Origin of the sequence: Mycolicibacterium sp. TUM20985 (assembly GCF_030295745.1) — a bacterium.
Taxonomy (GTDB): domain Bacteria; phylum Actinomycetota; class Actinomycetes; order Mycobacteriales; family Mycobacteriaceae; genus Mycobacterium.
In genome coordinates, this window is sequence record NZ_AP027291.1 from 4,316,666 (window position 1) to 4,432,008 (window position 115,343).

Below are 115,343 nucleotides of genomic sequence, written 5' to 3' on the forward strand. Positions count from 1 at the left end.
CGGTCGAACGCTGGTACCGCGACCTTCGCGCTCTCGGCGTCGCCGAGGGTGTCGTCGTCCTGTAAAGCCGAACCACCGAACTAGGAACGGACTCCCCGTCATGGCAATCAACCTGGAAATGCCGCGCAAGTTGCAGGCCGTCATCGACATGGCCCACGACGGCGCCGCCGAGATGCTGCGGCCGATCTCCCGCAAGTACGACCTCGCAGAGCATGCATACCCCGTCGAGCTGGACACGCTCGCAGACCTCTTCGAGGGCTTGACGGACGCCAACACCATCTCCTTCGCGGGCACCGACGCGTTCCGGGGCGTTGAGGGCCCCAAGGAGAACGTCAACGGCGCCAACATGTCCGCACTGGTCAACGCCCTCGAGATCAGCTGGGGTGACGTCGCCCTGCTGCTGTCGGTGCCCTTCCAGGGCCTCGGCAACGCCGCGCTGTCGGGTGTCGCCACGGACGAACAGCTCGAACGCCTCGGCAAGGTCTGGGCCGCGATGGCGATCACCGAGCCGGGCTTCGGATCGGACTCGGCGGCCGTGACGACGACGGCCAAGCTCGATGGCGACGAGTACGTGATCAACGGCGAGAAGATCTACGTCACTGCGGGCGCGCGCGCCAGTCACATCGTGGTGTGGGCGACGCTGGACAAGAGCAAGGGGCGGGCGGCGATCAAGTCGTTCATCGTGCCGCGCGAGCACCCGGGCGTGACCGTCGAGCGCCTGGAACACAAGCTCGGCATCAAGGCGTCCGACACCGCCGCCCTTCGCTTCGACAACGCCCGCATCCCGAAGGAGAATCTGCTCGGCAACCCGGACATCCAGGTGGACAAGGGTTTTGCCGGTGTCATGGAGACGTTCGACAACACCCGCCCCATCGTGGCCGCGATGGCGGTCGGCGTGGCGCGCGCGTCGCTGGAGCAGTTGCGCGCCATCCTCGACGACGCGGGCGTGGACATCTCCTACGACAAGCCGGCGCACGCGCAGAGTGCGGCCGCGGCCGAGTTCCTGCGGATGGAGGCCGAGTGGGAGTCGGGCTACCTGCTGACCGTGCGGTCGGCGTGGCAGGCCGACAACAAGATCCCCAACTCGAAGGAAGCGTCGATGGGCAAGGCGAAGGCCGCCAGGGTGGCCAGTGACATCACCCTCAAGGCCGTCGAATTGGCAGGCACCACAGGCTATTCCGAGGACACCCTGCTCGAGAAGTGGGCGCGCGACTCGAAGATCCTCGACATCTTCGAGGGAACTCAGCAGATTCAGCAGCTGGTGGTCGCACGTCGCCTACTCGGGCTGTCCTCGGCTGAGCTGAAGTAGCCGACCTCTCGCAGCGGCGGGCACGATAACGTCGGACCCATGGATGACTTTCAGGCATTGGTCGCGCGGCAGCACGAGGATCGCATCGAGGCGGCGGTCGAGACGCTGGCGGAATCGGATCTCCCCCCCGGCGAGGTGACCATCCGGGTGGCGTACTCCAGCGTCAACTTCAAAGATGCGCTGGCGCTCACCCCGAAGGGTGGCGTGGTGCGTGACTACCCGATCGTGCCCGGTATCGACCTCACCGGCGAGGTGGTCGAGTCGTCGTCCGCCGAGTTCGCGGTGGGTGACGCGGTCCTCGCGCACGGCTACGACATCGGCACCGCGCGGCACGGCGGCTACGCCGAGTATGCGCGGGTACCCGCCGACCAGATCGTCACCCTCGGCTCGCTCAGCCCCTACGAGGGTGCGGCGATCGGCACGGCCGGGTTCACCGCCGCGATGAGCGTGCAGGCGCTGATCGCGCGGGGGATCGATCCGCAGGACGGACCCGTCGTGGTGACGGGTGCGACCGGGGGCGTCGGCTCCGTGGCCGTGGATCTCCTGTCCGCGGCAGGCTACGAGGTGTTCGCGTCGAGCGGGAAGCCCGACGCCGAAGACCGCCTGAAGGCACTCGGCGCCGCAGAGGTAATCCCCAGGCTGCCCGCCGACCCGGACGCGAAGCCGAGGGCGCTCGGCAAGACGCGCTGGGCGGGGGCGGTGGACTGTGTGGGCGGCGCCACGCTCGCCGACGTGCTCAGCACCCTGTCCTACGGCGGCGCGGTGGCCGCCAGCGGACTGACCGGCGGGACCGCGCTGAACACGACGGTGATGCCGTTCATCCTGCGGGGCGTGGCTCTGCTGGGAATGGATTCGGTGATGATGCCGATCGGGCTGCGCCGTGAACTATGGGCGCTTCTCGGCGGCTCGCTCAAGCCGCAACGGCTAACACAGATCACCCACGACGTCGACGTGAAGGACGTGGTCGAGGTGATTGACCGGGTGCGGGCCGGCACGTTCTCCGGCCGCGCCGTCGTGAAGGTGGCGGGCGGGTTCTAGACCCACCCGCCATCAATCATCGTCAGAGCAGGTTGGCGATCAGGTCGGGCTTCATCTGCTGGAGCTGCGAACCCCAGTACGGCCAGTCGTGGGTGCCGGTGTTCGGGAAGTTGAACACGCCATTGCTGCCGCCGGCGGCGATGTAGTTGTCCTGGAACGTGCGGTTGGTGCGGATGGTCAGACCCTCGAGGAACTTCGCGGGCAGGTTGTTGCCGCCCAGTTCACTGGGGGTGCCGTTGCCGCAGTAGACCCAGATGCGCGTGCCGTTGGCGACGATCGTGGGGATCTGGACCATCGGATCGTTGTACTGCCAGGCCGGATCGCTCTCGGCGGGGCCCCACATGTCGTTGGCCTTGTAGCCGCCCGCATCACCCATGGACAGGTTGATCAGGCCGGGCCACTGGCCCTCGGACGGGTTGAGGAAGCCCGACATCGAGCCGGCGTAGATGAACTGACCGGGGTGGTGTGCCGACAGCACCAGCGCGGCACCGCCCGCCATCGACAGGCCGACCGCGGCGCTGCCGGTGGACTTGACGTTGTTGTTGGCCGCCAAGTAGTTCGGCAGCTCGGAGGTCAGGAACGTCTCCCAGTTGTAGGTCAGGCAGCCACTCTTGCCGCATGCGGGCTTGTACCAGTTGGAGTAGAAGCTGGACTGGCCGCCGACGGGCATGACGATCGACAGACCCGAGTCCAGATACCACTCGAACGCCTGGGTGTTGATGTCCCAGCCATTGAAGTCGTCCTGCGCGCGCAGGCCATCGAGGAGGTAGACGGCGGGCGAGTTGGGGCCGCCGCTCTGAAACTGCACCTTGATGTCGCGGCCCATCGAGGGCGACGGAACCATGAGGTACTCGACTGGGAGACCGGGGCGCGAGAACGCTCCCGCGGTCGCGCTGCCCCCCACCGCACCGATCATGCCCGGCAGCAAGAGAACCGCCATGGTCGCCATCAGCAGTCGGCGCGCCCAGCGCCCGAGAATTCCGTCAAACAACATCTACGAATCCATCCAGTTCCTGTTACGGATAAGCCGTCGTCACCTGCGATGCGAGATCGCCCAAGCGGCAGCGGGATCGCCGCAACCGCGTCCGCTTGATGTTTGCAGGCGGACCTGAGTATTGAGTTGTCGACACGCAGTAAAACATGTAGCCGGCGTTGCCAGCCACCCCGACTCCCGTCTGGGCTGGTCAGGGCACTGACGCGGAACAGGGCTTTTCGGGGCGGATGGTGGGTATTGCACGCGGCGGTGAACGAAAGTAACGTCAGTTTCAGTTTTGCGGGGGGGTGCCCCTCTACCGCCGAGCAAGTCATCGGAGACAGCCATGGAATCGTTCGTCCACTTGCGCAAGGGCAGCACGCCGCGGCGGCTGCACGCCGACCTGAACGGCCTCAAGGACGACGAACTCGGCCGCGGCGGGTTCACCGGACGGACCGCCAGCCTCTACCGGCGCCACGATCCCACCGAGTATCGGTCGGCTGGACCCCTGCGGCCCGTCGACGTGCTGTCCAGTGAGCTGAAGCCGACCGACGCCACCGATGCCAACGGTGGCCCGCTGTTGATGTTCTCCAACGCGGACTGCCAGGTGCTGCTCTCCCGTCGCACCGAGCCGATGCCCTACTTCGCCCGGTACGTCGACGGCGACCTCCTGTCCTTCGTTCACGCCGGTGCCGGGCTGCTCGAGACGGAGTTCGGCCCACTGCGCTACCGCGAGGGCGACTGGATCTACCTCCCCAAGGCCTGCACGTTCCGCCAGGTGCCAGACGCCGAGACGACCTTGCTGATGATCCAGGCCACCGAGGAGTTCCGGGTACCGCCGCCCGGGCAACTGGGCAGGCACTTTCCGTTCGACCCGTCGCTGGCCGTGATCCCCGAACCGCAGCCGATCGACGATGACGGACGCGACTCCTACGAGGTCCGGCTCGTGCACGCCGGTGGTCCGACGACGCTGTACTACCCCCACCATCCACTCGACGTCGAAGGTTGGCAGGGCGACAACTTCCCCTTCACCTTCAACATCGCCGACTACAACGTCGTGACCTCCGACAGCGTGCATCTGCCGCCGACCGTGCACGTGTTCATGCAGGCCACCGGCGTCTACGTGATGAACTTCCTGCCCAAGCCCGCCGAAGGCGTGCCGGGCACGGAGCGCACGCCCTGGTACCACCGCAACGTCGACTACGACGAGATCGCGTTCTTCCATGGCGGCTCCCTGTACGGCATACCGATGCCACCCGGGCTGGTGTCGCATGCGCCCCAGGGCCTACACCACGGCGCACCGGAGAAGGCGCGCGAACGGGCCAGGCGCAAGTTCGACGACTACGACCGGGTCGACTGGTCGGTGATCGCGGTCGACACCCGCAGCCGACTGGTGCCGTCCGCCGAGGTCCTGGCCAACGATCTCGGACAGCACTGAATGAAGCACGCCTACGACCGGATTCCGTATCTCGTTGCCTACCAGAACACTTCGAGTGTCCGCGACGTGTACGGCGGCGTCGCCGACTTGGTCGTCCTGGAGAGCTACCTGCTGCGCCCCGAGACACCCTCCGACACCGTGCTGGTCTTCATGCACCCGATCGGCGGCGGCGCCTACCTGCCGATGATCAACGGCCTGGCCCGCGCCGGGCACCATGTCATCTACTGCAACAGCAGGTTTCGCGGTACCGACTCGGCCCTGTTGATGGAGAAGGTCGTCGAGGACCTCGGCGAGTGCATCAAGGACGCCAAGAACCGGTTGGGCTATTCCAAGGTGGTGCTGGCCGGCTGGAGCGGCGGCGGCTCGCTGTCGGTGTTCTACCAGCAGCAGGCCCAGCATCCGACGGTGACGGCCAGCCCGTCCGGCGACGGTCCGGACCTGACGAAGCTCGGACTCATCCCGGCCGACGGGATCATGCTGCTGGCCGCCCACGTCAGCCGCCACGGCACGATGACGGAATGGATGGACGCCTCGATCCTCGACGAGTCCGATCCGTCGAAACGCGATCCCGAACTCGATCTGTATGACCCGAACAATCCCAACCAGCCGCCGTACACCCCAGAGTTCCTGGAGCGCTACCGAGCCGCGCAGATTGCCCGCAATCGCCGAATCACCAGCTGGGTCAAGGACAAATTGGTCGAGCTGAAGGCAGCGGGACGCCCGCAGGACGAGTTTGCGTTCGTGGTCCACGGCACCATGGCGGACCCGCGCTGGCTGGATCCGACCGTCGATCCCAACGATCGCACCCCGGGCACCTGCTACCTGGGCGATCCTCAGGTGGTGAACTCGAGCCCCGTCGGCCTGGCCCGCTTCTGCACACTCCGCAGCTGGCTCTCGCAGTGGAGTTACGACGACGCCAACGGCGACGCCGTGGACTGCGGACCCGACATCGCCGTACCGGCCCTGGTGATCGGGAACCTGGCCGACGACGCCTGCACCCCGAGCCACACCCGGAGGCTCTTCGAGGCGATCGGGCATCCCGACAAGGAAATGTACGAGATCGCCGGCGCAAACCACTACTACGCCGGCCCCGATCAACGCGACACCCTGCGTGAAGCGGTCGGCATCGTCACGGATTGGCTGCAGCGGCACGGATTCTCACCGGAGGGCAGGAGTGTAGCGACCGGGGAATTGGCGCTGTGATCACCGGCCCGCTCGACGGCATCCGCGTGCTCGAGGTCGGCACGCTGATCTCGGGTCCGTTCGCCGGGCGCCTGCTTGGTGACATGGGCGCCGAGGTCATCAAGATCGAACCGCCGGGCGCGCCAGACCCGCTGCGCACCTGGGGTCAGGCCGAACTCGACGGGCACCACTTCTTCTGGACGGTGCATGCGCGCAACAAGAAGGCCATCACGCTCAATCTGCGGGAGGACGAGGGCCGCGAGGTGTTCCTCGACCTGGTCGAACGCTCCGACGTCATCGTGGAGAACTTCCGGCCCGGCACGCTGGAGAAGTGGAATCTGGGCTACGACGTTCTGCGCGAACGCAATCGGGGCATCATCCTGGTCCGGGTCTCCGGGTACGGGCAGACCGGGCCCGATGCCCACAAGGCGGGCTATGCCTCGGTGGCCGAGGCCGCCAGCGGACTGCGGCACATGAACGGCTTCCCCGGCGGCCCTCCCCCGCGACTGGCACTCTCGCTGGGTGACAGCCTGGCGGGCATGTTCGCCGCACAGGGCGCGCTCGCGGCGCTCTACCGCCGAACCGTCACGGGCGAGGGTCAGATCGTCGACGCCGCGCTCACCGAATCATGTTTGGCGGTCCAGGAATCCACCATTCCCGACTATGACGTCGGCGGCGTGGTCCGTGGACCGTCTGGCACCCGGCTGGACGGGATCGCGCCGTCCAACATCTACCCGACCGCCGATGGCAGCTGGGTGGTGATCGCCGCCAACCAGGACACCGTCTTCCGCCGGCTTTGCAGTGCGATGGGAAGGCCGGAGCTCGCCACCGACGACCGCTTCGTCGACCACGTCGCCCGCGGGAGGAACCAGGACCTGATCGACGAGATCATCGCCGCGTGGGCCGCCGAGCGGCAGCCGGCCGACATCATCGAAACGCTCAGCGCGGCAGGTGTCATCAGCGGGCCGATCAACACCGTCGCCGAGGTGGTCACTGATCCACAGCTGGTGGCCAGGGGCATGATCGCCGACCACTGGGACGAGCGCATTGGTCGCAACGTCAAGGGGCCGGGGGTGGTACCGGTGCTGTCCGAGACTCCCGGCAGCATCCGCTGCGCCGGCTCGACCGCGCCGGGGCAGGACAACGCCGAGGTGTACGGCGGACTGTTGGGCAGGTCGACTGACGAACTCGAGGCACTTCGGGCCAAGGGGGTGCTGTGAGCTCTCAACCGGACCACGTCACCATCCGCGAGGTCTGCCTCCGCGACGGTTTGCAGATCGAAGATCCAATCCCCTTGTCCGCCAAGCTGGAAATCCTGGAGGCGGTCATCGCGACGGGTGTCCGCGAAATCGAGGCGACCGCATTCGTCTCACCTTCGAAGGTGCCCGCGCTCGCCGACGCCGCAGCGCTGGCCGCGGAGTTGCCTCGCCTGCGCGAATCCCACGGGGTGGAGTTCTCGGCGCTGGTCGCCGGGTCCGGCGGCGCGAACCGCGCCATCGCCGCGGGGATGAGCTCGATCGAATACGTCGTGTCGGCGGCCGACGGCCACAGCCGGGCGAATGTGGGGCGCTCGACCGCCGAGTCCACCGACCTGATCGCCGACATCGCCCGCACCGCCCACGAGCACGACGCCACCGTCGAGGTCATCATCGCGACCGCATGGGACTGCCCATTCGACGGGCCGACGGATCCCAGGCGGGTACTCGACATCGCCACCGCCGCCGTCGAGATCGGCGCCGATCGCATCGCCATCGCCGACACCATCGGAACCGCCACACCGCGACGGGTGAGGGCACTGATCGAGCTCCTTCGCCCGGTCATCGGCGACCTCCCGCTCGGCGCCCACTTCCACAACACCCGCGGCGCCGGTCTGGCCAGTGCCTACGCCGCCGTCGTCGCCGGGGTCCGCAGGCTGGATTCGTCGGTCGGAGGGCTCGGCGGGTGCCCCTTCGCGCCGGGCGCCAGTGGCAACATCGCCACCGAGGATCTGGTCTACCTGTTGCGCGACAGCGACATCGGCACCGACGTCGACCTGCAGGCGGCGATCCGCGCGGCGGAGGTCGCCCGTCGAGCCGTCGGCCACGACCTGCCCGGTGCGCTCCTGCGCGCCGGCGATCGCCTCCTCGGCTGACGATGCAGAGGGACCCGCTCACCGCCAAGGGCCGTCACACGCGTGAAGCCCTCGAGCTTGCTGCCCGGAAGCTGTTCGCCGAGCGCGGCTTCCATGGCACCACGTTGGCCGACATCACCTCGGCGGCGGGTAGGTCCACCGCCGTGTTCTACCGCTACTACGACGACAAGGAAGACCTGCTCGCCGCGTTGGCGGAGTCCTTCCTGCACGACGTGGTGATGCCCTCGGGTGTGAAGGTGCACCCACCGGGTTCGCCCGACGACACGACGTTCTTCTCGGCTGTCGTGACCGGGTACTGGAACATGTTCAAGCAGAACATCGGCATCATGATCGCGGTCAGCCAACTCGCCGACACCAAGCCGAGATTCGCCGACGTGCAGAACGAGTTCCGCCGATTCGGCATGGACATCGTCGCCGCCTCGGTGCGCCGCGCGCAGGAGCAGGGCTACGCCGCCGATCTCGACGCCGAGCACACCGGTGCGGCCATCGCGCTGCTGTTCGAGAACTTCACCGCGGTGAGCCTGCGCCCGTCGGGCCTCAACTTGCAGATCAGCGATGCCGACGCCATCGCCACCCTCTCGACCATCTGGAAGAAGACCCTGTACGGCTACTAGGAGGAAATCACCGTGGATTTCGCACTGCCCGAACACCTTCCAGGTCTGCTGGCCGAGATGGATGCCTTCATCGAGGCCGAGATCAAGCCGCTGGAAGCCGAACACATGCAGTACTTCGACCGCCGCCGGGAGTACGCCAGAACGGATTGGGAGAACGGCGGCATCCCGCAGCGAGCCTGGGAGGATCTGCTCGACGAGATGCGACGCCGAGCCGACGCGGCGGGTTGGCTGCGGTACGGTCTGCCGTCCAGGTTCGGCGGCCGCGACGGCACCAACCTCGACATGGCCGTGATCCGGGAACATTTGGCGCACAGAGGTCTTGGCCTGCACAACGATCTGCAGGACGAGTCGTCGATCGTCGGCAACTTCCCCCAGGTCATCATGATGGACCGGTTCGGCACCGATCAGCAGAAGAGGGACTGGGGTGAGGCCCTTCTCACCGGCGAGCGGTCCATGGCCTTCGGGCTCTCGGAGCCCGACCACGGGTCCGACGCCACCTGGCTCGAGACCACCGCGGTGGCCGATGGTGACGGGTGGGTGATCAACGGCACCAAGCGGTGGAACACCGGCGTGCACCGCGCCACCCACGACCTGGTCTTCGCCAGGACCTCCGGCGAACCGGGCCAGGCCCGTGGCATCACCGCGTTCCTGGTGCCGTGTGACTCACCCGGGTTCAGCGTGCCGTTCTACTGGTGGACGTTCAACATGCCCACCGACCACGGTGAGGTGGAGCTGAGGGACGTCCGCGTTCCCCTCGACGCGGTGCTCGGCGAGGTGGACCACGGCCTCGAGGTCGGCCAGACCTTTCTGCACGAGAACCGGATTCGACAGGCCGCCAGCAGTTTGGGCGCCGCGCAATACTGCATCGACCGCGCGGCAGCCTACGCCTCCCAGCGCGTCGTCTTCGGCAAGCCGCTGTCGGTGAATCAGGCGGTCCAGTGGCCTCTGGTCGAGCTGCAGACCGAAGCCCAGATGGTGCGACTGCTCGTCTACTACGCCGCCTGGCATCTGGACCGCAACCATCACATGGAGGTGTCCGACAAGGTGTCGATGGCGAACTATCGCGCCAACCGACTGGTGTGCGAGGCCGCCGACCGGGCGATGCAGGTGCACGGCGGCCTCGGGTACAGCCGCCACGAGCCCTTCGAACACATCTACCGACATCACCGCCGATATCGGATCACCGAGGGCGCCGAGGAGATTCAGATTCGGCGGGTTGCCCAGCGAATGTTCAAGTTCGGCCGGTCCAGCACGTGACCCCCGAGGCGCTGGCGACCGCGCTGACCGACGTCCTGCAGCCCGTGCTCGGCCGAGTCGGCGTGACGGAGCTGCGCGTGCTGACCGGCGGTGCGAGCCGGGCCACGTGGGCGTTCTCGGCGGACACCGACAGCGGCTCCCGGGAACTGATCCTGCGCATCGGTCCGCCCGACGAGATCCACGCTGGCATGGAGCTCGAGGCGGCAGCCCTGGGCCGGGCAGCGGCGGCGGGCGCACCGGTGCCGCACGTCCTGATGGCCACCAATTCCGCAGAAGCACTGGGTCATCCATTCTTGGTCTGCGACTTCATCGCAGGCGAGACCATCGTCCGTCGCATCCAGCGGGCCCTCGACGACGACTCACGGGCCGACCTGCTGCGACAGTGCGCCCAGGCGCTGGCGGCCATCCACCGCGCGGACCCGTCGGGTATCGGCCTCGCCGCGTCCGACCAGATCGACGAATGGCACGCCCAGCTCGACGAGATGGGTGACACCACGGCGACGTTCGAGTGGGCCTTCCGGTGGCTGGCCGCGCACCGACCACCGGCATCGCCGAAGGTGTTGGTGCACGGCGACTTCCGGATGGGTAACCTCATCGTCGACACCGGTCGTCAGCCGGCTCTGTTGGCGGCGGTGCTGGATTGGGAACTCACCCATACCGGTCAGGTGTACGAGGACCTGGCGTGGTTCTGCATCCGGGCCTGGCGCTTCGGTGCGCCGGAATCGCTCGACGCGGGTGGCCTCGGCAGCATCGAGGACTTCCTACTTGCCTACGAAGACGCCTCGGGCCGCACGCTGGACCGTGCGTCGATGCGATGGTGGCTGGTGCTGTCGACGCTGCGGTGGGGCGTGATCTGCCGGTATCAGGCCGAACGGCATCTGTCGGGTCAGACGCGGTCCGTCGAGCTCGCCGCCATCGGACGTCGCGTCTGCGAGACCGAGTTCGACCTGCTCACCCTGTTGGAGGCATCGTGACCGCTATGCACGGCAGGCCGACCGCCGCCGAACTGGTGGCCGCGGTCGCCGAGTTCCTCGAATCCGACGTGAAGGACGCCACCACCGGCGCCGTCAAGTTCCACGCCCGCGTCGCCGCCAACGCGCTGCGCACCGTCGAGCGCGAACTGCGCGACGAGTCGGCCGCGCCGGATCTGCTCGGCTTCCCCGATGAGCAGGCGTTGGCGGCGGCCATTCGCACGGGCGAGCTGGACGACCGCGCCGTCGACGTCACGACGGCGTTGCGGAACCTGGTGCTGCACCGAATCTCCGTCGCCCATCCGGGCTATGAGAACGGCTAGCTGGTCAGCGTCGGCGAATCCGCGCCAGCCACGCGGGCTCGTCGACGACGGTCCCCATCGCCAGCCCGAGGCTCTCCGCGTGCGCCGGGCCGACGATCCCGCGATACGTCGCGGTGTCGAGAGCCTCGACGACCCAGCCGTCGGCGAACGCCGCGCGGATCACCTCGGCGCTCACCGATGGCCCGAAACCGCGACCGGCATCGGAGAGGGCGAGGAGATGCAGCACGCCGTCGGGTCGCATGGCGCGGTGCAGGCTCGCGGCGTAGCTCGCTCGTTCCGCGTCGCGGCCGAAGACGTGGAACAGCGCGCTGTCGACCACCGTCGCGTAACCCGGTTCGACGGGAAGGTCCATCGCGTCGGCGACCTCGAAGCGCGCATCGACGCCCTTCGCCACGGCGTTCGCCCGCGCCCGCTCGACCGCCTTGGGGGCGTAGTCGACGCCGAGCACGTCGTAGCCCAGCGCCGTGAGCAGGATGGTGTGCTCGCCAAGGCCGCAGCCGACGTCGAGCACGGGCCCGCGAATGCCCCCGGTCTTCTCGAGCTCGACGATCACGGGCTGAGGTTCGCCGATCACCCAGGGCGGCGTGCCCGAGTGATAGGCGTCATCGAACAGTTCGCGCGACGGTGTGGTCATGCGAACCAGGGTCACACCCGAACGGTAGTTGAGGTCAACCCCGAGGGAGAAGAACCGTGACTGCAGATGTGAGCCGCGACGTCGCGGACCGCCTCTTCGGGGCCATCGAACGCGGTGACTACGACGCCGTCGAGCAGCTGTGGTCGGCCGAGGTGACGGTGTGGCACGCCGGCGACGAGGCGGACGACGACCGCGTCAGCGCACTCAAGGTGATCAGGTGGTTCCTGCGCACCACGACAGTGCGCACCTACGACGTCCTCGACCGCCAGTTCTTCGAGGGTGGATTCGTCCAACAGCACGTGCTGCGCGCCGACGGCGAGAACGGAGCGTCCATCGCCATGCGGGTGTGCATCGTCGTCAAGATCGACGCCGACGGACGGATCGTGCGGATCGACGAGTACTTCGACCCCGCCGACATGGCCGCTCTGCTGGCGCGATGACGCTAGCATCGCCCGTGTGCCCTCGACCCTCAAGATCCTGGTCTACAGCGATAACGCACGCACACGGGATCAAGTCCGCGGTGCGCTGGGCAAACGGGTCCACCCCGACCTCCCCGAGCTGGAGTATCTGGACGTAGCCACCGCGCCGGTCGTCGTGGGCACGTTGGACGAAGGCGGTATCGACCTCGCCATCCTCGACGGTGAGGCCACCCCCGTCGGTGGGCTGGGCCTGGCCAAGCAACTCAAGGACGAGGTGGCGCACTGCCCGCCCATCCTGGTGCTGACGGGGCGCCCGGACGACGCGTGGCTGGCCAACTGGTCACGAGCCGAGGCGGCCGTGCCACACCCGATCGACCCGATCCGCCTGGGCGAGGCCGTCGCCGGCTTGCTGCGCTCCATCGCGCCGTAACCAGCCCGAAACACGCTGGCAGCACGCGTTTCTCGCGATGATCTTGACGACGGAGGTCGCGGCACGGTTGCGTGATTGATCCTAGCCAAAACGCGGCAGCCCGAACGTTAACGAGGCTAAGCTGTGTCTTAGCTCACATCGCCGGCCCAACGAGGGAGCCACACAGCTGTATGAATGCCTACCTGCCCATCCTGGTTCTTGGCGGGATCGCGGCCGCATTCGCGGTCGGATCGGTCGGAATCGCCGTTCTGATCGGGCCGCGACGCTACAACCGGGCGAAGCTCGAGGCCTACGAATGCGGTATCGAACCCGTCGCACCAGGGTCGCCCGGCGACCTGCTGACCGGACAACGGTTTCCGGTGAAGTACTACCTCGTCGCGATGTTGTTCATCGTGTTCGACATCGAGATCGTGTTCCTCTACCCCTGGGCCGTCGCCTTCGACTCGCTCGGGATGTTCGCCGTCGTCGAGATGCTGTTGTTCATGGCTACGGTGTTCGTCGCCTACGCGTACGTGTGGCGGCGCGGCGGATTGAGTTGGGATTGAGCTGACCCATGGGACTAGAAGAACAGCTACCAGGCGGCATCCTGCTCTCGACGTTGGAGAAGGTGGCGGGATACGTCCGCAAGGGGTCGTTGTGGCCAGCGACGTTCGGGCTGGCCTGCTGCGCCATCGAGATGATGGCCACGGCGGGACCGCGTTTCGACATCGCCCGGTTCGGCATGGAGAGGTTCTCCGCCACGCCCCGGCAGGCCGACTTGATGATCGTCGCAGGCCGGGTGAGCCAGAAGATGGCGCCGGTGTTGCGTCAGGTGTACGACCAGATGGCCGAGCCCAAGTGGGTGCTCGCCATGGGGGTGTGTGCCTCCTCGGGCGGGATGTTCAACAACTACGCCATCGTGCAGGGTGTCGACCACATCGTGCCGGTCGACATCTACCTACCGGGTTGCCCACCGCGGCCCGAGATGCTCCTCAACGCAATCCTCATGCTGCACGCCAAGATTCAAGACATGCCGCTGGGCGTCAACCGTGCCGAGGCCATCGCCGCGGCAGAGCAGGCCGCGCTGGCGTCCCGGCCGACCATCGAGCTCAAGGGGTTGTTGCGCTCATGACGGGGGCGAACGGCGACGAACAAGAGCGGCGGGCAGGAGCGCAGCGACCCGGGACCGAACACGAGCGGCGGGCAGGAGCGCAGCGACCCGGGGCCGAACACGAGGTGATCGGCCAGCGGCGCGGCATGTTCGGCGTCGAGGGCACCGGCGACACGTCGGGTTACGGGCGGCTGGTGCGCGAGGTTGCGCTGCCCGGTAGCTCGCCGCGACCCTACGGCGGTTACTTCGACGACGTCGTCGACGCCCTGGCCGTAGCGCTTGGCGAGGATGCCTTCGGCGACGCCGTCGAAGGTGTGGTGGTGTTCCGCAAGGAACTGACCCTCGAGGTGCGGCGCGAACACCTGGTGGCCGTCGCCCAGGCGCTGCGTGATGACGCCACGCTGAGATTCGAGCTGTGCCTCGGCGTCTCCGGGGTGCACTACCCCGGTGACGTCGGACGCGAACTTCACGCCGTGTACCCGTTGATGTCGATCACCCACAACCGCAGAATCCGCGTCGAGGTCACCGCCCCCGACGCGGATCCCCATGTGCCGTCGTTGTTCCCGGTGTATCCGACCACTGACTGGCACGAGCGCGAGACGTACGACTTCTTCGGCATCGTCTTCGACGGGCACCCGTCGCTGACCCGCATCGAGATGCCCGACGATTGGGTGGGACACCCGCAACGCAAGGACTACCCGCTGGGTGGAATCCCCGTGGAATACCACGGCGCCGAGATACAACCGCCGGACGCGCGGAGGTCCTACAACTGATGACCAAACCCGACAACCCGCCCGAAGAGATCCTTGTCACGGTGGGCGGTGAAGACTGGGACGAGGTCGTCAACGCCGCCCGCGCCAACGCCGTCGCCGGCGAACGAATCGTCGTCAACATGGGCCCTCAGCACCCGTCGACCCACGGCGTGCTCCGGCTCATCCTCGAGATCGAGGGCGAGACCATCACCGAAATCCGCTGTGGCATCGGCTATCTGCACACCGGCATCGAGAAGAACCTAGAATTCCGCAACTGGACGCAGGGCGTCACGTTCGTCACCCGGATGGACTATCTCTCCCCGTTCTTCAACGAGACGGCCTACTGCCTCGGCGTCGAGAAGCTGCTCGACGTCACCGACGACATCCCCGAACGCGCCAGCGTCATCCGGGTGATGCTCATGGAGCTCAACCGCATCTCCAGCCATCTGGTGGCGTTGGCCACCGGCGGCATGGAACTCGGCTCCATGTCGGCGATGTTCTTCGGGTTCCGCGAACGTGAGCTAGTGCTGTCGGTATTCGAGACGATCACGGGCTTGCGCATGAACCACGCCTTCATCCGGCCCGGTGGCCTGGCCGCCGACCTGCCCGACGAGGCGATCCCGCAGCTCAGGGAATTGCTCGAGCTGCTGCCGAAGCGGTTGCGGGACATGGAGAATCTGCTCAACGAGAACTACATCTGGAAAGCCCGCACCCAGGGCATCGGCTACCTCGACCTCACCGGCTGCATGGCGTTGGGCGTCACGGGTCCCTGCTTGCGCTCCACCGGTCTGCCCCACGACCTGCGCCGCGCCCAACCCTACTGCGGTTACGAGACCTACGACTTCGACGTGATCACCACCGACGAATGCGATGCTTACGGCCGCTACATGATTCGGGTCCGGGAGATGCGCGAGTCACTGAAGATCGTCGAACAGTGTCTCGACAGGCTCAAGCCGGGCCCGGTGATGATCACCGACAAGAAGCTGGCCTGGCCCGCCGACCTGAAGGTCGGGCCCGACGGGCTCGGCAACTCGTCCGAACACATCGCCAAGATCATGGGGGGTTCGATGGAAGCCCTGATCCACCACTTCAAGTTGGTGACCGAGGGTATCCGCGTGCCCGCCGGGCAGGTGTACGTCGCCGTCGAGTCCCCGCGGGGCGAACTCGGCGTGCACATGGTGTCCGACGGCGGCACCAGGCCCTACCGCGTGCACTATCGCGATCCGTCGTTCACCAATCTGCAGGCCGTGGCCGCGATGTGCGAAGGGGGCATGGTCGCCGACGCCATTGCCGCGGTGGCGTCGATAGATCCGGTGATGGGCGGGGTGGACCGATGAGCGCTCGCACGAAGAGGAGACGGCACAGGTGAGCGTCGTAGACCTCCAGCTGGGCCCCCGGCCGGACGAGCCGGGTCCGCCGATATCGGCAGGGCCGCAGACCTATTCGGCCGAGGTAACCGAGCGACTGACCGCCGACGCGGCAGTGATCATCGCGCGCTACCCGGTCGCCCGCTCGGCGCTGCTCCCCCTGCTGCACCTGGTGCAGGCCGAGGACGGTTACCTCACGCCGGCGGGAATCGACTTCTGCGCAACCCAATTGGCCCTTAGCCCCGCAGAGGTGACGGCGGTGGCCACGTTCTACTCGATGTACCGCCGCACTCCCACCGGTGACTACCTGGTCGGCGTCTGCACCAACACGCTGTGTGCGGTGATGGGTGGTGACGCCATCCTCGAGTTACTCGAAGAGCACCTGGACGTTCATGCCGGACAGACCACCACCGACGGGAAGGTCACCCTCGAGCACATCGAGTGCAACGCCGCCTGCGATTACGCACCCGTGATCATGGTCAACTGGGAGTTCTTCGACAACCAAACCCCCTCGTCGGCAAGGGCTCTCGTCGACGACCTGCGCGGCGGGGTACCGGTCACGGCCACCCGCGGCGCCACCCCGTGCTCCTTCCGCGACACGGCGCGGATACTCGCCGGTTTCCCGGATCCCCGGCCCGGTGCCAACGACGGCGCCACCGCGGGTGACGCCACGCTAGCCGGCCTGCGGATCGCCCGCGACCGGGACATGACGGCACCCGAGGTGAACGAAGCCGGGCCCACCGCAAAGGGTCCCGACGACGAGGCGATCACCGCGGAGGTGGCGCGCGACCAGCCGGCACCCGCTCCGTCGGCGGACCTGCCGCCGAAGAACGGGACGCAGCCATGACCCTGACGCCGGTGCTCAGCAGCTACTGGGATGAGCCGTCCTCGTGGACCCTCGACTGTTACGAGGGTCACGACGGTTACCGCGCGCTCCGTACGGCCCTGGCCATGGAGGCCGACGCGGTGATCGGTCTGGTGAAGGACTCCGGGTTGCGAGGGCGCGGCGGGGCCGGCTTCCCCACCGGTCAGAAGTGGTCGTTCATCCCCCAGGGCACCGAGGGCGCCGGGGCGAAGCCGCACTACCTCGTGATCAACGCCGACGAGTCCGAACCCGGTACCTGCAAGGACATTCCGCTGATGATGGCCACGCCGCACGTGTTGGTGGAGGGTGCCATCATCGCGGCCTACGCCATCCGCGCGCGGCACGCGTTCATCTACGTCCGTGGCGAAGTGCTGCCGGTCCTGCGGCGGCTGCAGACCGCCGTGGCCGAGGCCTACGCCGCCGGATTCCTCGGTACCGACATCCTGGGATCCGGCTTCGACCTCGACCTGGTGGTGCATGCGGGCGCGGGCGCCTACATCTGCGGCGAGGAGACGGCGCTGCTGGACTCGCTGGAGGGCCGACGTGGGCAGCCTCGCCTGCGGCCGCCGTTCCCCGCCGTCGCCGGTCTGTACGCCTGCCCGACGGTGGTCAACAACGTCGAATCCATCGCGAGCGTGCCCGCCGTCGTCCGCGGCGGCGTGGACTGGTTCAAGTCGATGGGCTCTGACAAGTCACCCGGCTTCACGCTGTACTCGCTGTCGGGGCACGTCACCACCCCCGGACAGTACGAGGCGCCGCTGGGGATCACGCTGCGCGAACTGCTCGGCTACGCGGGCGGGGTGCGGGCCGGCCACGAGCTGAAGTTCTGGACGCCCGGCGGATCGTCGACTCCCCTCCTGACCGGCGAACACCTCGACGTGCCGCTGGATTACGAGGGCATGGCGGGTGTCGGTTCGATGTTGGGCACCAAGGCGTTGCAGATCTTCGACGAGACCACGTGCGTGGTGCGGGCGGTCCGCCGGTGGACGCAGTTCTACGCCCACGAGTCCTGCGGCAAGTGCACGCCGTGCCGCGAGGGCACCTACTGGCTGGCGCAGATCTACGAACGACTGGAGAACGGCACCGGTCGCCGGGAGGACGTGGACAAGTTGCTCGACATCGCCGACGCGATCCTCGGCAAGTCGTTCTGTGCGCTCGGCGACGGTGCGGCCAGCCCGATCATCTCGTCGATCAAGTTCTTCCGCGCCGAGTACGAAGCCCACCTCGACGGCGGGTGTCCGTTCGATCCGCTGGCCTCGATGCTGGCCGCACCGGAGGGGGTGGGCGTATGACCACTGCCATCCCCACCCGAGCGTGCGAATTCATACGCTCATCGCGGCGATTCGCGGATGAATCGGCACGCTCGGCGTCGAAGGGGGCAAGGTTGTGACGACCACGGAAGAGCCGGTGACCGGCGTCGAGATGGTGACGCTCACCATCGACGACCATCAGATCAGTGTCCCCAAGGGCACGTTGGTGATTCGGGCGGCCGAGCTGATGGGCGTCCAGATTCCGCGGTTCTGCGATCACCCCCTGCTGGAACCCGTCGGGGCGTGTCGGCAGTGCCTCGTCGAGGTCGAGGGGCAGCGCAAGCCGATGGCGTCGTGCACCATCACCGTCACCCCCGACATGGTGGTGCGCACGCAGGTGACCTCCGAGGCAGCCGACAAGGCGCAGCACGGCGTCATGGAGCTGCTGCTGATCAACCACCCGCTGGACTGCCCGGTCTGCGACAAGGGCGGCGAATGCCCGCTGCAGAACCAGGCGATGTCCAACGGTCAGGCCGACACTCGCTTCACCGACGTCAAGCGCACCTTCCCCAAGCCCATCAACCTGTCCTCACAGGTGTTGCTCGACCGCGAGCGGTGCGTGCTCTGCGCGCGATGCACCAGGTTCTCCGACCAGATCGCCGGTGACCCGTCCATCGAGCTGCTCGAACGCGGCGCGTTGCAGCAGGTCGGAATCGCCGACGACAAGCCCTTCGACTCGTACTTCTCGGGCAACACCGTCCAGATCTGCCCGGTCGGCGCGTTGACGGGCACCGCCTACCGGTTCCGGGCCCGGCCGTTCGACCTGGTGTCCACCCCGAGCATCTGTGAGCACTGCGCGTCGGGATGTGCGCAGCGGACGGATCACCGGCGCGGAAAGGTGTTGCGCCGCTTGGCCGGTGATGATCCCGAGGTCAACGAGGAATGGAACTGCGACAAGGGCCGCTGGGCCTTCACCTACGCCAACCAGGGCGACCGCATCGCCACCCCGTTGGTGCGCGACGCCGACGGCAGCCAACGTCCGGCATCGTGGTCGGAGGCCGTTGCGGTCGCGATCCGGGGCCTGACCGCGGCGGGCGCAGCCACCGGGGTGCTGGTCGGCGGGCGCGCGACCCTGGAGGACGCCTACGCCTACGCCAAGTTCGCCCGAATCGTACTGGGCACCAACGACATCGACTTCCGAAGCCGGGCCCACTCCGACGAGGAGGCCCAGTTCCTGGCCTCGGCCGTCGCGGGGCGGACGATGGCCGTCACGTACTCCGACGTCGAGGCCGCGGGCGCGGTGCTCCTCGTCGGGCTGGAACCCGAAGAGGAATCCCCCATCGTCTACTTGCGCCTGCGCAAGGCGTTCCGCAAGCGTGGCCTGGAGGTCAGCTCCATCGCACCGTTCGCCACGCGCGGCTTGCAGAAGATGGGCGGCACCCTGATCGCCACGACGCCCGGTGACGAGGCCGCCGCCCTCGACGCACTCGGTGGCGGCATGGATGCGGGGACGATCATCCTGGTCGGCGAGCGGCTCGCGACGTCGGCGGGCGCGTACTCGGCGGTGCTCCGACTCGCGGCACGGACCGGTGCGAGAGTCGGGTGGATCCCCCGTCGCGCCGGTGAGCGTGGTGCGCTGGAAGCCGGTGCGGCGCCACATCTCCTGCCGGGTGGGCGACCACTGTCGGACGCCGACGCCAGGGCCGAGGTCGCCGCGGCGTGGCACGTCGACGATCTCCCCGGCGATGCGGGCCGGGATACATCGGGCATCCTCGCCGCCGCGGCCGACGGCACCCTTCGAGCCCTGCTCGTCGGCGGGGTCGAGGTCGACGACCTACCCGACCCGGGGGCCGCACGCGCGGCCCTCGACGCGACCCCGTTCCTCGTCAGCCTCGAAGTGCTCCACAGCGCCGTCACCGAACGCGCCGACGTCGTGTTTCCCGTCGCCCCCGTCACCGAGAAGTCGGGCACGTTCCTCTCCTGGGAGGGCCGGGGTCGCTCGTTCGGACCGGCGTTGCCGCCCAACGCCACCCCCGATTCCCGGGTGCTCACCGCCCTGGCCGAGGAGGTCGGCGTGGACATCGGGCTGTACGACGCACCCGCCGCGTGGTCGGAACTCGAGCGGCTTGGCGCCTGGCAGGGCGCCCCCGTCGCCGCCCCGAGCGTTCCCGTCCCGCAGCGCGACGCGCCGGCCGCGGGCCTGGCAGTGCTGGCGAGTTGGCGAATGTTGTTGGATGCCGGGCGTCTTCAGGACGGTGAGCCGCACCTGGCCGGCACGGCGCGATCACCCGTCGCGCGGTTGTCACCGGCGACCGCCGCCGAGCTCGGCGCCGAGGAGGGCCGGCTGATCACCGTCGCCACCGACCGGGGTGCCATCAGCCTTCCGTTGGAGCTCACCGAGATGCCGGACCAGGTGGTGTGGTTGCCGCTCAATTCCGCAGGCTCGCACGTCAGCACCGCGCTCGGCGTCACGTCGGGTGCCGTCGTCGCCCTATCCGTCGGAGGTGAGTCAGCGTGACGTACCCCGACCTCGGCTCGTTCGGCCACGACCCGTGGTGGCTCATGTTGGCCAAGGCGCTTGGGGTGTTCGTCTTCCTTCTGCTCACGGTGCTCGTCGCCATCCTGCTCGAACGCAAGGTGCTGGGCCGGATGCAGATGCGCTACGGCCCCAACCGGGTTGGACCCTTCGGTCTGCTACAGAGCCTGGTGGACGGGGTCAAGCTGGCCCTGAAGGAAGGGCTCATCCCGGCCGGCGTCGACAAGCCGATCTACCTGGCCGCCCCGGTCATCGCCGTCATCCCCGCGTTCATGGCCTTCGCCGTGATCCCGCTGGGGGGCATGGTCAGCGTCTTCGGCCACCAGACCCCGCTGCAATTGACCGACCTCTCCGTCGCCGTGCTGTACGTGCTGGCGGTGACGTCGATCGGCGTCTACGGAATCGTGTTGGCGGGCTGGGCATCCGGATCCACCTACCCGCTGCTCGGCGGGCTGCGGTCGAGTGCGCAGGTGATCTCCTACGAGATCGCCATGGCGTTGTGCTTCGCCGCGGTCTTCCTCTATTCGGGCACAATGTCGACCTCGGAGATCGTGGCCAAGCAGCAGGGCCTCTGGTACGTGTTCCTGCTGCTGCCGTCGTTCGTCATCTACGTGACCTCGATGGTCGGCGAGACCAACCGTGCGCCCTTCGACCTGCCCGAGGCCGAGGGCGAACTAGTTGGCGGATTCCACACCGAGTACTCCTCGCTGAAGTTCGCGATGTTCATGCTCGCCGAGTACGTCAACATGACCACGGTCGCCGCGCTCGCGACGACGCTGTTCCTCGGCGGCTGGCAGGCGCCATGGCCGTTCAGCATGATCGACGGCGCCAACTCCGGGTGGTGGCCGCTGCTGTGGTTCGTCGCCAAGGTGTGGACGTTCATGTTCGGGTTCATGTGGCTGCGCGCCACGCTGCCGCGGCTGCGCTACGACCAGTTCATGAACCTCGGCTGGAAGATCCTCATCCCCATCTCACTGGGCTGGATCGTGACCGTCGCCGTCGTGCGGACCCTGCGCAACGAGGGTTACGACGGCCTCGCCGTGGTCCTCATCGCGACAAGTGCGTTCGTCGGCCTGCTCCTCGCGGTCTACCTCTATCGCACGTTGCGGCACAAGCAGGCTCGTCCCCAACGCCTCGCCGACCCGCCGTCCACCGTGACGGGCGCGTTCCCGGTACCCCCAATCCCCGCCAAGGAGTCCGCCGATGCCTAAGAGGCCGCACCTGATCGACGCCATCGCCGGGTTCGGGGTGACGTTCAAGACGATGTTCAAGAAGCCGATCACCGAGGAGTACCCGGAGAAGCCCGGCGCGACGGCCGAGCGGTATCACGGCCGCCACCAACTCAACCGGTACGACGACGGCCTGGAGAAGTGCATCGGCTGCGAACTCTGCGCGTGGGCGTGCCCGGCCGACGCGATCTTCGTCGAGGGCGCGGACAACACCGAGGCGGAACGCTTCTCGCCCGGTGAGCGTTACGGACGGGTCTATCAAATCAACTATCTGCGGTGCATCGGCTGCGGCCTGTGCATCGAGGCCTGCCCGACGCGGGCGCTGACCATGACCAACGACTACGAGATGGCCGACGACAACCGCGCCGACCTGATCTACGGCAAGGACAAGCTGCTGGCGCCACTGCAGCCCGACATGACTGCCCCACCGCACGCCATGGTGATCGGTAGTACCGACGAGGACTACTACCGGGGCAACGTCCGCGCGGACGGCCTCGGGTGACCGGCGAGATGGGGCTCCTCGCGGCCGAGACCATCTCCCGCACGTCGACGATGGAGGCGGTGACGTTCTGGGTGCTCGGCACCCTCGCGGTGCTCGGCGCGGTCGCCGTCGTCGCGGCGCCCAAGGCCGTCTACTCGGCGATCTTCCTGGCGATCACCATGATCATCCTCGCCGTGCTCTACATCGCCCAGGACGCGCTGTTCCTCGGCGTCGTGCAGATCGTGGTCTACACCGGTGCGGTAATGATGCTCTTCCTGTTCGTCCTGATGTTGATCGGCGTCGACTCCGCCGATTCCCTGGTGGAAACCATTCGGGGACAACGGGTTGCCGCCATCGTCGCGGGTGCGGCCTTCGGCATCCTGCTCATCGCCGGTATCGGCAACGTCTCCGTCGCCGGCTTCACCGGGCTCGCGCAGGCCAACGCGGGCGGTAACGTCGAGGGCCTGGCGGCCCTGATCTTCGTCCGCTACCTGTGGGCCTTCGAGCTCACGAGTGCGCTGCTCATCACGGCCACCCTCGGCGCGATGGTGCTCACCCACCGCGAGCGCATCGACCGTCGCAAGACCCAACGTGAGCTCGCCACCGAACGGTTCGCCCCCGGCGGGCACGCCACACCGATGCCCAATCCCGGTGTCTACGCCCGGCACAACGCGGTCGACGTGGCCGCTCGCCTGCCCGACGGCTCGGACGCCCTGACCTCGGTCAGCGGCATCCTGCCCCCGCGCACCGTGGCGGCCGCGAAGAACGGGGCGCCGCGGTGAATCCGGGGAACTACCTGTATCTGTCCGCGCTGTTGTTCACCATCGGCGCCGCGGGAGTGCTGTTGCGGCGCAACGCGATCGTGATGTTCATGTGCGTCGAGCTGATGCTCAACGCCGGCAACCTGGCCTTCGTCACGTTCTCCCGAATGCACGGTCACCTCGACGGTCAGGTGGTGGCGTTCTTCACCATGGTGGTCGCCGCCTGCGAGGTCGTGGTCGGCCTGGCGATCATCATGACCATCTTCCGGGCCAGGCAGTCCGCCTCGGTCGACGGCGCGAACCTGTTGAGGCATTAGCCGATGACCCTTCCCATCTGGCTGCTGATCGCGCTGCCGCTCCTCGGTGCGGCGGTGCTGCTGTTGGGCGGCAAGGCCACCAATGCCTGGGGTCATCTGGTGGGTTGCGCCGCGGTGCTGGCCTCCTTCGTCGTCGGTGTCCTGCTGTTCGTCGGGCTGCTCGGCCAACCGGCGGAGGACCGCGGTCTCCACGAACACCTCTTCAGCTGGGTGCCCGTCGGTGAGCTGCGGGTCGACTTCGGCCTCCAACTCGACCAGCTGTCAGTGTGTTTCGTCCTGCTCATCACCGGCGTGGGATCGCTGATTCACGTCTACTCCGTCGGCTACATGGCCCACGACCCCGAACGCAGACGTTTCTTCGGCTACCTCAACCTCTTCGTGGCGGCCATGCTGCTGCTGGTGCTGGCCGACAACTTCCTGGGCCTCTACATGGGTTGGGAGGGCGTCGGTCTGGCGTCGTACCTGCTGATCGGCTTCTGGTCGTACAAGCCGTCGGCCGCAGCGGCGGCGAAGAAGGCGTTCGTGGTCAACCGGGTCGGTGACATCGGGTTGGCGCTCGCGCTGATGGTGATGTTCACAGAAGTCGGGACCGTCTCCTACGAGGGCGTGTTCGGGGCCGCCGATCAGATGACGCAGGGGACGTTGACGGCAATCGGGCTGCTCCTGCTGTTGGCTGCGTGCGGCAAGTCCGCGCAGGTGCCGCTGCAGTCCTGGCTGGGCGACGCGATGGAGGGCCCGACGCCGGTGTCGGCGCTAATCCACGCGGCGACCATGGTCACCGCGGGCGTCTACCTCATCGTCCGCTCGGGACCCGTCTACGACCTAGCGCCCGACGCCCGCCTCGGCGTCGTGATCGTGGGCGCGGTGACCCTGCTGTTCGGCGCCGTCATCGGCTGCGCGAAAGACGACATCAAGAAGGCCCTCGCCGCGTCGACGATGAGCCAGATCGGCTACATGGTGCTTGCCGCGGGCCTCGGTCCGGCCGGTTACGCCATCGCAATCATGCATCTGCTGACGCACGGCTTCTTCAAGGCGGGACTGTTCCTCGGCGCCGGTTCGGTGATGCACGGCATGGACGACGAGACCGACATGCGCCGGTTCGGCGGCCTGCGCACGTTCATGCCGATCACGTTCGTCACCTTTGGGCTCGGCTACCTGGCGATCATCGGCGTGCCGCCGTTCGCCGGGTTCTTCTCCAAGGACGCGATCATCGAAACCGCCTTCGCCGCAGGCGGACCCAAGGGTCTGCTGCTCGGTGGCGCGGCGCTGCTCGGTGCGGGCATCACGGCGTTCTACATGACGCGGGTGATGCTGATGACGTTCTTCGGGGAGAAGCGCTGGGCCGACGGCGTGCACCCCCATGAGTCGCCGGGCAGCATGACGTGGCCGATGATCGTGCTCGCCGTCGGATCCGTCGGCGCGGGCGGGCTGCTCGCGATCGGCGGCACCCTGGAGCACTGGCTCGAGCCCGTCGTCGGTGCACCCGAGGAAACCGCGCACGCCATACCGGTCTGGTTGATGACGACCATCACGCTGGCCGTCGTGGCCGTGGGCGTCGCCGTCGCCTACCGCAAGTACGCCACCCGCCCGATTCCCGAGGTGGCCCCGGACGACGTGTCCGCGCTGACCGTCGCCGCCCGCCGCGACCTCTACGGTGACGCCTTCAACGAAGACGTCCTGATGCGGCCGGGACAGACGCTCACCAGGGGTCTGGTCGAGATCGACGACGACGGCATCGACGACGTGTCGCGCGTCCTCGGCTCCCTAGTCGGCGGCTCCTCGGAACGGTTGCGACAGTTCCAGACCGGGTTCGCCCGCTCGTACGCGCTGTCCATGCTCGGCGGCGCTGCGTTGATCATCGCCGCGATGCTGGCGGTGAGGGTCTGGTGACCGGCGTGCCGTGGCTGACGGTGCTGTGGGCCGTCCCGATGGTCGGCGCCGTCATCGTGATCCTGTTGCCCTCGGCGGCAAGGCATCTAGCGAAGTACGCGGCGCTTGCGGTGTCCCTGGTGGTGTTGGCGATCGCGGCACTGCTGGCCGTGACGTTCGACCCGACCGGCCCGCAGTACCAGTTCGTCGAGGATCATGCCTGGATCCCGTCCTTCGGCACGGGCTACATCCTGGGCCTCGACGGCATCGCGTTGGCCCTGGTGGCCCTCACCGCCGTGCTGGTGCCCCTGCTGATCGTCGCCGGCTGGAACGACGCCAGCGATCAGGCCAGGTCCGTGCACACGTACCTGGCGTTGACGTTGGCCGTCGAGGGCATGGTGCTCATCTCCCTGACCGCGCTCGACGTGCTGCTGTTCTACGTGTTCTTCGAGGCGATGCTCATCCCGATGTACTTCCTCATCGGCGGCTTCGGCGGCGGCGCGAACCGCTCGAAGGCAGCGGTGAAGTTCCTGCTGTACAACCTGTTCGGCGGGTTGATCATGCTGGCCGCCGTCATCGGACTGTACGTGGCGACGGCCAGGAGCGACGCCTTCGCCGACGGCACCTTCGACTTCCGCGCGATCGTGGCCGCCGTCGCCGACGGCTCACTGGGCATCGACCCCGCGGTGCTGAACGCGCTGTTCCTCGGCTTCATGTTCGCCTTCGCCGTCAAGGCGCCGCTATGGCCGTTCCACCGCTGGCTGCCCGATGCGGCGGTCGAGGCCACCCCCGCCACCGCGGTGCTGATGATGGCCGTCGTCGACAAGGTCGGGACGTTCGGGATGCTGCGGTACTGCCTGCAGCTGTTCCCCGATGCGTCGATGACCTTCCGGCCGTTGATCATCACGCTGGCAGTGGTCGGCATCGTCTATGGCGCGGTCGTCGCGATCGGCCAGACCGACGTGATGCGGCTGATCTCCTACACGTCGATATCCCACTTCGGCTTCATCATCCTCGGCATCTTCGTGATGACCAGCCAGGGCCAGACCGGATCGACGCTCTACATGGTCAACCACGGCATCTCGACGGCGGCGCTGTTCCTCGTCGCGGGATTCCTGGTGTCGCGCAGGGGAAGCCGTGCCATCGCAGCCTTCGGCGGGGTGCAGAAGGTCGCGCCCGTCCTCGCGGGTACCTTCCTCATCGCCGGGCTGGCGACGTTGTCCCTACCGGGCCTGGCACCATTCATCAGTGAATTCCTGGTGCTACTGGGTACGTTCACCACATATCCCGCCCTGGCCGTGTTCGCGACCTCCGCCCTGGTGCTGTCGGCGATCTACATCCTCTGGATGTATCAGCGGATGATGACCGGACCGGTGTCCCCCGACGTCGAGCCGCTGCGCGACCTCGTCCCGAGGGAACTCGTCGTGGTGGTGCCGCTGATCGCCATCCTGCTGGTCCTGGGCGTCTATCCGAAGCCCGTCCTCGACGTCATCGATCCGGCCGTCGGCCACACGCTGACCACCATCGGCCAGCAGGACCCCGCACCCCGCGTCGCGCAAGGACCAGTGAAATGACCCTCACCCCGCCCTCGGTCGAATACGGCCTGCTCTCACCGATGTTGATCGTGCTAGGCGTCGCGGTGCTCGGCGTACTCGTCGAGGCGTTCCTGCCCCATGGGGTGCGCTACCGGGTGCAGTTGACGTTGGCCGTCGGGGGTCAGATCGCCGCGCTGGTGGCGGTCGTCATCCAGTGGCTCGGGCTCGGGTCGTCGCTCGGGCAGACCGCCGTCATGGGCGCCGTCGCCGTCGACAAGCCCGCGCTCTTCCTGCAGGGCACCCTGCTGCTGATCGGCGTCCTCGGCACACTGCTGATCGCCGAGCGCCGCGTCGCCTCCGAAGTCGACGCCGCACAAGGGGAAGCCGGGGCCAGCGGCCTGGACGCGTTCACACCGATGGCGTCGGCCGTCCCGGGCAGTGTCGCCGAGAAGCTGGCCACCAAGGCCGGTATCGCGCAGACCGAGATCTTCCCGCTAACCATGTTCGCGCTCGGCGGCATGATGCTGTTCGGCGCGTCCGACGACCTGCTGACGATGTTCATCGCGCTCGAGGTGTTCTCCCTGCCGCTGTATCTGATGTGCGGCCTGGCGCGGCGCCGGCGGCTGCTCTCCCAGGAGGCGGCTCTCAAGTACTTCCTCCTGGGCGCGTTCGCATCGGCCTTCTTCCTCTATGGCATCGCGTTGCTGTACGGCTACTCCGGTGGCCTCAGCCTCAGCGGTATCCGCGAGGCGGCGAACCCGGACGGTACGACGCTGGCCCTCGTCGGCATCGCGTTGCTCTCGGTCGGCGTGTTGTTCAAAGTCGGTGCGGTGCCTTTCCATTCGTGGATTCCCGACGTCTATCAGGGCGCTCCCACCCCGGTGACGGCCTTCATGGCGGCGGCCACCAAGATCGCCGCGTTCGGCGCCATGCTGCGCATCTTCTACGTCGCACTCCCCGGGTTCAAGGACGACTGGCGACCGCTGATGTGGGGCGTCGCCATCCTGACGATGGTGGTCGGAACGGTGACCGCGGTATCGCAGCGCGACGTCAAGCGGATGTTGGCCTACTCGTCGGTGGCGCATGCCGGCTTCATCCTCACCGGCGTGATCGCACTCAACGACAGCGGTGTGTCCGCCACGTTGTTCTACCTGTTCGCCTACGGGTTCAGCACCCTCGGCGCCTTCGCCGTCGTCAGCGTCGTGCGCAATGCGGCGGGCGAGGAGGAGACGGACATGTCGAAATGGGCGGGGCTCGGGCGGAGTCATCCCCTGGTCGGTGTGGTGTTCTCGTTGTTCCTCCTCGCGTTCGCAGGCATCCCGTTGACCAGTGGCTTCGTCAGCAAATTCGCGGTCTTCAAGGCCGCGAGCGAGGGTGGCGCCGCACCCCTGGTGATCGTCGGCGTCTGCGCCAGCGCCGTGGCGGCGTACTTCTACGTGCGGGTGATCGTGCTGTTGTTCTTCACCGAACCGTCCGCTGATGCGCCGACGGTGATCGTCCCGAGCGCGCTGAGCATGGCCACCGTCACCGTGAGCGCGGCCATCACCCTGATCCTGGGCGCCGTCCCGCAGCCAATCCTCGACCTCGCGAACAGCGCGAACCAATTCGTGCGCTAGCGTTCGCGAATGACTGACGACGAGTTGGTGATGCGCACCGATCACGGTGCCGTCCGGGTGCTGACCATGAACCGCCCGGAAGCCCGTAACGCACTGAACCGCATGCTGATCCGTTCGCTGTATGCGGCCCTCAAGTCCGCCGACGGCGACCCCTCGGTGCGGGCCGTCGTCCTGACCGGGACCGATCCCGCCTTCTGCGCAGGCATCGACCTGAAGGAGGCGGCGCGCGACGGGCTGACGTACTTCGAGGAGTTCAGGTCGCAGAGTTGCATCTCCGCGGTCGCCGACATGCGCACCCCGATCGTCGGCGCGATCAACGGGCCGACCTTCACCGGGGGTCTCGAACTGGCGCTGGGGTGCGACTTCCTGGTCGCCTCAGAGCGGGCCGTGTTCGCCGATACCCATGCTCGGGTGGGCATCCTGCCCGGCGGCGGGATGACGGCGCGGCTGCCGCAGGTGGTCGGCGGCGCGATGGCCCGGCGCATGTCGATGACGGGTGAGGTGGTCGACGCGGTTCGCGCCGAACGCATCGGGCTGGTCACCGAAGTGGTCCCCCACGATCGGCTGCTGGCGCGGGCCCTGGAGCTGGCCGCGCAGGTCGCCGGGGTGCCCAAGCCAACGATGCTGGGGCTCAAGGAGATCTACGTCCGCGGCGCGTCAGCCGTCGTCGACCCGGCACTGGCGGCCGAGGACGCGATCGCAGGCTCCCGGGATCAGGACCTCACCGGCTTGGAGCAGCGGCGCCTCGACGTCGTACGCGAGAACAAGGCTCAGATGGGTACCATCGCTAAGTGATCGAAGAGGACTTCGTCGTCATCGGTTTCGGCAAGGGCGGCAAGACACTTGCGGCAACGCTCGCCAAGCAGGGCAAGCTGCAGCTACGACTCACACGAGGTCATCGATTTGGTCGCCCTCGCCATGCGGCACGGCATCACGGCCACGGCGTTGCGCGACGGCATCTACACCCATCCGTCGAGGAGCGAGGCGTTCAATCAGCTTCTGGGCGCCTTGCTCTTCTGAACGCAGTTTGAACCATTCGCACCGCGGGGCCGTGTGAAGATCGATTCATCCGACGAACAAGGACGTTCACATGCCTACTTTTCCTGCCCTGACCCACGTCGCACTGACCGTGCGGGACCTCTCGGTCAGCGCGCCCTGGTACCGCGAGCTCATCGGCGTTAATCCAGTGATCGACGAGGACACCGACGCCGGCTACCGGCACGTCGTCTACGCGCTTCCCAATGACACGCTGTTCGGCCTCCACCAACACACGCAATCAGCACCCGACGGGCAGTTCAGCGAGTTTCGCGTCGGTCTCGACCACGTCGCGTTCGCCTGCGGGTCACGCGCGGAGCTGGAGGAATGGGTGGAACGCCTGAACGAGCTGGGCATCACTCACGGCGGGATCGTCGACGCACCGTACGGCTCGGGCCTCAGCTTCCGCGACCCCGACGGATCGGCGCTGGAGTTCTTCGCGCCGCCCGCCGCCGGTTAGGAATCCGTCGCAGAGTCGTCGTCGGACCCGGCCATCAAGACGTTCCACGCCTCGCGACGCTTGCGGTCCTGGACCTCCTTGCGCCACTGCGTGCCGCGTTGGCTGAACTGGCCCTCCGCGGCCCGTTCCGCGATCTCGGTGATGCGCCTGCCGAGGACCAGCGCCTCGCCGATCGTCATGGTCAGCAGCACACCGGCCCGGTCACCGTCGGGTCTTCCCACGGGGTCGACGACGACCCTGGCGGTTTCGGCCCGTCCGTCCGCGTCGTCGGTCCAGGGCGGCGTGGAGTACACCTCGGGCACCCCGTCCTCGTCGTTCAGGGTCAGCTGCACGTACATGCGCTCAACGGTAGCCGGTCAGGCCTTCACACCGTGACTGACGATGGCGGCGGTGTGCTCGACCCAGGCGTCGTCCTGTCGTCCGTCGGGATCGAGGAGCAGCCGAAGAAGCGTTGCACCACCAATGATTTCGATCAGCCGGTCGGGGTCGACGTCGGCGCGAACCTCACCCCTGGCGACGGCGTGCACCAGGCGTTCCCGCACCACGTCGAAGAGCCCCACGAAGCGGCTCGTGACCCGGGCGCCGAGGTCGGCGTCGGCGGCCATGTCGGCGATCAATCCAGGTAGGGCGGCCCGCACCACCGGGGTGGCGAACACGTCACTAGCGGCGGCGACCATCGCCCGCACGTCACCGACGATGTCGCCCTCGGGTGTCGTCAGCGCGGTGGGTGCCACGGGGAACGCGGCCTCGTGGACCAGCTCGGCCTTGCTCGACCAGCGCCGGTACAGCGCCGTCTTCGTGGTGCCAGCGCGTTCTGCGACCGCGGCCATCGTGAGATTCGCGTAGCCGATTTCAACGAGCAGATTTGCCGTCGCCGCCAATATGGCAGCGTCGATGCGGGGATCGCGTGGGCGTCCGACGCCTGGGGTCTCGACAACGTCACCCGCGTCTGCTTTCATAACGCTACTCACCGTATCGTAATTGCTCGAAGGGGTAAAACCGTGGCGAACGAACCGGCTGTCGAAGACGTCAGCCGTCTCCAGCACACCTCCCGTGACAACAGCACCCTGCCGTCGGTGATGTCGCAGTGGCTCTCGACCGTCATGCCGGGAGGCACCGCTCCCGAGGTGACCGTCGAAAGCGGCGTCGACGCGAACGGGATGTCCTCGGAGACCATCATCCTGACGGGCAAGTGGGAGCAGGACGGCCAGCCGACGGAGCAGAAGTGGGTAGCCCGCGTAGCGCCGAGCTCAGAGGACGTCCCGGTGTTCCCGACGTACCGACTGGACCATCAGTTCGACGTCATCCGGCTGGTGGGTGAGCTGACCGACGTGCCGGTCCCGCAGGTTCGTTGGATGGAGGCCACGGGGTCGGTGCTCGGCACGCCGTTCTTCCTGATGGACCACGTGGACGGCATCGTGCCACCGGACGTGATGCCGTACACCTTCGGGGGGAACTGGTTCGCCGACGCGCCCGCCGAGTCGAGGCGCGAGCTGCAGGACGCCACGGTCGACGTGCTCGCCAAGCTGCACTCGATCCCCGACGCCGTCGAGACCTTCGGGTTCCTGGCCGAGGTCGACCCGCCCGGGGACACCCCGCTGCGTCGACACTTCGGTTGGCTCAAGGACTGGTACGAGTTCGCGGTCCCCGACATCGGCCGGTCCGCACTGGTCGAGACCGCGCTGGCGTGGCTGGAGGAGAACTTTCCGACCGACGTCGCCGCGACGACGCCGGTACTCGCCTGGGGTGACTCGCGCATCGGCAACGTGCTCTACCGCGACTTCCGGCCCGTCGCAGTGCTCGACTGGGAGATGGCGACCGTCGGTCCCCGCGAGCTCGACGTCGCATGGATCGTGTTCGCCCACATGGTCTTCCAGGAACTCGCCGGGCTGGCCGGCCTGCCCGGATTGCCTGACGTGATGCGCGAGGAGGACGTGCGTGCGACCTACGAGCAGTCGACCGGCGTCACGCTGGGCGATCTCAGCTGGTTTTTCGTGTACTCGGGTGTCATCTGGTGCTGCGTGTTCATGCGGACCAGTGCCCGGCGGGTTCGCTTCGGGGAGATCGAGCAACCCGGTGACGTCGAAACGCTGTTCTACCACGCATCGCTACTGAAGAGACTCATTGGAGAGGTCAACTGATGCTCAGCCCCATGGATGAGTTTCCGCTACACCAGGTTCCGCAGCCGATCGCCCAACCGGAGTCCTCGGACCGCAACTTCTACGACCGGTCCTACTTCAACGCTCACGACCGCACCGGCGACATCTTCCTCATCACCGGCATCGGGTACTACCCGAACCTGGGGGTGAAGGACGCGTTCATGTTGGTTAGGCGCGGCGACGCCCAGACCGCGGTACACCTATCGGATGCCATCGATCAGGATCGGCTCAACCAGCACGTGCTGGGCTACCGCGTCGAGGTGCAGGAACCCTTGCACCGGTTGCGCATCGTGCTCGACGAGACCGAGGGCATCGCCGCCGACCTGACGTGGAACGGCTTGTTCGACGTCGTGCAGGAGCAGCGACACCTGCTTCGGGCCGGCAACCGGGTGACGCTGGACGCGCAGCGGTTCGCCCAGTTGGGTTCGTGGAGCGGGCATCTCGCGATCGACGGCGAGGAGATCACCGTCGACCCGTCGACGTGGATCGGCAGCCGCGACCGATCGTGGGGCATTCGACCCATCGGTGAGGCGGAACCCGCTGGGCGCCCGGCAGATCCGCCGTTCGAGGGCATGTGGTGGCTCTACGTGCCGATGGCGTTCGACGACTTCTCGATCGTGCTCATCATTCAGGAGGAACCCAGCGGCTTCCGGTCGCTGAACGACTGCACGCGAATCTGGAAGGACGGGCGCGTCGAACAACTGGGTTGGCCGCGCATCAATATTCACTACACCTCGGGTACCCGCATCCCGACCGGTGCCAGCATCGACGCCACCTCACTCGATGGTTCGCCGGTGCACTTCGAGGTGGAATCCAAACTGCCGGTACCGATTCACGTCGGCGGTGGCTACGGCGGTGACTCCGACTGGATCCACGGCGTGTGGAAGGGCGAGAAGTTCACGGAGCGACTGACCTACGACATGACCGACCCGGCGATCGTCGGGCGGGCCGGCTTCGGCGTGATCGATCACGTCGGTCGTGCGGTGTGCACCGAAGGCACCAGCGCACCCGTCGAGGGTTGGGGCCTCTTCGAGCACGGCGCGCTGGGGCGTCACGATCCTTCGGGCTTCAAGGATTGGTTGACGGTCGCGGACTGAAACCGAGCGCACAACGAGAAGGGGCACCCGTTTCCGGGTGCCCCTTCTTGGTGCTCGTGTCAGCGGCCGTTGCCGACGGTGGAGGTGACCGTACCCACGGTGGCCTCCTGCTGGATGTCGTTGATCCACTGGTGGTGGTCGATGCCCGCGCTGGCGGGAGCGGCAAGGCCGAACAGTGCGGCGGCGAAACCGGTGGCGACGATGCTGGCGAATCCGAACTTCTTCATGGTGTTCCCTCTTTCTCTGGCCGATTCTCCGGCCGGTCTGAGGGTTGTAACCGTGCAGGTCAGAGGTTAATTCCGGTGGCAGCAATTGAGCGATCGGTGGCAGTAATTCATCGCCCAGGGGGTGGCGCCGCCCACTTTGCAGGGCGGGCGCGCCGCAGCCCACACTGCAACCCCTAGCCCGCACGAGCGTGCGTGAACTACGACTTTCGTGCGGCGTGTCGGCCGCAGACACGCACGGTCGCGCAGGGGGAGGCGGGGGCGGGGCGGGCCGGGGGCGGGGCGGGCGGGGGCTAGACGGTCTGCGCCTGCTCGCCCGGCGTGGTCGCCTTGGCGGCCTGCGCCGGAGCGCGGCCGAAGACCATCGACTCCTCGATGCGGTCGAAACGGTGGTCGATCAGGTCCAGCACGTAGTTGTGCCGGACGTTCCACGGTCGGTGGATGCCGGACTTCGGCAGGGCATGGGGCGTGCGCTGGATGTAACCGGCCTTCAGGTCGAACGTCGGCTTCTCCGTCATCGGCATCCCGCCCAGGTGCGGATAGGCGTGGGTGTACCCACGAGACTCCATGTACGCCAACAGCTTCGCCACCGCCCGCGCCGTCATGTCGGCGCGAAGTGTCCACGACGCATTGGTGTAGCCGATGCACCACGCCATGTTGGGGACGTCTTCGAGGAGGTACTCCTTGTAGACGAAGCGATCGGTCGGCTTGATCTCGGCGCCGTCGACGACGAGGGTGATGCCGCCCAGCGCCTGTAGCTGCAGGCCGGTGGCCGTGACGATGATGTCTGCGTCCAACCGGTTGCCGGACTTCAGCACGATGCCGGTGGCGTCGACGTGGTCGACGATGTCGGTCACCACCTCGGCGCGGCCGTCGCCGATGTCGTCGAACAGATCCCCGTCCAGCACCAGGCACATCCGTTGGTCCCACGGGTCGTAGCGCGGCTTGAAGTGCACGTCGACGTCGTAGCCTTCGGGCAGGGCCGCGATGGTCCGGTTCCTGATCAGCCGGCGACCGAGCTTCGGGGCCTTGCGCATGAAGAAGTACGACAGCACCGCGAAGGCGGCGTTGCGGACCCGCACGATGTTGTGGGAGATCTTCCGCGGCAACAGCTTTCGAATCACGGTCACCATGGGGTCGATCCGCGCCATCGACATCATGTACGTCGGCGAACGCTGAAGCATGGTGACGTGCGACGCGGTCTTGGCCAACGCGGGAATCAGGCTGATGGCCGTGGCCCCGCTGCCGATCACCACGACGCGCTTGCCGGAATGGTCCAGTGACTCCGGCCAGAACTGCGGGTGCACCACCTCGCCGGTGAAGTCCTCCATGCCGGGGAACTCGGGCGAGTAGGGATGGTCGTAGTCGTAGTAACCGGTACCGAAGAACAGGAAACGACCCCGGTAGGACGTCGTCGAGCCGTCGGGTGCCGTGGTGTGCACCGTCCAGGTGTCGGTGGTGGAGTCCCATTCGGCCGAGGTGACGCGGGTGTCGAACCGGATGTGCCGATCGATGCCGTGGTGGCGCGCCGCATCGGTGAGGTACTCGCGGATGTCACCGCCGTCGGCGACGTTCTCCGGCCGCGTCCACGGCTCGAAGGGCAAGCTGAGGGTGAAGATGTCGCTGTCGGAGCGGATACCCGGATAACGGAACAGGTCCCAGGTGCCGCCGATGCGCTCGCGTCGTTCGAGGATGGTGTAACTGAGGTGGGGGTTCTTCTCGTGGATGCGGTACGCCGCCCCGATGCCCGAGATACCCGCGCCGATGATCAGCACGTCCGAGTATTCCGCCTGCGCGTTCATCCTGACCTCCCTTGGTCCCGGTTCGTGCCACCACGATAGGGGGTCACCCTCGGAGGGCGTCCACGATCCGGCCAATGACTCCACCCGGATGGCGCTCGCCCGTACCCGAACGGCTCGGGCACACTGAGGACATGTTGGACGTCGTCATCGTGGGCGCCGGGTTCGCTGGGCTGGCGGCCGCCCGCAAGCTGACCGCCCTGGGACGCGACGTCGTCGTCCTCGAGGGTCGCGACCGCGTCGGCGGCCGGTCCCACACCACCACGATCGCCGGTGTCCCGGTCGACCTCGGCGGCACGTTCGTCGGCCCGACGCAGACCGAAGTCCTCGCCCTTGCGGCCGAACTCGGCTGCCCGACCGTGCCGACCTACGACCACGGCGAGAATCTGATCCGCTGGCGCGGCCGGGTCCGGTCCTACCGAAGCACCATCCCAAGGCTGTCCATCCTCGAACTGCTCGACGTCTCGCGGATCCAGTGGCGGTTCGAACGCCTCGGCAAGCAGATTCCGACGGATGCGCCGTGGACCGCTCCAACCGCCCACCGGCTGGACCAACTGACGCTCGAGGGTTGGCTGCAATCGGTGCACGCGGGCAAGAGCACCAGGGACCTGATGGCCATCATGGCGAGGGTGACGTGGGGCTGCGAGCCCGACGAGGTGTCGATGCTGCACGCCGTGCGCTACGTCAAGGCCGCGGGCGGCATCGGCCCCATGCTCGACGTGAAGGGCGGTGCGCAGCAGGACCGCTTCCCCGGGGGCACCCAGCAGATCGCGCTGCGCATGGCCGAGGACCTCGGGGACCTGGTGCGTCTCGACCACGTCGTCACACGCATCGAGCACGGCCCGCAGGGCGTGACCGTGCACACCGCGGCCGAGGCGCTGACGGCGCGTGCCGTGATCGTCGCCGTCCCGCCCGAGCATCGCGGGGCCATCCGCTTCGAGCCGGAACTGCCCGTCGGGCATGCCGATCTGGCCAGGCACTGGCCGCAGGGCAACTTGAGCAAGGCCTACGCCGCCTATTCGACGCCGTTCTGGCGTGCGGACGGGCGATCAGGCGAATCGTTGTCCGACGACGGTCCGGTGTTCATCACATTCGACGTCAGCCCCGGGGACTCGAAGACCGGGGACGGCCCGGGGGTCCTGCTCGGCTTCACCGACGCGCGCACCTTCGACTCACTCGAACCGGACGCGCGCCGCGCCACAGCCCTGAAGTGCTTCGCCGACCTCTTCGGCGACCAGGCCCTGCACCCGACCGACTACGTCGACCATCGCTGGAGCGCAGAAGCATTTGCCCCCGGTGGTCCGACCGCCGCGGTGCCGCCAGGTTCGTGGACGACGTACGGACGCTGGCTGCGGGCGCCAATCGGCGGCATCTTCTGGGCGGGTACCGAGACCGCGGACGAATGGACGGGGTTCCTCGACGGCGCCGTCCGCTCGGGTCACCGCGCGGCCGCCGAGGTGGTCGGCCATCTGGACGCTACGAGCTGATCCGCCGGTTCGCCTCGGCCGACTCGGCCAGACCGCGCAGCAGCCGATTGACCTCGTCGGGTTGCTCGAGGATGGCGCAGTGCCCGCCGGACATCTCGACGAACGACACCAGGTTCGGTACGTCCCCCGCGATCCGGCGTGACGACCCGATCGGCAACAGACGGTCATGGCGACTACCGATGACCAGTGTCGGCACCGTCAGGTTGCGTACCGAGATGTGCTTCGGGCCAAGGGAATCGACGAGAACCCTGGCCCAGCCGCCGCGGCCCGCTGCCGGGGTCTTCGCGAACAGGTCGAAGACGAACTCAACGATCGCGGGGTCGGCGTCCCGGCCGACCGCCAGCGCGGCGACGATCCGTCGGCTCTGCTGCACCGAGCCCGGCACCAGCGGCGCCGACCCGAACCGCTTCAGCAGGAGCCCGGCCGTGCGCACCCGGCCTCCCACCAACGGGCCGGGGACCGGCAGGAAGTTGACGTTGCGCAGGAGATCACCGGTCGTCGTGTTGATCAGCGCCACGGCGTCGGCGCACTGCCGCACCCGGTGCGCGTAACGCTGCGACCAGGACGAGATCGCGATGCCGCCCATCGAATGACCGGCGATCACGGCGCGCTCACCGTGGGCCAGCGTGGCGTGGAGCACCGAATCGAGGTCCGCGGCGAGGAAGTCCAGGCTGTAGTTCCCGCGACGCTGCGGCACGCCGCTGCGGCCGTGGCCGCGGTGGTCGTAGGCGATGACGCGGTACTCGCCCGCCAGATCGTTGATCTGATGGGCCCACACCGGGATGGCGCAGGTGATCCCGTGCGCCAGGACGATGGGATATCCGTTCTCGGGACCGAACACCTCGGTGTGGATCTTCGTCCCGTCCACCGAGCGGACGTCGACCGGGCGGCCGGGTGGCATCGCATCCAGGGCCGCCAACCGCCTCGAACGCGTCGCCATGTGTGCTCCGATCCGCCGCGGCACCCTTGCCAGCGGCTGACGGATCATAACTATCGCCGCAGCGGACCGTCCTACCGGCGGTGCCGCCACGGGCTGTTAAATGGTCACGATGCGCGCCATTCAGATACCCAGGCTCGACGGTCCAGAGGCTGCCGAACTCGTCGACATCGACGAGCCGGTACCCGGGTCCGACGACGTCCTCATCGACGTCCACGCGGCCGGTGTCGCCTTCCCCGATGCCCTTCAGACGCGCGGGCTCTATCAGCACAAGCCGGAGCTCCCCTACGTGCCCGGCGCCGAGATCGCCGGCGTCGTGCGCCAGGCTCCCCCCGGCGCCCACGTGACGGCAGGCGATCGGGTGGCCGCGCTGACCATGCTTTCCGGTGCGATGGCGGAAGTCGTTGCGCTGCCTGCAGATCGGGTGTTCCTGCTGCCCGATGCGGTGTCGTTCGAAGCGGGCGCCGGGCTGTTGTTCAACGATCTGACGGTGCACTGCGCGCTGCGCACCCGCGGCCGACTGGTAGCGGGTGAGTCCGTGCTCGTGCATGGCGCGGCGGGCGGTATCGGCACCTCGACACTGCGGCTGGCGTCCGCGTGGGGAGCTTCCCGCACCATCGCCGTCGTCAGCACCGAGGACAAGGCCGACGTCGCCCGCGCCGCCGGTGCCACCGACGTGGTCCTGGCCGACGGGTTCAAGGATGCCGTGAAGGAGCTCACCGGAGGCCGTGGCGTCGACATCGTGGTGGACCCGGTCGGCGGTGACCGGTTCACCGATTCCCTGCGATCCCTCGCGCCAGGTGGCCGGCTGCTGGTCATCGGCTTCACCGGAGGCGACATTCCCACCGTCAAGGTGAACCGGCTGCTGCTCAACAACGTCGACGCGGTCGGCGTCGGCTGGGGCGCCTGGGCCGCCACCCACCCGGGGTACCTGGCCGAGCAGTGGGCCGAACTGGAGCCGCTGCTCGCATCCGGCGCCGTGTCGGCGCCCGAACCCGTGGTCTATCCCCTCGAGCGGGCCGCCGACGCCATCGCCTCCCTGGAGGATCGCACCGCCAAGGGCAAGGTCGTCGTCAAGATCCGATAGGTCGGGCTTCGCTGGGGAGTACCAAGGTCGAACGCGCGCAGTCGATTTCGTGTGTCGATCGAACGAAGTCGACACCGGTCGCCAGCGGCTCACCCGTGCCGAGGTTCCTGGCAAACCGCGGGAACGACCCGCCCGCCACCGTCAGCCGGATCCGGTGGCCGGCGCGAAACCGGTGCGCGATCGCGTCGAACTCGATCCGCAGCGGCCCAGAGGAGCCCCGGCCGGCGTGCGCATAACCGTCGGAGACGTTCTGGGAGCGGCCCGCCGCGTCGACGTCGCTGAGTCTGACGGCCACGTCGGCGGACGCCGCGTCTACGGAGTGCGCGAGCTCTACGTACGGAACACCGATGACCAGCTGGTCGACCGCCAGTTCGCCGCCGGTGAACGTCAGCACGTCGGAACGCTGGGCGAGCGCACCGTCGTCGCGGTAGCCAGCCGCCGACGCCAGCAACAACCGACCTCCGATGGTCGGCGTCGGGTCGGCGGGGTCGTAGACGAACCGCAACCGGGTGCCCTCGGCTGCGGGCTCGTCGGCCAGCCGCGCCTCGTGGTGCAGATACGAGACGGACGGAGTCGAGGGCGGCGGCCAGTCGGGCAGATCCCGCCAGCTCCCGTCACCGGTGACGAAGATGCGGACGGGGTCCGCCCGCCGACGGCCGGCCAGCCAGTCCAGCGACTCCCGGATCGCCACGCCGCCACCCTCGCCGTGCGTCCACGGTCCGACCACCAGCGCGACGTCGCCGCCGCCGTCGCGCAGCATCCGGTACTGCGCCATGGTCTGGTCGAAGAACAGGTCCTGCCAACCGCCGATCAGCAGCACCGGCCGCTCCGCCTGGAACGCGACCGCACGTTGGCGCCAGTACTCGTCGGACGGATCGGTGTTCCCGAGCCAGGACTGGAAGTACGGGGCGCCACCACCCATCACCGAATCGGCGGCCGCACTCAGCGGGAGTGCCCCGACGGCGGGCGCCAATCGGCGCGGGGTCGACAGCGACCGGATCAGCTGCCGCACCAGTCCGCCACGCTCGTGCCAGGCCATCTGGTAGCCCCACGTCAGGAAGTCGAAGAGGGCGAACGCGCCCCTCCCCCACGCGGCGTGGCCCAGGTCGTGTGGCGCCATCGTCACGACGGACGTCGTGAGTTCGGGCTGGGGGTCGGCCAGGAGCGCCAGCTGGGTGAAGCCGAGGTAGGAGCCACCGACCGTGGCGAAGGTGCCCGTGAACCAGGGCTGCCCGCGCAGCCACGCGACGGTGTCCGCACCGTCCTCCACCTCGCCGTAGCCGGGCTCGAAGGTGCCACCGGAGCCGAAAGTCCCACGCGTGCTTTGCAGTACGACGTGGTAGCCGCGTTCCGCGTACAGCGCGAGGATCACCCGGGTCGGCAGGGCATCCCGCGTGTAGGGGCCGCGCAGCAGAAGTGTGCCCGCCGGCGTGTTCGTCAGCGGCGCATAGTGATCGGCCAGCAGCACCGCCCCGTCGCGCATGCGGACCGGCACTCGCCGCCGGATCCGGTAGCGGGTCGTCGCCGGTCCGAGTCCGGCCCTGCGCGCGGCGACTCTCGCCGCGAGTCGGGTCACCACGTCGCGCAGGTGGCCGTGGGCGCGGTCGTCGGACACAGCAACACGATAGGGCCGGTCGCCGGTTTGCGCGCAGCTGCCCCCGGCGGGTGGGCCGGGGGCAGCTGGCGTCGTGGGTCAGGGTTGCCTGGCGCGAACCAGGAAGGCGACCGCCGTCACCGCGGCGACGACACCGATCACCCCCCAGAGGATGAACGAGAACACCAGGGAGCCGACGAATCCGCCGAACGTCAGCGCGAGGTACACCAGCCAGATCAGGCGGTAGGCGCACCAGGCCGCGAGGACGGCACTGCCGATGCCGATGACCCGGCTGCGCTGGCGGTCGACGCGGGTGATCTGTTCCTCGATTGCGGCGGGGACGATGTTCATGCTGCCTGGCCTTCCGTGGGGCGTCGCCTCGGTGGCGTCGTCGTGGCGCTCAGTAGACGGCGCCCCCGCCGCTACCGATCCCAACAACGGTCATGATGATCGCAAACGATGGCGCGCGGTCATCAGTTGCGCGATGATGCCGCCCATGCGCACTCTCTCCGCTCTGGTCTCCATGCTGGCTCTGCTCGGTTCGGCGGTGGCCTGCGCGCCCGCCGACGACACGGCGACCGGCACGTCATCGTCCGCCGCGGCGGGCCAGTGCACCAAGGACTCCCTGTCCACCTTGGCGAAGGGGTCCCTCACCTTCGGCACCGATCAACCGGCCTACCCGCCGTGGTTCGTGGACGACGACCCGGCCAACGGCAAGGGATTCGAATCGGCGGTCGCCTACGCCGTCGCCGGCAAGCTCGGCTACACACCCGAGGACGTGAAGTGGGTGCGGGTGCCGTTCAACGCGGCCATAGCACCGGGCCCGAAGACGTTCGACGCCAACCTGAATGAGTTCTCGATCACCGACGAGCGCAAGCAGGCGGTGGACTTCTCCTCGCCGTACTTCAACGTGACGCAGGCCGTCGTCGCGGTGAAGTCCTCACCGGCCGCACAGGTGAAGACCCTCGACGGGCTCAAGGGACTCAAGCTGGGCGCGCAGGTCGGCACCACCAGTTACACGGCCGCGCAGGCGATCGACCCGGGTGTGGCCGTGTTCAACAACAACGACGACGCCAAGGCCGCGTTGTCGAACGGTCAAATCGATGCGCTGGTGCTGGATCTACCCACCGCCTTCCAAGTTCAGAGCGAGCTCACCGACGGCGTCATCGTCGGCCAGTTGCCCGCGGGCGGCGAGCAGGCCGAGCAGTTCGGCATCGTGCTGGACAAGGGCAGTCCGCTGACGGCCTGCGTATCCAAGGCGGTCGACGATCTTGGCAACGACGGCGAGCTGTTCAAGCTGCAGAAGGTATGGCTCACCGGCGCGGGCAACGCACCGGTCCTGTCGTGACGACGGCCGCCCTGGACCGGGTGGCCTACCGGCAGTCGCGAGCCCGACGGTCCATCCTGGTCGCCCTCGTCTCGACCGTGGTGTTCGCCACGGTGTTGCTACTCGCGGTGACGTCGTCACCGGGCTGGCCGCGGGTCCGCGATTCGTTCTTCAATCTGCGGATCGGCTGGGACAGCCTTCCTGCGCTGCTGGAGGGCCTGTGGCTCAACGTTCGGGTCCTGGTGGTCTGCCAGGTGCTGATCCTCGTCTTCGGTCTCGGGCTGGCGACGGTCCGGACGCTCCGCGGCCCGGTGTGGTTTCCCTTGCGCGCGTTGGCAACCGGATACGTCGACCTGTTCCGCGGCCTGCCGCTGCTGATCTGCCTCTACCTCGTCGGGTTCGGCCTGCCCGGGTTGCGGTTGGCGGGCTTGCCGACGAACCCGGTGCTGCTCGGCGGCCTTGCCCTGGTGCTGATCTATTCGGCGTACGTGGCCGAGGTGTTCCGGGCGGGCATCGAATCGGTCCACCCGTCGCAGTTGGCGGCCGCCAAGTCCCTCGGACTCGACTACCGACGGACGATGCGGTTGGTGGTGCTGCCGCAGGCGACCCGCCGCGTGACACCCGCGCTGCTGAACGACTTCGTGGCGCTGCAGAAGGACTGCGGTCTGATCTCGGTGCTCGGCGCGGTCGACGCGGTGCGCGCCGCGCAGATCCAGGCCGCCACCACCTACAACTTCACGCCGTACGTCGTGGCGGGTCTGCTGTTCGTCGCACTGGCGGTGCCCTCGGCACGGCTCGCCGACTGGGCGGCCAAACGGGTGGCGACGCGGCAGGGCGCGCTGTGACCACTCACCCCCCGGTGTTGTCGGTGCGGGGCCTGACGAAGGCCTATGACGACCGGCCCGTGCTCGGCGGTGTCGACCTCGACGTGGCCGAGCACGAGGTGGTCGTGCTGATCGGGGCGTCCGGATCGGGGAAGTCGACGCTACTGCGGTGCATCGACCTACTCGATGACATCGACGACGGCCAGATCCTGCTCGACGGCCGCGACATCAGCGACCCACGCATCGACGCCGACGAAGCCCGCCGCGCGATGGGCATGGTGTTCCAGTCGTTCAACCTCTTCCCCCACATGACCGCGCTGGCGAACGTGGCCCTGGCACCCCGGGTGGTGCACGGGTCGTCGCGCCGGGACGCCCAGGAGCGCGGCCGCGAACTGCTGGCCCGCGTCGGGTTGGCCGCGCACGCCGAGGCCTACCCCGACAAACTGTCGGGAGGTCAGCAACAGCGGGTGGCGATCGCCCGGGCGCTGGCCTACGAACCCCGCCTGCTGCTGCTGGACGAGATCACCAGCGCGTTGGATCCCGAACTCGTCGGCGAGGTGCTGACGCTCGTGGGCGAATTGGCGGGCGCCGGGCGCACCATCGTGATGGCCACCCACGAGATGGCGTTTGCGCGGGAGGTCGCCGATCGGGTGTGCTTCCTCGACGGCGGCCTGATCGTCGAGTCGGGTCCCGCCGAACGGGTACTGACCGATCCCCAGCAGGACCGCACCCGCCAGTTCTTGCAGCGGTTCACCAGCGGGCGTTGACAGTTTCGAACACAATCGCGCACTCTTGGTCGAAACTTCCGCTAGATTCTGTGCGGACCTGTTCGAATCGCGGTAGAGGGTGATGACGATGCTGGCCGATGAACGGCGGGGTGCAATCCTGCGCGCGCTGCAATCGGGTGGCGCGGTGCGCGTCGCCGACCTCGCGGCCCAACTGGCGGTATCGGAGATGACGGTGCGCCGTGACCTCGACACCCTCGACGCGCGGGACCTCCTCCGCAAGGTGCACGGCGGCGCGGTAGCGCGGCACCACCGCGGCGAGGAGCCGCGCACCGCCGAGAAGGCCGGACAGCAGCGGGTGGAGAAGGCGGCCATCGCCGCCACCGCCGCGGCAACGGTCGAGGACGGCATGACCATCGCAATCGGCGCGGGCACGACGACGACCGCGCTCGCCCGGCACCTACGAGCGCGATCGTCGATCACCGTCGTCACCAACTCCATCAACGTCTTTCAGGAGCTGACGGCCCCCGCTGCCGACGGTGCGGAGGCGCCGCTGGTGTATCTCAGCGGCGGGGTGCGCACCCCCTCGGACGCACTGGTCGGCCCCGTCGCCGACACCGCGATCGCGTCCTTCCGGGTGGATGCCACGTATCTCGGCGTGCATGGTCTCGACGACGACGCCGGCCTGACGTCGCCGAATGTCGCCGAGGCCCAAACGAATCGCACCCTGATCGGCATCGGCCGCCGCCTGGCCGTGCTGGCCGATCACACCAAGTACGGCGAGGTCGGCGCCTGCGTGTTCGCCCAACTCGGTCAGGTGCAGACGCTGATCGTCGACGACGGGCTCACCGACTCGGGCCGGGCGATCCTCGACGCGCATGTCGGCGAACTGCTCATCGCGCCCACGGCGGGGCGGTGAGCGCCATGGCGGCGGAGCCCCTGCGGTGGCACCTCGCCGACGGCCGAGACGTGTTGTTCTTCTCCCTGCCCGGCCGCCACCCCGCGCCGGTGCCCGACCGGCGGCCGCTGCCGACCCGGGGAGAACACCTGTCGCAGTTGCGGTTCGACCGACAGACCGGGCAGTGGGTGGCTGTCGCCGCACTACGCCAGGACCGCACCTACCTGCCGAGCGCCGACCGCTGTCCGCTGTGCCCGAGCGCGTCGGGCGAGGACAGCGAGGTACCCGCACCCGACTACGACGTCGTCGTCTTCGAGAACCGCTTCCCCAGTCTGTCCGGGGCCGACGGCAGGGCGTTCGCCCTCCCCGGCGTCGAGGGAAGCGACTTCGTCAGTGCGGCGGGACATGGCCGCTGCGAGGTGATCTCGTTCTCCAGCAGCCACACCGCGTCCTTTGCCGAGCTCGACGCCGCCCACACCCGACTGGTCGTCGACGCGTGGCGTCACCGCACCGCCGACCTCGCGAGCCGCCCCGGGATCGAGCAGGTGTTCTGCTTCGAGAACCGGGGTGAGGAGATCGGCGTGACGCTGACCCATCCACACGGACAGATCTACGGCTATCCGTATCTGACCCCGCGCACCGAGCACATGCTCGCCGAGGCGCGTGCGTACGCCGAGCGCCACGGCGGCAACCTCTTCGCCGACGTCCTCGCGCGCGAGGTGGCCGAGGGGACCCGCGTGATCGCGCGCACCGACCTCTTCACCGCGTTCGTCCCCTTCGCGGCCCGCTGGCCCGTGGAGGTGCACATCTATCCGAACCGGTTCGTGCGCAGTCTCGCCGACCTCGACGATGCCGAGCTGGACGGGTTCACGTCGATCTACCACGATGTGCTCGCCAGGTTCGATCGCATGTATCCCACTGTGTTGCCGTATATCTCGGCGCTGCATCAGTATCGCGACACCGACGCCCAACGGGAGGGGTACTTCCACGTCGAGCTGATGTCGGTGCGTCGCAGCGCGACCAAGCTGAAGTACCTTGCGGGATCGGAGTCCGCCATGGACGCGTTCATCAGCGATGTCGCCCCCGAGGCAGTCGCCGACCGATTGCGAGGGCTGGCATGACCGAGGTGATTCGATACGCCGCGCCGGGGCGGATCAACCTGATCGGCGAGCACACCGACTACAACCAGGGGTTCGCGCTGCCGATCGCGCTGCCGGACCGCACCGAAGTGACCCTGCGCCCCGATGACGGTGACGTCGTCGTGGTGAGCAGCGACCGCGAAGTCGGCGAGGTCGCGATCCCCCTGGACACCGCACCCGGCGACGTCGACGGATGGGCGGCCTACGTGGCAGGCGTGGTGTGGGCCATGCGTGGTGCGGGCCACGTGGTCGGCGGTGGCACGCTCTCGATCTCCAGCGGCGTCGAGATGGGTTCGGGGCTGGCCTCCTCGGCAGCGCTCGAGTGCGCGGCTCTGGGGGCTCTGGCATCGGCCGCCGGCCTGCGCATCGATCGCACCCAGCAGGCCCGCATCGCCCAGCGCGCCGAGAACGACTACGTGGGTGCACCAACGGGTTTGATGGATCAGCTGGCATCGCTGTACGGCGAGCCGCATCGGGCGCTGATGATCGACTTCCTGACGACGGACGTCCGGGCGGTGCCGTTCGACCCCGACGCCTCCGGGGTCGCCCTGATGCTGATCAACTCCCATGCGGCACATCGCCATGCGGGTGGCGAGTATGCGGCTCGGCGCGCGTCGTGCGAACGGGCGGCCGCCGATCTGGGCGTCGGATCGCTGCGCGAGGTGCAGGACCGCGGTGCGGCCGCCCTGCGCGACATCGTGGATCCCGTCGATGCCCGCCGGGCGCGGCACATCCTCACCGAGAACACCCGCGTCGCCGATGTCGTTGCGGCGCTGAGTGATTCTGACTTCGCCGAGGTCGGCCGGATCTTCACCGCATCGCACGCGTCGATGCGCGACGACTTCGAGATCACCACCGACCACATCGACCTGATCGCCGACACCGCGGTGGCCGCCGGGGCCCTCGGCGCACGGATGACCGGCGGCGGGTTCGGCGGATGCGTCATCGCCCTGGCGGATCTCGAGCGATGGCACGCCGTCGCGGACGCGGTGCGGGACGCCGTCGGCCGGGCCCGCTACGCCGCGCCGACGATCGCGTTGACCGAAGCCGGTGCCGGGGCGTCGATCACGCGGTGAACGCTCAGGACGAGATCGAGTTGCCGCCGTCGATCACCAGCGTCGTACCGGTCACGTAGGACGCGCCGGGCGCGGCCAGGAACGCGATGCCCGTGGCGACTTCGGCCGCACTGGCGGACCGGCCCACGGGAGTGGCGTCGCCCAGGGGGACCTCGGACGGGAGCTGGGCTGCAGTGGCGATCCAGCCGGGAAGCACGATGTTGGCCGTCACCCCGTTACCAGCGACATCGACGGCCACCGACCGCGTCATGCCGAGCATCGCGGCCTTGGCGGTGTGATAGCCGACGTCGCCCGTGTACGCCGTCAGGACCCCCGCCGACGAGCCGACGTTCACGATCCGGCCGTAACCGCGGTGCACCATGCCCGGCAACGCGGCTCTGGTGACGAAGAAGGCGCTGTCCACGTTGCGCCGAAGGGCGAGTGACCACTCCTCTTCAGTCATCGACATCAGCGGGTTCGGTCGTTCGGGGATGTTGACCGACGCCAGTCCGGCGTTGTTGACCACGATGTCGACCTTGCCGAACTCGGCTTCGGTGGCCGCGACGAGTCCCTGGGCGGCCCCCGGATCCATCAGGTCGGCGACGTGAGAGCCGGCGGCGATCCCCTCACGCTGCAGCTCGCTGGCCCTCTCGCCGACGCGATCGGTGGTCCCCGTCACCATCACCGACGCACCGAGCTGACCCAGCAGGCGCGCCGCGGCGAACCCGATGCCGAGGTCACTGCTCGAGCCGGTCACTAGCGCCACGTGACCGGTCAGGTCGAAGGCAGCTGGCACCGTTGTCGTCATTATGTTAATTCCCTTCGCATTTCAGCGCAGTTCGCGGCCTTCTGTGACGCCGTCGCCGCAACACTAGAACGCGCGACGCGGCATTTCTAGGTCGATCGTCCAAAACCTGGACGTTCGTACAAACTAGTAACCGCCATGTCACGAGGACGAAATGCAACGTGCCGAGACTCGGTGGCATGAAGCGCGCATGCGGTGTTACGGCCCTGGCGATGACCGCCCTCCTGTTGACGGCGACGGGCTGCTCGAACGACGGCAACGGGGCGGCCAGTAGCGAGGCCTCGACCTCGGCGGTACGGACTCCCCTGATGAGCGACCCACCGCCGCTGGACCCGGACTCGTTCTACCAACCCGAAGGTCTGCTGATCATGACCTCCGCGTATCAGGGACTACTCCGCTATGCGCCGGAGTCCACGACGATCGAGGGGCTGCTCGCGACGAAGTGGACCGTCTCCCCCGACGGCCTCACCTATACCTTCACCCTGCGTGACGGGGTCAAGTTCGCCGACGGCACCCCGTTCGACTCCGCCGCGGCCAAGGCAAGCTTCCAGCGCCGCATCGACGTCGCCGCCGGCCCGGCCTACATGCTCGCCGAACTGAAGGACATGCAGACACCGGATCCGAAGACCTTCGTCGTCACCCTGAACAAACCGGTCGCACCGTTCCTGGACTACCTCGCCTCGCCGTACGGCCCGCTGATGACCAGCCCGGCCGTCGTGGCGGAACACTCGGCCGACGGTGACCACGCGGCGGCCTGGCTTGCGTCGCACACCGCGGGCACGGGCCCCTACGAACTGACCGATGCGGTGCCGGCCAGTCACTACACGCTCACCGCCAACGCGAACTACTGGGGACCGCCACCACAGATCACCACCGTGGAGATGCCGGTGGTCGCCGCCACCGCGGTGCAGCGGCTGCAACTCGACAAGGGTGAGCTCGACATGATCCTGCACGGCCTGTCGAAGGGTGACTACGAGGCAGCGGCCAGTAGCCCCAACAGCGAAGTGCTGCAAACGAACGCGTTGGTCAAGGCTCATGTCATGGTCAACCCCGACTCACCGGTATTCGGCCCGAGGCCGGCGCGTGAGGCGCTCAGCGCTGCGCTCGACCGCGAGGCGCTGACCACCACGGTGTTCGGCGCCCAAGGCACGCCGTCGACGCAGTTCTACCCCACCGGCATGATGCCCGAGGGCGCCGTGCCCGACGCACCCGCCCTCGACCCCGCCAAGTTGGCCGCACTCGGCGCCAAGGGCGGCAACGTGGAGATCGGCTACCCCAGCGGGGACAGCAGCCTGCAGGACCTCTCCAATCAGATCCAGGTCATCCTCCAGCAGGCGGGCCTGAGCTCCACCGTTCGGGACTTCCCCCTGGCGCAGTTCTTCGCGCTCGGCGAAAACCCCGACCAGCGGCCCGACCTGATGGTCGCATCCTTCAATCCCGATGCCGCGCATCCCGATACGTGGTCGCGGATCTACGACTACACAGGTGCACCGGTCAATCTCCTCGGATGCTCGGTACCCCCGGCCGACAAGCTGCTCGACGAGGCCAGTGCCGAGCCGGACCCGGCCGCGTCGCAGGCGCTCTACGTCGAGGCGGCCAAGGCCTACCGCGATTCACTGTGCTGGGTGAACATCGCGGATCTGCACAACACGGTCGCCGCCCGCAAGGGGTACTCGGGCTGGAGCAGTCAGCCCGCCTGGATGTGGGATACCGACTTCTCCACCCTGAAGTTCGAGGGATGAGGGATACCGGCGCCGGAGCTGCCACCAAACAGGTTGATCACCAACGAAATACAGGCAACACGGTACGCGGCGCGCAGCGTCGCATCGAGATCATCGATGCGGCCATCGAGGTGATGGCCCGCGTCGGACTAGCCGGCCTGTCGATGCGCGTGGTGGCCAACCAGGCCGGAATCCCCCTCGGTGCCCTGAGCTACTACTTCGACGACAAGTCCGACCTCATCGCCCAAGCCTTCCAACAGTTGTCCGACCGGGAGATCGAACGCGTCGTCCGAGCCGCCGACCGGCTGCAACCGACGATGACCCCCGAGCAACTCGCGGATCTACTGGCGGACATGACCATCGACGGATTCACCTCGCCCCCCGGCGCAATCGTCACCCGCTACGAACTCGTCACCGAAGCCAGCCGAGACGAACGACTCCGCCCGATGTTCGAAGGCTGGCACGCCGCGATGGTGCCCGCACTGAGTCGGCTGTTCCGCGACCTTGGGTCGCGCCAGCCAGAACTGGACTCCCGCACCATCATGGCCGTGATGGCGGGTTTGGAGATCGACAACGTCTACCGGCCCCTCGGTCCGGTCGACAAGCGACGCATCCGCGCCACCCTCCGGCACACGTTCCGCGCGCTCATCACCATGCACGACACCGACTAGCCATCACGAAGGGAAAACACATGGCAGGCACAGGCTTCGGACCAGACATCACCTTCCTTGGGGTACCGCGCTGCGACCTGGAGGACCCGTCGACGTACGCGGACGCCGACATCGTCATCCTCGGCGCTCCGCTGGACGGCGGGACGACGTACCGATCCGGTGCGCGGTTCGGCCCGTCGGCGCTGCGCCAGGCCTGCTACCTGCCGCAGAACGGGTCACGGCCCAGCCTGGCGCTGCGGGTCGACGGCCTCAAGGACCTAAGGGTGTACGACGCCGGCGACGTAGCCCTCTACAGCGGCAACGTCGAGCAGGCGGTGCAGATGATCGAGGAGGACGTGTACAAGATCTCCGCCTCGGGGGCGATTCCGATCGTCCTCGGCGGTGACCACACGATCGCCTGGCCGGACCATACGGGGGTGGCCCGTCAGCACGGGTTCGGCAAGGTCTCGATGATCCACTTCGACGCCCACGCCGACACCGGTGACATCCACCTGGGTTCGCTGGTCGGCCACGGCACCCCGATGCGCCGGCTGATCGAATCCGGGGCACTGCGCGGAGACCGGTTCCTACAACTGGGCTTACGCGGCTACTGGCCCGAGGAGCCGACCCTGCAGTGGATGGCCGCGCAGGGCCTGCGCTCCTACGAGATGACCGAGATCGTCGCCCGCGGGCTGGAGCCCTGCCTGACCGAGGCGTTCGAGATCGCGACCACCGACTGCGAGGGCGTCTTCCTGTCCGTCGACATCGACGTTTGCGACCCCGGCGCCGCACCGGGCACGGGAACCCCTGAGCCGGGCGGATTCTCGGCTCGCGAACTCCTCGACGCGGTGCGGCGGATCTGCTACGAGCTGCCCGTCCTCGGTGTCGACGTCGTCGAGGTGGCACCCCCCTACGATCACGCCGACATCACCGCGCTGCTGGGCAACCGCGTGATCTTGGAGGTCATCTCCGCGATCGCCCGCCGCCGCAAGGATGCCGCCGAGGGTACCCGTTGGGATCCTCGCCAGCCGCTGCTGGAGGGCCGCGAGGTCGACGAGCAGCTGCGTCTCATCGCCGAGGGCGAAGAGGCCCGCCGTCGCGGTGAGGGCACGGCACGTCCGCACCCACACAGTCACTGAGGGCGCGGCACCGCGGGCTGGATGCTCTGCTCGAAGGTGAACACGTCATCGGGGTCGTACTTGGCCTTGATGGTCCGCAGGCGGTCGACGCCCGCTCCCCAGTAGGCGCTCTCCCAGCCGGGCATGCCGGCGTTGGGCACGTTGACGTAGGCGCCGTCGACATGGGGCGCCAACGCCGCCGCGAATTCCTCGATCCACTCCTGCAACGGGACGGTCAGCGGGTCTTCGCTGGCCGGTATCCCTGCACCGCGGATGCCCCAGCCCGCGCCCGGCTCGGCGTAGAACAGCGCGTCACGATGAGCGAAGACCGACCCGCCCGACGGTTCGCTGCCCGCGACGGCGCCACCGAAGGCGTTGGTGAAGTAGTTGCACTCCGGCGTCGGGGCCTTCGCCATGAAGGTGCGCACCACCTCGATGGCCTCGACGGGGTATGGCTGATAGATGAACTGCGACTTGAACATCCAGTTCTGAGGCTCGTCGGGGGTCGGGATCTGGAAACCCGCATAGATGTCCGCCCACGTGCCGTCGACGATCGTCACCGTCGGTGCGCCGACCGACAGGATCGATGCCAGCATCTCCTTGGCCTCGGCCTCCGATCCGGGTGCGAGCGCTCCGATCAGCTGAACTTCGTCGCGGCGGATCTCCAGCTGGCTGGTGAGACGGTCATCGGTGTGGGGCGCTGAGCGCTGCCACGCCTCGAAGACGTCGGCCAGGGTGTCGAGACCCGGCCATGTCGCGGTCACGTAGATGGCCTGCGTCAACGGCCGAACCCGGTAGGTCAGCGAGGTGACGATGCCGAAGTTGCCGTTGCCCGCACCGCGCAGCGCCCACAGCAGGTCCGCGTGGTTGGTCTCGTCGACGGTGAGCACCTGCACCGCACCATCTTTGGCGGCGATGACGATCTCCGCCGCGAGCAGGTTGTCGCTGGCCATGCCGAAGTTGCGGGTCAGCAGCCCGAACCCGCCACCGAGCGTCGCGCCGACCAGCCCGACCGTTCCCTCGGTGCCCGTCGGCGCCGCGAACCCGGCCTCGCCCAGTGCGGTGACCGCCTCGAGCTGCTTGAGCCCGGCCCCCACGGTCGCGGTGTGGGCGTTCGCGTCGATGGTGGCCGACTTCATCTCGCTGACGTCGATCACGATGCCGTCGTCGACGGTGGACCACCCCTCCAGGCAGTGACCGCCGCTACGCACCCGCACGGGCATGGCGTGCTCTCGCGCCCACGCCAGCGCGTTGACCACGTCGTGCGTCTCCCGGGCGAACACGATCACAGCCGGTTCGTGGCTGAACCGGAGGTTCCAGGAGAGCCGGGCCGTTGGGTACTCGGCGTCGCCGGGATGGACGACCCGGCCGGTCAACTCAGCCGGACGCGCCGAGGTAGCGGTCACTTGCCCGCGTCCGCGATGGCCGTGAAGTCCGCACCGGGTTCGGTGTCGAGGACTTCGCGGTGGAAGATCATCATGTACCCGAAGTAGATTCCGCCGGCCACGATCAATCCGAGCACGATGAGCACCGGAATGGACGCATCGCCGGGGGTGACGAGCGCCACCAGGGCGATCACCACCCACACCAGCGCGGCCACGGCCACGGGCAGCTCGAACCGCCCGAGGCTGAACCCACCCTCCTTGTGATCGAGGGTCTTGCGCACCGCGAGGTACAGGATCACCACCGCGCCGTAGATCAGTGCGGGCAGGATCGTCGAACCAATGATCAACTGCAGCAGGGCTTGACCGGGCAACGCCAGCATCAACACGACTCCGACGCCGAGGATGAGGATCGTCGCCGGCACGGGCGTCTGGGTCTTGGGGTTGACCCGACGCATCAGACCGTGTGCGGGGAAACGCTCGTCGCGGGCCATCGCGAAAACCTGACGCGAACACGCGGCCATCACCACCATGCCCGCCCCGAACATCGCGAAGGCCAAACCTGCCAACAGGATTCGCTCGGCGATCGGTCCCAGCTGACTGCGGATGATCGCCGCGACGGGCGAACCGCTCTGGGTCACCGCGGGAATGTCCTTGATCGCCAGCGTGAGCGCGATCAGGAACACCAGTCCCAGGACCGCCGCCGCCACCACCGACGCCACGATCGCCCGCGGCACGCTGCGGAAGGGATCCTTGGCCTCCTCGGCCAGGTTCGCCGCGGAATCGAAGCCGACCAACGTGGTCAAACCCATGATCATGCCGGCGGTCAACCCGCCCCCGATCGCGAAGTAGTTGGGATCGCCCACGGTGATCCCGCGTGAGGTCAGGTTCCCCAGGTCTCCGCTGCCGCTGAACACCATCACCGCGCCCAGCGCGACCACCAACACCACCACGATGCCCAACTCGATACCGACCGCCCCGGAGGTGATCAGACCCAGCAGCCGCGTCGAGGCGATCACCAACACGGCCTGAACGATCAGGATCGCGACGGTCACGAGGCGCGCTACGCCCTCGTCCTCCGACATGCCCAGCAACGGCATCAGCGCCTGGCTGGCCAAGGCGTTGTCCAACGCGACCACCGCAATCGCCAGATACCAGAACGTCAGCCAGCCGAACAGCCAGCCGATCTTAGGGCTCGCCAGCCGTGATGCCCACTGGTACGACGAACCGCTCAACGCGATCCGCGCCGCGAACTGCGCCACCACCAACGCCACCAGCGTCTGGCCCACCGACGCGATGACCCATAGCCAGATGCCGACCGGCCCCGCCGTGCCCAGCACCGCGTCGTAGGTCGCGAAGATGCCGACCGCCACCGAGATGAACGCAAAGGAGATCGCGAAGACCTGGAAACCCCCAAGAGTTCGTTTCAGTTCCGGCTCGTAACCACAATCCCGACACTCGTCGTCGGCTACGCCGGGCTCTGCCACATTCTCTGCAGTCATGGTGTGCGTCCTCATCGCTCTGCGTACCGGTGCGCCGAGTATGAGCGCATTGGAGGGGTCTTGATGCGGTATCGACTACTGCATTCTTGGAAGCGGCCGAAGTCTAACCACTGCATTCCCACCCGTGCAGGCAACACTGGGCGAGAAGAATGGATCTTCTACGCGCTGCAAAACTATCAGCGCGCCCGTGACGGCGGCACCATGGAGGCGATCGCCGTCACCGAGTTGCACAACGTGTCCGACGTGCTCGAAGGACATGACGGCTCTCGGCTGCACGGCGACCTCATCTGCTATTCACGTTCGGTGCTCACAGACGAGTGGCCCGCCATGGAGCGCGGGGAATCGTCTGCCTCGGTACGACACTGGGTCGACACGATGGTGACGGACTTCGCCGCGACCGATCCGAGGACACCGAAGCAGGAAGCGGCCTACGGCCAATGGTTCGACCAGCAAGCCGAGCGACGGGACGGCCGCCGCGCCCGCATTGCCGAGGCCGAACCGTCGGTGCCGCTGCCGCTGTGGATCGTGCTGGGGATCGGGGCAACCGCCGTTCTGGCCTACACGTGCGTACAGGCCGATCGCCGTGAGAGCGCCCTGATTCAGGCCGTGCCCATCGCATTCGTGTCAGCGCTGGTGGTGTCGGCGTTGCTCGTCGTGGGGTTCCTCGATCATCCCTACGACGACTGGACGGGCAGCCTTCGACCGAACGAGATGCGGGTGACGTTGGCCCTCGTCGACGACGGCCACGTCGTTCCCTGCGATTCGCGCGGCGATCCCACGTAGGGCCAACCTACGGCTATCCGTGTTCATCGGGTCGGCAGCTGGACCGAAGGCGGGCAACCGATTCCCGCTTACGACTCCTCGAAGGACGCCTCGTGCCTCCGCACGGAACTGGCGCCGGTTAGCGCCAACCGCGCAGCGAGGTGTGCAGATGACCGACGACGAGCGGTCGCCGACAGTCGGCCGGCGCCAACTTCGCCAAGGCATGTTCGTAAATGGCCGGATCGTCGTGGCAATGATTGCCCAGGATGAGTGCGGGTTCGGCCGACTCGTCTCGCAGGACGGCTTCGCGCACCGCGACGGAAAGACGGTTGCGCCAATCGATTACACCGGGGGCTTCGGATGCGGGAAGAAGTGGACCTCGGTAAGCGGCGACGGCCGTTGCAATGTCGCCACGTCGAAGCGCGTTGAGGACGTCTAGCGCATCGCACGATATCTCAGTGGTCAACGCGTATCGATGCCGCGATATCGTGCCACCGAACAGGCGCCGAAGGTGGGAGACCTCCGCCTTGAGAGTCGCAATCGACACGTGGCGGTCACCATAGAGCTCGAGGCTGAGCTCGCCAGCCGTGTAGCCCTGCGGCCGTAGGGCCAACAGCACCAGGATTTCTGCCTGCCGCGGACTCAACCGCAGCGTCTTCGGGCCAATTGCGGCCTCGGTCGAGCCCAGGCAACGGATGGATACCTGAGGGCTGTCGCCAAGGTTGAACGGGCCAGGGCACTGCTCCGCCAACTTCGCCTCGATCAAGGAGGCCAACGCGCTGACCGTCGACATCGCGAGAGGGTTGGCTCGGTCCCATGTCGTGGACAGGTCGAGCGTGCCGACGATCCGATGATGGCGATCACGAATCGGCGCGCAGTAACAGACCCAACGGTGCAGACATTCGACGAGATGTTCGGCTGCGAACACCGTACTGACCTCTCCGGTTCGGAGGGCAAGGGCGATTGCGTTCGTGCCAAAGCCAGATTCGTCCCAACGCCCTCCGACCGCAAAATTGACTTTTTCCGCCTGATTGCGCTCGGTGCGGCCACCGCACGTCCACAACAACGTTCCAGTCTCATCGGTCACGCCGACGACGAACGCGGCGGAATCCACGATCCGTCGCAATTCGGCTGTCATGTCCGTGACGGGGCCGTGTAGCGGTGAGTCATTCCAGCGGCTGACGATCGACTCGTCGGTAGCCGGCGCGCCGTCGCTCGCCGGATCTACGGAGTCCAGGGACCGCGTCCATGACCGGGCGATCTCCGACCGAAGGACGAAGCTCGTCGGTTCACTGGCGCGCACGTCAGCCCCAGGTAGGAGAAACCTCTCCCAGACGCCCCTCAGTTCGTTGCGTTGCCCCTGCAATGCTTGGGTCTGCATCATTCACATCCATGTCATTCGTGCGCAGTGATCTCGGTCGGGTCGTGCACCGCTCCTAGGCCTGGAACAGCAGATAAAGGCCTCCGCACGTGTAGAAGACCATGGTCAGCAGCAAGGCCAGTTGTCCAGATAATTGCTGTCGTTGGGGCAGCAGGCGCAGCGAGCGGTCGTGCGCGGCCATCACTCCGAGGATGTGACCGGTCAGCACACACGTGACTTTGATCGTCGCGAGTAGCGCGGGATGCGCGGACAAGATGTAGGCCACGCCATGGTCTTTGAGCCCGAAGACGTTCCACCCACGATCAAAGGGGTCGAACAACAGCTGGATCGTTGATTGGCCCTTCTCGACCAGATAGGACAGATAGTGCGCGAAGACGTATCCCACGATGATCGGGGTCAATGACGGCGAGAGCAGCCCGGGCAACTTGCGGCGTTCCGCTCGGCTCAAGGCTGGAACAGCCTGTGCCGCCAGCCAGAACGTTCCGCCGACCAACACGATCATCATGATCAGGCCCACCGACCGCACGGCGGTGGACGCAACGGTGGCATCGATCGGAGCCAGCCGTGCGGACGCAGAATCCACGAATCGGTGCCATGCCGCCTGCGCGGAGAAGCTGTCGAAGGCTGTCGAGCCCAGCAGCGTGGCGGCCAATGCGACCGAACCCGCGCGAATCTTCGTTGCCTGCAGATTGTTCAAAGGCAACCGCAGGACATAGATTCCCGGCCGGTTGCCGGGACCGACGAATGAGATCCGCGAGACCAGTGTGCTGTACACCTCGAAGGGGTCCGCCCGTTCGCACCACGTAGCGCCGTAGCGAATGGCACCACCGACGGTCACCACCAGATAGACGACACACCAGGCGATAATCGCCGTCACCGAGCCAGGATCGGGCGAAACCAGTTCAACCCAGGCGAATCCGAACAACCCAATTACGGCCAGCCAGTAGCCGAATCGCTCCGGGTACGTCGCGGATGATCGGCGAACCTCGAACCGCTTGCCGCGGTCGAGTAGACGACGAACCGCACGCGCCGGCGAGATCAACTTCCATACCGGTCCGAAGAGCACCGAGAGGGCGACCACCCCGACCCACAGGAGCACGTAGAACGTGCCGGGTAACGCATTGTGCGACGCGCTGCGCGGACCCAGGAATCCCGCCAGTGCCACCCAGCCGGTGAACGCCAACCCCAGCGCAGCCATGGCGTTGCGGAACGCCGCAGACGTGACAACGGTGTTGATCCACTGCGGCACCCGACGACCGACCGAATCGGCCCGCAACCGCGGTGTGCGCCAAGCGAAGACCAGTATGACGAACGAGATGCTCAGCGCCCATGCCGCAGCGACGACGGTGTAGGAGAACGGAATCGGGAGATCGGTACTACCGCCGAGTCCGTGAGCAAGAAGCTGGCGAGCTGGGCCGTTCAAGAGTCAGCGCACTGTCACGGTCGCCACAGTCTTGTCGCTGTGGTGCAGCTCGATCGCCACCTGGCCCGGAATGGCCACGATGAAGCTGAAGATCTGGCCGGCCGCCGGCTTGACCTCGAATTCGTGCTCTGGCACCGAATGCACGTGAAGTTCTTCGTCGACATCGCTGTCGATGCGCACCGTTATGGGTTCGCCGACCCGGGCCTCCAACTCAGCATTGGTGGGCGTGACGGTCCCCTGGCTGATCTGAACTGGTATCACCAGCCCGGCGTTACTCTGCCCTGTCGATGGGGCCGCAGCGCGCGACGTCGCCACCGTCGCAGGAGGAGTAACCGACGGCGATGACTGCGTGTTCGGCTTCGACGAGCAACTCACACAGATCAGCGCAGGAACGGCCACAGCCATAATCAGTTTGGCCGACAACACTCTGTCAGGCCCCCGGACTGTTGAAGGTGGTGCGCGGCGCCACCACAGCTTTGTCGCGAGCACCCTCACCGCGCAGCGATTTCATCGTGATGCCGCCGGATTCGACCGCGGCGATGAACTCGTCGAGCTCTTCGTGAAGGCTCACCGTGCCCAGACCGGCCACGCTGTTGCGCGCCTCCGCCGACGTCGATTTCTTGACGATGACGGCGATCGCCACCACCGGCATCACCAATGCCATGAACAGAACCAGCGCAGTCGTGTACAAGAACTGTGCACTGACGTTGGACGAAAAATCGCCCATTGCAACGAGATTGGTCATGAGGTTGATCCGTCCTCTTTGGTCACGTGCGTTCAGCGGGATCGGGAGTCGCTAGGACAGAAGGGGTGGGTTCGGGGGCGGCCGCGACGGCGGTTGCAGAAGCATCGCCGCCGTCACCGTCGTTGGAACCCTCTTTCTTCTTCATCCGCCGCGACACGACGATCAGCACGGCGATCGGGAACAGAAGAGCGAACGACAATCCACCGCCCATGATGGCTATCTCATCGCCGGTCATCTGACCCCCATGGGCAAGGATGCTCAGGCTCATGGCCGAAACTCCCTTCCTGTGGTGTGTTCGACGCCGCGTTTCGGCTGAGCGGCGCGGTGACTATCTACTAGTCGAATTTCGGCAGAATGCCCGAGGAGAGCTCGTTGATCTCCGACGCCGCCTTCGTTCCGCTGGCGTCCTTGAAGAACATCAGCCCCGTGATACGGACCTGGGCGTCGTTGAGCGGCAGCAGATTCTGCGCCTTCAACTCCCCAGCATCGACGGTGATGGTCATCTCACGTGTCTCCCCGGCCTGGATCGGACCGGGCGGCGTCACGGTGGCGAGGGTGTTCGCCGGGAGTCCGGGCGGTGCCCCCTCCTTGTTGGCCAACTCCAGATCGGCGAATTGCAGATGGTCGAAGTACACCGGAGTGTCATTGGCGTTGGTGACCTGAACGGTCAGCGCGAGCGTGCCCGCATCCGCGTCGAAGACCGCATTCTCGACCTTGGTCTGCACTTTCGACGAGAGCGGACTCGGGGCTTCGGGTATTGGAGCCAGCCGCGCGACTTGAAGCGGTACGTGCGGTCCGTCGGAGACCGTCGCGTAGATGAAGCCGCCGAGTCCCAGGACCAGAGCTCCGATACCGAAGGCGATGCTGACTTTGCGCTCGGTTTTCGTGACCAAGCCGGCACCGCCGCCGGAATTGACCACGGCCGCGCGCTGCAGCAGTGACTTGCGCAGCCAGTACACGGCGTACGCGGCACCGAAGAGAAAGCCGATGAGCTGCCAGGTGATAACGCGCGGCAGCCCGTAGTTCGTCAGGTCCGCGGTCGTGCCGTTGGCCAGCAGCTGTGGCTCGGTGAACACTCCGGAATCGTTGATGGTGACATACGCGCCCGGGCCCATGAGAGTTCCGGTGCCCTTCACGGCCATTGCTGGGTGGATGTGCCACGTGCCCGGTATGCGCGCCTTCAGCACCAGGCGGAAGGGGTAGACCCCGCCCTTGGTGAGTTTGACCGATTGGGGGGTGAACATGCCCGACATCTCGCGGTCTTCGATGTAGAACACCGGGCCCGGTTGGTTCACGGTGAGGAATCCCAAGTCCGGCGGGTCGATCGTGTGGTCCGGCCACGCGTTCATCACGCGCAGCGTCCCCGTGATGGTCAACTCGTCACCGATGTTGAGGTTCTCAGTCGAGAAGTTCACGTCGTAGAACAGGACCGTCGAGGTGCGTTCGAATGCCTGCTGGCCTTGCTCCCCATGCGCGGAGGCCACCGGCGGCGGTGCGATGAGCAGCAGGATTCCGATCACGGCGAGCACCGGTCCCCAGCGATGGCTCGTGCGCTTGCCGCGCAACGAATGGACGAGGCCCCGAAGGCCTTGCAGCTCAGATAGTTTCATCATCTTCTCGTCGTCGATTTCAGTCGGTCTGCAGCTTGAAGAACTTGCCGATGGGCCATACTGCGATGTACTTGCCGATGAGAATGCCTATCCAGTAACAGGCGGCCGACAACATCCCGCCGAAGAAGGCGACCACGATCGTAATGTCACTGACCAGCGCCTTGAGGTGTCCCTCTTCGATCATGCGCAGGTATTCCGGCGTCTGGGTTCTGCCGACGTGGAACGAGAGCGTGTCAGCCACTGTCAGCAGGGTGCCGTGGAAGTCCACCGGTACCAGATACGGCGACAGGGCCGGGAAGTTGAAGAACCAGAACAGCGCGCCCCACAGCAGCCCACCGACGATCGACGTCACGATGTAACTGCGCGACACCGCCAGCGTCACATCGAGAAGCACTGCGGCCATGATGAATGTCTCCGGCCAGGTGAAGTTCAGCGGGATGTGGGTCCACTGGTCGAAGCTGCCCCACCGCGAAATCCACTGCGCGATGATCAGCAGCAGCGCGCACAGAGTCGCACCCAGCGGGAGGCGCAGCAGGTGCCAGGCGATGTACTGCACGGCCGCCGGCACGATGATGCCTACGGCAGGAGTGACCAGCGGCCAGAACTCCCGGTCTTTCCAGTCGGCCCAGAACGACCAGTCGCCGCTGAACAGCATCTGGTTGACGTGAAAGGCGGCCATGATGAGCAGCGCGGCGCTGACCAGGATCAGCAGATCCCAGCGGCGACTGAGCAGGGGTTTCTTGGTCTCCACGTCCAGTGCGGAACTGGCTTCTTCTCTAGCGGTAGTCATGGAGCAATCACCCTCTGTTGAGCCGGAATGCCGGAATGCGTACAGCGACGCGATGTCACGATTCGTTGGTGGGTCCCTCAGCGAGCGGATACGACATCGCTCGCTGAGGGACCTTGCTCGGTGCTATTGCGTGGCCACGTGGCCCGTGCTCGTGACGTCGGCCGTCACGGGACCGACCGTGGTCGTGGACTCCGCCGTTGCGGACTCCGGTGTCGCGGCTACCTCGGCACGCTCCTGGCGAGCCAGCTCCATGATTCGCGGAAGTGTGCCGAACCAGACGGCGAACGTTCCGGCGAGCAGGTAGGCGAAGATGACGAACGGCCAGTGCAGCGGCGCGGCGAAGACTTCCTCCGCCTGGAAGAAGGAGTGTCCGAACTCGTTCATCGCCACCTGGAACAGCAGCAACAGGCTGCCGCTGACGATCAAGGCGAAGGACACCGGCAGCAGCTTGCCGCCGTAGAGGTGCGGCAAACGGGTGCGCGCATAGATGTAGGACCCGGCAGCCAAGTAGATCATCAGCGGGAAGGCCCCGTAGAACAGCACGTCGTGGCTCGGTGTGAAGGCCGAGTCGCGGGTGACGATCTGGTGCCAGGACGCATCCTGCTCGGCCGCATAGCTACCGCCGATGTACGCCGCGGTGCAGAAGGACAGGATGATGAGCCACAGGTTCCACAACCTGCGTCCCTCGTCCTCCCGGGTCATCTCGGTGGGCAGGCGCTTGCCGGTAACCCACATCCAGACGTACCACGCGCCGGCGGCGGCAGGCAGCAGCGTCATGTTGGCCAGGGCGAGCGACACCCAGTACTTGGTGAATTCCGGATTGTGGGAGTCGAGCCCCTTCGACACTGCGAAGGCTTGCTGATACGCCCGCCAGCTGAGGCCGATGACCGCAATGACCGCGAACGCGATGAAGATTGATTTGTAGGAGCCGCCCCGGCGCACCGGCGTTTGCGACTTCTCCTTGCCGACGGAAGAGGAAACCCTCTTCGTTTCTGTTGACGTCATTCTTGAGCGCCTTTCCTTTCGATCGCGCCACCGTTGCGTCGAGGTCGCTGCCAGTGCCTGGCACCACGGTGGAACCGCGGCGGGAAGCCGACCTCATGCGGATGCGAACTCACTCGTCACACAGCTCGTGCTGTCTGATGCCATCAGTGTGGGAGAGCGCGGTGATCCGTAACTGTCCGGAAACTGGACAGCTAGGTGCCGATATCCAGCGCCTTCATGCGAGCGTAAAGAGTGCTGCGGCTGATGCCTAGTTCCGTTGAGGCATGGACCTTGTTACCACCGGCCCTAGACAGCGCGCCGATGATGGCCTCCCGTTCGGCCCGCTCTCGGCCGGCCAGATGGGCGACCCGGGTGACGCTCTGATACCCGGGCGGAAGGTCGGAGACATCGATGATGTCGGGCGTCTGCGCCGTCTCGGCGGCGCTGCGCAGGACCAGCCTGAGTTCGCTGAAATTGCCGGGCCAATCCGCCGCCGACAATGCCGTGAAAGCGCGCGGCGTCAGTCGCCAATGCCCCCCGAGTTCAGCGAGTAGGGCGCGGCTGATCTCGGGCATGTCCAGCCGCCGCTGCCGAAGCGGTGGCAGCTCGACACGGCCGGAGCACCGCGTGATCAGGGCCGCCACCTGCGGGGGCAATTGCGCCATCGGTCCCCCGGTGAGCACGATCCGAGGTTGAGTCTCGGAGTCGATGAGACCTCCGAGCACCGTCAGTATCGCGTCGGGGAGCAACTGGACGTTTTCCACCACGACCGCGGAGGCGTCGCCGTTGGCGGCTGCGATCAGCTCCCGCAGCCACCGGGGCTGTCCGTCGACGACCGCGCGAACACCGTCGAGCCAGTGGGCGTCGTCCGGTTCGACGAGCAATCGCGCCGCCGTCGTGCGGCCACTACCCGGTTCGCCGCAGACCGCGAGAGCTCCCGGGATGGTGCGCATCCTTGCCAGATCCATCTTGAGCCGGTGGGCCGAACCCGGCGCGGCGTTCACGCCGCGGCGGATCCGGGTGGAGGAGGCGCGCGCTGAACGCATCAGGAAGACCGCGCCGCCGTCGGTCCCAGGGACGGCATTGACCTGTACGGCGACGGTGTCGCCGCTGTTCAATTCCAGCTGCACTTCCCGAATTTCACCAGGGCGCAATTCGGCTGCGATCTCGTGAAGCAGGACGTGGTCCGTGGCGTCCAACGTGTTCATCGCGACCTCGTTGGTCAGAAGCATGTCCACACCGATCGCCGCCACGGCAAGGTGAGGCTGCGGGCGCACACTTTGAAACGCCTGGACGAGCTGTTGCTGGGAAACCCTCGAACCGTCGAGCAGACGACGCTCGATATCCCGAGCGGCGCGGGTGACGAAGGGTACGAACAACGGGTTGACCTCAGAGGCCTCGATCGTCATGTCGAGGATTCCCTCGATCCGCCGGGTGGCCGGATGGATGATCGGATGCCCATAGCAGCTCAAGCCACGCAGTTGCTCGAGATAGTGTTCGCTGCCGTTGACGACGACGCCCTGACGCAGTTCGAACGGTGTGCCGATCGCGTTGGTCCCCGCCATCTCCTCGGCGCATAGCGCGCCACTGAGAATGCCGAGGGTTTCCAACCCACGTTCGACGCGAGTGCCGTCGAAGACCCGCCTCACGATGCGACAGTCACGGTCGGCGAGAAGGACGCAAAGTCCTGTCCCGGCGATCTGATCTGCCAGCTCCTCGAGGACGGGCATCGCCGAACGCAGCAGGCGCGTGTCGTGCTCACTGCCCGAATCCAACGGGATCTGCACGTCAGGCTGAACGCCGCACATGGTGGACCTGCGCCAGGACATCGCAATCTCCGGGCGCATGCCTTCTCCGTCGCTCACATGTGGTGGCACCGGTCCTCCTATTTGGTGCGCGAGCGTACGTCCACGTTGCGCGGCCTCGTCACGATTCGGCCAATGCGTTACCCGATTAGGGCACAAGTGCCCTAGCCAAAGAACGGCCGCCAACCTGCCGCCAACCTCGGGCGGGGATGGTGGGCCAGACATGTTTGGCGGCGTTGTCGATCGACGCAAACGCCACCGACCCGAAGCACTGCTGAGGAGATCCCATGACCTATGTACGGCCTGGAACAGAAGGCAGCATCGTCGAATTCGCCCCCAGATACGACAACTTCATCGGTGGCGAATGGGTGGCACCGGTCGAGGGCCGGTACTTCGACAACTCCTCTCCGATCGACGGGAAGGTCTTCACAGAGGTGGCGCGCTCGTCGGGCGCCGACATCGAACTGGCTCTCGACGCCGCCGATGCCGCCATGGACAAGTGGAGCGCGACGTCGCCAGCGGAACGCGCCGCGATCCTGAACAAGATCGCCGACCGCATGGAGGCCAATCTGGAGCAACTCGCGGTTGCAGAGACCTGGGACAAGGGCAAACCGGTGCGCGAGAGTCTCGCCGCCGACATTCCCTTGGCTACGGACCATTTCCGGTACTTCGCCGCAGCCATCAGGGCCCAGGAAGGGCGACTGTCCCAGATCAACAGCGACACCGTCGCGTATCACTTCGCCGAGCCACTCGGCATCGTCGGGCAAATCGTCCCGTGGAACTTCCCGATCCTGATGGCGTGCTGGAAGATTGCTCCCGCTCTGGCGGCGGGCAACTGCGTGGTCCTCAAACCCGCTGAGCAGACACCGGTTTCGGTGCTGAAGTTGATCGAACTGATCGCCGACCTGCTTCCACCCGGGGTTCTCAATGTGGTCAACGGATTCGGCCTCGAGGCTGGCAAGCCGCTGGCGAGCAGCCCCCGGGTTTCCAAGGTCGCGTTCACGGGCGAGACGAGCACCGGTCGGCTCATCATGCAGTACGCCAGCCAGAACATCGTCCCGGTGACTCTGGAATTGGGCGGCAAGAGCCCGAACATCTTCCTTGCCGATGTCGCCGCCGCCGATGACGCGTTCCTGGACAAAGCCGTCGAAGGCTTCGTGATGTTCGCGCTCAATCAGGGCGAAGTGTGCACCTGCCCGTCGCGGGCCTTGATCCATGCATCGATCTACGACGAGTTCATCGAACGGTGCATCACCCGTACCAAGGCCATCAAGAGCGGTGACCCCCTCGATCCCGCCACCATGATTGGCGCGCAGGCCAGTCGTGAACAGTACGAAAAGATTTTGTCCTACATAGACATTGGCCGCCAGGAAGGCGCCGAAGTGCTCACGGGCGGGGCAGTGCGAACCGTGGCCGAGTACCCGGACGGGTACTACATCGAGCCCACGATCTTCAAGGGCACCAACGACATGCGCATCTTCCAGGAGGAGATCTTCGGCCCGGTGGTGTGTGCGACGACGTTCGACTCGACGGACGAAGCACTGAAGTTGGCCAACGACACCATCTATGGGCTTGGCGCCGGAGTGTGGAGCCGCGACGGCAACACCGCTTACCGACTGGGCCGAGGCATCAAGGCCGGCCGAGTCTGGACCAACTGCTATCACGAGTATCCGGCGCACGCGGCCTTCGGAGGGTACAAGCAGTCCGGAATCGGCCGCGAGAGCCACCAGATGATGCTCGACCATTACCAGAACACCAAGAGCATGCTGGTCAGCTACTCAACCAACGCCCAGGGGTTCTTCTGATCCCGAGTCGGGGCGTAGGACCGTTGCGCTGGGGTGACGGTGACGAAAAGGGCTGGCGCCCTTTCCTTCCCGCCTCACTAAAGCTCAGCTGGCGTGGGTGATGACACCCCGGATGTTCTTGCCGTCTCGCAGATCCTGGTAGCCCTCGTTGACCTGCTCGAGGGTGTACCTCGTCGTGACGAGCTCGTCCAGCTTCAGCTGGCCGGCGTCATAGAGCCGCAGTAGTCTGACGATGTCGTATTGCGGATTGGCAGAACCGAACAAGGTGCCCTTGATCGTCTTCTCGAACAGCGTCAGCAGGCCACCCGAGACATGCACGGTCAGCTTCGCCGGGTCCGCCAGCGCGGTGATGACCACGGTGCCACCCTTGCCGATGATGTTCACGGCCTCGGTCACCACGTCTTCTTCAACGGTTCCGACCGTGATGATCGCCTGGTCCGCCATTTGGCCCCAGGTCAGCTCGGAGACCGTATCGGCAGCTTCCGCCGCGGTGGCGAAGGCGTGGGTCGCCCCGAACTTGAGCGCGGCTTCGCGTTTGAACTCGATCGGGTCCACGGCGACGACGTACTTCGCCCCCGCATGCTTCGCGCCCTGGACGGCATTGATGCCGATCCCGCCGATGCCGTACACCACGGTGGTATCACCGGCCCGGACCGCACCCGCGTAGTTGGCACTTCCCCACCCCGTCGGTACACCGCAGCCGACCAGAACAGCGGTCTCCAGAGGCAGCCAGTCGTCGACCTTGACTACCGAGTGCTGTGAGATCGTCGCGCGCTCCGCGAACGTGCCCAGCATGCACATCGCGCCGAAATCGTCATCGCCCATGTGAAAGCGGAAGGTCCCGTCGGGCATGTTTCCCTCGAGGATCGAGGCTCCCAGATCACACAGGTTGGAGCGCCCCGTCGCGCAGTAGCGACAGGTCCCGCAGTTCGGGATGAAGCTGCACACCACATGGTCACCAGGCTTGACCTTGGTGACACCGGGACCGACTTCTTCGATGATGCCGGCCCCTTCGTGGCCGCCGACGATCGGAAAGCGGGGTGTCAGATCCCCGTCGGTCAAATGCAAGTCGGAATGACACAAACCGGCGGCGACGTACTTGATCAGCACTTCACCCGCCTTCGGACCGTCGAGGTCGAGTTCGACGATTTCGAACGGCTTACCGGCCTCGAACAACACTGCCGCTCTTGTCTTCATGCCTTCTCCTTTGCCTTGCCTTCGTGTGGCCAGCCGCATGCGGCTACCAGGACCTACCCTGGACGCTAGGGACATCGTCCGCCAGACCCACGGTCCTAACTGTCCAATTTCCGCACATCGGCGATCAGGCGGGGGCGCCGTTCTTCAGCGACTGCACCGCGTCCGCACTCAAGCGAGCAAGTTCGGCGGGCTCGCTCTCCTCGAGGGCAGCACCGAGTATCTCCGCCATCCGCAGGTTGGTCTGCTCCTCGACCTCGGCGTAGCGGACAGCCTTGTCGTCCCCGTCGGCGAACGGCTCGGGCCAGCCGAACATCGACGCGTACTCCTGCCCCTTGTTGAGCATGTGCGCCTCGATGAAGGAGATGCCGGAATTGGTGAGCAGGTTGAAGTGCATGCCCGCCCGCAACTCCCGCAGGATGAACATCACCTGCATCGCCCGCGCCGGAGCGTCATCGGCCAGCGGCATCGTCCGCCAGCCGGCGTACAACGGCAGCCCTGCGCCCGGTGTCGCCGCGATGACCTTCTCCCCCAGCTCGGCGAGGCGGTCCAGCCCCGCCGCGCCGACCAGATGCCTGCGGCCGAAGCCCGCCGTCTGCTCCCAGTAGAGGTCGGCCGCCCCGGCGGCCCCGCGTACTGCGATGCCTTCCTCCCACAAGCTCTGCAGGAAGGTGGGTTCGAACACCACGAACACCGAGCTCACCGCGACTCCGGTGGCCTCGCCGAGCACACCACCGCGGCCGGCGACATACCCCGCGAACGGGTTCTCGTAACCGGCCGCAATGCTCTCCGCGAACGTCTCGGGATGCAACATGAACATCGCGACGGCTTGCTCGATAGGACCGCCCGCAGCCTGGGTGGCTTGCAGTAGATCGTTGTGAGTCATGACAATTCCTTCTCTCGCGGTTGGTTGGCTAGTTGCCATGGACCGGCTCCGGAATGGGAGCCGGTGTAGGCGGCGTTTCCTCATCGCGCTGTCGTCGCGCCTGACGTCTGGTGAGCACGCCCAGCCACATGCCGTAGACGATGACCAGAACGCCGACGGCGGTGAGCAACGGGGCGAACACGGTGAGCGGGGGCCAGTTGGTATCGGTGATCACGTAGTTGCTCTGCTGGCGCTCGAGGGCCGGGATCACGTCATCGCGGAAGTTGTCCCGGATCACGGGAGCGGACCGGCTGGGTGTGCCGTCGAAGCGAGTGAACCCCTCGGTGCCCGGCACCTGCGCCCAGCCGTCGGTCACCAGCCTGAGATTCGTGAACAACTGATACATCTGCGGAAAGTCGACCCGCAGCGTATTCCACATCTGCACGGTGGACACATTGGACCGGCCGGCCAGGAACTCCACCAGTTTCGTCGCATCCGCGGTCGACGCCGAGAACGGCACCCCGTCCAGCAGGCCCGCACTGTGCGGGAAGTATAGGTGGACAAGGTCTTTCACGTCCTGTAAAGGCACGCCCACCTTCGCGGCAACACGGTCGAGCAGTTTGGGGTACTCCTCGGCGGCACCGCCGTCGGGCAGGATGGCCGGCCCGAGGGCCTGGACGAAGACGTCGATGAACTCGATCCCAGCCCTATCGCCCTGGATTCGGTCCAGCGCAAAGGCCGGTCGGGTGTCGTCGAGCAGTGTCTGGCCACCGATCAGGCGTGGGAACAGGTTCAGCCCGAGCACCAGCGCCACCACGCCGACACCGACGACGGGCACCACCGCCCAGGCGAACCGAAGCGGATTGCGCGGCGCTCCCCGCCAGGTCGCTACGACCATGGCCGTGCCGAAGAGGACCACCACGATTCCCAACACCAGAAGCAGTGGGGCGAGGAAGCCGACGCCGCCGCGTACGCCCAACGGCCGGAAGTTCTCCTGCTGCCGCTCGACGGGTGAGATCAATTCCTCGCCCAGATACGTTCTCAGTTCGGGCATCGTCCGGACGGGGGTGCCGTCGAAACGGGTCAACCGCTCGGTGCCGGGAATGGCGGCCCACCCGTCGGTGAGCTTGGGTAGATTGATGATGACCTGGTCGAGCTTCGGATAGTCGGTCCTCAGCATCTGTTCCACCTGCTCCGGCGTCATCATCAACACCGTTCCCAGGTAGTGGACGAGCTTCGGCATTTCGGCGCTGACCTCGGGCAGGGTGAGCGAGGCCAGGAACCCGTTGATCGCCGGAAAGTCGTTGCGCATCAATGCCTGTGCATCCTCGCGCGATCGCCCGGTCGTGGCGGCGACGAGATCGATCATCTTGGGCAACTCGGCCTTGGCTCCATCGGCAGACATCATCGCGTCGACGGCATTCGTTGCGGCGGAGACGATTTCGATGCCACCGCGGTCTCCCTTGACCCGGTCGACCGTGAACGCCGGGCTCAGGTCGTCGACCATCGACTGTGCGGCGCCGAGTCGCGGGAACAGCTGCCAGGACACCACGAGGACGATCACGATAATCCCCACCAGCGTGACGCCCGCCCAGGCGAGCGGAACCGACTTGCGGGCCATGTACTCCTCCGTCTTCGAGCAGTTAGAGCTGCGGTGTCAGGTCCATGAAGCTGACCGTGGACATCTTGGTGACCAGCCAGCGCGCGCCCTCGCGTGTCATCGTGAGGCGGTATCCAACGTATTTGAGCGAGGGAATGTTCTTGGTCAGTGGGCTGGTGGCGGTGGTGTTGGTGAAGACGATCGCCACGGCGTCCGTGCCATCGAGCGATTCCACTCCCACGCCAACGACCTCGGTGCTGTCGGTCACCTGAGCTTGTTCGTTGGGAGCGGCGGCCGCGTCGAGGAACTTGCGGTACTGGGCACTGAAGTCACCGCTGAGGTACTGACTCGCGCGATCGGCCAACGTGTCGATCGTGGCGGGGGTGTATGTCCACAAGGTGGTGACTGCATCCACCGCGGTGCGCGCGACGTCGGTTCGGGCTGATGCGGCAGCGCGATCGGCCAGATAGGTGTGCACGGCCGCACCTGCGTATGTCATCGAGCCGACGAACACCAGAGCGGCAATGCCGACCACGACGGTGCGCCAGCGGCTGAATTGCCCGCTGCCAGCAGCCGCGTCGCCGTCGTCGTCTTTGCCGCCTACTTCCGTGACGGGACCGTCCGCGGCCACCGGCGGTGTCGTGGCATCCACGTCGAGCGCCGGAAGTCGCCGTCCGCGTTTGCCGCGGGGCGTTTGGCCGTGCGGTCGCCGACGGTTGCGAGCATCTGTCAGATCATCGGTGTCAAGCTGCTGATCATCCATCGGTCCTCCTCCTGCTTGGTCGTGACCACCCATCGGTTCGTCCTTTCGGCCCGCAACATTCCGTCCGGCGACGTAGACGTGAACTTCGTGATGACCAGCACGTCGACGCTGCCGTCGTCGTTGCGTCTGGAGACACCCGCTTCGAGCACGGTGCCCGTCGTGGGTTCCGATCTCGCTATGCCGACGACGATCTCGTCTTCGTTCTGGCGGTACTGCTCGGCGAAGGCGCCCGTGGCTCGTGCGAGTATCCGATCGGCGTAGTCGTTCGCGTGGAATGGGTCAGGCGACGTGAAGTCCGTCATGAACGTACGGACATAGCCGAGCGCAGCGGCATCGTATAGCCCTGCGCGTCTTCGCGTTTCATGTGAAGACAGCACCAGCCCGCACAGCACGATGGCAATCACTGCCACCGCCGCGGCGAACGTCACCGCAGTCGGCAATCGCCAGCGTCGCGCCGGGCGAGCCGGCGTGGCGCAGAGAAGCAGCCCCGCATCCCCCTCGATCCTGCGTCGCGGACTCACGGGTTGGCCTTCACCGTTGGCGGACTGGTCACGACGGTCAGCTCGTCGACGCGCCATGGCGTCGAATCGGATTCGACGAAGTTCACTCGCACCGAAGCGGTGAGGTACCGCCGGTCCGGCGCCGCCCCGCGCCGGCCCTGCAAGAACAGCAACATGGTGGCACGACCTCGTGTCGCGCTGAGCACCGAGCTGTCCGTCACCCAATAGTCGTTGCGTACCAGACCTGCCTTCACGACCGCCTGCTGCTGGGCGATCAACTGTCCGCGGTAGGCGTCGGAGGCCAACGTTCGCGCGCGGTCGAAGTCGCCCTGCACGGTTTCGGGGTGATAGCTCAGGATTTGTTCGACCATGTGCGGCCCCTGCGCTGCGATCTCGGCGGTGGCATCGGAGCTCGATGAATCTCGTTGACGCACAACGGCAACGCTGACCGTGGCATCCACCGCGCACAGCGCGGCGGCGACCAGCAGGACGCAAGCAGTGTTTCGGCGCGACCCGTCGGCCATTGGTGCTTCCACCACGTGCGCCTCGGTGCCCCACAATGCGTCTGCGAACGTACGTCGGCGGGAATCCTTCAACGGCCAGAGCCATCCCGCCAATGCCGGAACGGTGTCCAGCAGGTGCGTCATGTCTCGTAGCAGCAGCGTCCATGGTCCAACGGGCGATCCAGCCCGATACACGAGTTCGATGCCAAATGCCCGCCTTCCCAAGCTTTGTCCGCTCACGCCGGGCAGGAGCACCCTGTTGACTACCGTCCAGGAGACGGCGGCGACAGCGATGAAGACTGACATCCACCACCACCCGCCGTGCAGCGGTACCGACAACGCGACCATCGCCGCCGTTGCCAGCACCGCGGCGCCGGGCAGGACGTCGAGGCTTAGCGCTCCCGCCCTGGCGGGCCAGGACGCCGGCTCTGACGGGGGTGGGCGATCATTCGCAGTCTTGACGCGCGGGGCCACTTCGGTCAACGTCATGTGGCCACCTGATCGAGCTCGGCGACCTTGAACTGGCCGTTGACGGGCACCATCCTCACCCGCACCCGGTAGCTGTTCACCCGGTCTGCCATCCCGGTCTGCGAGACCGTGGCGCGGAAGACGACCAACGCGTCGATCGACCCGTCCTCGTTGTCGCGTTCGACCGCCGCGTACAGCTCCGGAACCCGTACTCGGACGTCGACGGCCTCGTAAGCCTGCGCCAGAACCTCGCCGTACCAAGTCGATTGGTCGCCGAACGTTCCGGTCGAGCAGTCGCCGAGCTTTCGTTGCGCGCCGGGAATCGCTGCGACACTGGCCGGCTGCGTAGCGGCCACGCAGTCCTTGGCCGCTGCGAGCGCCGCATCGTTCGCGGCGGCAGTGGCCTGGCTCTGCCGGTGGGCCTGCGTGGCGAGACGGCCGCCTGCCACGGCACCGCCGGCCAACACGAGGAGCACCGCCGCAATCGCGATCGGCCACCGTCGGGTCATGCGTGGCCCGGCAGTGCCGGCAACCGTTTCAGCCGTGGCCGCACCTGGCTTCACAGGGTCTCTATCCCACCGGTGCCAGCATCCGTTTCCATCCGTCGTCTCCTGACTCGATCGAGTTGTCGACGGAATACCTCACCCCGTCGGGGCCGGTGATCTCGCCGGACTGGGTCTGCAGCACGGCTCCCGGCGGTACGTCCGGGCTGTAGCTGCACGAGTTGGGCTGCTGTCCGTTGCACTGGACGCTGCCCGCCCCCGGCGCGGACACCGGGTCGCTGACCGGGGGTGGCGTTCCTGGCAAGCTGCCCGCGGGCAAGGGGTTCAGTCCCGTGTCGATCGACGGGGCGGGGACTACGTAACCCGGTTTCACCGGCTGATCGCAGCGCGCCCCCGGGGCCGGGCAGGTCAGGGTCTGATTCGGGTCGCCGTACCACGGGTTGGTTCCCTGCGGCTCGTACGGTTGACCGCTCCGGCAGTCCTGCGGCGTCGCTGCGCGCCTGCCCGGGACGTCGACGCAGGGGATGTTGCGTGCGCCGCGTACGGAGTTCGCCGTCTGGTCTTGTGGAATCTTGCAGTAGGTGTTGGACGGTAACGGCGCGGCGCTGGTGTCGGCCGGAGAACGCCACTGCGATGCGGGGACGAAGCCCGTCAGGCAAGGCGGGGGCTGGTTGATCGCCAGCCCAAGGTCGATGCGGGCTTCACCGGGGAACGCCAGTGTCGTCGTCTGAGCGACGGAACTGACCTGCGGCAACAACACCAACACCTGCTCGATGCCCTGGCGGTAGCGCAGCAGCAGGCCGGTGACGACTTCCAGGTTCGCCAACGTCTGAGGCAGCGACTCGCGAACTCCACCCAGTACGCCGTTGGCGGTGTCCAAGGTCGGGGCGGCATTGGTCAGCACGTCGTTCAGCTGCGAATCTTGAGCGGCGGTCTGGGTGGCGACGACGTTGAGGTTGTGGATCCACTGCTTGATCTCCCCGGCGGACGCGGCTTGAGAATTGAGCAGCGGCGCCGACTTCGCGATGAGGTCGTTGATGTCGCCGGTATGGGCATCGAATTCGCCCGCGAGCGACTGCGTGGAGTCGACCAGTCGGTTCAGTGCCGGGCCCAGTCCGCCCACCGCTTGCGACGTCTGATCGAGCACCGAGGCGATCTTGTCCTTCGGTAGCGCGCCCAAGCCGCGATCGATGGCCGCTAGCGCCGTGCCGATATCTTCGGGCACCGTGCCCGTGGTGATGGCTTGTCCAGGGGTCAGATACTTACCTCGATCACCGTTGGACACCAGATCCAAGTACTGCTCGCCAACCGCGGAGACGGAGTGCACGTTGGCGGTCGCGTCCACCGGTATCCGGTAGCCGTCGTCGATGCTCATCGTCACCTGCACCCCGGTCTTCGTCGGCTCCACGGCGGTGACCTTGCCGATCGTGGCACCGCGGTAAGTCACGTTGGCCGTGCGGTAGAGGCCACCGGAGACCGGCAAATCTGCAGTGAGGGTGTATTGCCCGATGCCTACCGCCGCCGGCAGCCGCAGGTAGTAACCGCCCAGCACGAGGAGCGTGAGCAACGTCAGGATGGAGAAGACGATGAGCTGAGTTCGGACGAATCGGGTGACCACTCACGGGCCCCGTTCGACCAGTGGACCGCCCGGGACGTCGTTCGGGTTCGGCGTGAATCGGACGTCGGGGATCATGGTGGCGGGATCACGGCCCCAAGACTGCTCCAGCGCGCGCAGCGCTCCGGTGAAACGGGTCCCCGTCAGTAGTCCGTTGTCGAGGGCGCTGAGCGTGAGGTCGACGTTGAGCGAGGTGTTGATGTAATCGCCCCGGAACGTCTTGGGGATGGCGTCGATGTCGAACGGAGCGGTGAGAGCCACCTTCAGGGCCGGGACGATGAACGGCGCCGCGCGGACGAGTTGGGCCAGCGGCCGTTGCAGGGACACCAGGTTCCGGTTCAGAGTGGCGTTCGACGAGTCGGCCGTCTTCCTCGCGGCGTCACTGAACTGACCCAGCGACTCGACCGCCTCGATGACCCGGCCCTGGGAGTCGTTGAGGTACTTGACGAGCGGCGGCAACTCGGTCAGTGCACCGTTGAGGGTGCTGTCGTGTTCGGCCGCGATCTTCAAGAACCGGTCGGCGGAGTCGATGGCATGCGTGACGTCCCCGATCTGTGCTTCGAGCTTGGCGGTGAAGGTGTCGAGCTTGTCGAGAAGCGCACGGATCTGGTCGCCCCGCCCATTCACGATGCTGTAGACCTCGTTCGATATGACGTCGAGGTTGGACACGCCGCCGCCGTGCAGCAGGGTCGCTACGCTGGCAAGGGTCCGCTCGGTGCTGGGGAAGGCCGACGAGTTCTTCAGTGCCACGGTGTCACCGTTGGCCAGCAGCTGCGGCGACGGATCCTGTTCCGGCGCAGCCAGTTCGAGGTGCTGGGTGCCCAGCAAGCTGGTCTGGCCGATCTTCGCCGTGGCGTTCTTCGGTAGCTGCACGCCGTTCTGCAATTCGACGGTCAGGGTCGCGATCCAGCTCTTCATCTTGATCGCCTGCACCTGGCCGACATAGACGTCGGCGATGAAGACCTTGCTATTGGGGGTGAGCCCCAGCGTGTCGGGCATCTGCACGTAGACGGTGTAGGAGCCGCGCCCACTGCCAGGGCCCCTGGGGATCGGCACATTTGCGATGCCGCGCCACTCCCCGCAACCGCTTAGCGCGAGCACGACGCCCAGCATCGCGATGCTCCGCCAGCCCGCGCGCCGAACCCGGCGCGCGGCGCGCCATGCGCTCGACGCGATCACCGGCCCGGTCCCATCGGTGCTTCGGCGGGCAGCGCTGGTCCATCGCTCGATGTGGGTGCCGGCGTCGGCGCAACCAGACCCGGGATGACCCCTGGCGCGGGTGGCGGCGGCGGACCGGGTTGTGGATACCACGGCGGCGGAAGGGGATTCACCTCGTCGAAACTGTTCGGCTTGCCGGGCAGGTTGGGCCCCCACGGAGGCGGCGCGTCGTCCGGGCCACCCATCAGTTCGGCTAGTGACCCCGGTGTCAACAGGTCGCCGGTGGCCGGGCGCACGTCGAGGCCTTGCATGCCCGGCGCCGCTACCCAGCCCGGTGCGTGGTTGCCGTTTCCGTTGACGTACACGTCGGGAGCGAAGAGGCCGGGCACGGTGGTGTCCTTGAATCCGGGCGGGGGTGCTAGCCGTGGCTCGGAGTAGGCGGTCTGTTTGGGTAGCGCCTCTGCGGTGCTGAACGGCATTAGCCCAAACGGCAGATAGTTGAACTTGATCGCATCCAGGACCGGCGTCAGGTATTGCGCGCACAGTTCGGCGGAATCCTGATAGCCCAACCTGCTTCCGGCCTGGATCGAGCTGCAGATGAGCTCCAGCGGATTCGCGAAGTTGGTGACGGCGGGGATGATCGTCAGAGCGCCGTGGCTGGGGTGGTACACGTTGTTGGCGTTGGCCGCAAAAGTCGGGAACACGTGCAGGAAGGTCTCCAGGTCCTTCTGCTGGTCGGGTTGCACCAGCGGAGTCGTCGCCGTCGACAGGTTGTTGACGTCGGTGGTGAGCACGTTGCCGTTCTGGTCGAGGAACTTGCGCAGCACGGGGAGCAGCCCGTTGACTTGGTTGACGGCATCTGCGACTTCGTGATCGTTCGGCGTGAGGTTGTTCGTGAGCTGAGACAGGTTGTCGTTCAACGAGATCAGCTGTTGTTCGTTGACCTGCAGGGCGTTGAGGAACGTGGCCAGCCCGCCCACGACCGCGAACGTCTCGCCTCGGCTTTCGTTGAGCGCGCTCAGCGACGTCGACAGGGTGTTCAGCGTCTTCTTGATGGCATCGCCCTTGCCGGCCAGCCCGTTGGCGAGGGACTCAAGCGCGTCGCCGATCGGGCCCTTGGGGTTGTCGGGTGTCGGCCCGAGCGCCGTCACGGTCTTGCCAACGCTGTCCCGCAGGTCATCCCACTCCACCGGCACCTGGGTGCGCTCGATCGGGATCACCGTGTGGTTGGTCAGAACCGGCCCACCGTTGTACGGCGGCTCCAACTGGATGTTGCGCGAGGCGACCAGGCTGGGGTCCATGATGACCGCCGATGCGTTGGCGGGGACTTTGTACTTGGTTGGAAAGTGGAACGTCACCTTCATCTTGTCGCCGGCCGGCTCGACCGCGTCGACCGAACCCACCGGCACGCCCATGATCGAGACGTCGTCCCCTGGATAGAGCGAGTTGGCCTGCGCGAAGTACGCGACGATCACGTTGTTGGTCAGCTTCTGGAACAGAAGCCAACCGCCGATCGTCAGGGCCAGCGCCGCGACCAACGCAAGCGCCGTGACGACGACCGACTTCCTGGAGAAGCCACGTATATCGCCAACGCCGAAGTGGGTGCTCATCAGCTAGTTGCCTCCGGTTTCATCCGGGAGGACGGACGGACCCATGACCGGTGCCACCGGCACGGTGCGGGCACCCGGCGGGCCAGGGGCCAACGGAGGTGCTGGGACGCCTTCGACGGGCGGTGGAAGTTCCCCGGGCAACGCGGCACTCGGCACGCCGGGTGCAGCTGGCGGCGCAATCGGATTCGCCGGTGCGCCAACGACACCCGGCAGGTTGACAGCACTGCTGAATGGATTGTCCCCAAACGGACCGGCGTCGGTGTTCGCGCACGGAAGCGGGTTGCCCGGTGCCGGATAGTCGCCCGGCGCCGGCGCATAGGAGCAAGGCGAACCCGCGACGACTGCGGGTCCGGGATGCTCCGGGGTGCCCTCCAGCGGGATCGGGGCCGGTGGCGGCGCGCCGTTCGGCAACCGCTGGCCGTTCGGGTCGGGGTAGCGGAACGACGGCAAACCGGCGTCACCCCAGAACTTCTCCGGGTTGATGCCGCGCTTCTTGAATGCCGCGTCTACCCACGGCTGCAGGATCTGGTAAGGCAGCAGATTGAATATCGCCGCCTTGACGTAGGGACCCGACGCGACGATCTCGGAGAGGGAGGCCACGAACTTGCCGAGCTCGGCGACCGTATCGACTAGGTCGTCCTTGCGTTTGACGAGCACGTCGCTGACGGTGTTCACCTGCTTGAGCACTGCGTTCAGGTTCGGGTTGTCGGTGATGAGGCCCTGGACCTGACCGGCCACCGATCGGACGTTGCCGAGCAGGGCTTGGACGGCCTGCCCCCTGGCGTTGATCGCCGACAACAGTGCCTGGGCGTTCACTAGCAGCCGGTTGATCTGTTCGCCGTGAATGCCGAGCACTCCGGCCACCTTGCTGGTCTCGCCCAGCAGATGCTGAATTTGGTCGTCGCGCCGGCTCACGGTGTCGGCAAAGCGCTGCACGCCGTCGAGGGCAGCGCTCAAGTGCGGGGCGGTCTGGTCGACTGTGTCGGTGAGTACTTGCAGCGATTGCTTGATGGTGTCGACATCCCAGCCGGCTGCGTCCTTGGTGGCGTCGCGGAACGCGTCGTAGATTTGGTACGGGGTGGTCGTCTGGCTCAGCGGTATCGTCGCGCCCGGCCGGAGCGTGTCGTCGCCGCGCGGTTCGACCTCGAGCACCTTCTTGCCCAGGATCGTGTCGGTGCGGATGGACAGTCGGCTTTGGCTGCCAATGGCGTTGCCTTCCAACGTGAAACGGACCACTACGTGGCCGGTAGCGAGCGACAGTTCCTGCACTGAGCCCACCTCCATGCCCGCTATGCGCACCTTGTCCCCGGCGCGCAACGCACCAGCGTCACCGAATTCGCCGTAGTAGCGGGGCTGCGCGAAGAGCATCGGCACGGAAGTGAAGCTTTGACCTACGCCGGTGACGAGCAGGACCAAGACCAGGGCCATGATCCCGACGCGGACCCGGTTCTCCGGTTCCAGCGCCCTCATTGCGGTGTGCACCTTCCGGTCGGCTGCTGCGTAAGTCGCACCGTGCGGACCGGCCCGCCAGGTTGCAACCCGTTCAACGTGAGCGTGACGTCGCAGAGGTAGAGGTTGATGAAGTCGCCGTACGTGCCGGCGCTGCGGCCCAACAGAGTGAGCGCGGTCGGCAGCTGGTGCAGCAGGTCGTCTAACTGCGGGCTTTGGTCGACGAGGGGCTGCAGGACGCCTTCGGCCGAACTGACGGTCGATTGCAGCAGGGGCCGGTTCTCACTCAGTAGAGAGCCGAGGGCACCGGCGGCGTTGCTCAAGCTCGCCACGCTGTCGGCCAGCGGACCGGCCTGCTTGGTCAGCCCGCTGATCAAGGTCTCCAAGTTGACCACGGTGGCGTCCACTTGCCCGGCCTTGGCGACGATGCTGTCGAGCACGGTGCCGAGGTTCTTGACCACCGAGCCGATCGCTTCGTCCCGGTCGGCGAGTTCAGAAGTGAGCCGCCCGGTTTGGTCGAGGATGTCGTTGATGGTGCCGCCCTGCCCCTGAAACACCGTGACGATCGCCGACGCGATCGTGTTGACCTTCTGGGGGTCCAGCGCTTGGAACACCGGTCGGAAACCGCCGATGAGTGCGTCGAGGTCGAGGGCCGGTTGAGTGCGGTCCAGCGGAATGAGCCCTCCTGGCGGCAGGACGCTATCGCTGCCATCGCCCGACCCACGCTTGATTTCGAGGTAGCGCTCGCCGATGAGGTTGGCATAGCGGATCTGGGCTGTGCTCGATTGGAACAGCGGTAGCGATTCATCGACGGCGAAGTCGACGTGGACGCGCTTACCCCCGTCCACCAGCCGCATGTCGGTGACCTTGCCGACCTCCACACCAGAGGCTCGGACGAACTGGCCGTCACGTAATCCGCTGACGAAGGCGAACTCTGCCGAGTATCCGACGGTCTTGTCGAAGCGGAGCTGGCCGAACACCACGATGGTGATCGCGGCGAACAACACCAGCACCAGCGATACGGCAGCGAGCTTGATGGCGCTTGAGGTCAGTTTCATGGATTGACCGTGTTTTCACCGATTTGGCGTCCCCATACGTACTCGTTCGCCCATGGGGAGCCGATTCGAAAGTGGTTGTAGCCAGCGATGCTGGCGCCGGTGTCGGTCACCAGTGCCGGCGCCGGCCACAGGTCCCTCGTGATCTTCTGCCAGCAGCCGGGCGCGCCGCCGGGACCGCCTCTGGCATTGATCCTCGGCAGGTTGTCGGGATAGACGTACGGATTGGCGCCGCCGACGAGCTGGGTGCGCGTCCGCAGGGAGTACCCGTTGCCGGTACCTTCGGCCGCCGCGACCGTAGGCTCCACCTCGGCTGCGTTTCGGATGGCGCAGAACAGTTCTGGGCTGTAGGTGTCGAGCAGTCCGCTCGTGGGAGCCAGTTGCAGAAGCGTCTGAGCCAGATGCGGCTGGCTCCGGTTCAGCACGTCGGTGCCCGTGTTGGAGAACCCGATCGCCGCCAAAAGCGTTGCGTCCAAGTCTTCTTGCCGACCGTTGAGTGTGCGCGCTGTCGTCGTCACGTGCTCGAGGAAGCTCCAGAGCTCGGGCGAGGCATCGCCGAGGGTGTCGGTCAACACCCCCAGCTGCCGCACGTCGGTGCGCACCTGGTCCATCTGCGGGTTGAGGTTGTCGAGCACCTTGTTGCCGTTGACCAGCGCGGTGCCGAATTTGTCGCCGAGCCCCGACAGTGCGTCGGCGGCTCCGCTGAGCGTGAGATTAAGCTTGACGGGATCCACCGTTTGCGCGATCGAGGTGATGGTCTGGAAGACCGTGTTGAGCTCGGTGGACACGGACGACACGGTGATCACGTCGGTGCTGGTGATCGGAGCTCCCGGCTTCTCCGGCGACGTCAGCGCGACGTACTTTCCGCCGAACACCGTGGTCGCCTTGATCGCGGCGTCCACGTTGACCGGAATCAGCGGGAAGTACTTCGGGGAGATGTTCAAGGCGAACTCCGCCGCGGGCTGACCTCCGCGTGCCACCTCGGTAATGGCGCCCACCTTGCCGATCTCGACCCCGTTGAAGGTGACCTTCGATCCGGGTCCGATCAGGAGACCGGCACGCTCGGCGACGAGTGTCAGCGGCTCCTTCGGCGTGAAACCGCCCCGAAACTGCACGAAGACGACCACGGCGACGAGTGCGAGCACCAGCGCTCCAGCGGCGGCCAACATCTTGAACGGTGGTGTGCGCTGGACGTTCTCCGGAGCGATTGTCGTCATGGCGTTCATACGGACAGGTTGAAGTTGGGGTCGACGCCGTAGAGCGCCAACGAAGCAAGCATGGCCACGACGACCACGGCAATCAGCGAGAAGCGCATGGACCGGCCGACGGCGTCACCGACTCCGACGGGACCGCCCGCGGCGGTGTACCCGTAGTAACAGTGGGTGACCATCACGATGATCGCGATGATGACCGCGACGAGGAACGACCAGGCCACGTCCTCGGGTCGCAGGAACGTACGGAAGTAGTGGTTGTAGGTGCCACTCGACTGCCCGTAGAGCAGCGTGGTGACCAGTTGTGGTGACAGGAACGCCATGATCATGGCCAGCCCGTAAAGCGGCAGGATCACCACGACTGCGGCGATGATTCGGGTCGACGCGAGATAAGCCAACGATTTGACTCCCATCACGTCGAGGGCGTCGATCTCCTCGCTAATGCGCATGGCGCCCAGCTCGGCGGTGGCACCTGCGCCGACGGTGGCCGCCAGCGCGATGCCGGTAACGACTGGGGCCGCGATGCGCACGTTGACCAGCGCAGCGAAGAACCCGGTGAATACGTCGACCCCGATGTTGCCCAGCGAAGAGAACCCCTGGATGGCGACGAGCGAGGCGCCGGACAACGTCACGAACGCCACGATCGCGACCGTCCCGCCGATGACCGCGAGTGCTCCGGTGCCCATGCCGATCTGGGCAATCAGCCGCGTGGTCTCCGCGCGGTAGCGGCGCAGCGCAAGCGGGATCTGGCCGACGCTCATCAGCGTGAACCAGACCAATTGGCCGAAGGATTCCGTTGCTCGGTTCGGTGCGCCAACGTAGTTGTTCAGGTTGGCGGCTGTCCGCGGATAGCGCGCCCGGACAGCTGCGGCATTGGCCATCAGTGCCCCGTTCCGAAGCGCACGCCGATGGTCGTCAGCACGACGTTCACGGCGAACAACGCAATCACGCACAACACGACGGTCTCGTTGACTGCGGTGCCCACGCCCTTGGCTCCGCCGGACACGGTCAGTCCCCGGTAGCAGCCGACGAGTCCGGCGATCACCCCGAACGACATGGCCTTGGCGGTGGCGATGAGTACCTCGGGGAGGCCGGTGACCAGGGTGAGCGTGGACAGGTAGGCCCCGCCGGAAACGCCTTGGAGATAGACGCTGAAGATGAACCCGCCGACGAGTCCGACGACGATGACCAAGCTGTTGAGCAACGTCGCGACCACAGTCGCCGCGAGCACTCTGGGCACCACCAGCCTGTGGATTGGGTCGATCCCCATGACCTCCATGGCCGCAATTTCTTCTCTGATGGTGCGTGCGCCCAGGTCGGCGCAGATGGCGGTCGAGCCAGCGCCTGCGACCACCAGCACGGTAGTGAGCGGGCCCAGCTGGGTGACAGCGCCAAGGGCCGCGCCCGCACCTGAGATGTCTGCGGCGCCGAACTCGGCCAACAGGACGTTCAAGGTGAAGGTCAACAACACCGTCAGCGGTATGGCGGCCATGATCGTCGGCAGGATCGTGACGCTCAGCAGGAACCACGCCTGCAAGATCGACTCACGCCACTCCAAGGGCCATCGGAAGGCGGCCTTGGCGGTCAGCGAACACATACGAGCAAAGCCACCGACGTGTCCTAGCGGCCCACTCAGCTGACCGCCGAGGTAACCGCCCAAACCCGTTGACGCCGTCATCGCTGCCACTCGCGACGCCAGAGTCCGTCGCTGCGCGACGCCCCGTCATGTCGCACCCGTCCTCCTCGCCCGCCTCAAGATCGACCCAACGACTCCCCTGTGATGTACGACGCCGCCCACGATTCGAGCGGCACGTGTTGGTCATCCAGTTGTATGTATCCGTCGGTTCACGACCTTCCGGTCAGCAAGCCCACGCACGGGCCAATCTGGCACCACAAGGTTGGTAAATGGTTGGTGGGGGCCCGGGCCGGCTAAGGCACCGTTGCCTGCCCCCGACCCCACGACGCGTCGTGTCGCGGGGCCGCGGCGAGAGGATGTCGCCGCCCGGGTAGCGATCAGCTACGACTACTACACCCGGGTAGAACAAAGGCGGCTAGGGCGATCGGAACCCGTGCTCGAGGCGATCGCCCAGATGTTGTGTGTTACCGGAACAACCTAGCCGCAGCCCTCGTGCCGGCGCGGCGCGAGTGCGTCCGCAGGACCGCAGTTCACCGATCCTCGGATGAAGGATTTCTACGACGACGACCGGGAAGCCATGGCGCGCAGCGCCGTTGCCGTTCTATGGATGCATGCCGTCGACAACCCGACAGAGCCGCGGCTCTCTGCCTTGTTTGGTGAGCTGTCACTGGTGAGCGAGCAGTTTCGTCAATGCGTCTCACCCTCGTTGCCGGGCTTTTTGTCCGGCAGGTTTTTCGGTCACCCGGCGCCAGGTCGATGATCGTCTGAGGGTCGACGTCGCCGCTCAGCTTGGACATCAGCGCGAGCATCGGGATTGCCCATCTTGACCCCGGTCTCCTGGATGTCGTTCTCCTTGACGTAGTCCGCGATCGTCGCCCAATCAGCTGCCACTAGAGCATCCAGATATCTGCCGACCTGTCGCAAACGACCGACGAAAGTCCTTGGCCTCGCATCCGGGCACGGTACACAAACCGTCTGCACACCCCATGAAAACGGCCCCCGGAGAGATCTCCGAGGGCCGTTTTACCTAGTAGCGGGGACAGGATTCGAACCTGCGACCTCTGGGTTATGAGCCCAGCGAGCTACCGAGCTGCTCCACCCCGCGACGGGTAAACAAAAGGTTACCGGTGGCGTTGGTAGAACCCAAATCGGGTGCTCAGAGCGCCGCTACGACCGAATCGTGGCGTCTACGACCGCACTTCGGCCCGGCTGCGCGAGGCCGGCGTGCGGCACGCGGGCCGCACCGATCGACGCGTGGTGGGCGTACGACGACGAGGGCCGGCGCACATTGCGCCGGCCCTCATCACATCGCCTTGTCTACTTAGCGTCGCGATACTTGGCCATGGCGTCGTCCAGGTTCTGCAGCGCCTGACCGTACTCGGCGAAGTTGCCACTCTCCTGCGCCTGCTGCATGGCGTCCAAAGCCGTCTGAACTCCCTGCAGGGCAGCCGACTTCGCTGCCGTCAGCTGCGTCGTGCCACCGGGTACCGCGCCCACGGGAACGGGCACCTCCGGGGCGCGGCCCTGGCTCGGCGGCGGTGTGCCCTGAGGCTGGCCCGGCGTCGGATTCGCCGCGGGCGCCGGCTGCCCATTGGGCAGGTCCGTCGGCGCTGGACCCGTCGCCGTCGCGCCGGCACCGGCACCGAACAACTCGTCCAACGCATCGCTGACCGTGGGACCGTAACCGACCTTGTCGTTGTACAACATCGCCACGCGAATCAAGCGCGGGTAAGACGAGGCCGCATCACTGGCACCTGGTGAGGCATACACCGGGGCGACGTAGAGCAAGCCGCCCTGGGCCACCGGCAAGGTCAACAAATTGCCCCAGCGGATCCGGTTCTGGTTGTCGCGCCCGATCACGCCGAGGTCCTGGCTGACCGCGGTGTCGGTACTGATCGCGTTGAACGCGAGTTTGGGTCCGTTGACTTGACCGGGAATGGTCAGCACCGTGATCTTGCCGTACGTCGACGGATCGGAGCTCGCGCTGATGTACGCAGCCAGGAAGTCACGACGGAAGCGGTTCATCGCACTGGTCAACTGGAACGACGCCGAATTGTCGTTGGACGCAATGTCCTTCGCCACGATGTAGTACGGCGGCTGGAAGCTGCTGGCCGTAGGGTTCGGGTCGAGCGGCACGTCCCAGAAGTCCGACGTGGAGAAGAACGTCACCGGGTCGTCAACGTGGTACTTGGCCAGCAGCGCCCGCTGCACCTTGAACAGGTCCTCGGGATAGCGCAGATGTTCCTGCAATTCCGGGCTGATCTCGCTCTTGGGCTTGACGGTTCCAGGGAAGACCGCCTGCCACGCCTTGAGCACTGGGTCGGCCTCGTCCTGCGCGTATAGCGTCACGGTGCCGTCGTAGGCGTCGACGGTGGCCTTCACCGAGTTGCGAATGTAGGACACCTGCTTGTCGAGCGCCAGCCGGTTCAACGCCACCTCATTCGAGTCGGCGGTGGCCGAGGACAGTGACGTCAGCTCTGAATACGGATAGTTGTCGAGCGTGGTGTATCCATCGACGATCCAGACCATCCGCTTGTTGACGATCGCGGGGTAGACGCTGGTGTCCGTCGTGAGCCAGGGCGCGACGGCCTCGACGCGCTGGGCCGGGTCACGGTTGAACAGGATGCGACTGTTCTCACCGATCACGTTGGAGAACAAGAAGTTCCGCTCGGCGTACTTGGCGGCGAACACGCTGCGCGCCATCCAGTCTCCGACCGGCACACCGCCGGTACCACCGTAGGTGTAGTTCTTGGTCTCGGTGTTGGTCTCGTAGTCGTACTCGCGATCTACGCCGTTCTTGCCGACGATCGCGTAGTCCTCGGCCGTGTTGGCGATGATGGGGCCGTAGTAGATGCGCGGCTGGTCCAGCGGTGCCGGTCCGGGTTGCACAACACTGCCGTTGGCGCCCACCACACTGGCCAGGAACTCGGGATAGCCGCCGTTCTGGTTCGGGTCGTTGGCGACACCGCGCACGGTGTTGGCCGGTGAGGCGATGAAGCCGTTGCCGTGGGTGTAGACGCTGTGCCGGTTGATCCAATCCCGCTGGTTCTCGATCAGCCGGTCCGGGTTGAGTTCCCTGGCTGCGACGACGTAGTCGCGCAGGTTGCCGTCGGCGCCGTTGTAGCGGTCGATCGACAGTTGGTCGGGGAACGAGTAGAAGTTCTTGCCCTGCTGAAACTGGGTGAACGCGGGGCCGACGATGGTGGGGTCGAGCAGTCGGATGTTCGACGTGGTCGCCCGGTCCGAGGCCACCTGCTGCGCGGTGGTCGCCGCATCCCCGCTGTAGTCGCGGTAGGTGACCGACTGGTCGGTGAGCCCGTAGGCCTGTCTGGTCGCGGCGATGCTGCGGGAGATGTACTCGCTCTCCTTTTGCGCAGCGTTGGGCTTGACGCTGAACTGCTCGACGATCAGCGGCCACCCCGCACCGACGATCATCGAGCTCAGCAGCAGCAGCACCACACCGATCGCAGGGATGCGCAGATCGCGGAGGAAGACGGCGGAGAACACTGCGACCGCACAGATCAGGGCGATCGCCAGCAGGATCAGCTTGGCGGGCAGCACCGCGTTGATGTCGGTGTAGCCGGCGCCGGTGAACGGCTTGCCGCCGCGGGTGTGGCTGAGCAGCTCGTAACGGTCCAGCCAGTAGGCGAACGCCTTGAGCAACACCAGCGTGCCGACCAGCGTGACCAGCTGGATGCGGGCCGAGCGGCTCACCGCACCCGTCCGGCCGGACAGCCGGATGCCACCGAACAGGTAGTGGCCCAACAGGTTTGCCACCAGCGCCAGGAACGTCGCGACGAAGAGGAAGCTCAGAATCAGGCGGTAGAACGGCAGCTCGAATGCGTAGAACCCCAGATCCATGCCGAACTGCGGGTCGGTGACGCCGAATTCACCGCCGTGCAGGAACAGCTGCACCTGGGTCCAGTAGGTCTGCCCGACGATGCCGGCGAGCAGGCCGATGAACACCGGGATGCCGATGCCGAACAGTCGCAGCCGGGCCATCACCGACGTGCGGTAGCGCGCGACGGGGTCGTTGGGACCCACGGTCGGGACGAACACCGGGCGGTTCCGGTAGGCCAACGCCAGCGCGGCGAACACCACGCCGCCGATCAGGATGGCCGACACCAGGAACACGACCAGACGGGTGAGAACCGTGGTGGTGAACACCGACCGGTAGCCCAGCTCGCCGAACCAGAGCCAGTCGACATAGGTGTCGATCAGCCGAGGTCCGATCAGCAGAAGTAACACGACCGCCAGGGCAAGCGCGATCAGAATCCGGCTACGTCGAGTCAGCTTCGGCATTCGTGCCGCGGGCCGCATCCCCACTCGTCAACTCCAGTCTCGGTTTCACGCCGCCATTCGACGTGCCATAACTCTACGCATCCGACGCCAGTACATCCCCCGGTCGCTCCGCTCCTGCCCTCCGGTACATTCCCCGGTCGCTCCGCTCCTGCCCGCCGGTACATTCCCCGGTCGCTCCGCTCCTGCCCTCCAAGGGACTTCTCAGCAATGGGGCGGTTCGCCACCGGCGGAATAGGTCTTCAATGCTTCGACGGCGCCGGTGAGGTTCTCGACCCGAATCAACTGCAGACCGTCGTCGTGGGCCGACACCGCCTCGTCGCAGTTCTCCGAGGGGACCATGAACACCGTCGCGCCGGCCTCCTTGGCGGCGTACATCTTGTGCGTGATGCCGCCGATCGGGCCGACCTTGCCGTCGCCGGTGATCGTCCCGGTGCCTGCCACGAACTTGCCGCCGTTGATGTCACCCGTCGTGAGCTTGTCCACGACCGCGAGGCTGAACATCAGGCCCGCGGACGGTCCGCCGATGTTGGCGAGGTTGAAGTCGATGGTGAACGGCGCCCATGGCGCGTCGAGCACCCCGACCCCGAGGAAGCCGTAGTCGCGGTCGGGGTTGTCGCCCAGCGTGATCGTGGTCGTGCCGAGCGAGCCATCCTTGCGGCGATAGTCGATCACCAGCTGGTCACCGGGTTTAGTGGCCTTCAGAATGCCGGTGAACTCGTCGAGGTTGGCCACCTGCCGGTCGTTGACCAGGTCGATCGCGTCGCCCTCCTGCAGCTTCCCCGCCGACGGCCCCGGATCCGTGACGTTCTGCACGGTGACGGCCTCGGGATACTTCAGGAAACCCAGCGCCGCGTACTCCGCACTGTCCTCGGACTGCTTGAAGTCGCCCGCGTTCTCCTTGTCGATGTCGTCCCTCGACTTGTCTGGCGGATAGACCAGGTCGCGGGGCACCAGCTGCTCGTTTCCCGACATCCACAGCCGCAGAGCCTGGCCGAGCGTCAAGCCGTCGCTCTGGCTGACCGTCGTCATGTTGAGGTTCCCCGACGTGGGTTGCACCTCGGTGCCCTTGATGTCGACGACCTGCTTCCCCTCGACGTCGCCCAGGGTGTTGAACGTCGGACCGGGGCCGAGACCCACGAAGGGAACCGTTACTGCCGACAGCAGTAGACCGAACGCGACGATCGGCACCAGCGCCACCACCAGCGTCAAGACCCGCCTGTTCGCACCACCCATCACGGAGCCCACATTAGGGGTGTCGTCTGCGTTCACTGTCGGCGTGACCCGGGAACCGACACCGACGACGTCGGGTGAGTACCGTGGATGCCATGTCTGACCTGCCCTTCGGCTTCTCCTCGGGAGACGACCCGGAACGAGACGACCGCAAGAACCCGAACGAGAAGTCGCCGGGAGATCCGTTCGGCTTCGGCGGCGGTGACTTCGACATGAACAACCTGGGTCAGATCTTCTCCAAGCTCGGCGAGATGTTCAGTGGCGCCGGCACCTCGATGGCGGGCGGATCGCAGGCCGGGCCGGTGAACTACGACCTGGCGCGCCAACTCGCGTCCAGCTCGATCGGGTTCGTCAAACCGGTGCCCGAGCAGACCACTGCGGCCGTCGCCGACGCCGTGCGATTGGCCGACACCTGGCTCGACGGTGTCACCCCCCTTCCGGCAGGCACGACGAAGTCGGTGGCATGGACGCCCAGCGAATGGGTCGACAACACCCTCGCCACGTGGAAGCGGTTGTGCGACCCGGTCGCCGAGCAGATGTCGACGGTGTGGGCGTCGGCCCTGCCCGACGAGGCCAAGGCGATGGCGGGCCCGCTGATGGCGATGATGACGCAGATGGGCGGGATGGCGTTCGGCTCCCAGCTGGGTCAGGCCCTCGGCACGTTGTCACGGGAAGTGTTGACCTCCACCGACATTGGGCTACCACTAGGCCCCAAGGGCGTGGCGGTGCTGATGCCCGATGCCATCGAGTCGCTGGCCGACGGGCTCGAGCAGCCGCGGAGCGAGATCATGATGTTCCTGGCGGCTCGGGAAGCCGCCCATCACCGCCTGTTCAGCCACGTGCCATGGCTGTCGACGCAGCTGCTCAGCGCCGTCGAGGCGTTCGCCCGCGGCATGAAGGTCGACATGTCCGGCATCGAGGGCTTCGCCGCGGGCTTCGATCCCGCCTCGCTCGCCGACCCGTCGGCCATGGAACAGCTCCTCAACCAGGGCATCTTCGAGCCCAAGTCCACACCCGAGCAGGTCGCCGCCCTAGAGCGGCTCGAGACGCTGCTGGCGCTGATCGAAGGCTGGGTGCAGACCGTCGTGAGCAACGCCCTCGGCGACCGCATCCCCGGGACGTCGGCACTCAGTGAGACCCTTCGCCGCCGACGCGCCACCGGTGGACCCGCGGAGCAGACCTTCGCCACCCTCGTCGGCCTGGAACTGCGGCCGCGCAAGCTGCGGGAGGCCGCGGTGTTGTGGGAGCGGCTGACCGACGCGGTCGGGGCGGACGCGCGCGACGGTGTCTGGCAGCACCCCGATCTGCTGCCCGACGGGAACGACCTCGACGAACCCGCCGCCTTCATCGACCGCATGGTGGGCGGCGACACCAGCGGCATCGACCAGGCGATCGCCGACCTCGAGAAGGACTTCGGGCGCGATCCCGAGTAGTTCATCCCCAGGCCTGCGGGCCCTGTGGATAACTTCGCGGCGGGCTCCGCGACCCGTGGCAGAGTCGTCGCATGTCGAGCCACACGCTGAATCCGGCGATGCCGGTGCTGGTCAGACCGGACGGTGCCGTGCAGGTGGGCTGGGACCCCCGGCGCGCCATGCTCGTCGAACCGCCCGAGGGGTTGTCGGCCGCAGCGCTGGCCGATCTACTGCGCGCCATGCAGTCCGGCGTCGCGGCCTCGGACCTGCGGGCCCTGGCGGTCAACCGCGGCATCGTCGACCCCGCCTCGATGGACGACCTGGTCACCTCGCTCGTCGAGGGCGGATTGGCGACGGCCACCCCCGCCCACACCCGGTCGGCCTCCATCCGCATCCACGGCCGGGGGCCGCTATCGGATCTGCTGGCCAGCGCCCTGCGGTGTTCCGGCACGCGGGTCAGGCAAAGCCGACTCAACCATGCGGGCGTCACCCCGGGCACCGCCGACCTGGTCGTGCTGGCGGACTTCCTCGTCGCCGACCCGCATCTGCTGCGCGACCTGCACCGGGCGCGGATACCGCACCTGCCGGTGCGGGTGCGCGACGGCACGGGACTGGTCGGCCCGCTGGTGATTCCGGGCGTGACCAGCTGCCTGGGCTGTGCCGACCTGTATCGCAGTGAGCGTGATGCCGCGTGGCCCGCGGTCGCCGCCCAATTGCGCGACGCCGTCGGCAGCGCCGACCGCGCCACCATGCTCGGCACCGCCGCCCTGGCGCTGAACCAGGTCGACCGTGTCATCCAAGCCGTCCACGAGTCCGACGACCCGCGCCGGGCCGACCATCCGCCACCCACTCTCGACACCACACTCGAGTTCGACGTCCGCACCGGTTCGACCACGAGCCGGCGATGGTCACGGCACCCGCGGTGCCAGTGCTGAACGTCGCGCCCAGTCCCGCGTGTGCACGCTCACAACGATTGCTGGCCCTAGGGGGTCGACCGTTCAGACTGGTCATGGATGATGGTGGAGTGGCAGACATCAAGCGCGGACGAACGGCCCGTAACGCGAAGCTCGCCAGCTTGCCGGTCGGCATCGCAGGACGCGCGGCGCTGGGCTTCGGCAAGCGGTTGACCGGTTCGTCCAAGGACGAAGTGAACGCCGAGTTGATGGAGAAGGCGGCCAATCAGCTCTTCACCGTCCTCGGGGAACTCAAGGGCGGCGCGATGAAGGTCGGGCAAGCGCTGTCGGTGATGGAGGCCGCCGTACCCGAACAGTTCGGCGAGCCCTACCGCGAGGCGCTGACCAAGCTGCAGAAGGACGCCCCGCCACTGCCCGCCGCGAAGGTGCACCGCGTGCTCGACGCGCAGCTGGGCACCAAGTGGCGCGACCGGTTCACCTCCTTCGACGACGACCCGATCGCCTCCGCGAGCATCGGCCAGGTGCACAAGGCGGTGTGGAGTGACGGCCGCGAGGTGGCCGTCAAGATCCAGTACCCCGGCGCCGACGAAGCGCTGCGGGCCGACCTGAAGACGATGCGGCGGATGGTGTCGGTGTTCCGACAGCTCTCCCCCGGCGCCGACGTTCAGGGCGTCGTCGACGAGCTGATCGAACGCACCGAGATGGAACTCGACTACCGGTTGGAGGCGGCCAATCAGCGCACCTTCGCCAAGGCCTACCGCGACCACCCGCACTTCGAGGTGCCGGCGATCGTGGCCAGTGCGCCCAAGGTGGTCGTCGCCGAGTGGATGGACGGCATCCCGATGGCGCAGATCATCCGCAGCGGCACCCCCGAACAGCGCGACATCGTGGGGACGCGACTGTTCGAACTGACCTACGACGCTCCCCGGCGCGTCGAGATCATGCACGGCGATGCTCACCCCGGAAACTTCATGCTGCTGCCCGGGGACAAGCTGGGCGTGCTCGACTTCGGCGCCGTGGCCCCGCTCCCCGGCGGCATCCCGGTCGAGCTCGGGCTGATGGTGCGCTATGCGCTGACCAAGGACTACGACAACCTGCTGCCCACCATGGAGCGGGCCGGCTTCATCCAGAAGGGCCAGAAGGGTGATCAGGTCTCGCCGCGCGAAGTCGACGAGATGCTGCGACAGTACGTCGAACCGGTCGAGGTCGAGGTGTTCCACTACACCCGCCGCTGGCTGCAGCAGATGGCCGCGAACAACATGGACAACTTGTCGGCCGAGGCCATCAAGACGGCGCGCGCGATGGACCTGCCCGCCAAGCTCGCCATCCCGATGCGGGTCATCGCCTCGGTCGTCGCGATCTCGTGTCAGCTCGACGCACACATCCCCACCAAGGCGCTTGCGCTCGAACTGATTCCGGGCTTCGCCGACGACGCTGCCTAGGCGGCTGCCGGGTCGGCCACGGAATCCTTGCGGGGCCGGCCCCGCGGACGCTTGCGGGCGACCACGGTCCCACGGTCGATGATCTCGCCGCCCCAAACTCCCCAGGGCTCTTGACGTTCCAGCGCATCGGCGAGGCATTGGCGCCTGATCGGGCAGTCCGCACAGAGCGCCTTGGCCTGTTCCAGCTCGTGTGGGTTCTCGGCGAACCACAGGTCTGGGTCACCGACGTGACACGGCACCGCCGGAAACGTCCTCTCGCGGCATGTCTGCGTAGACACGTCCGGTTCACCTTCTTCCTGGTCCAATTGTCGATCAGCCATCTGTCTTGATGGATCTGCGACCAGGAATTCGGTTGTCCCGAAAAGACTCTGGCCACGGATCCGTTCGTGTCGGGTCCGTGGCCATGTGGCTTCGTGGGCTTCTAGACGGGGCCCCACTTCACGGACGCGACGGGCGCGGCGGCGGCGCGGCGCTTGGTCGCCGTAATGGCGTCGCGCGTGGCGGCCGTCGGATGGGCCGCCGGGGCGGCGGATCCCGCGACGTGGAGGGTCCACGACATGACGGCAGCGGCGCGCGCGACGGCTACGCCGGAAACGTGATGCGAAATCATGTTGGATCCCTCCCTTCGGCTCGATCGGATTGGACGGTTACGAGGTTAGCGGCTGATACCCGAATCGGACAAGCAATTTTCTGACCTGCACTTTCCTCAGCGCCGAGCCTTGACCAACGCCAGGACGTCTGGCCCGAACTGCTCGAGCTTGCGCGCACCGATCCCGGGGATGGCGACCAGGGCCGCTTCGTCGGTCGGCAGCGTTTCGGCGATCGCCATCAAGGTGTTGTCGGTGAACACCACATAGGCGGGCACCTTCATCTCCTTGGAGGTCTCCAGCCGCCACTCCTTCAGCTGGGCCAACAGCTCGTCGTCCAAGTCCGAGGGGCAGGTTTCGCAGCGGCGCAACATGATCGAGGCCGGACTGGACAGTGCGCCGTTGCAGATGCGGCAGCGCGGTGCGGCGCCACGCTGGCGGCGGGGCTTGCTGGGGCCGTCGTCGACCTTGGCCTGGGGAGCCACCCCGTTGAGGAACCGCGACGGGCGACGGCCCTGCCGACCGCCCGGTGTCCGCGCCAAGGCCCAGCTCAACGCCAAATGCACACGCGCCCTGGTGACTCCGACGTACAGCAGTCGGCGCTCCTCCTCCACCTGCTCGCTGTCTGCCCCGCGGGCCAACGCGTGCGAGATGGGCAGTGTGCCGTCGGCGAGCCCGACCAGGAACACCGCGTCCCACTCCAGGCCCTTGGCCGCGTGCAGCGAGGCCAGGGTGACGCCCTGCACGACCGGTGGGTGCCGCGCGTCCGCGCGCTGCTTGAGCTCGGTGAGGAGTGCGCGCATGTCGAGAGCGGGTCGCACGGCCACCTCCTCCTCGACGAGTTCGACGAGGGCGACCAGCGCCTCCCACCGCTCGCGGGCCCGCACACCCTGGGGCTCCTCGGCAGTGAGTCCCAGCGGTTCCAGCAGCTCGCGGATCACCGGCGGCAGATCGGCGCCCACCGCGTCGATGTGCCCCGCCGCCCGCTGCAGTGCCGCCAGTGCCTGACGAATCTCCTGGCGGCTGAAGAAGCCCTCACCCCCGCGGACCTGGAACGCCACTCCCGCGCCCGTCAGCGCCTCCTCGTACACCTCCGACTGCGCGTTGATGCGGTATAGCACCGCGATCTCCGATGGCGCGGTGCCCGCCTGGATCAACTTCTTGATGGCCTTCGAGACGGCGGCGGCCTCGGCGACCTCGTCCGGATGTTCGTCGAAACTCGGTGCGGGCCCGGCGTCGCGTTGACCGATCAGGTGCAATTTGCTCCCCGCCATGCGGCCGCGCGCCATCGCGATTACGCGATTGGCCAGGGACACCACCTGCGGCGTGGACCGGTAGTCGCGCTCCAGCCGCACGACCGACGCCTCGGGGAATCGGCGCGAGAAGTCGAGCAGGTAGGTGGGGGTGGCGCCCGTGAACGAGTAGATGGTCTGGTTCGCGTCGCCGACCACCGTCAGGTCGTCACGGTCACCGAGCCAGGCGTCGAGCACCCGCTGCTGCAGCGGGGTGACGTCTTGATACTCGTCGACGACGAAACATCGGTACCTGTCCCGGAACTCGCTCGCCACCGCGGCGTCGCTCTCGATGGCCGCAGCGGTGTGCAACAACAGGTCATCGAAGTCCAGCAGGGTGGTGCCGTCGCGCCGGGCCTTCATGGCCTCGTAGCCGGCGTAGACCGTCGCGATCTTGGCGGCGTCGAGCGGGATGTCGCGACCGGCCTCCGCGACAGCCGCCGCATAGCCCTCCGGGCTGATCAGCGACGACTTGGCCCACTCGATCTCCCCGGCGAGGTCGCGCACGTCGTCGGTGCTGGCCTGGATCGACGCCCGGTTGGCCGCCTGCGCGACGACGCCGAACTTGCTGTCCAGCAGCTCCCACCCGGTATCGCCGACGACCCGCGGCCAGAAGTACTGCAGCTGCCGTCGGGCCGCCGCGTGGAACGTCATGGCCTGCACGGCCCCGGTGCCGACGCCCTCGGCGCCCTGCTCGTCGAGTGACCGCAGGCGGCCGCGCATCTCCCCCGCGGCTCGCGACGTGAACGTCACGGCGAGCACCTGACTGGGCGCGACGTGACCCGACGCCACGAGGTAGGCGATGCGGCGGGTGATGGTGCGCGTCTTGCCGGTTCCCGCACCAGCCAGCACGCATACCGGACCGCGCGGCGCCTGAACCGCCTCACGCTGCTCCTCGTCGAGATCGGCGAGTAGTCGGGTGAGCAGTGAGGAGGCGGCCGCTGGAGCCTGGGACGGCATGGCGTCCATCTTGGCAGGGCCCGGGGACAAAGGGGGATCGACGCCCCGGCCTCGGCGTCGGTGCCTGGTTGGCGCAATATCGGGCGGCGTTGATACGTTGACACCGCTATGACAGGTAACAACGCCCAGCTGACCATGTACTCCACGTCGTGGTGTGGCTACTGCGCACGGCTCAAGACCGCGCTGAAGTCCGCAGGCATCGGTTACACGGAGGTCGACATCGAGGCCGATCCGAGCGCCGCCGAGTTCGTCGGCTCCGTCAACGGCGGCAACCACGTCGTCCCGACCGTGAAGTTCGCCGACGGCTCGACGTTGACCAACCCGAGCCTGAAGGCCGTGCAGGCGAAGCTCGCCGCCTGACTCAGTCGGCGTGCGGCCGAATCACGGGCTGAACGCCCGAATCACGGGCTGAACGGCCGAATCACGGGCTGAACGGCCGAATCACGGGCTGAACGCCCACGACTCGATGATCTCCCTCGCAATCGAGATCGACCCCGGCAGCAGCAGACGCGACGGCGAGTCACTGCTCCAGTCGCCGTCGGCCAGTGCGTCGCGCACCTCCGCGCGGGTGAACCACGCCGCCTCCGCGATCTCACCGTCGCTGAAGACGAACTCCTGCTCCGGATCACCGAGCGCGTGGAAGCCGACCATCAGCGAACGCGGGAACGGCCACGGCTGACTGCCGAGGTACGTCACGTCGCGGACGCTGAGCCCAATCTCCTCGGCCACCTCGCGCACGACGCAGCCCTCGAAGGACTCGCCCGCCTCGACGAATCCCGCGATCAGCGAGAACAGCCGTTCGGGCCAGACCGTCTGACGCGCCAGCACCGCCCGGTCGTGACCGTCGTGGATGAGGCAGATCACCGCTGGGTCCATGCGCGGGAATTCCTCGTGCCCGTTGTCAGGATTGATCCGCGACCAGCCGGCCTTGTGCGGCTTGGTCGGCGAGCCGTCGACCGCGCTGAAGCGTGCGCTGTCATGCCAATTCAGCAGCGCGGTGGCGGTCGCGACGAGTTGGGCGCTGATGTCGTCGAAGATGGCACCGGCCCGCCGCAGGTCGAGCACCTCGGATTCGGCGTGCGGATCCTCGGGGCCGTCGAGGGCGCCGCGCGTCGCCCACACGTGGCGGCCGTCCGGCATCCGACCGAGGAACACCGAGTGGTCGTCGGGTTTGGGCGAGTGCTTCAGCGCCTTGCCGAGCACCACCGCGCCGCCGGAGATCAGCACCTGGTTTCGCCGGTCGACCTTCAGCAGCAGCGCATCGCTCCACCCGGCCAGGGCGGCGTCGACGTCGGTCCGGAGTTCGTCGGCGCGGTCGGCGCCGATGCGCGACAGCAGGGGGACGTTTCGCAGGGTGAACCCGCCGAGCCCCTCGGTGCCGGTGGGGCGCGTCAACGGTCGGCGTCCGCGTTGCGGATGTAGAGCAATCGGTCGCCGACCTCCATCGCGTCGGCCTCCGGCGCGTCGATCCTGAGCAGATTCCCCTCGCGCACCACCCCAAGCACGATCTCGGGTAGGTGACGGGCGGAACCGCCCACCTCCTTGGAGGTCACGTCGCGCTCCGCGATCGCGAATCCCGCGTCCGGCGTGAGGAGATCCTCGATCAGCTCGACCACCGTTGGGGTGTTCGCCGCCATCCCCAACAGCCGGCCCGCGGTCTCGGAGGACACCACGACCGAATCCGCGCCCGACTGCAGGAGCAGATGCTGGTTCTCCGACTCGCGGATCGAGGCGATGATCTTTGCGTTGGGCGCGAGCTCGCGGGCGGTCAGTGTGACGAGCACCGCGGTCGGGTCGCTGTTGGTGGCGACGACGATTGCCTTGGCGTGCTGAGCTCCGGCGAGCCTCAGCACGTCGGCCCGGTTGGCGTCGCCGCTGACGGTGACGAGACCGGCCTTGTCGGCCCGATCGAGGGCAGACCTGTCGGTATCCACCACGACGATCTCACCGCTCTTGGCGCCGTCGCCGATCATGGCCGAGACGGCCGTCTTGCCCTTGGTGCCGTAACCGATGACGACGATGTGGTCGCGCACTCTTCTCCTCCACTGCTGAATCTTGAGGGTCTGACGCGAAGCCTCCGTCAGGGTTTCCACGGTGGTGCCGATCAACACGATCAGGAAGGCCACGCGCAACGGCGTGATCACCAGCACGTTGATCAACCGCGCGGACGGCGTGAACGGGGTGATGTCGCCGTACCCGGTGGTGGACAGGGACACCGTGGCGTAGTAGAAGCAGTCCAGGAAGGACAGCTCGTTGTCCTGGACGTCCCGGTATCCGTCGCGATCCAAGTAGACGATGAGGACTGCGGCGAACAGCGCGAGCAACGCGTAGAGGAAGCGCATCGCGATCTTGCGGGCGGGGCTGACCGGCGTCTCGGGGATCCGCAGTGTTCCCACCAGCGCGTGGTCCGGCAGCGTGGTCAGCGTCTGATCGAGCGCCTCCATGCGGCGACGCAATCTACCCTTGGCCACGAGGGCCCATCGTCCGCCCAACTCGCCGCACAGCACAATGTAACCATGACGTCCCTGACAGCAGCATCCGACAAGGCATCCAACGCGGCCACGGCGCAGCGAATGGGGGCGATGCTGGTGGGCATGGGCGTGCTCCACTTCGTGGCTCCCAAGCCGTTCGACACGATCGTGCCCGCCGAACTGCCAGGCAGCGCCCGGTTCTACACCCTGGCCTCCGGCGTCGCCGAGGCGGCGACCGGTGCGCTGCTGCTCACCCCGCGCACCCGCCGCATCGGGGCGCTCGCGGCGATCGCGCTCTACCTCGCCGTGTTCCCGGCGAACATCAACTCCGTCCGGGTGCTGTGGAACAAGGGGTGGGCCGCGCGCATCGGCACGATCGCCCGGCTGCCGCTGCAGATCCCGATGATCACCAGGGCGCTCAGGGTGTACCGCAACACTCCTCACTAGGCGACCTTCAGTAGCTCGGCCAGTTCGGCGGCACCGGGCAGGGCGTCGGGTTCCACCGTTTGGCCGCTGCGCACGTAGTGGAACACTGCGCGCACCGAGTCGGGCGACACGCCTGCCGTCGCGGCCCAGGCCAGGCGGTAGACGGCGAGCTGAATGGCGTTGTGTTGCAACGCCTCCGGCGTGGCAGGCGGATCACCGGTCTTCCAGTCGACGACGGTGACGCTGCCGTCGCCCTCGGCGAACACCGCGTCGATCCGGCCGCGGACGACCGTGCCGCCGACCATGATGTCGAACGGCACCTCGACGTCGATGGGACTCCTCGCGGCCCACGACGACACCGCGAACGCCTCCTGTAGTTCGGCGAGGCGCTCGGCCTCGACGCGTCCGAGTTCACCGTCCACCGCTCCCGGCAGGTCATCGAGATCGAACAACCGCTCGGCGTGGAAGAACCGCTGCACCCAGTCGTGGAAGGCCGTGCCGAGCAGCGCCTGCGGGTCGGGGCGGACGGGCAGACGACGCTGCAGCCGCTCCAGCGCACCGGTGCGGTTGCGACCGAGGTCGACCAGCGCGCTCACCGACAGGTGCGGCGGCAGAACGGGTGTCGGCCGTGCGAGGGCGCGCGCCCGTTCGGCGAGGAGGGCATCGACGTCGGTCGTCCAACCTTCGACGTCCCCGTCCCCCGTCGCCTCGGGCGACGGTCCGGCTGCCATCGCCGCGGCCACCAGATGGGCCCCGCGGTCGACGTGTGCGCGACCGCCACCGGACGGGTCGACCGGCCACGACCGCTCGATCACGACGTCGCGCAGCGGGTTCACGTCGCCGTCGGCGGGAGCAGGGGCCCAGTGCTCGACGACTCCGCACGGATCCCTCGCGGCAGCAGCCCGGTCGATCACGTCCTTGATCTCGACGAGGAAGTCCGACGGTCCGCGAGGTTTCGACTCCGTGGCGCCCCAGTGATGCCCGGACAGCAGCAAGGTGTCCTCGGCGCGGGTGAGAGCGACGTACAGCAGTCGGCGCTCCTCGTCGGTGCGGCGCTGATCCAGAGTCTTGCGGTGGGCGGCGATCTTGTCGCCCAGCGCCTTTCGATCGTTGACGTCGGAGGTGTCGAGCACGGGTACGCCGTGTTCGGACACCGAGACGCGGTCACCCCGCAGCAGCGGCGGCAGGTCCCCGGCGTCGGTGAGCCACGTCCTCGCCGAGCCCGTTGACGGGAACACCCGACCGCTCAGATGCGGTACGGCGACGACCTGCCATTCCAGACCCTTGGCAGCGTGGACCGTCAAGATCTGCACGCGCTCCTTCGACACGGTGAGCTCTGCCGGCGCCAGGCCGTTCTCCACCTCCATCGCGGCGTCCAGGAACGCGAGCAGTCCGGCGACCGACGCCGAGGGTCTGGCCGCGAACTCGGCGACGACGTCGGAGAACGCGTCGAGATGTTCGGTGCCACACCACCCGGCCGAAACCGTCTGCGCGGCCCGGACTTCGGCGTCGATACCGAGCATCCACCTGATCTCGCCCACCAGGTCGGGCAAGGGGTGGTGCAGCTGGGCGCGCAGCGCCGTCAACTCACGGCAGAGCGCGACGATCCGCTGGTAGCCGGCGGGTGAGTACCGGTCGGGACGGCCCGGGTCGCAGATGGCGTCGGCCAGGCATGCCCTGTCGGCGTCGGGCCCGGCGGTCGCGACGATGTGTGCAGTCGACGATCTGTCCACGCTGGACTTCGCGGCGGCGTCGAGTTCCACCGCGCGGCGCCACAGCGCGGTCACGTCGGCGGCACCCAGCCGCCAGCGCGGGCCGGTCAGCACGCGCATCGCGGCGGAGCCCGCGGTCGGGTCGGCGGTCAGGCGCAGCATCGCCACGACATCGGCCACCTCGGCCACCGACAGCAGACCGGAGAGTCCTACCACCTCCACCGGTACGCCACGGGCGGTGAGCGCCTCGGCGATCGGCGCGGCGTCCGCGTTGCGACGGACCAGCACGGCTGTCGTGGGCACGTCGGCTCCCGACTCGAGGGCGCCATGGTAGATCCCCGCCAAGTGGTCGGCGAGCCAATTCCTCTCGACGCCAACGTCGTTGAGGAGCCCGCACCGGATGGTTCCGGGCTGCGCCCCCGGGCGGGGCAGCAGCTCGCGGACGGCCACCGAACGGCGCCGCGCCTCGGCCGAGACCGCATTGGCGAGCCGCAGCGCGCGCGGCGGGTTGCGCCAGCTGGTGCGCAGTTCCAATGTCGGCGCAGGGGTGCCGTCGGACAGGCAGAAGTCGGTGGTGAACCGGGGCAGGTTGGTCGCCGAGGCGCCGCGCCAGCCATAGATCGATTGGATCGGATCACCCACGGCCGTCAGCGCCAGGTCGTCGTCGACACCGCCCCCGAACAACGACGACAGCGCCACCCGCTGGGCGTGCCCGGTGTCCTGATACTCGTCGAGGAGCACCACCCGATAGCGTTGGCGCAGTTGCTCACCGACCTGAGGGAACGTGACGGCAAGTCGGGCCGCCGCCGCCATCTGCATGCCGAAGTCCATGACGTTCTCGGCGCGCATCCGGTCGTGCAGGGCGTCGATCAGCGGGACGAGCTCGGTGCGCTCGGTCTGAGTGGCCAGCATCTTCAGCAGTGCCTGACTGGGCCCGGAATCACGCTGCCGGGGACCGGCGGGCAGGGTGTGCACCAACCGTTCGAGTTCGACGTGCGTGTCGCGCAACTGATCGGTGTCGACGAGGTGTTCGGCCAGCTGACCCGCCAGACGCAACACCATCGCCGTGACGGTGGCCGGGGACTTCTCGGTTCGCATCTCTGCGGGGTGGTCGCATACCACGCGAAAGGCCAACTGCCACAGCTCCGTTGCGCCGATCAGTCGGCTCGACGGCTCCACCGGAAGCAGCAGCCCGTGCTCACGCAGCAGCGTGCCCGCAAATGCGTGATAGGTCCCGATCGACGGATGCTCGTCCACGTCGGCCCGGTCGCCGGGAACCAGCCCCGCTCCCGAGAGCCGGGCCAGCCTGGTACGTACCCGCCGCAGCAGCTGACCAGCCGCCTTGCGGGTGAACGTCAGGCCGAGCACCTCACCGGGTCGGGCGTACCCGTTGGCGACGAGCCAGACGACGCGGGCGGCCATCGTCTCGGTCTTGCCCGCCCCCGCGCCGGCGATCACGACCAATGGGCCCGGTGGCGCAGCGATCACGGCGGCCTGCTCATCGGTGGGCGCGAAGAGACCGAGCGCCTCGGCCAGGTCGAACGGGCTGTAGCGGTCGGTCACGAGCGTCCTCCCGACGCGGCCTGGGCGGGACACATCGCGCGCACCGGGCAGTGCGCGCAGCCGTCGTTGACGCGGGCCACGAACTTCGGGCCCTGCGTAGCGCCCGCGGCCTGCCGGACCCGATCGCGCCACTCGTCGCGACCGTCGAACGTCATCGGGTTCTGGTCGCGTTCGGTGGCACCCGCCGCACCGATCTTGCCGAGGTACACCAGCCGACCGCCGCCGGCTTCGTCACCCTGGGGCAGAACGCCTTCGGCGATCGCGAGCTGGTACATGGCGAGCTGAGCGTGCCGCTGCGCATCGTCCTTGCTGACCGGACTCTTGCCGGTCTTGACGTCGACGACGACGAGCCTGCCCTCGGCGTCGCGCTCCAACCTGTCGACGCGGCCGCGGACCCGCACGCCCGGCTGGCCGGCATCCGCGGCTGCCACGACCCCGTCGACGTCGACCTCGGTGCCCACCTCGGTGAGCTCGTGGCGCGTCCTGGCCCGCCACTCGAGGAACGCGGTCAGCATCATCCGGTGGCGATCCAGTTCGTTCGCCGCATGCCATTGAGCGTCGAAGGGCAGTCCCGCCCATACCGATTCGAGCTCCGCCAGCATCTGCCCCTCGGTCTTGAGCGGATCGGATACCAACGCGTGCACCAGGGTCCCGAGCGCGGAGCGCACGTCACGGCCATCGCTGCCGCCGTGACGTTCCAGCAACCAGCGCAGCGGGCAGTCGGCGAGCGTCTGCACGGTGGAGGGGGACAGCGTCACGACGTGCCCGTCGTCGGCCCACAGCGGCTGCTCGGTCGACGCGGTGGTGGTGGCATACCATTGGGCCGGCGCGGACCCCGGCACCCCCGCCTCGGCCAACCGGGCCAATTGCGCTGCAGCACAGGCACGCACCGCGTCCTCGACCGCACCCTCGGGCGCACACGCCACCGCGCGCAACCTGCCCACCACTGCGGACGGCGCAAGCACTCGCGGCGCGCGGAGCGGCTCGGCGTTCTCATCGGGACGCTCCGTCGCCAACGCCATCAGCTCGTCACAGAACGGCGAGGGCAGCATCGCGTCGTCACCCTGGTCTCCGTCGACGGCGGTCACCAGCACGCGCGTGCGCGCCCGGCCGAGCGCGGCGATCAACAGCCGGCGCTCCTCGGCGAGCAGCGGCGCCCGGGTGGAGGTGCCGTCGGCGATACCGTCGAGAACGTCCACCAGCTGCTGGGTGGCGAGCACTCCCCCGCGCGGAACGACGTTGGGCCACAACCCTTCCTGAAGTCCCGCGATCACGACGAAGTCCCATTCGCGGCCGAGGGCGCCATGCGCCGAGAGCAGGGTGACCGCCTCACCGGGGCGAGCGGTCCCGCCGTCGGCCGGGGGCAGCACCATCGCCCGGACGTGGTCGACGACGCCGGTCAGCGAGGCCCCCGTGGTGTGGGTGACGTACTGCTCGGCGACGTCGAACAGCGCCGTGACGCCGTCGAGGTCGCGGCCTGCCTGGACCCCGACGGTCCCGGTCCGCTCGGCCAACGTCAGCCACCGCCGCTGCAACCCGGTGTGATGCCACGCCTGCCACAGCGTGAACCGGGGATCCGACCCGTCGGCGTCGCTGCGGCGCGCCGCGGCCAGCACCTTGCGAACGCGCTTGAGAGCCCTGGCCAATTGGTCGGGCACGTCACCGCCGACGGGTAGGTCGGGATCGAGGGCATCGACGAGCAGGGCTCCGAACTCGCGCGGCGGGTGGTCGGAGTCCGCGCGGCGCAGGGTGCGTCGCAACTGCCGCAGCGACACCGGGTCCACCCGGCCGATCGGCCCAGTCAGCAGCGTCAGGGCGCGGTCGCCGTCGAGACCGTCGGCGATGACGTCGAGCACCGTCAGCAGTGCGGCCACCGCCGGTTGCCCGGCCAGCGGACCCGTCGACGCCTGCTGGTCGACGGGGACCCCCGCGGCGGTCAGCGCCCGCGTGAGCGCGGCTCCGGCGCGCGGCACCGACCGGACGATGACCGCCATCTGCGACCACGGCACGCCGTCGACGAGGTGTGCCCGACGCAAGGCGTCGGCGATCGCGGAGGATTCGGCCCGTTCGGACGCAGTGATGCGCACTGCCAGCGACCCCGCGCGATCATTGGCGGCGGTCAGGCTCCTGGCGTCGTCGACCCCCGGTAGCCGCGTGGCGAGTCCGGTGACGGCTCGCGCGACGGCGGAGGCGCAGCGGTGCGACTCGGTGAGGATGACCGTGGGGTGGTCACCGTCGCCGAGCAGCGCGGGATCGGCACCGCGGTAGCCGAACACCGACTGGTTCGGATCGCCGGCGATCAGCGCGAGGTCGGCGCCCGCCGCCAGCACCCGTACCAGCAGCGCGGCCTGAGGGTCGAGGTTCTGCGCGTCGTCGACCAGGAGCAGACGAATTCGGCCCCGCTCGGCGGCCAGCAGGTCGGGGTCGGCGGCGAAGGCCTCGAGGGCAGCGCCGACCAACTCGGCTGCCCCCAGCGCGGGGACGGTGGCCTGCGGTGCCGCCATGCCGACCGCCGAGCGGAGCAGCATGACCTGCTCGTACACCTGCGCGAACCGACCCGCCGCCACCCACTCGTCCCGCCCCGCCCGGCGGCCGATGCGTTGCAGCGCAGCGGGTTCCACACCGCGCTCGGTACAGCGCGCCAAGAGATCGCGCAGCTCGTTGGCGAACCCGACCGTGCCCAGCGCCGGCATCAGATGCCGGGGCCACCGCACCGAGGCGTCGGCGCCGTCTTCGAGATCGCCAGCGAGCAGCTCGCGGATGATGCCGTCCTGCTCGGCGCTGGTGATCAACCGTGGCGGCGGATCGCCGTTGCGCTGCGCGGCCAGCTTGAGCACCGCGAAGGCGTACGAGTGGACGGTGCGGATCATCGGTTCGCGCACCGCGCAGCGCCTGGGCCCGCCCAGCAGCGCCGCCGTCACCGTGGCGCGGGCCAGTGCGCTGAGCTTCGCCGAACCGGTCAGCAACAGAACGGATTCCGGATCGGTCCCGGCGGCGATGCGCTGCGCCGCGGTGTCGACGAGCAGCGTGCTCTTCCCCGTGCCAGGCCCACCGACCACGCGCACGGTGCCACGGAGACCGGGGTCGGTCAGCGCGGTGGGCGACAGTGCGGTTCGCGGTGAGGGCATGACGACATGTCACCACGGGGGTACGACATTCGGTGGGCAGGAGCGGAGCGACGGGGGGAGGTCACAGCCGCGTCGGGCGCAGCTGGCAGCATCGACGACGTGAACGACGTCCTGAACATACGGCGCTTCGGCCCGCAGAAGCCGGCGCAGATCCTGTTGATCCACGGCCTCACCGGACACGGCCAGCGCTGGGAGACCCTTGCCACGCAACACCTGCCGGAGTACGCGATCCGTGCGCCCGACCTGATCGGGCACGGCCGGTCGACGTGGGCGGCACCGTGGACCATCGACGCCAACGTGGCGGCGCTGGCCGGCCTCCTCGATGCCGAGGCGCAGGGTCCCGTCTGGGTCGTCGGACACTCGTTCGGCGGTGCGCTCGCGCTGAACTTGGCGTCCGCCCGGCCCGAGCTGGTGGCGGGCCTGGTGTTGCTCGACCCCGCGGTGGGCCTCGACGGCGACTGGATGCGCGAGATCGCCGACGCGATGCTGGCCTCCCCCGACTTCGCCGACCGCGCCGAGGCCCGGGCCGACAAGACGTCGGGTTCCTGGGGTGAGGTCGAGGCCTCGGAATTGGAACGCGAGCTCGACGAGCACCTCGTCGACCTGCCGAACGGCCGGGTCGGCTGGCGGATCGGCGTTCCCGCCATGATGTCCTACTGGAGCGAGTTGGCACGCCCGATCACGCTGCCGCGCAAGGGAACACCGACCACCCTCGTCCGAGCCACTCGAACCACTCCCGCCTACGCCTCCGTCGAACTCATCGCGGCGCTCGGCGCTCGATTGGAGGACGACTTCAGCCTGGTGGACTTCGACTGCGATCACATGGTGGCGCAGGCCCGACCCGAGGAGACCGCGGCCCTGATCCGCGAGCGGGTGGGCTAGGGGTGGCCGCGATCACCGACGCACAGGTGGAGACGGTCCGCGCACTGGTGGCGTCGATACCGTCGGGGAAGGTCTCCACCTACGGCGACATCGCGGACGCGGCGCGACTCTCCAGCCCCCGCATCGTCGCGTGGATCATGCGGACGGATTCCTCCGACCTGCCGTGGCACCGGGTGATCAGGTCATCGGGCCGGCCCGCGCCGCACCTCGAGACGCGCCAGTTGGAACTCCTGCGGGCCGAGGGCGTGCTCGCCGCGGACGGCCGCGTGGCCCTCTGCGAGGTCCGCCACGCGTTCTAGAGGATCAGCCGCACCAGCGCGGCGGTGCGGGCGAGACCCGGGAACGCCGCCGCCGTCGAGCGCGGATGCAGTGCGTGCACTGCCAAACGGAACATCAAGGCCCGCAACAACATCTGCGGCCATTCCGGCAGCGGCGCCCAGCGCTCGACCAGACCATCGTCGGCCTCACCCCAGGCCAGCGCATCGACCACCACGACGCCCGCAGCCCACGACGCCGGCCGCCAGTAGGGCGTGATGTCGGTGATCCCCGGCGCCGCGGTGCCGGCGAAGAGCACCGTGCCGTACAGGTCACCGTGGACCAGCTGGCTGGGGCCGCGCGTCGGACGTCGCAGCGCGGCCAGCTGGGCGATCAACTCCACCGAGCGCTGTCCGTCCGCACCTCCCGGCGCCACCATGGCACCGGGCGGCAGCGAATGCAGCGGTCGCTCCTCCCACGCGGCGCGGTCGGCGGCGATGAAGACGTCGACGTCCGACCACGGCGATCCTGGCGGCTGCGTCAGGAATCGTGGGCGTTCCAGCTTGGCGGTGGCTTCGTGCAAGCGGACCGCTGCCGAGACGACCTCGTCGTGCCGCGGTTCCGGCGTCCCGGTGACGAACGTGTCGGCGCGCCACCCGGCGACGACGTAGCGACCGTCGGTCGAGCGGACCGGGCGCGCCAACCGCACCCCGTCGACGAACAGCGTCTCTCGGACCTTCGCCGACCAGGCCGCACGCGCGTGGTCGGCGACCATCGAGAGCACGACCTCACCGCAGCGCCAGCCGCCCTCCCAGCTCGAACCCAGGGGTACGGGCCGGACACCCGTCAGACCGAACGCCGCCAGCACGTGTTCAGGCGGCATGTCGGCACTCACGGGCTCAGCCTAAGGTGTGCCCCCGCCGACGAGCCGTCAGTACATGACCATGTCGGGTTCGAGTTGCCGCGCCCACGCGACGATCCCACCCTGCAGGTGCAGTGCATCGGCGAACCCGGCCTTCTTCACCGCGGCCAACGCCTCGGCGGAGCGAATGCCGGTCTTGCAGTACAGGACGGGCGTGCGATCGTGCGGCAACCTGGTGAGCCCGTCGCCGGACTCGATGAGGGACTTGGGGATCAACTCGGCCCCGTCGATGTGGTTGATGTCCCATTCGACCGGCTCGCGGACGTCGATCAACGCTACCTTGCGACCCGAGTCGAGCATGTCGCGCAGCTCGCGGGGGGTGACGGTGGAATCGGCGGCCGCCTCGGCTGCCTCGTCGGACACCACGCCGCAGAACGCCTCGTAGTCGATCAGCTCGGTGATCTTCGGCGTCGCGGGGTCCTTGCGGATCTTGATGGTGCGGTACGTCATGTCCAGCGCGTCGTAGACCATCAGCCTGCCGAGCAGTGGATCGCCGATACCCGTCAGCAGCTTGATGGCCTCCGTGCCCATCACCGACGCGATCGAGGCGCAGAGAATGCCGAGCACACCGCCCTCGGCGCACGACGGGACCATCCCCGGTGGTGGCGGTTCTGGATACAGGTCGCGGTAATTCAGCCCAAGTCCGTTCGGCGCGTCCTCCCAGAACACCGACACCTGACCTTCGAAGCGGTAGATCGAACCCCACACGTACGGCTTGCCCGCCAGGACTGCCGCGTCATTGACCAAATAGCGGGTGGCGAAGTTGTCGGTGCCGTCCAGGATCAGGTCGTACTGCTCGAACAGCTCGATGGCGTTGTCGGGCTCGAGCCGGACCTCGTGCAAGCGCACATCGACCAGCGGATTGATCTCCTTGATCGAGTCCTTGGCGCTCTCGGCCTTCGAGCGACCGATGTCGGACTGCCCGTGAATGATCTGCCGTTGCAGATTGGACTCGTCGACGACGTCGAATTCGACGATGCCGATGGTTCCGACGCCCGCCGCGGCCAGGTAGAGCAGTGCCGGCGAGCCGAGCCCACCTGCGCCGATGACCAGCACGCGGGCGTTCTTCAGACGTTTCTGACCGTCGACGCCGAGGTCGGGAATGATCAGATGGCGGCTGTAGCGCGAAACCTCTTCGCGCGTCAGCTCGGCCGCGGGCTCAACCAGCGGCGGTAGCGGTGTTGACACCGGGTCGCTCCTCGAATCGACGTGGGACCTCGTGACGATCACACCAGGTCCACTCATTCAACGGCAATGCCGCTGGTTCCCTTCCCGGCGGGTCGGCGGGCCTTGGGCGGGCGCGAGCGTGCGCAGACTCCGATTTCGACACGGCGTGTCGCCCGCAGACACGCCCGCTCGCGGAGAGGGGGAAGGAGGAAGGGGGGCGGGGTTAGGCGATCGGGTATGGCCAGGGGTTGAACCGGCACACCTTGCCGTCGGGCTGCACCGACTCGGGGTCGAACCGCGCGTCGTCGTCGTTACTGGTCGAGAAGGTCTGCTGCATCATCACCGGGGCCAGCGCACCGTTCTCGGCGCACGGCTCGTGCTTCTGGTAGCCGATGGCATGCCCGACCTCGTGGTTGATCAGGTACTGACGGTAGGAACCGATGTCGCCCTGGAAGGGCACGGCGCCGCGGACCCAGCGGGCCTCGTTGACGAGCACCCGCGACTGGTCGCCCCCATAGGCCGGGTTGTAGCACGACGCCTCGAGCGGGATGTCGTAACCGCATCCCTCGCGCACCGTCATGGGCGAGGTGAGCGAGACGCGGAAATCCGGCACCTGCGCAGGGTCGTCGATACGGGTGAACGCGATCTGCGGGTTGTGCGTCCAGCTCTTCGGGTTGGTCAGTGTCTCGCTGACCATCCGGGCGAAGGCCTCGTCACCACCGACGGACGTGGTGTCGACGCCGTCCTCGACCTCGACGGTGTAGGTGAACGACTTCGTCGTACCCTCGCCGACCTTCGGTGACGTGCCGGGCACGATGTGCCAGGTCCTGGCTCCGGCTTCGGTGAAGGGGCCACCCGCAGGCAGGATGCCCGTTGGCAGATTCGCGTCGAACTGCGTCATGCCCTTGGGCGGGGCGCCGATGATCGCCGTGCTCGCCACCCCGATCGTGGGTGGGCCCTGCACCGGGCCCTCGGCGGCCACCGGCTCGGAGGGGGTCGTGGCGCCCGTCAGCGTCTGGTAGACGACGAGCACCGTGATGACCGCCAGAACGGGGAGGGCGTAGGCCCGCCAGCCATAGGTCGACACGAATCGGCCCAGCCAGGACTGCTTGCGCCACTGCTGATGCTCGTCGCGATTGGCTCGCGGTCGGCCGCCGTCCTCGGCCAGCGGGTCGCGCTGCGCGCGCAGGGGTTCCCTCCACTCGCTGCGCAGCACGGGCTGACGACCGCCGCCTACGAAATTCCCGTCGCTGCGCTCGCCCCGGCGACGCCCCGGGTCGTAGGTCACCGAACCAGAATGGCACAGCACGGGCCGCGACCCACTCTTGGCGCGCCACCGCACGCGACCTCAGATGACGCGTCGCCTCGGTGAGCGGTAGTAGTGTCGATCCGATGAACGGCCGGATGGGCTGGTTCACATAGCAACGGGCCGCCCCGGCCCGAGGTACCAAAAGCCAGATTGAGGACTGATGAGCGACATCGCCAACACCGCCGAGAGGAAGGGTCAACCAGCGAGCGAAACCGTTGCGACCGGCGGGAATCGGCGTGGCAACCGCTTGCCACGCGACGAGCGGCGCGGCCAGTTGCTCGTCGCGGCCAGCGAGATCTTCGTCGACCGCGGCTATCACGCCGCGGGCATGGACGAGATCGCCGACCGGGCAGGTGTGAGCAAACCGGTTCTCTATCAACACTTCTCGTCGAAGCTCGAGTTGTACCTCGCGGTCCTGGAGCGGCACGTCGACAACCTGGTGTCCGGGGTGCGGCAGGCACTGCGGACCACCACCGACAACCGGCAGCGGTTGCGTGCAGCAGTTGGCGCGTTCTTCGACTTCATCGAGCACGACGGCCAGGGTTACCGCCTGATCTTCGAGAACGACTACGTCACCGAACCTCAGGTGTCGGCTCAGGTGAAGGTGGCCACGGAGGCCTGCACCGACGCGGTGTTCGAACTGATCAGCAGTGATTCCGGGCTGGAGGCGCACCGAGCCAGGATGATCGCCGTCGGGCTGGTCTCGACGAGTGTCGACTGCGCGCGCTACTGGCTGAACTCCGACCGGCCGATCTCGAAGGACGCCGCGGTCGACGGCACGGTGCAGTTCGCCTGGGGCGGACTGTCACACGTGCCGCTGACCCGTTTCTAGCTGAGCTTGTCCGCGACGGCGGCAGCCGTGGCGCCGATACCGAATCCGACCCGCCTGTGGTCGGCTGCGCCGATCTCCACGTAGGCGATCCGCGTGTTCTGCACCAGGAAGCGGCGGCCCTTCTCGTCGGTGAGCGCGAGGACGCCGGAGTCCTGGCCCAGTGCCGCAACCACCAACTCCTCCACCTCGGCGGGCGTTTGCACGCTCTGCAGCACCAGCTCGCGCGGACTGTCGGTGACGCCGATCTTGACCTCCACGTGAACCCTTTCCTTCGATTGTCGTTCTCTTCAGAAGGCTAGTGGACGTCGCCGACCGCGCGCGCCGGCGGTCGTGCCACTTCGCGGACAGCGAAGCGGGGAGCGGGTTCGAGAACCGCCTGCAGACCCGCGACCCAACCGAGTCCGGACCGTGACCCGACCGGCCGCGCGTCAACCTCGTGCGTCACTTCAGCCTCGTTAGCATCGCTGAAAAGGACATCAAACGACGCACGGGATAGCGGTATGGACAGGTACTCAACGTATTCGAGGACATCGACGACGGCGCGCAACGCGGGCTCGACGGACGGCCGCGGCACGCGACGGACCGGCGGCTACACCGATGTCGAGACCGACAACGAGACCGACGTCGTCGACGGTGGCGCGGCCTACCGACGCCGCCCCGAAACCTCCTACGGAGCCGCCGACTACGACGTCCGCGACTACGACGCGTACGAGGCCTACGGCGACGCCGACGATGACGACGACATCTACGAGTACGAAGACCCCATCGACCGCCGGTGGATCTGGGTCGCGGGCGTCGCGGGCGCGATCCTGCTGATCGCGGTCATCTGCACCGTGGTGATCCTCGGCGGGGGCGACAGCGGCTCGGTGTCCAAGACCATCGCCGCCACCACGCCCACCACGGCGGCCCAGGACGCCGTCACGACCGCTCCACCCGCGATGACGTCCGTGGCGCCGCCGCCCGCACCGCTGGCGCCGCTGTCCCCCGAGACGGTCACCACGATCGCGCCGAGCCCGAGCGCCAGCGTCCTCAGCCCCGCCCCCGCCGCTCCGGCCGAGGTCGCGCCCCTGTCGCCGCGGACCGTCACCTATCAGGTCACCGGCAGCCGACCACTCCTCGACCTGGTCACGATCGTCTACACCGATGCGCAGGGGGCCCTGCAGACGGAGTTCAACGCCGCCCTGCCATGGTCGCGGACCGTCACGCTGGACCCCGGCGTGGAGCTGAAGTCGGTCATCGCCACCAGCCTGACCGGTCAGCTCAACTGCGCGGTCACCGATGCGAGCGGCGCGACGATCGTCGCCCAGACCACCAACTCGATGATCGCCACCTGTACCAAGTAGCGACGCCCGGGGTCAGGCGACGAGTCCGAGCTCCCGGACCCGGGCCTGGTGCGTCTTCTGCAGGCGATCGAAGAACTCCGACAAGCGACCTAGACCGTCGCCGCTGGACACCACCAGATCCACCAGCTCGTCATGCTCCGCGAGCACGTACTGGGCCTGGGTGATGGCCTCGCCCAGCAGCCGTCGCGACCATAGGGCGAGACGGTGGCGCTGCTTCTCGCTGGCGCGGATCGCGGCCTTGACCTCCGCTACGACGAATTGGGAGTGACCCGTCTCGGCGAGCACCCCGCGCACGACGCCAGCCGCGTCGTCGGGCAACGCGTCGGCGATCTCCAGATAGAAGTCGGCCGCCAGCGCGTCGCCGATGTAGGTCTTGACCAACGCCTCCAGCCAGGTGCTCGGCGTGGTCAGACGGTGGTAGTTCTCCAGTGCGGACGCGTATTTCGTCATCACCGCGACGACGTCGACACCCCGCTTGGTCAGGGCGTCACGCAGGAGCTCGTAATGGTTCATCTCGGCGGCGGCCATGCTGGCGAGGTTGATGCGGCCGGCCAGATTGGGCGCCATCCGCGCCTCGTCGGCGAGCCGATAGAACGCGGCCACCTCGCCGTAGGCCAGGACCGCGAAGAGTTGGGTGATGCCCGGGTGCTCGACCGACACCCCACCCCCGGCCGAGGGGTTCACCGTCTGCTCGGTCGGGACCGCTGGCTGCGTCGGGGTCATGGGCCAACTCTAGACGCGATCGAGCACCTCGACCGGCGCGGCGAGGGGCCAGCGGACCCCACCAGCTATGATGGAAGCGGAAGTGGCACGTCTTTAATCCGCCACTGCCAAGAAATGTGCGTACACAGTGTGTCGACCGGTTGGCCCGCTTCTCGTGAAGCCGAGGCTCCCGACGCTCTTTCGTCGAACTCGTGTGCGCGTGTGGACGCCGCGAGATTGACAAACGAAAGGTTACGTCGGCAACGCATGACTGAAATCACCACGAACACCACCGATTCCTTGACCCCGGACATCGACGTGATCGTCGAAGCGCCCGAGGCCGCTCCCCTGACCACCACGTTCGCCGAGCTCGGCGTGCGCGAGGAGATCGTCCGCGCACTGGCCGAGGGCGGTATCGAACACACCTTCGCGATCCAGGAACTCACGCTGCCGCTCGCCCTGACCGGCAACGACCTGATCGGGCAGGCCCGCACCGGCATGGGCAAGACCTTCGCCTTCGGCGTTCCCCTGCTGCACCGCATCGTCACCGACGAGACGCGTCCGCTCACGGGAATCCCCCGCGCGCTGATCGTCGTGCCCACCCGCGAGCTCTGCCTGCAGGTCTACGACGACCTCGCCAACGCCGCGAAATACCTCGAGGTGGGCGATCGCAAGCTGTCGGTCACCTCCATCTACGGCGGACGTCCGTACGAGGCGCAGATCGAAGCGCTGGAGAAGGGTGTCGACGTCGTCGTCGGCACGCCGGGCCGTCTGCTGGACCTTGCGCAGCAGGGTCGCCTGCAGCTGGGCGGGCTGTCGGTGCTGGTGCTCGACGAGGCCGACGAGATGCTCGACCTGGGCTTCCTGCCCGATATCGAGCGCATCCTCAAGCAGATCCCGACCGACCGGCAGGCGATGCTGTTCTCGGCGACCATGCCCGACCCGATCATCACGCTGGCCCGCACGTTCATGAACCAGCCGACGCACATCCGTGCCGAGGCACCGCACTCCGCGGCCACCCACGAGAACACCAAGCAGCACGCCTTCCGCGCCCACGCCCTCGACAAGGTCGAGATGGTGGCACGCATCCTGCAGGCCGACGGGCGCGGCGCGACGATGATCTTCACCCGCACCAAGCGCACCGCCCAGAAGGTCGCCGACGAGCTCGTCGAGCGCGGCTTCAAGGTCGGCGCCGTCCACGGTGACCTCGGCCAGGCGGCCCGCGAAAAGGCGCTCAAGGGTTTCCGCAACGGTGACGTCGACGTGCTGGTCGCCACCGACGTCGCGGCCCGCGGCATCGACATCGATGACATCACCCACGTGATCAACTACCAGATCCCCGAGGACGAGCAGGCCTACGTGCACCGCATCGGCCGCACGGGCCGCGCGGGCAAGACCGGTATCGCCGTCACCCTCGTCGACTGGGACGAACTCCCCCGCTGGACGATGATCGACAAGGCGCTGGGACTCGACAATCCCGATCCCGTCGAGACCTACTCGAACTCGCCGCACCTGCACGCCGAACTCAACATCCCCACCGACGCCACCGGATCCATCGGCAAGGCCACCCGCTCCACGGAGCCCCGGGACCGGCCGAAGCGCGAATCGCGAGAGGGCGACAAGCGCGACGGCGACCGGCCTGCCCGCAGCCGGGACCGTAGCCGCCAGCGCACCCGCGGCGGCAGTACGGGCACCGGACACGTGGAAGGCACCGAGGCCAGCCCGGTCGACAATGCACCCGTCGACGCCGAGGGCGCGCCCGCCGGCGACGGCACCGGGCCCGCCAAGCGCCGCCGGAGGCGCCGTCGTCCCAACTCGAACTCCGCCGCTCCGGCGGCCGGCTGAACGAGGCAGCCACACGCCCGATGGTCAAACGCGTGTCACTACCCCGGTCGCTTCGATCCTGCCCACCGGAACGTCGCACCAGGGGCGACCTGGTCGCAGCCGCCGCCATCGTCGTCGCCATCGCCGTCGCAGCGGGACTGATCTGGTGGAGCAGTGACGCGCGGGCGACCATCAGTAGGCCTGCCGCGCAACCGGTTCCCGCGCTAAACGCCGCCCGGAACGTGCCTTTGGCGCTGCGCGAACTGTGGACGGCGCCGAGCCCCAAGACCAGCCGACCCGTTCTGGCGGGCGGCGCCGTCGTGACCGGTGACGGCAGTCAGGTCGACGGCCGCGACCCGACGACCGGCGCCGTGCTCTGGAGCTACGCCCGCGACGTGGATCTGTGCGGTGTGACCTCGGTGTACAACGACGCCGTCGCGGTGTACCCGGACGACCGCGGCTGCGGCCAGGTGACGACGATCGACGGCCAGACCGGCCGCCGCCACTACTCTCGCACCGCCTTCGCCGACCCGCAGGTGACGCTGTCGACGGACGGTTCCACGGTGCTCTCGACCGGGGCCAGCCGACTGGAGCTATGGCGCTCGGACATGGTCCGCATGATCAGCTACGGCGCGTTGGACGCCAGGATCAAACCCGACGTTCCCGCGCAGCCCCTGTGCCGCATGGTGTCCGCGGGCGCGAATTCCTCGGCGGTATCGGTACTGCAGGCGTGTCCAGGTCAGGCGGATCTGCGTTTGGCTCTCCTCGTTCCCGCCGACGAGGAGGACGAGCCCACCACCAAGATCGTTCAGCTACCGGGGGTGCCCGCCGACGCCGATGCCCGGGTGATCGCCGTCTCCGACACCACGACCGCCATCTACCTTCCGACGCCGAAACCCGTGGTCAACATCATCGACGACACCGGGGCCACCATCGCCAGCACGGCCATGCCGGTGCCGGCGTCCCCGGAAGCCACGGCGTCCCGCGCTGGCGACCTGGTCACGTGGTGGACCGGGTACGGCGTGATGGTCTTCGACACGAACGGTCTGCGGTACCGCTATTCGGTCTCCGCGGTCGGCCAGCAGGTACCCGTTGGCCCGGCCACGCTCATGGCGGGCAAGCTCCTGGTGCCCGTCACCACGGGCTATGACGTGTTCGAGCCGGCCACAGGGGCCGGCGCCTTCCACGTCGACGTCGCGCGCCCACCGTCGACGGACGCGGTGGTGCCGGCAGTGGCGGGGTCGACACTGCTGGAGCAGCGCGGCGGCTCGCTGGTGGCGTTGGGCTGACTACACGTCCGGGGCATACGTCGGCAGGGCCTTGCCCGACTTCCAGTACTTCATCAGCGCCGCAGCGAGTTCACGATAGGCCATGGCGCCCTTGTTCTTTCGTCCCGCGAGCACCGACGATCCCGACGCACTTGCCTCGGCGAATCGCACCGTCCGCGGGATGGGCGGTGACAGCACCACCAGCCCGTAGCGATCGGCGACGTCGAGTAGCACGTCGCGGCTGTGCGTCGTGCGCGAGTCGTAGAGGGTCGGGAGCGCCCCGAGCATGTGCAGGTCGGCGTTGGTGATCTGCTGGACGTCGTCGACCGTCCGCAGGAACTGGCCGACGCCACGGTGCGCCAACGTCTCGCACTGCAGCGGCACGATCACGTCGTTCGCGGCCGTCAGCCCGTTGAGGGTGAGCACGCCTAGCGACGGCGGGCAGTCGATGATCACGACGTCAAACTTGTCCGCCACCTTGGCCAGGGCCCGCTTCAGGGCGTATTCGCGGCCCGCCCGCATCAACAGCATCGCCTCGGCGCCCGCGAGGTCGATGTTGGCGGGCATCAGGGTCATTCCCTCGATCGTCTCCACCAGCGCCGTATCCGGTTCCACGTCGCCGAGGAGCACCTCGTGGATCGACACCGCCAACTTGTCGGGATCCTGGCCGAGGGAGAACGTCAGACAGCCCTGCGGGTCCAGGTCGACGAGCAGCACCCGCTGGCCGTTCTCCGCCATCGCCGCGCCCAGCGACGCCACCGTGGTCGTCTTGGCGACCCCGCCCTTTTGATTGGCGACCGCCAGCACTCGCGTCATGTGCCAATCCTGGCATGCGCGCGGAGCATCGCGTCCGCCACGAGGCAGAATCGCCGGGGTGGGTTCCGAACGGCACCGCCTCGTACTGCTCCGACACGGTGAGACCGAGTGGTCGAAGACGGGTCAGCACACCAGTCGCACCGAACTCGACCTCACCGACGAGGGCCGCGAACAGGCCCGGCTGGCGACCGACGCGATCGCCAACCTGCAGCTGGACGACCCGTTCGTGATCAGCAGCCCCCGACACCGCGCGCTGGTCACGGCCGACCTGGCCTCCTTGAAGGTCGACGAGGTGTCCGACCTCCTCGCCGAATGGGATTACGGGGACTACGAGGGCACCACCACCGACGACATCCGCAAGGCAGTGCCCGATTGGCTGGTGTGGACCCATGGCTGCCCCGGCGGCGAGACGGTCGCTCAGGTCTCCCAGCGTGCCGACGCGGCCATCGCGATGGCACTGGGGCACATGACGGCGCGGGACGTGGTGTTCGTCGGACACGGCCACTTCTCGCGTTCGGTGCTGACCCGCTGGATCGAGCAGCCGCTGTACGAGGGCATTCGGTTCTCCATGGCCGCCGCGTCGCTCGGGGTGTGCGGTTACGAGCACGGCGTCCGTCAGATCACCGCACTCGGCCTCTCGGGACACGTCAACCCCTGCCTTCCGCGTTGACCCTCGAGCCCTCCTTCCTGCTGGCCGGACGCGACGGTGTCGTCATCGCCGATGGTGTGGGCACGGCGTACCCCCGGCTCAGTGACGCACAGGCGGCGCTAGCGTCGGGTGAGGCGCCAATCATCCTCGGCGCCTTGCCCTTCGACGTCACGCAACCAACCGCCCTGATGCGGCCCGGTCGCGTCCGGTTCACCGACGCGTTGCCCGAGTGGACACCGGGGACCATGCCCACCGTGCGCATCGCCGAGACCGTGCCCGTGCCCGCCGAACACCGGGCCCGCATCGCCATGGCGCTCGAGCGGTTGCGCGATCCCGACTCGGCACTGCACAAGGTGGTGCTCGCCCGGGCGCTGAGACTCGTCGCAGACGACGCCCTCGACGTGCCGTCGATCCTCGCGCGATTGGCCGAAGACCGCACGGCCACGACGTATTTCGTGGACCTCGGCGCCGCGGGCGGCCAGCACACGGGCACCGCGCTGATCGGCGCCAGTCCCGAGCTGCTGGTGGCCCGCCGCGGCGACGTGCTGACGTGCCGCCCGTTCGCGGGATCGGCGCCGCGCGCGGTGGACCCCGCGGAGGATCTGGCCAACGGTGCGGCGCTGGCAGACTCGGCGAAGAACCTGCACGAGCATCGACTGGTGGTCGACCAGATGCGGGCCGCGCTGCAGCCGCTGTGCGCCGACGTGGACATCGCGCCGACGCCGGAGCTCAGCAGCACGTCCGCGGTGTGGCACCTGAGCACCCCGATCAAAGGCCGGCTCCGCGAAACATCCACCACCGCACTGGATCTCGCCGTCGCTCTGCACCCCACCGCGGCCGTCGGCGGTGTGCCCACCGCCGACGCCGTCGACCTGATCGGGGCCCTCGAGGGCGATCGGGGGTTCTACGCCGGGGCCGTCGGGTGGTGCGACGGCAACGGTGACGGCCAATGGGTGGTGTCCATCCGCTGCGCCGAACTCTCCGCCGACCGCCGCACGGCGGTGGCCAGGTCCGGTGGCGGTATCGTCGCCGAATCCGATCCCGATGACGAAGTGGCCGAGACCAATACGAAGTTCAGAACCATCCTG

110 protein-coding genes, 1 tRNA gene and 1 pseudogene (2 of these 112 running past the window's edge) are annotated in these 115,343 nt (G+C 67.4%); 59 read left to right on the forward strand and 53 right to left on the reverse strand.

Going from position 1 to position 115,343, the window contains the following annotated elements; all coding sequences use genetic code 11:
* The 3 genes in view from QUE68_RS21210 to QUE68_RS21220 are tightly spaced (at most 39 nt apart) and all read left to right on the forward strand, a layout consistent with a single transcriptional unit that may run on beyond the window.
* On the forward strand, positions 1-65 hold the final stretch of the coding sequence (locus QUE68_RS21210; protein ID WP_284228243.1) for an acyl-CoA dehydrogenase family protein. 1,309 nt of this gene lie to the left of the window's left edge; only the last 65 of its 1,374 coding nucleotides appear in the window; the start codon falls outside the window, past its left edge; it ends in the stop codon at positions 63-65.
* A gap of 35 nt (positions 66-100) precedes the next feature.
* Positions 101-1,309 carry an acyl-CoA dehydrogenase family protein gene (locus QUE68_RS21215; protein WP_286274397.1) on the forward strand — a complete coding sequence of 403 codons (1,209 nt, stop codon included), beginning with the start codon at positions 101-103 and terminating at the stop codon, positions 1,307-1,309.
* A 39-nt stretch (positions 1,310-1,348) separates the two neighbouring features.
* Entirely contained in the window at positions 1,349-2,347 is a 999-nt protein-coding gene (locus QUE68_RS21220) for an acrylyl-CoA reductase family protein (protein ID WP_286274398.1), read from the forward strand.
* Positions 2,348-2,369: 22 nt separating this feature from the next.
* Here the strand turns inward: QUE68_RS21220 and QUE68_RS21225 are convergent, their stop codons facing one another.
* Positions 2,370-3,341, reverse strand: a complete 972-nt coding sequence (locus QUE68_RS21225; RefSeq protein WP_284228248.1) for an esterase family protein — start codon at positions 3,339-3,341, stop codon at positions 2,370-2,372.
* 325 nt (positions 3,342-3,666) lie between these two features.
* Here QUE68_RS21225 and QUE68_RS21230 point away from each other — a divergent pair, with 325 nt between their 5' ends.
* Genes QUE68_RS21230 through QUE68_RS21265 form a run of 8 tightly spaced genes read left to right on the forward strand, consistent with a single transcriptional unit; the run spans position 3,667 to position 11,236 of the window.
* Positions 3,667-4,758 (forward strand): homogentisate 1,2-dioxygenase, encoded by a 1,092-nt coding sequence (locus QUE68_RS21230; protein WP_286274399.1) that lies wholly within the window; start codon positions 3,667-3,669, stop codon positions 4,756-4,758.
* Complete coding sequence (locus QUE68_RS21235) at positions 4,759-5,961, forward strand: alpha/beta hydrolase (protein WP_286274400.1); 1,203 nt, start codon at positions 4,759-4,761, stop codon at positions 5,959-5,961.
* Positions 5,958-7,160, forward strand: a complete 1,203-nt coding sequence (locus tag QUE68_RS21240; RefSeq protein WP_286274401.1) for a CaiB/BaiF CoA transferase family protein — start codon at positions 5,958-5,960, stop codon at positions 7,158-7,160. The genes QUE68_RS21235 and QUE68_RS21240 overlap by 4 nt, the downstream gene beginning before the upstream one ends.
* Positions 7,157-8,071, forward strand: a complete 915-nt coding sequence (locus QUE68_RS21245; RefSeq protein ID WP_286274402.1) for a hydroxymethylglutaryl-CoA lyase — start codon at positions 7,157-7,159, stop codon at positions 8,069-8,071. Before QUE68_RS21240 ends, QUE68_RS21245 begins: the two co-directional genes overlap by 4 nt.
* A 2-nt stretch (positions 8,072-8,073) precedes the next feature.
* A complete protein-coding gene (locus QUE68_RS21250) occupies positions 8,074-8,685 on the forward strand; it encodes a TetR/AcrR family transcriptional regulator (RefSeq protein ID WP_284228254.1) in 612 nt (203 codons plus the stop codon).
* Positions 8,686-8,697: 12 nt separating this feature from the next.
* Positions 8,698-9,942: an acyl-CoA dehydrogenase family protein gene (locus tag QUE68_RS21255; protein WP_284228256.1), complete on the forward strand. Its 1,245-nt coding sequence runs from the start codon at positions 8,698-8,700 to the stop codon at positions 9,940-9,942.
* Positions 9,939-10,916: a phosphotransferase family protein gene (locus QUE68_RS21260; protein ID WP_284228258.1), complete on the forward strand. Its 978-nt coding sequence runs from the start codon at positions 9,939-9,941 to the stop codon at positions 10,914-10,916. The genes QUE68_RS21255 and QUE68_RS21260 overlap by 4 nt, the downstream gene beginning before the upstream one ends.
* Before the next feature lie 5 nt (positions 10,917-10,921).
* Entirely contained in the window at positions 10,922-11,236 is a 315-nt protein-coding gene (locus QUE68_RS21265) for a DUF6285 domain-containing protein (RefSeq protein WP_455013507.1), read from the forward strand.
* A 4-nt stretch (positions 11,237-11,240) separates the two neighbouring features.
* On the opposite strand, the gene QUE68_RS21270 is transcribed toward QUE68_RS21265, so the two are convergent.
* A complete protein-coding gene (locus tag QUE68_RS21270) occupies positions 11,241-11,870 on the reverse strand; it encodes a class I SAM-dependent methyltransferase (protein WP_286274404.1) in 630 nt (209 codons plus the stop codon).
* Positions 11,871-11,926: 56 nt separating this feature from the next.
* On the opposite strand from QUE68_RS21270, the gene QUE68_RS21275 reads away from it, so the two are divergent.
* The 18 genes from QUE68_RS21275 to QUE68_RS21360 all read left to right on the forward strand — a co-directional run bounded on the left by QUE68_RS21275 (position 11,927) and on the right by QUE68_RS21360 (position 29,882).
* On the forward strand, positions 11,927-12,310 hold the full coding sequence (locus QUE68_RS21275) for a nuclear transport factor 2 family protein (protein ID WP_284228261.1): 384 nt from the start codon (positions 11,927-11,929) through the stop codon (positions 12,308-12,310).
* Between the two features lie 7 nt (positions 12,311-12,317).
* Entirely contained in the window at positions 12,318-12,719 is a 402-nt protein-coding gene (locus QUE68_RS21280) for an Rv3143 family two-component system response regulator (protein ID WP_284231193.1), read from the forward strand.
* A 170-nt stretch (positions 12,720-12,889) separates the two neighbouring features.
* On the forward strand, positions 12,890-13,264 hold the full coding sequence (locus QUE68_RS21285; RefSeq protein WP_284228262.1) for an NADH-quinone oxidoreductase subunit A: 375 nt from the start codon (positions 12,890-12,892) through the stop codon (positions 13,262-13,264).
* An 8-nt stretch (positions 13,265-13,272) separates the two neighbouring features.
* Positions 13,273-13,830: a NuoB/complex I 20 kDa subunit family protein gene (locus QUE68_RS21290; protein WP_284228263.1), complete on the forward strand. Its 558-nt coding sequence runs from the start codon at positions 13,273-13,275 to the stop codon at positions 13,828-13,830.
* Positions 13,827-14,582: an NADH-quinone oxidoreductase subunit C gene (locus tag QUE68_RS21295; RefSeq protein WP_286274405.1), complete on the forward strand. Its 756-nt coding sequence runs from the start codon at positions 13,827-13,829 to the stop codon at positions 14,580-14,582. Before QUE68_RS21290 ends, QUE68_RS21295 begins: the two co-directional genes overlap by 4 nt.
* Complete coding sequence (gene nuoD / locus QUE68_RS21300; protein WP_284228265.1) at positions 14,582-15,898, forward strand: NADH dehydrogenase (quinone) subunit D; 1,317 nt, start codon at positions 14,582-14,584, stop codon at positions 15,896-15,898. The genes QUE68_RS21295 and nuoD overlap by 1 nt, the downstream gene beginning before the upstream one ends.
* 28 nt (positions 15,899-15,926) lie before the next feature.
* Complete coding sequence (gene nuoE, locus QUE68_RS21305) at positions 15,927-16,775, forward strand: NADH-quinone oxidoreductase subunit NuoE (RefSeq protein ID WP_286274406.1); 849 nt, start codon at positions 15,927-15,929, stop codon at positions 16,773-16,775.
* Positions 16,772-18,085: an NADH-quinone oxidoreductase subunit NuoF gene (gene nuoF / locus QUE68_RS21310; RefSeq protein ID WP_286274407.1), complete on the forward strand. Its 1,314-nt coding sequence runs from the start codon at positions 16,772-16,774 to the stop codon at positions 18,083-18,085. Before nuoE ends, nuoF begins: the two co-directional genes overlap by 4 nt.
* A 130-nt stretch (positions 18,086-18,215) precedes the next feature.
* Positions 18,216-20,561: an NADH-quinone oxidoreductase subunit G gene (locus tag QUE68_RS21315; RefSeq protein WP_286275895.1), complete on the forward strand. Its 2,346-nt coding sequence runs from the start codon at positions 18,216-18,218 to the stop codon at positions 20,559-20,561.
* Positions 20,558-21,790 (forward strand): NADH-quinone oxidoreductase subunit NuoH, encoded by a 1,233-nt coding sequence (gene nuoH / locus QUE68_RS21320; RefSeq protein ID WP_284235295.1) that lies wholly within the window; start codon positions 20,558-20,560, stop codon positions 21,788-21,790. The genes QUE68_RS21315 and nuoH overlap by 4 nt, the downstream gene beginning before the upstream one ends.
* The gene (gene nuoI, locus QUE68_RS21325) at positions 21,783-22,310 is read left to right on the forward strand and encodes an NADH-quinone oxidoreductase subunit NuoI (RefSeq protein WP_284228270.1); all 528 of its coding nucleotides are present in this window, start codon (positions 21,783-21,785) and stop codon (positions 22,308-22,310) included. The genes nuoH and nuoI overlap by 8 nt, the downstream gene beginning before the upstream one ends.
* Positions 22,311-22,318: 8 nt before the next feature.
* Positions 22,319-23,071, forward strand: coding sequence for an NADH-quinone oxidoreductase subunit J (locus QUE68_RS21330; RefSeq protein WP_284231196.1), 753 nt, complete (start codon positions 22,319-22,321; stop codon positions 23,069-23,071).
* Positions 23,068-23,367: an NADH-quinone oxidoreductase subunit NuoK gene (gene nuoK / locus QUE68_RS21335; RefSeq protein WP_284235294.1), complete on the forward strand. Its 300-nt coding sequence runs from the start codon at positions 23,068-23,070 to the stop codon at positions 23,365-23,367. The genes QUE68_RS21330 and nuoK overlap by 4 nt, the downstream gene beginning before the upstream one ends.
* Positions 23,368-23,370: 3 nt before the next feature.
* Positions 23,371-25,257, forward strand: a complete 1,887-nt coding sequence (gene nuoL / locus QUE68_RS21340; protein WP_284235293.1) for an NADH-quinone oxidoreductase subunit L — start codon at positions 23,371-23,373, stop codon at positions 25,255-25,257.
* 38 nt (positions 25,258-25,295) lie between these two features.
* Positions 25,296-26,810, forward strand: coding sequence for an NADH-quinone oxidoreductase subunit M (locus tag QUE68_RS21345; RefSeq protein WP_286275897.1), 1,515 nt, complete (start codon positions 25,296-25,298; stop codon positions 26,808-26,810).
* Entirely contained in the window at positions 26,807-28,387 is a 1,581-nt protein-coding gene (nuoN, locus tag QUE68_RS21350) for an NADH-quinone oxidoreductase subunit NuoN (protein WP_284235292.1), read from the forward strand. The genes QUE68_RS21345 and nuoN overlap by 4 nt, the downstream gene beginning before the upstream one ends.
* A gap of 9 nt (positions 28,388-28,396) precedes the next feature.
* Entirely contained in the window at positions 28,397-29,182 is a 786-nt protein-coding gene (locus QUE68_RS21355) for an enoyl-CoA hydratase (RefSeq protein WP_284235290.1), read from the forward strand.
* 295 nt (positions 29,183-29,477) lie between these two features.
* A complete protein-coding gene (locus QUE68_RS21360) occupies positions 29,478-29,882 on the forward strand; it encodes a VOC family protein (protein WP_284235289.1) in 405 nt (134 codons plus the stop codon).
* Here the strand turns inward: QUE68_RS21360 and QUE68_RS21365 are convergent.
* On the reverse strand, positions 29,879-30,220 hold the full coding sequence (locus QUE68_RS21365; protein ID WP_284228277.1) for a hypothetical protein: 342 nt from the start codon (positions 30,218-30,220) through the stop codon (positions 29,879-29,881). The genes QUE68_RS21360 and QUE68_RS21365 overlap by 4 nt on opposite strands.
* Before the next feature lie 18 nt (positions 30,221-30,238).
* A complete protein-coding gene (locus tag QUE68_RS21370; RefSeq protein ID WP_284235288.1) occupies positions 30,239-30,841 on the reverse strand; it encodes a TetR/AcrR family transcriptional regulator in 603 nt (200 codons plus the stop codon).
* A gap of 42 nt (positions 30,842-30,883) precedes the next feature.
* Here QUE68_RS21370 and QUE68_RS21375 point away from each other — a divergent pair, with 42 nt between their 5' ends.
* Together QUE68_RS21375 and QUE68_RS21380 are read left to right on the forward strand one after the other, a co-directional pair.
* Positions 30,884-32,023, forward strand: a complete 1,140-nt coding sequence (locus QUE68_RS21375; protein WP_284235287.1) for a phosphotransferase family protein — start codon at positions 30,884-30,886, stop codon at positions 32,021-32,023.
* Positions 32,023-33,138 (forward strand): hypothetical protein, encoded by a 1,116-nt coding sequence (locus QUE68_RS21380; RefSeq protein ID WP_284235286.1) that lies wholly within the window; start codon positions 32,023-32,025, stop codon positions 33,136-33,138. The genes QUE68_RS21375 and QUE68_RS21380 overlap by 1 nt, the downstream gene beginning before the upstream one ends.
* Before the next feature lie 59 nt (positions 33,139-33,197).
* Here the strand turns inward: QUE68_RS21380 and QUE68_RS21385 are convergent, their stop codons facing one another.
* Entirely contained in the window at positions 33,198-33,365 is a 168-nt protein-coding gene (locus QUE68_RS21385) for a hypothetical protein (protein ID WP_284235285.1), read from the reverse strand.
* A gap of 290 nt (positions 33,366-33,655) precedes the next feature.
* Positions 33,656-35,164 (reverse strand): flavin-containing monooxygenase, encoded by a 1,509-nt coding sequence (locus tag QUE68_RS21390; protein ID WP_284228282.1) that lies wholly within the window; start codon positions 35,162-35,164, stop codon positions 33,656-33,658.
* A 131-nt stretch (positions 35,165-35,295) separates the two neighbouring features.
* Here QUE68_RS21390 and QUE68_RS21395 point away from each other — a divergent pair, with 131 nt between their 5' ends.
* Positions 35,296-36,648, forward strand: a complete 1,353-nt coding sequence (locus QUE68_RS21395; protein ID WP_284231197.1) for a flavin monoamine oxidase family protein — start codon at positions 35,296-35,298, stop codon at positions 36,646-36,648.
* Here QUE68_RS21395 and QUE68_RS21400 read toward each other — a convergent pair.
* Complete coding sequence (locus QUE68_RS21400; protein WP_284235284.1) at positions 36,638-37,588, reverse strand: alpha/beta fold hydrolase; 951 nt, start codon at positions 37,586-37,588, stop codon at positions 36,638-36,640. The genes QUE68_RS21395 and QUE68_RS21400 overlap by 11 nt on opposite strands.
* Before the next feature lie 109 nt (positions 37,589-37,697).
* Between QUE68_RS21400 and QUE68_RS21405 the strand changes: the two genes are divergently transcribed.
* Positions 37,698-38,672: an NADPH:quinone oxidoreductase family protein gene (locus tag QUE68_RS21405; RefSeq protein WP_284228284.1), complete on the forward strand. Its 975-nt coding sequence runs from the start codon at positions 37,698-37,700 to the stop codon at positions 38,670-38,672.
* On the opposite strand, the gene QUE68_RS21410 is transcribed toward QUE68_RS21405, so the two are convergent.
* On the reverse strand, positions 38,659-40,287 hold the full coding sequence (locus QUE68_RS21410) for a CocE/NonD family hydrolase (RefSeq protein WP_284228285.1): 1,629 nt from the start codon (positions 40,285-40,287) through the stop codon (positions 38,659-38,661). The two genes, QUE68_RS21405 and QUE68_RS21410, sit on opposite strands and share 14 nt — an antisense overlap.
* A 78-nt stretch (positions 40,288-40,365) precedes the next feature.
* Positions 40,366-40,617 carry a hypothetical protein gene (locus QUE68_RS21415; RefSeq protein ID WP_284228286.1) on the reverse strand — a complete coding sequence of 84 codons (252 nt, stop codon included), beginning with the start codon at positions 40,615-40,617 and terminating at the stop codon, positions 40,366-40,368.
* Between the two features lie 145 nt (positions 40,618-40,762).
* On the opposite strand from QUE68_RS21415, the gene QUE68_RS21420 reads away from it, so the two are divergent.
* From QUE68_RS21420 to QUE68_RS21445, 6 genes are all read left to right on the forward strand, one after another.
* Entirely contained in the window at positions 40,763-41,614 is an 852-nt protein-coding gene (locus QUE68_RS21420) for an ABC transporter substrate-binding protein (protein WP_284228287.1), read from the forward strand.
* Positions 41,611-42,438: an amino acid ABC transporter permease gene (locus tag QUE68_RS21425; protein ID WP_284228288.1), complete on the forward strand. Its 828-nt coding sequence runs from the start codon at positions 41,611-41,613 to the stop codon at positions 42,436-42,438. The genes QUE68_RS21420 and QUE68_RS21425 overlap by 4 nt, the downstream gene beginning before the upstream one ends.
* Positions 42,435-43,184: an amino acid ABC transporter ATP-binding protein gene (locus QUE68_RS21430; RefSeq protein ID WP_284228289.1), complete on the forward strand. Its 750-nt coding sequence runs from the start codon at positions 42,435-42,437 to the stop codon at positions 43,182-43,184. Before QUE68_RS21425 ends, QUE68_RS21430 begins: the two co-directional genes overlap by 4 nt.
* 88 nt (positions 43,185-43,272) lie before the next feature.
* On the forward strand, positions 43,273-44,061 hold the full coding sequence (locus tag QUE68_RS21435; RefSeq protein WP_284228290.1) for a DeoR/GlpR family DNA-binding transcription regulator: 789 nt from the start codon (positions 43,273-43,275) through the stop codon (positions 44,059-44,061).
* Positions 44,062-44,066: 5 nt separating this feature from the next.
* On the forward strand, positions 44,067-45,161 hold the full coding sequence (gene galT / locus QUE68_RS21440) for a galactose-1-phosphate uridylyltransferase (protein WP_284228291.1): 1,095 nt from the start codon (positions 44,067-44,069) through the stop codon (positions 45,159-45,161).
* Positions 45,158-46,255 (forward strand): galactokinase, encoded by a 1,098-nt coding sequence (locus tag QUE68_RS21445; protein ID WP_284228292.1) that lies wholly within the window; start codon positions 45,158-45,160, stop codon positions 46,253-46,255. Before galT ends, QUE68_RS21445 begins: the two co-directional genes overlap by 4 nt.
* Positions 46,256-46,259: 4 nt before the next feature.
* On the opposite strand, the gene QUE68_RS21450 is transcribed toward QUE68_RS21445, so the two are convergent.
* Positions 46,260-47,042, reverse strand: coding sequence for an SDR family NAD(P)-dependent oxidoreductase (locus QUE68_RS21450; protein ID WP_284228293.1), 783 nt, complete (start codon positions 47,040-47,042; stop codon positions 46,260-46,262).
* Between the two features lie 209 nt (positions 47,043-47,251).
* Between QUE68_RS21450 and QUE68_RS21455 the strand changes: the two genes are divergently transcribed.
* From QUE68_RS21455 to speB, 3 genes are read left to right on the forward strand one after another with little or no spacing between them, the layout of a single operon-like run.
* On the forward strand, positions 47,252-48,781 hold the full coding sequence (locus tag QUE68_RS21455; RefSeq protein WP_284235283.1) for an ABC transporter substrate-binding protein: 1,530 nt from the start codon (positions 47,252-47,254) through the stop codon (positions 48,779-48,781).
* Positions 48,778-49,431: a TetR/AcrR family transcriptional regulator gene (locus tag QUE68_RS21460; RefSeq protein WP_286274408.1), complete on the forward strand. Its 654-nt coding sequence runs from the start codon at positions 48,778-48,780 to the stop codon at positions 49,429-49,431. Before QUE68_RS21455 ends, QUE68_RS21460 begins: the two co-directional genes overlap by 4 nt.
* A gap of 20 nt (positions 49,432-49,451) precedes the next feature.
* A complete protein-coding gene (gene speB / locus QUE68_RS21465; RefSeq protein ID WP_284228296.1) occupies positions 49,452-50,549 on the forward strand; it encodes an agmatinase in 1,098 nt (365 codons plus the stop codon).
* On the opposite strand, the gene QUE68_RS21470 is transcribed toward speB, so the two are convergent.
* Both QUE68_RS21470 and QUE68_RS21475 read right to left on the reverse strand, forming a co-directional pair.
* The gene (locus QUE68_RS21470) at positions 50,543-51,934 is read right to left on the reverse strand and encodes an FAD-binding oxidoreductase (protein WP_284228297.1); all 1,392 of its coding nucleotides are present in this window, start codon (positions 51,932-51,934) and stop codon (positions 50,543-50,545) included. The two genes, speB and QUE68_RS21470, sit on opposite strands and share 7 nt — an antisense overlap.
* Positions 51,931-53,412 carry an APC family permease gene (locus tag QUE68_RS21475; RefSeq protein ID WP_284228298.1) on the reverse strand — a complete coding sequence of 494 codons (1,482 nt, stop codon included), beginning with the start codon at positions 53,410-53,412 and terminating at the stop codon, positions 51,931-51,933. Before QUE68_RS21475 ends, QUE68_RS21470 begins: the two co-directional genes overlap by 4 nt.
* A 63-nt stretch (positions 53,413-53,475) precedes the next feature.
* Between QUE68_RS21475 and QUE68_RS21480 the strand changes: the two genes are divergently transcribed.
* Positions 53,476-54,195, forward strand: coding sequence for a bestrophin-like domain (locus QUE68_RS21480; RefSeq protein ID WP_284228299.1), 720 nt, complete (start codon positions 53,476-53,478; stop codon positions 54,193-54,195).
* A gap of 118 nt (positions 54,196-54,313) precedes the next feature.
* Here the strand turns inward: QUE68_RS21480 and QUE68_RS21485 are convergent, their stop codons facing one another.
* From QUE68_RS21485 to QUE68_RS21530, 10 genes and pseudogenes are all read right to left on the reverse strand, one after another.
* Positions 54,314-54,967, reverse strand: coding sequence for a hypothetical protein (locus QUE68_RS21485; protein ID WP_284228300.1), 654 nt, complete (start codon positions 54,965-54,967; stop codon positions 54,314-54,316).
* A 24-nt stretch (positions 54,968-54,991) separates the two neighbouring features.
* Positions 54,992-55,558: pseudogene (locus QUE68_RS29555) on the reverse strand (transcriptional regulator); the annotation flags it as partial.
* 52 nt (positions 55,559-55,610) lie between these two features.
* Entirely contained in the window at positions 55,611-56,978 is a 1,368-nt protein-coding gene (locus QUE68_RS21495; RefSeq protein WP_284228302.1) for a hypothetical protein, read from the reverse strand.
* A 3-nt stretch (positions 56,979-56,981) separates the two neighbouring features.
* A complete protein-coding gene (locus tag QUE68_RS21500) occupies positions 56,982-57,404 on the reverse strand; it encodes a hypothetical protein (protein WP_284228303.1) in 423 nt (140 codons plus the stop codon).
* A gap of 4 nt (positions 57,405-57,408) precedes the next feature.
* On the reverse strand, positions 57,409-57,723 hold the full coding sequence (locus tag QUE68_RS21505; RefSeq protein WP_284228304.1) for a hypothetical protein: 315 nt from the start codon (positions 57,721-57,723) through the stop codon (positions 57,409-57,411).
* Between the two features lie 22 nt (positions 57,724-57,745).
* On the reverse strand, positions 57,746-57,991 hold the full coding sequence (locus QUE68_RS21510; protein WP_284228305.1) for a hypothetical protein: 246 nt from the start codon (positions 57,989-57,991) through the stop codon (positions 57,746-57,748).
* Between the two features lie 67 nt (positions 57,992-58,058).
* Complete coding sequence (locus QUE68_RS21515) at positions 58,059-59,333, reverse strand: methane monooxygenase/ammonia monooxygenase subunit B (protein ID WP_286274409.1); 1,275 nt, start codon at positions 59,331-59,333, stop codon at positions 58,059-58,061.
* A 19-nt stretch (positions 59,334-59,352) separates the two neighbouring features.
* On the reverse strand, positions 59,353-60,123 hold the full coding sequence (locus QUE68_RS21520) for a methane monooxygenase/ammonia monooxygenase subunit A (protein ID WP_284228307.1): 771 nt from the start codon (positions 60,121-60,123) through the stop codon (positions 59,353-59,355).
* Between the two features lie 123 nt (positions 60,124-60,246).
* The gene (locus QUE68_RS21525) at positions 60,247-61,128 is read right to left on the reverse strand and encodes a methane monooxygenase/ammonia monooxygenase subunit C (protein WP_284228308.1); all 882 of its coding nucleotides are present in this window, start codon (positions 61,126-61,128) and stop codon (positions 60,247-60,249) included.
* A gap of 191 nt (positions 61,129-61,319) precedes the next feature.
* On the reverse strand, positions 61,320-62,954 hold the full coding sequence (locus QUE68_RS21530; protein ID WP_286274410.1) for a sigma-54-dependent Fis family transcriptional regulator: 1,635 nt from the start codon (positions 62,952-62,954) through the stop codon (positions 61,320-61,322).
* Between the two features lie 245 nt (positions 62,955-63,199).
* Between QUE68_RS21530 and adh the strand changes: the two genes are divergently transcribed.
* Entirely contained in the window at positions 63,200-64,717 is a 1,518-nt protein-coding gene (adh, locus tag QUE68_RS21535; RefSeq protein WP_286274411.1) for an aldehyde dehydrogenase, read from the forward strand.
* Between the two features lie 84 nt (positions 64,718-64,801).
* On the opposite strand, the gene QUE68_RS21540 is transcribed toward adh, so the two are convergent.
* From QUE68_RS21540 to QUE68_RS21610, 15 genes are all read right to left on the reverse strand, one after another.
* Positions 64,802-65,914, reverse strand: a complete 1,113-nt coding sequence (locus QUE68_RS21540; RefSeq protein ID WP_284228311.1) for an NDMA-dependent alcohol dehydrogenase — start codon at positions 65,912-65,914, stop codon at positions 64,802-64,804.
* A 124-nt stretch (positions 65,915-66,038) separates the two neighbouring features.
* Positions 66,039-66,797, reverse strand: coding sequence for an SCO6745 family protein (locus QUE68_RS21545; RefSeq protein WP_286274412.1), 759 nt, complete (start codon positions 66,795-66,797; stop codon positions 66,039-66,041).
* 28 nt (positions 66,798-66,825) lie between these two features.
* On the reverse strand, positions 66,826-68,397 hold the full coding sequence (locus tag QUE68_RS21550; protein ID WP_286274413.1) for a hypothetical protein: 1,572 nt from the start codon (positions 68,395-68,397) through the stop codon (positions 66,826-66,828).
* Positions 68,398-68,419: 22 nt separating this feature from the next.
* The gene (locus tag QUE68_RS21555) at positions 68,420-69,139 is read right to left on the reverse strand and encodes a mammalian cell entry protein (RefSeq protein ID WP_286274414.1); all 720 of its coding nucleotides are present in this window, start codon (positions 69,137-69,139) and stop codon (positions 68,420-68,422) included.
* Entirely contained in the window at positions 69,106-69,660 is a 555-nt protein-coding gene (locus tag QUE68_RS29675; protein WP_454786289.1) for a mammalian cell entry protein, read from the reverse strand. Before QUE68_RS29675 ends, QUE68_RS21555 begins: the two co-directional genes overlap by 34 nt.
* Complete coding sequence (locus tag QUE68_RS21565; protein WP_455013510.1) at positions 69,657-70,625, reverse strand: RDD family protein; 969 nt, start codon at positions 70,623-70,625, stop codon at positions 69,657-69,659. The genes QUE68_RS29675 and QUE68_RS21565 overlap by 4 nt, the downstream gene beginning before the upstream one ends.
* 2 nt (positions 70,626-70,627) lie before the next feature.
* The gene (locus QUE68_RS21570) at positions 70,628-71,119 is read right to left on the reverse strand and encodes an Mce protein (RefSeq protein ID WP_284228317.1); all 492 of its coding nucleotides are present in this window, start codon (positions 71,117-71,119) and stop codon (positions 70,628-70,630) included.
* A gap of 61 nt (positions 71,120-71,180) precedes the next feature.
* On the reverse strand, positions 71,181-72,731 hold the full coding sequence (locus tag QUE68_RS21575) for an MCE family protein (protein ID WP_284228318.1): 1,551 nt from the start codon (positions 72,729-72,731) through the stop codon (positions 71,181-71,183).
* Positions 72,732-73,841 (reverse strand): MCE family protein, encoded by a 1,110-nt coding sequence (locus QUE68_RS21580; protein ID WP_286275898.1) that lies wholly within the window; start codon positions 73,839-73,841, stop codon positions 72,732-72,734.
* 62 nt (positions 73,842-73,903) lie between these two features.
* Positions 73,904-75,496, reverse strand: coding sequence for a virulence factor Mce family protein (locus QUE68_RS21585; protein ID WP_284228319.1), 1,593 nt, complete (start codon positions 75,494-75,496; stop codon positions 73,904-73,906).
* 3 nt (positions 75,497-75,499) lie between these two features.
* Entirely contained in the window at positions 75,500-76,966 is a 1,467-nt protein-coding gene (locus tag QUE68_RS21590) for an MCE family protein (protein ID WP_284228320.1), read from the reverse strand.
* Positions 76,963-78,003 carry an MCE family protein gene (locus QUE68_RS21595; protein ID WP_284228321.1) on the reverse strand — a complete coding sequence of 347 codons (1,041 nt, stop codon included), beginning with the start codon at positions 78,001-78,003 and terminating at the stop codon, positions 76,963-76,965. Before QUE68_RS21595 ends, QUE68_RS21590 begins: the two co-directional genes overlap by 4 nt.
* The gene (locus tag QUE68_RS21600) at positions 78,000-79,217 is read right to left on the reverse strand and encodes an MCE family protein (protein WP_454786290.1); all 1,218 of its coding nucleotides are present in this window, start codon (positions 79,215-79,217) and stop codon (positions 78,000-78,002) included. The genes QUE68_RS21595 and QUE68_RS21600 overlap by 4 nt, the downstream gene beginning before the upstream one ends.
* 5 nt (positions 79,218-79,222) lie before the next feature.
* On the reverse strand, positions 79,223-80,092 hold the full coding sequence (locus QUE68_RS21605; RefSeq protein WP_284228322.1) for an ABC transporter permease: 870 nt from the start codon (positions 80,090-80,092) through the stop codon (positions 79,223-79,225).
* Positions 80,092-80,889: an MlaE family ABC transporter permease gene (locus tag QUE68_RS21610; RefSeq protein ID WP_284228323.1), complete on the reverse strand. Its 798-nt coding sequence runs from the start codon at positions 80,887-80,889 to the stop codon at positions 80,092-80,094. Before QUE68_RS21610 ends, QUE68_RS21605 begins: the two co-directional genes overlap by 1 nt.
* Positions 80,890-81,151: 262 nt before the next feature.
* Between QUE68_RS21610 and QUE68_RS29560 the strand changes: the two genes are divergently transcribed.
* Together QUE68_RS29560 and QUE68_RS21615 are read left to right on the forward strand one after the other, a co-directional pair.
* Positions 81,152-81,328 carry a helix-turn-helix domain-containing protein gene (locus QUE68_RS29560; protein ID WP_353507013.1) on the forward strand — a complete coding sequence of 59 codons (177 nt, stop codon included), beginning with the start codon at positions 81,152-81,154 and terminating at the stop codon, positions 81,326-81,328.
* A 63-nt stretch (positions 81,329-81,391) separates the two neighbouring features.
* Positions 81,392-81,607: an MmyB family transcriptional regulator gene (locus QUE68_RS21615; RefSeq protein WP_286274416.1), complete on the forward strand. Its 216-nt coding sequence runs from the start codon at positions 81,392-81,394 to the stop codon at positions 81,605-81,607.
* 271 nt (positions 81,608-81,878) lie between these two features.
* Here QUE68_RS21615 and QUE68_RS21620 read toward each other — a convergent pair.
* From QUE68_RS21620 to QUE68_RS21630, 3 genes are all read right to left on the reverse strand, one after another.
* Positions 81,879-81,952 (reverse strand) — tRNA-Met (locus tag QUE68_RS21620).
* A 212-nt stretch (positions 81,953-82,164) separates the two neighbouring features.
* Positions 82,165-85,173 carry a UPF0182 family protein gene (locus tag QUE68_RS21625; protein WP_286274417.1) on the reverse strand — a complete coding sequence of 1,003 codons (3,009 nt, stop codon included), beginning with the start codon at positions 85,171-85,173 and terminating at the stop codon, positions 82,165-82,167.
* Between the two features lie 177 nt (positions 85,174-85,350).
* Positions 85,351-86,382, reverse strand: a complete 1,032-nt coding sequence (locus QUE68_RS21630; RefSeq protein WP_286275900.1) for a YlbL family protein — start codon at positions 86,380-86,382, stop codon at positions 85,351-85,353.
* A gap of 92 nt (positions 86,383-86,474) precedes the next feature.
* On the opposite strand from QUE68_RS21630, the gene QUE68_RS21635 reads away from it, so the two are divergent.
* The 3 genes from QUE68_RS21635 to QUE68_RS21645 all read left to right on the forward strand — a co-directional run bounded on the left by QUE68_RS21635 (position 86,475) and on the right by QUE68_RS21645 (position 90,147).
* Complete coding sequence (locus QUE68_RS21635; protein ID WP_286274418.1) at positions 86,475-87,812, forward strand: zinc-dependent metalloprotease; 1,338 nt, start codon at positions 86,475-86,477, stop codon at positions 87,810-87,812.
* A 71-nt stretch (positions 87,813-87,883) separates the two neighbouring features.
* Positions 87,884-88,726: a cyclodehydratase gene (locus tag QUE68_RS21640; protein WP_286274419.1), complete on the forward strand. Its 843-nt coding sequence runs from the start codon at positions 87,884-87,886 to the stop codon at positions 88,724-88,726.
* A gap of 74 nt (positions 88,727-88,800) precedes the next feature.
* Positions 88,801-90,147: a macrolide-binding ATPase MABP-1 gene (locus QUE68_RS21645; protein ID WP_286274420.1), complete on the forward strand. Its 1,347-nt coding sequence runs from the start codon at positions 88,801-88,803 to the stop codon at positions 90,145-90,147.
* On the opposite strand, the gene QUE68_RS21650 is transcribed toward QUE68_RS21645, so the two are convergent.
* The 3 genes from QUE68_RS21650 to QUE68_RS21660 form a co-directional block, all read right to left on the reverse strand.
* Positions 90,144-90,425, reverse strand: a complete 282-nt coding sequence (locus QUE68_RS21650; protein ID WP_284228334.1) for a WhiB family transcriptional regulator — start codon at positions 90,423-90,425, stop codon at positions 90,144-90,146. The two genes, QUE68_RS21645 and QUE68_RS21650, sit on opposite strands and share 4 nt — an antisense overlap.
* A 143-nt stretch (positions 90,426-90,568) precedes the next feature.
* Positions 90,569-90,757: a hypothetical protein gene (locus tag QUE68_RS21655; RefSeq protein WP_286274421.1), complete on the reverse strand. Its 189-nt coding sequence runs from the start codon at positions 90,755-90,757 to the stop codon at positions 90,569-90,571.
* A gap of 96 nt (positions 90,758-90,853) precedes the next feature.
* Positions 90,854-92,995: an ATP-dependent DNA helicase UvrD2 gene (locus QUE68_RS21660; protein ID WP_455012377.1), complete on the reverse strand. Its 2,142-nt coding sequence runs from the start codon at positions 92,993-92,995 to the stop codon at positions 90,854-90,856.
* 99 nt (positions 92,996-93,094) lie between these two features.
* Between QUE68_RS21660 and mrx1 the strand changes: the two genes are divergently transcribed.
* The gene (gene mrx1 / locus QUE68_RS21665; RefSeq protein ID WP_284228337.1) at positions 93,095-93,346 is read left to right on the forward strand and encodes a mycoredoxin Mrx1; all 252 of its coding nucleotides are present in this window, start codon (positions 93,095-93,097) and stop codon (positions 93,344-93,346) included.
* 81 nt (positions 93,347-93,427) lie between these two features.
* Here the strand turns inward: mrx1 and nudC are convergent, their stop codons facing one another.
* Together nudC and QUE68_RS21675 are read right to left on the reverse strand one after the other, a co-directional pair.
* Entirely contained in the window at positions 93,428-94,381 is a 954-nt protein-coding gene (gene nudC, locus QUE68_RS21670) for an NAD(+) diphosphatase (protein WP_286274423.1), read from the reverse strand.
* Positions 94,378-95,457, reverse strand: a complete 1,080-nt coding sequence (locus tag QUE68_RS21675) for a potassium channel family protein (RefSeq protein ID WP_286274424.1) — start codon at positions 95,455-95,457, stop codon at positions 94,378-94,380. The genes nudC and QUE68_RS21675 overlap by 4 nt, the downstream gene beginning before the upstream one ends.
* 45 nt (positions 95,458-95,502) lie before the next feature.
* On the opposite strand from QUE68_RS21675, the gene QUE68_RS21680 reads away from it, so the two are divergent.
* Positions 95,503-95,904, forward strand: coding sequence for a DoxX family protein (locus tag QUE68_RS21680; RefSeq protein WP_284228340.1), 402 nt, complete (start codon positions 95,503-95,505; stop codon positions 95,902-95,904).
* On the opposite strand, the gene QUE68_RS21685 is transcribed toward QUE68_RS21680, so the two are convergent.
* Complete coding sequence (locus tag QUE68_RS21685; RefSeq protein ID WP_286274425.1) at positions 95,901-99,158, reverse strand: ATP-dependent helicase; 3,258 nt, start codon at positions 99,156-99,158, stop codon at positions 95,901-95,903. The genes QUE68_RS21680 and QUE68_RS21685 overlap by 4 nt on opposite strands.
* Positions 99,155-102,286 (reverse strand): ATP-dependent helicase, encoded by a 3,132-nt coding sequence (locus tag QUE68_RS21690; RefSeq protein WP_286274426.1) that lies wholly within the window; start codon positions 102,284-102,286, stop codon positions 99,155-99,157. Before QUE68_RS21690 ends, QUE68_RS21685 begins: the two co-directional genes overlap by 4 nt.
* Before the next feature lie 99 nt (positions 102,287-102,385).
* Between QUE68_RS21690 and QUE68_RS21695 the strand changes: the two genes are divergently transcribed.
* Both QUE68_RS21695 and QUE68_RS21700 read left to right on the forward strand, forming a co-directional pair.
* Positions 102,386-103,168, forward strand: coding sequence for an alpha/beta fold hydrolase (locus tag QUE68_RS21695; protein WP_286274427.1), 783 nt, complete (start codon positions 102,386-102,388; stop codon positions 103,166-103,168).
* 2 nt (positions 103,169-103,170) lie between these two features.
* The gene (locus tag QUE68_RS21700; RefSeq protein WP_286274428.1) at positions 103,171-103,467 is read left to right on the forward strand and encodes an MGMT family protein; all 297 of its coding nucleotides are present in this window, start codon (positions 103,171-103,173) and stop codon (positions 103,465-103,467) included.
* On the opposite strand, the gene QUE68_RS21705 is transcribed toward QUE68_RS21700, so the two are convergent.
* The 3 genes from QUE68_RS21705 to QUE68_RS21715 form a co-directional block, all read right to left on the reverse strand.
* A complete protein-coding gene (locus QUE68_RS21705) occupies positions 103,464-104,318 on the reverse strand; it encodes a TIGR02569 family protein (protein ID WP_284228345.1) in 855 nt (284 codons plus the stop codon). The genes QUE68_RS21700 and QUE68_RS21705 overlap by 4 nt on opposite strands.
* Before the next feature lie 36 nt (positions 104,319-104,354).
* Positions 104,355-105,533 (reverse strand): adenylyltransferase/sulfurtransferase MoeZ, encoded by a 1,179-nt coding sequence (moeZ, locus tag QUE68_RS21710; RefSeq protein WP_284228346.1) that lies wholly within the window; start codon positions 105,531-105,533, stop codon positions 104,355-104,357.
* Between the two features lie 202 nt (positions 105,534-105,735).
* Entirely contained in the window at positions 105,736-106,800 is a 1,065-nt protein-coding gene (locus tag QUE68_RS21715; protein WP_454786292.1) for a DUF3152 domain-containing protein, read from the reverse strand.
* Between the two features lie 181 nt (positions 106,801-106,981).
* Between QUE68_RS21715 and QUE68_RS21720 the strand changes: the two genes are divergently transcribed.
* Positions 106,982-107,653 carry a TetR/AcrR family transcriptional regulator gene (locus tag QUE68_RS21720; protein WP_284228347.1) on the forward strand — a complete coding sequence of 224 codons (672 nt, stop codon included), beginning with the start codon at positions 106,982-106,984 and terminating at the stop codon, positions 107,651-107,653.
* Here QUE68_RS21720 and QUE68_RS21725 read toward each other — a convergent pair.
* Entirely contained in the window at positions 107,650-107,910 is a 261-nt protein-coding gene (locus tag QUE68_RS21725; protein ID WP_284228348.1) for a DUF3107 domain-containing protein, read from the reverse strand. The genes QUE68_RS21720 and QUE68_RS21725 overlap by 4 nt on opposite strands.
* Positions 107,911-108,153: 243 nt before the next feature.
* On the opposite strand from QUE68_RS21725, the gene QUE68_RS21730 reads away from it, so the two are divergent.
* Entirely contained in the window at positions 108,154-108,996 is an 843-nt protein-coding gene (locus tag QUE68_RS21730; RefSeq protein WP_286274429.1) for an MmpS family transport accessory protein, read from the forward strand.
* A gap of 12 nt (positions 108,997-109,008) precedes the next feature.
* Here QUE68_RS21730 and QUE68_RS21735 read toward each other — a convergent pair whose 3' ends face one another.
* On the reverse strand, positions 109,009-109,719 hold the full coding sequence (locus tag QUE68_RS21735) for a ferritin-like fold-containing protein (protein ID WP_286274430.1): 711 nt from the start codon (positions 109,717-109,719) through the stop codon (positions 109,009-109,011).
* Positions 109,720-109,965: 246 nt separating this feature from the next.
* Between QUE68_RS21735 and QUE68_RS21740 the strand changes: the two genes are divergently transcribed.
* Both QUE68_RS21740 and QUE68_RS21745 read left to right on the forward strand, forming a co-directional pair.
* Positions 109,966-111,543, forward strand: a complete 1,578-nt coding sequence (locus tag QUE68_RS21740; protein ID WP_286274431.1) for a DEAD/DEAH box helicase — start codon at positions 109,966-109,968, stop codon at positions 111,541-111,543.
* Positions 111,544-111,575: 32 nt separating this feature from the next.
* On the forward strand, positions 111,576-112,811 hold the full coding sequence (locus QUE68_RS21745; RefSeq protein WP_286274433.1) for an Rv3212 family protein: 1,236 nt from the start codon (positions 111,576-111,578) through the stop codon (positions 112,809-112,811).
* Here the strand turns inward: QUE68_RS21745 and QUE68_RS21750 are convergent, their stop codons facing one another.
* Positions 112,812-113,606 carry a ParA family protein gene (locus QUE68_RS21750; protein ID WP_284228354.1) on the reverse strand — a complete coding sequence of 265 codons (795 nt, stop codon included), beginning with the start codon at positions 113,604-113,606 and terminating at the stop codon, positions 112,812-112,814. It lies immediately after the preceding gene.
* Between the two features lie 58 nt (positions 113,607-113,664).
* On the opposite strand from QUE68_RS21750, the gene QUE68_RS21755 reads away from it, so the two are divergent.
* Together QUE68_RS21755 and QUE68_RS21760 are read left to right on the forward strand one after the other, a co-directional pair.
* Complete coding sequence (locus QUE68_RS21755) at positions 113,665-114,276, forward strand: acid phosphatase (RefSeq protein ID WP_286274434.1); 612 nt, start codon at positions 113,665-113,667, stop codon at positions 114,274-114,276.
* Positions 114,273-115,343: the 5' portion of an isochorismate synthase gene (locus tag QUE68_RS21760; RefSeq protein ID WP_286274435.1), read on the forward strand. Its footprint extends 24 nt past the window's final position; the window shows 1,071 of its 1,095 coding nt (coding positions 1-1,071); the start codon lies at positions 114,273-114,275; its stop codon lies off the right edge, out of view. The genes QUE68_RS21755 and QUE68_RS21760 overlap by 4 nt, the downstream gene beginning before the upstream one ends.

Coding starts and splice junctions, on each gene's coding strand:
- QUE68_RS21570 (WP_284228317.1), bottom strand. CDS start 71,119: ATGACCCGACGGTGGCCGATCGCGATTGCGGCGGTGCTCCTCGTGTTG.
- QUE68_RS21640 (WP_286274419.1), top strand. CDS start 87,884: ATGTCGAGCCACACGCTGAATCCGGCGATGCCGGTGCTGGTCAGACCG.
- QUE68_RS21585 (WP_284228319.1), bottom strand. CDS start 75,496: ATGAGCACCCACTTCGGCGTTGGCGATATACGTGGCTTCTCCAGGAAG.
- galT (WP_284228291.1), top strand. CDS start 44,067: ATGGCGGCGGAGCCCCTGCGGTGGCACCTCGCCGACGGCCGAGACGTG.
- QUE68_RS21555 (WP_286274414.1), bottom strand. CDS start 69,139: ATGGATGATCAGCAGCTTGACACCGATGATCTGACAGATGCTCGCAAC.
- QUE68_RS21615 (WP_286274416.1), top strand. CDS start 81,392: ATGAAGGATTTCTACGACGACGACCGGGAAGCCATGGCGCGCAGCGCC.
- QUE68_RS21475 (WP_284228298.1), bottom strand. CDS start 53,412: ATGACTGCAGAGAATGTGGCAGAGCCCGGCGTAGCCGACGACGAGTGT.
- QUE68_RS21455 (WP_284235283.1), top strand. CDS start 47,252: ATGACCGCCCTCCTGTTGACGGCGACGGGCTGCTCGAACGACGGCAAC.
- QUE68_RS21370 (WP_284235288.1), bottom strand. CDS start 30,841: ATGAAAGCAGACGCGGGTGACGTTGTCGAGACCCCAGGCGTCGGACGC.
- QUE68_RS21360 (WP_284235289.1), top strand. CDS start 29,478: ATGCCTACTTTTCCTGCCCTGACCCACGTCGCACTGACCGTGCGGGAC.
- QUE68_RS21220 (WP_286274398.1), top strand. CDS start 1,349: ATGGATGACTTTCAGGCATTGGTCGCGCGGCAGCACGAGGATCGCATC.
- adh (WP_286274411.1), top strand. CDS start 63,200: ATGACCTATGTACGGCCTGGAACAGAAGGCAGCATCGTCGAATTCGCC.
- QUE68_RS21660 (WP_455012377.1), bottom strand. CDS start 92,995: ATGGACGCCATGCCGTCCCAGGCTCCAGCGGCCGCCTCCTCACTGCTC.
- QUE68_RS21590 (WP_284228320.1), bottom strand. CDS start 76,966: ATGAGGGCGCTGGAACCGGAGAACCGGGTCCGCGTCGGGATCATGGCC.
- QUE68_RS21505 (WP_284228304.1), bottom strand. CDS start 57,723: ATGACCAATCTCGTTGCAATGGGCGATTTTTCGTCCAACGTCAGTGCA.
- QUE68_RS21600 (WP_454786290.1), bottom strand. CDS start 79,217: ATGACGACAATCGCTCCGGAGAACGTCCAGCGCACACCACCGTTCAAG.
- QUE68_RS21595 (WP_284228321.1), bottom strand. CDS start 78,003: ATGAAACTGACCTCAAGCGCCATCAAGCTCGCTGCCGTATCGCTGGTG.
- QUE68_RS21480 (WP_284228299.1), top strand. CDS start 53,476: ATGCGGTATCGACTACTGCATTCTTGGAAGCGGCCGAAGTCTAACCAC.
- QUE68_RS21270 (WP_286274404.1), bottom strand. CDS start 11,870: ATGACCACACCGTCGCGCGAACTGTTCGATGACGCCTATCACTCGGGC.
- QUE68_RS21415 (WP_284228286.1), bottom strand. CDS start 40,617: ATGAACATCGTCCCCGCCGCAATCGAGGAACAGATCACCCGCGTCGAC.
- QUE68_RS21545 (WP_286274412.1), bottom strand. CDS start 66,797: ATGACTCACAACGATCTACTGCAAGCCACCCAGGCTGCGGGCGGTCCT.
- QUE68_RS21295 (WP_286274405.1), top strand. CDS start 13,827: ATGACGGGGGCGAACGGCGACGAACAAGAGCGGCGGGCAGGAGCGCAG.
- QUE68_RS21460 (WP_286274408.1), top strand. CDS start 48,778: ATGAGGGATACCGGCGCCGGAGCTGCCACCAAACAGGTTGATCACCAA.
- QUE68_RS21720 (WP_284228347.1), top strand. CDS start 106,982: ATGAGCGACATCGCCAACACCGCCGAGAGGAAGGGTCAACCAGCGAGC.
- QUE68_RS21450 (WP_284228293.1), bottom strand. CDS start 47,042: ATGACGACAACGGTGCCAGCTGCCTTCGACCTGACCGGTCACGTGGCG.
- QUE68_RS21345 (WP_286275897.1), top strand. CDS start 25,296: ATGGTCGGCGCCGTCATCGTGATCCTGTTGCCCTCGGCGGCAAGGCAT.
- QUE68_RS21380 (WP_284235286.1), top strand. CDS start 32,023: ATGCTCAGCCCCATGGATGAGTTTCCGCTACACCAGGTTCCGCAGCCG.
- QUE68_RS21355 (WP_284235290.1), top strand. CDS start 28,397: ATGACTGACGACGAGTTGGTGATGCGCACCGATCACGGTGCCGTCCGG.
- QUE68_RS21740 (WP_286274431.1), top strand. CDS start 109,966: ATGACTGAAATCACCACGAACACCACCGATTCCTTGACCCCGGACATC.
- QUE68_RS21385 (WP_284235285.1), bottom strand. CDS start 33,365: ATGAAGAAGTTCGGATTCGCCAGCATCGTCGCCACCGGTTTCGCCGCC.
- QUE68_RS21265 (WP_455013507.1), top strand. CDS start 10,922: ATGCACGGCAGGCCGACCGCCGCCGAACTGGTGGCCGCGGTCGCCGAG.
- QUE68_RS21525 (WP_284228308.1), bottom strand. CDS start 61,128: ATGACGTCAACAGAAACGAAGAGGGTTTCCTCTTCCGTCGGCAAGGAG.
- nuoN (WP_284235292.1), top strand. CDS start 26,807: ATGACCCTCACCCCGCCCTCGGTCGAATACGGCCTGCTCTCACCGATG.
- QUE68_RS21420 (WP_284228287.1), top strand. CDS start 40,763: ATGCGCACTCTCTCCGCTCTGGTCTCCATGCTGGCTCTGCTCGGTTCG.
- QUE68_RS21690 (WP_286274426.1), bottom strand. CDS start 102,286: ATGCCCTCACCGCGAACCGCACTGTCGCCCACCGCGCTGACCGACCCC.
- QUE68_RS21730 (WP_286274429.1), top strand. CDS start 108,154: ATGGACAGGTACTCAACGTATTCGAGGACATCGACGACGGCGCGCAAC.
- nuoI (WP_284228270.1), top strand. CDS start 21,783: ATGCCTAAGAGGCCGCACCTGATCGACGCCATCGCCGGGTTCGGGGTG.
- QUE68_RS21605 (WP_284228322.1), bottom strand. CDS start 80,092: ATGGCCAATGCCGCAGCTGTCCGGGCGCGCTATCCGCGGACAGCCGCC.
- QUE68_RS21250 (WP_284228254.1), top strand. CDS start 8,074: ATGCAGAGGGACCCGCTCACCGCCAAGGGCCGTCACACGCGTGAAGCC.
- QUE68_RS21530 (WP_286274410.1), bottom strand. CDS start 62,954: ATGCGCCCGGAGATTGCGATGTCCTGGCGCAGGTCCACCATGTGCGGC.
- QUE68_RS21655 (WP_286274421.1), bottom strand. CDS start 90,757: ATGATTTCGCATCACGTTTCCGGCGTAGCCGTCGCGCGCGCCGCTGCC.
- QUE68_RS21395 (WP_284231197.1), top strand. CDS start 35,296: ATGTTGGACGTCGTCATCGTGGGCGCCGGGTTCGCTGGGCTGGCGGCC.
- QUE68_RS21580 (WP_286275898.1), bottom strand. CDS start 73,841: ATGCTGGGCGTCGTGCTCGCGCTAAGCGGTTGCGGGGAGTGGCGCGGC.
- QUE68_RS21315 (WP_286275895.1), top strand. CDS start 18,216: ATGGTGACGCTCACCATCGACGACCATCAGATCAGTGTCCCCAAGGGC.
- QUE68_RS21215 (WP_286274397.1), top strand. CDS start 101: ATGGCAATCAACCTGGAAATGCCGCGCAAGTTGCAGGCCGTCATCGAC.
- nuoL (WP_284235293.1), top strand. CDS start 23,371: ATGACCCTTCCCATCTGGCTGCTGATCGCGCTGCCGCTCCTCGGTGCG.
- QUE68_RS21235 (WP_286274400.1), top strand. CDS start 4,759: ATGAAGCACGCCTACGACCGGATTCCGTATCTCGTTGCCTACCAGAAC.
- nuoD (WP_284228265.1), top strand. CDS start 14,582: ATGACCAAACCCGACAACCCGCCCGAAGAGATCCTTGTCACGGTGGGC.
- QUE68_RS21750 (WP_284228354.1), bottom strand. CDS start 113,606: ATGACGCGAGTGCTGGCGGTCGCCAATCAAAAGGGCGGGGTCGCCAAG.
- QUE68_RS21635 (WP_286274418.1), top strand. CDS start 86,475: ATGTCTGACCTGCCCTTCGGCTTCTCCTCGGGAGACGACCCGGAACGA.
- QUE68_RS21225 (WP_284228248.1), bottom strand. CDS start 3,341: ATGTTGTTTGACGGAATTCTCGGGCGCTGGGCGCGCCGACTGCTGATG.
- QUE68_RS21285 (WP_284228262.1), top strand. CDS start 12,890: ATGAATGCCTACCTGCCCATCCTGGTTCTTGGCGGGATCGCGGCCGCA.
- QUE68_RS21330 (WP_284231196.1), top strand. CDS start 22,319: ATGGGGCTCCTCGCGGCCGAGACCATCTCCCGCACGTCGACGATGGAG.
- QUE68_RS21540 (WP_284228311.1), bottom strand. CDS start 65,914: ATGAAGACAAGAGCGGCAGTGTTGTTCGAGGCCGGTAAGCCGTTCGAA.
- mrx1 (WP_284228337.1), top strand. CDS start 93,095: ATGACAGGTAACAACGCCCAGCTGACCATGTACTCCACGTCGTGGTGT.
- QUE68_RS21290 (WP_284228263.1), top strand. CDS start 13,273: ATGGGACTAGAAGAACAGCTACCAGGCGGCATCCTGCTCTCGACGTTG.
- QUE68_RS21515 (WP_286274409.1), bottom strand. CDS start 59,333: ATGAAACTATCTGAGCTGCAAGGCCTTCGGGGCCTCGTCCATTCGTTG.
- QUE68_RS21550 (WP_286274413.1), bottom strand. CDS start 68,397: ATGGCCCGCAAGTCGGTTCCGCTCGCCTGGGCGGGCGTCACGCTGGTG.
- QUE68_RS21405 (WP_284228284.1), top strand. CDS start 37,698: ATGCGCGCCATTCAGATACCCAGGCTCGACGGTCCAGAGGCTGCCGAA.
- QUE68_RS21630 (WP_286275900.1), bottom strand. CDS start 86,382: ATGGGTGGTGCGAACAGGCGGGTCTTGACGCTGGTGGTGGCGCTGGTG.
- QUE68_RS21735 (WP_286274430.1), bottom strand. CDS start 109,719: ATGACCCCGACGCAGCCAGCGGTCCCGACCGAGCAGACGGTGAACCCC.
- QUE68_RS21390 (WP_284228282.1), bottom strand. CDS start 35,164: ATGAACGCGCAGGCGGAATACTCGGACGTGCTGATCATCGGCGCGGGT.
- QUE68_RS21680 (WP_284228340.1), top strand. CDS start 95,503: ATGACGTCCCTGACAGCAGCATCCGACAAGGCATCCAACGCGGCCACG.
- QUE68_RS21485 (WP_284228300.1), bottom strand. CDS start 54,967: ATGTCGACGGTCAGCGCGTTGGCCTCCTTGATCGAGGCGAAGTTGGCG.
- QUE68_RS21510 (WP_284228305.1), bottom strand. CDS start 57,991: ATGAGCCTGAGCATCCTTGCCCATGGGGGTCAGATGACCGGCGATGAG.
- QUE68_RS21435 (WP_284228290.1), top strand. CDS start 43,273: ATGCTGGCCGATGAACGGCGGGGTGCAATCCTGCGCGCGCTGCAATCG.
- QUE68_RS21645 (WP_286274420.1), top strand. CDS start 88,801: ATGGATGATGGTGGAGTGGCAGACATCAAGCGCGGACGAACGGCCCGT.
- QUE68_RS21445 (WP_284228292.1), top strand. CDS start 45,158: ATGACCGAGGTGATTCGATACGCCGCGCCGGGGCGGATCAACCTGATC.
- QUE68_RS21365 (WP_284228277.1), bottom strand. CDS start 30,220: ATGTACGTGCAGCTGACCCTGAACGACGAGGACGGGGTGCCCGAGGTG.
- QUE68_RS21610 (WP_284228323.1), bottom strand. CDS start 80,889: ATGACGGCGTCAACGGGTTTGGGCGGTTACCTCGGCGGTCAGCTGAGT.
- nuoF (WP_286274407.1), top strand. CDS start 16,772: ATGACCCTGACGCCGGTGCTCAGCAGCTACTGGGATGAGCCGTCCTCG.
- speB (WP_284228296.1), top strand. CDS start 49,452: ATGGCAGGCACAGGCTTCGGACCAGACATCACCTTCCTTGGGGTACCG.
- QUE68_RS21400 (WP_284235284.1), bottom strand. CDS start 37,588: ATGGCGACGCGTTCGAGGCGGTTGGCGGCCCTGGATGCGATGCCACCC.
- QUE68_RS21230 (WP_286274399.1), top strand. CDS start 3,667: ATGGAATCGTTCGTCCACTTGCGCAAGGGCAGCACGCCGCGGCGGCTG.
- QUE68_RS21520 (WP_284228307.1), bottom strand. CDS start 60,123: ATGACTACCGCTAGAGAAGAAGCCAGTTCCGCACTGGACGTGGAGACC.